This window comes from Xanthomonas maliensis (genome assembly GCF_009192945.1).
GTDB classification, from domain to species: domain Bacteria; phylum Pseudomonadota; class Gammaproteobacteria; order Xanthomonadales; family Xanthomonadaceae; genus Xanthomonas; species Xanthomonas maliensis.
The window spans coordinates 57,672-169,744 of the sequence record NZ_NSET01000044.1 but is presented as its reverse complement, the minus strand read 5'-3'; the positions used below and the strand labels follow the sequence as shown (position 1 = coordinate 169,744).

At 66.4% G+C, this 112,073-nt stretch carries 103 protein-coding genes, 10 tRNA genes and 2 other RNA genes (2 of these 115 cut by a window edge); 75 read left to right on the top strand and 40 right to left on the bottom strand.

The genetic code is table 11. The features are described from left to right. Both CKY51_RS13995 and CKY51_RS13990 read left to right on the top strand, forming a co-directional pair. On the top strand, positions 1–197 hold the 3' portion of the coding sequence (locus CKY51_RS13995) for a class II 3-deoxy-7-phosphoheptulonate synthase (RefSeq protein WP_022972715.1). It extends 1,195 nt beyond the left edge of the window; the window shows 197 of its 1,392 coding nt (coding positions 1,196–1,392); the start codon falls outside the window, past its left edge; its stop codon occupies positions 195–197. Positions 198–283: 86 nt separating this feature from the next. After that, complete coding sequence (locus tag CKY51_RS13990; protein WP_022972714.1) at positions 284–1,411, top strand: mechanosensitive ion channel family protein; 1,128 nt, start codon at positions 284–286, stop codon at positions 1,409–1,411. On the opposite strand, the gene CKY51_RS13985 is transcribed toward CKY51_RS13990, so the two are convergent. The 3 genes from CKY51_RS13985 to typA form a co-directional block, all read right to left on the bottom strand. Beyond that, positions 1,398–3,005 (bottom strand): amidase, encoded by a 1,608-nt coding sequence (locus CKY51_RS13985; RefSeq protein ID WP_022972713.1) that lies wholly within the window; start codon positions 3,003–3,005, stop codon positions 1,398–1,400. The genes CKY51_RS13990 and CKY51_RS13985 overlap by 14 nt on opposite strands. An 83-nt stretch (positions 3,006–3,088) precedes the next feature. Next, complete coding sequence (locus tag CKY51_RS13980; protein ID WP_031339939.1) at positions 3,089–3,508, bottom strand: DUF2127 domain-containing protein; 420 nt, start codon at positions 3,506–3,508, stop codon at positions 3,089–3,091. A gap of 67 nt (positions 3,509–3,575) precedes the next feature. Continuing rightward, entirely contained in the window at positions 3,576–5,405 is a 1,830-nt protein-coding gene (gene typA / locus CKY51_RS13975) for a translational GTPase TypA (RefSeq protein ID WP_152249376.1), read from the bottom strand. 220 nt (positions 5,406–5,625) lie between these two features. Between typA and CKY51_RS13970 the strand changes: the two genes are divergently transcribed. Together CKY51_RS13970 and CKY51_RS13965 are read left to right on the top strand one after the other, a co-directional pair. Beyond that, positions 5,626–6,120, top strand: a complete 495-nt coding sequence (locus CKY51_RS13970; RefSeq protein WP_022972710.1) for a peptidylprolyl isomerase — start codon at positions 5,626–5,628, stop codon at positions 6,118–6,120. A gap of 119 nt (positions 6,121–6,239) precedes the next feature. Next, positions 6,240–7,226, top strand: coding sequence for a malate dehydrogenase (locus CKY51_RS13965; protein WP_152249375.1), 987 nt, complete (start codon positions 6,240–6,242; stop codon positions 7,224–7,226). 339 nt (positions 7,227–7,565) lie between these two features. Here the strand turns inward: CKY51_RS13965 and CKY51_RS13960 are convergent, their stop codons facing one another. Continuing rightward, a complete protein-coding gene (locus tag CKY51_RS13960) occupies positions 7,566–8,180 on the bottom strand; it encodes a glutathione S-transferase family protein (RefSeq protein ID WP_022972708.1) in 615 nt (204 codons plus the stop codon). Between the two features lie 180 nt (positions 8,181–8,360). On the opposite strand from CKY51_RS13960, the gene CKY51_RS13955 reads away from it, so the two are divergent. Further along, positions 8,361–8,633 (top strand): hypothetical protein, encoded by a 273-nt coding sequence (locus CKY51_RS13955; protein WP_022972707.1) that lies wholly within the window; start codon positions 8,361–8,363, stop codon positions 8,631–8,633. A 466-nt stretch (positions 8,634–9,099) separates the two neighbouring features. Here CKY51_RS13955 and CKY51_RS13950 read toward each other — a convergent pair whose 3' ends face one another. From CKY51_RS13950 to CKY51_RS13940, 3 genes are all read right to left on the bottom strand, one after another. After that, positions 9,100–9,561, bottom strand: coding sequence for a cell wall hydrolase (locus CKY51_RS13950; RefSeq protein ID WP_022972706.1), 462 nt, complete (start codon positions 9,559–9,561; stop codon positions 9,100–9,102). A gap of 536 nt (positions 9,562–10,097) precedes the next feature. Then, complete coding sequence (locus tag CKY51_RS13945; RefSeq protein ID WP_031339934.1) at positions 10,098–10,994, bottom strand: glycerophosphodiester phosphodiesterase family protein; 897 nt, start codon at positions 10,992–10,994, stop codon at positions 10,098–10,100. Between the two features lie 23 nt (positions 10,995–11,017). Then, entirely contained in the window at positions 11,018–13,513 is a 2,496-nt protein-coding gene (locus tag CKY51_RS13940) for a TonB-dependent receptor (protein ID WP_031339933.1), read from the bottom strand. 112 nt (positions 13,514–13,625) lie between these two features. Between CKY51_RS13940 and CKY51_RS13935 the strand changes: the two genes are divergently transcribed. Next, positions 13,626–14,747 carry an ROK family protein gene (locus tag CKY51_RS13935; protein ID WP_022972703.1) on the top strand — a complete coding sequence of 374 codons (1,122 nt, stop codon included), beginning with the start codon at positions 13,626–13,628 and terminating at the stop codon, positions 14,745–14,747. Here the strand turns inward: CKY51_RS13935 and CKY51_RS13930 are convergent. The 3 genes from CKY51_RS13930 to CKY51_RS13920 all read right to left on the bottom strand — a co-directional run bounded on the left by CKY51_RS13930 (position 14,698) and on the right by CKY51_RS13920 (position 19,622). Further along, positions 14,698–16,008, bottom strand: a complete 1,311-nt coding sequence (locus CKY51_RS13930) for an MFS transporter (RefSeq protein ID WP_031339931.1) — start codon at positions 16,006–16,008, stop codon at positions 14,698–14,700. The genes CKY51_RS13935 and CKY51_RS13930 overlap by 50 nt on opposite strands. A 164-nt stretch (positions 16,009–16,172) precedes the next feature. Further along, the gene (locus tag CKY51_RS13925; RefSeq protein ID WP_022972701.1) at positions 16,173–18,212 is read right to left on the bottom strand and encodes an NADPH-dependent 2,4-dienoyl-CoA reductase; all 2,040 of its coding nucleotides are present in this window, start codon (positions 18,210–18,212) and stop codon (positions 16,173–16,175) included. 387 nt (positions 18,213–18,599) lie between these two features. After that, positions 18,600–19,622, bottom strand: coding sequence for a zinc-binding alcohol dehydrogenase family protein (locus tag CKY51_RS13920; protein ID WP_022972700.1), 1,023 nt, complete (start codon positions 19,620–19,622; stop codon positions 18,600–18,602). Positions 19,623–20,039: 417 nt separating this feature from the next. Between CKY51_RS13920 and CKY51_RS13910 the strand changes: the two genes are divergently transcribed. The 3 genes from CKY51_RS13910 to CKY51_RS13900 all read left to right on the top strand — a co-directional run bounded on the left by CKY51_RS13910 (position 20,040) and on the right by CKY51_RS13900 (position 22,714). Then, entirely contained in the window at positions 20,040–21,161 is a 1,122-nt protein-coding gene (locus CKY51_RS13910; RefSeq protein ID WP_152249373.1) for an OmpA family protein, read from the top strand. A 202-nt stretch (positions 21,162–21,363) separates the two neighbouring features. Next, on the top strand, positions 21,364–21,858 hold the full coding sequence (locus CKY51_RS13905; protein ID WP_152249372.1) for a hypothetical protein: 495 nt from the start codon (positions 21,364–21,366) through the stop codon (positions 21,856–21,858). 19 nt (positions 21,859–21,877) lie between these two features. Next, positions 21,878–22,714, top strand: a complete 837-nt coding sequence (locus CKY51_RS13900; RefSeq protein WP_031340946.1) for a pseudouridine synthase — start codon at positions 21,878–21,880, stop codon at positions 22,712–22,714. Here CKY51_RS13900 and CKY51_RS13895 read toward each other — a convergent pair. After that, positions 22,668–23,057, bottom strand: a complete 390-nt coding sequence (locus CKY51_RS13895) for an HNH endonuclease (protein WP_031340948.1) — start codon at positions 23,055–23,057, stop codon at positions 22,668–22,670. The genes CKY51_RS13900 and CKY51_RS13895 overlap by 47 nt on opposite strands. Positions 23,058–23,252: 195 nt before the next feature. After that, positions 23,253–24,461: a glycine C-acetyltransferase gene (gene kbl, locus CKY51_RS13890; protein WP_022974485.1), complete on the bottom strand. Its 1,209-nt coding sequence runs from the start codon at positions 24,459–24,461 to the stop codon at positions 23,253–23,255. Between the two features lie 109 nt (positions 24,462–24,570). Here kbl and CKY51_RS13885 point away from each other — a divergent pair, with 109 nt between their 5' ends. The 5 genes from CKY51_RS13885 (at position 24,571) to CKY51_RS13865 (ending at position 29,543) form a co-directional block, all read left to right on the top strand. Beyond that, positions 24,571–25,647: a sulfate ABC transporter substrate-binding protein gene (locus CKY51_RS13885; protein ID WP_152249371.1), complete on the top strand. Its 1,077-nt coding sequence runs from the start codon at positions 24,571–24,573 to the stop codon at positions 25,645–25,647. A 3-nt stretch (positions 25,648–25,650) separates the two neighbouring features. After that, positions 25,651–26,511 (top strand): sulfate ABC transporter permease subunit CysT, encoded by an 861-nt coding sequence (cysT, locus tag CKY51_RS13880; protein WP_031340951.1) that lies wholly within the window; start codon positions 25,651–25,653, stop codon positions 26,509–26,511. Then, a complete protein-coding gene (gene cysW, locus CKY51_RS13875) occupies positions 26,508–27,461 on the top strand; it encodes a sulfate ABC transporter permease subunit CysW (protein WP_022974488.1) in 954 nt (317 codons plus the stop codon). Before cysT ends, cysW begins: the two co-directional genes overlap by 4 nt. 7 nt (positions 27,462–27,468) lie before the next feature. After that, positions 27,469–28,503, top strand: coding sequence for a sulfate/molybdate ABC transporter ATP-binding protein (locus CKY51_RS13870; RefSeq protein ID WP_022974489.1), 1,035 nt, complete (start codon positions 27,469–27,471; stop codon positions 28,501–28,503). A gap of 329 nt (positions 28,504–28,832) precedes the next feature. Beyond that, positions 28,833–29,543 carry a TorF family putative porin gene (locus tag CKY51_RS13865; protein WP_152249370.1) on the top strand — a complete coding sequence of 237 codons (711 nt, stop codon included), beginning with the start codon at positions 28,833–28,835 and terminating at the stop codon, positions 29,541–29,543. 75 nt (positions 29,544–29,618) lie between these two features. Here the strand turns inward: CKY51_RS13865 and tdh are convergent, their stop codons facing one another. Both tdh and CKY51_RS13855 read right to left on the bottom strand, forming a co-directional pair. After that, on the bottom strand, positions 29,619–30,653 hold the full coding sequence (gene tdh, locus CKY51_RS13860) for an L-threonine 3-dehydrogenase (protein ID WP_170292329.1): 1,035 nt from the start codon (positions 30,651–30,653) through the stop codon (positions 29,619–29,621). A 443-nt stretch (positions 30,654–31,096) separates the two neighbouring features. Continuing rightward, positions 31,097–33,412: a TonB-dependent receptor gene (locus CKY51_RS13855; RefSeq protein WP_022974492.1), complete on the bottom strand. Its 2,316-nt coding sequence runs from the start codon at positions 33,410–33,412 to the stop codon at positions 31,097–31,099. Between the two features lie 186 nt (positions 33,413–33,598). On the opposite strand from CKY51_RS13855, the gene CKY51_RS13850 reads away from it, so the two are divergent. The 11 genes from CKY51_RS13850 to CKY51_RS13800 all read left to right on the top strand — a co-directional run bounded on the left by CKY51_RS13850 (position 33,599) and on the right by CKY51_RS13800 (position 47,301). Continuing rightward, a complete protein-coding gene (locus CKY51_RS13850) occupies positions 33,599–35,680 on the top strand; it encodes a phosphocholine-specific phospholipase C (RefSeq protein ID WP_031340954.1) in 2,082 nt (693 codons plus the stop codon). Between the two features lie 90 nt (positions 35,681–35,770). Continuing rightward, the gene (locus tag CKY51_RS13845; RefSeq protein WP_022974494.1) at positions 35,771–37,927 is read left to right on the top strand and encodes a S46 family peptidase; all 2,157 of its coding nucleotides are present in this window, start codon (positions 35,771–35,773) and stop codon (positions 37,925–37,927) included. A gap of 85 nt (positions 37,928–38,012) precedes the next feature. Next, positions 38,013–38,657, top strand: coding sequence for a histidine phosphatase family protein (locus CKY51_RS13840; protein ID WP_022974495.1), 645 nt, complete (start codon positions 38,013–38,015; stop codon positions 38,655–38,657). A gap of 336 nt (positions 38,658–38,993) precedes the next feature. Next, the gene (gene folC, locus CKY51_RS13835) at positions 38,994–40,262 is read left to right on the top strand and encodes a bifunctional tetrahydrofolate synthase/dihydrofolate synthase (protein WP_022974497.1); all 1,269 of its coding nucleotides are present in this window, start codon (positions 38,994–38,996) and stop codon (positions 40,260–40,262) included. Between the two features lie 67 nt (positions 40,263–40,329). Then, positions 40,330–41,430: an SPOR domain-containing protein gene (locus CKY51_RS13830; protein WP_031340957.1), complete on the top strand. Its 1,101-nt coding sequence runs from the start codon at positions 40,330–40,332 to the stop codon at positions 41,428–41,430. A gap of 85 nt (positions 41,431–41,515) precedes the next feature. Beyond that, on the top strand, positions 41,516–42,247 hold the full coding sequence (locus CKY51_RS13825; protein WP_022974499.1) for a CvpA family protein: 732 nt from the start codon (positions 41,516–41,518) through the stop codon (positions 42,245–42,247). A gap of 30 nt (positions 42,248–42,277) precedes the next feature. Beyond that, on the top strand, positions 42,278–43,744 hold the full coding sequence (purF, locus tag CKY51_RS13820) for an amidophosphoribosyltransferase (protein WP_022974500.1): 1,467 nt from the start codon (positions 42,278–42,280) through the stop codon (positions 43,742–43,744). A gap of 28 nt (positions 43,745–43,772) precedes the next feature. Continuing rightward, positions 43,773–44,324 carry a hypothetical protein gene (locus tag CKY51_RS13815; protein WP_155975927.1) on the top strand — a complete coding sequence of 184 codons (552 nt, stop codon included), beginning with the start codon at positions 43,773–43,775 and terminating at the stop codon, positions 44,322–44,324. Beyond that, entirely contained in the window at positions 44,321–45,127 is an 807-nt protein-coding gene (locus tag CKY51_RS13810; protein WP_022974502.1) for a ferritin-like domain-containing protein, read from the top strand. The genes CKY51_RS13815 and CKY51_RS13810 overlap by 4 nt, the downstream gene beginning before the upstream one ends. A gap of 378 nt (positions 45,128–45,505) precedes the next feature. Further along, positions 45,506–46,759, top strand: coding sequence for a zinc-dependent metalloprotease (locus CKY51_RS13805; protein WP_152249369.1), 1,254 nt, complete (start codon positions 45,506–45,508; stop codon positions 46,757–46,759). A 122-nt stretch (positions 46,760–46,881) separates the two neighbouring features. Further along, the gene (locus CKY51_RS13800) at positions 46,882–47,301 is read left to right on the top strand and encodes a hypothetical protein (RefSeq protein ID WP_152249368.1); all 420 of its coding nucleotides are present in this window, start codon (positions 46,882–46,884) and stop codon (positions 47,299–47,301) included. A gap of 52 nt (positions 47,302–47,353) precedes the next feature. Here the strand turns inward: CKY51_RS13800 and lpxH are convergent, their stop codons facing one another. From lpxH to CKY51_RS13760, 8 genes are all read right to left on the bottom strand, one after another. Continuing rightward, positions 47,354–48,097 carry a UDP-2,3-diacylglucosamine diphosphatase gene (gene lpxH / locus CKY51_RS13795; protein WP_022974506.1) on the bottom strand — a complete coding sequence of 248 codons (744 nt, stop codon included), beginning with the start codon at positions 48,095–48,097 and terminating at the stop codon, positions 47,354–47,356. Between the two features lie 117 nt (positions 48,098–48,214). Next, positions 48,215–48,757, bottom strand: a complete 543-nt coding sequence (locus CKY51_RS13790) for a phosphatase PAP2 family protein (RefSeq protein ID WP_022974507.1) — start codon at positions 48,755–48,757, stop codon at positions 48,215–48,217. Further along, the gene (locus CKY51_RS13785) at positions 48,738–49,874 is read right to left on the bottom strand and encodes a glycosyltransferase family 4 protein (RefSeq protein ID WP_031340964.1); all 1,137 of its coding nucleotides are present in this window, start codon (positions 49,872–49,874) and stop codon (positions 48,738–48,740) included. The genes CKY51_RS13790 and CKY51_RS13785 overlap by 20 nt, the downstream gene beginning before the upstream one ends. Before the next feature lie 289 nt (positions 49,875–50,163). After that, positions 50,164–51,690 carry an exopolyphosphatase gene (gene ppx, locus CKY51_RS13780; protein ID WP_022974509.1) on the bottom strand — a complete coding sequence of 509 codons (1,527 nt, stop codon included), beginning with the start codon at positions 51,688–51,690 and terminating at the stop codon, positions 50,164–50,166. 57 nt (positions 51,691–51,747) lie between these two features. After that, the gene (gene ppk1 / locus CKY51_RS13775; protein ID WP_022974510.1) at positions 51,748–53,850 is read right to left on the bottom strand and encodes a polyphosphate kinase 1; all 2,103 of its coding nucleotides are present in this window, start codon (positions 53,848–53,850) and stop codon (positions 51,748–51,750) included. A 116-nt stretch (positions 53,851–53,966) separates the two neighbouring features. Next, positions 53,967–55,295, bottom strand: a complete 1,329-nt coding sequence (gene phoR / locus CKY51_RS13770) for a phosphate regulon sensor histidine kinase PhoR (RefSeq protein WP_031340965.1) — start codon at positions 55,293–55,295, stop codon at positions 53,967–53,969. 61 nt (positions 55,296–55,356) lie between these two features. Beyond that, positions 55,357–56,046, bottom strand: coding sequence for a phosphate regulon transcriptional regulator PhoB (gene phoB / locus CKY51_RS13765; protein WP_022974512.1), 690 nt, complete (start codon positions 56,044–56,046; stop codon positions 55,357–55,359). Positions 56,047–56,114: 68 nt separating this feature from the next. After that, on the bottom strand, positions 56,115–57,761 hold the full coding sequence (locus tag CKY51_RS13760; RefSeq protein WP_022974513.1) for a M48 family metalloprotease: 1,647 nt from the start codon (positions 57,759–57,761) through the stop codon (positions 56,115–56,117). 148 nt (positions 57,762–57,909) lie between these two features. Between CKY51_RS13760 and grxC the strand changes: the two genes are divergently transcribed. The 3 genes from grxC to CKY51_RS13745 all read left to right on the top strand — a co-directional run bounded on the left by grxC (position 57,910) and on the right by CKY51_RS13745 (position 59,852). Beyond that, positions 57,910–58,215, top strand: a complete 306-nt coding sequence (grxC, locus tag CKY51_RS13755; RefSeq protein ID WP_022974514.1) for a glutaredoxin 3 — start codon at positions 57,910–57,912, stop codon at positions 58,213–58,215. Next, on the top strand, positions 58,212–58,607 hold the full coding sequence (locus CKY51_RS13750) for a carboxymuconolactone decarboxylase family protein (RefSeq protein ID WP_022974515.1): 396 nt from the start codon (positions 58,212–58,214) through the stop codon (positions 58,605–58,607). Before grxC ends, CKY51_RS13750 begins: the two co-directional genes overlap by 4 nt. Before the next feature lie 237 nt (positions 58,608–58,844). Further along, the gene (locus CKY51_RS13745) at positions 58,845–59,852 is read left to right on the top strand and encodes an isocitrate dehydrogenase (protein WP_022974516.1); all 1,008 of its coding nucleotides are present in this window, start codon (positions 58,845–58,847) and stop codon (positions 59,850–59,852) included. A gap of 112 nt (positions 59,853–59,964) precedes the next feature. Here CKY51_RS13745 and CKY51_RS13740 read toward each other — a convergent pair whose 3' ends face one another. After that, positions 59,965–60,726: a Bax inhibitor-1/YccA family protein gene (locus CKY51_RS13740; RefSeq protein WP_022974517.1), complete on the bottom strand. Its 762-nt coding sequence runs from the start codon at positions 60,724–60,726 to the stop codon at positions 59,965–59,967. A 156-nt stretch (positions 60,727–60,882) separates the two neighbouring features. Between CKY51_RS13740 and CKY51_RS13735 the strand changes: the two genes are divergently transcribed. From CKY51_RS13735 to CKY51_RS13675, 13 genes are all read left to right on the top strand, one after another. Then, a tRNA-Pro gene (locus tag CKY51_RS13735) sits at positions 60,883–60,959 on the top strand. A gap of 42 nt (positions 60,960–61,001) precedes the next feature. Beyond that, a tRNA-Arg gene (locus tag CKY51_RS13730) sits at positions 61,002–61,078 on the top strand. A gap of 31 nt (positions 61,079–61,109) precedes the next feature. Beyond that, positions 61,110–61,186 (top strand) — tRNA-His (locus tag CKY51_RS13725). An 83-nt stretch (positions 61,187–61,269) separates the two neighbouring features. Then, a tRNA-Lys gene (locus CKY51_RS13720) sits at positions 61,270–61,345 on the top strand. A 168-nt stretch (positions 61,346–61,513) separates the two neighbouring features. Then, positions 61,514–61,598, top strand: a tRNA-Leu gene (locus tag CKY51_RS13715). A gap of 184 nt (positions 61,599–61,782) precedes the next feature. Then, the gene (gene tig, locus CKY51_RS13710) at positions 61,783–63,078 is read left to right on the top strand and encodes a trigger factor (protein WP_022972297.1); all 1,296 of its coding nucleotides are present in this window, start codon (positions 61,783–61,785) and stop codon (positions 63,076–63,078) included. A 183-nt stretch (positions 63,079–63,261) separates the two neighbouring features. Then, positions 63,262–63,888: an ATP-dependent Clp endopeptidase proteolytic subunit ClpP gene (clpP, locus tag CKY51_RS13705; RefSeq protein WP_152249367.1), complete on the top strand. Its 627-nt coding sequence runs from the start codon at positions 63,262–63,264 to the stop codon at positions 63,886–63,888. A 125-nt stretch (positions 63,889–64,013) separates the two neighbouring features. Then, on the top strand, positions 64,014–65,300 hold the full coding sequence (gene clpX, locus CKY51_RS13700) for an ATP-dependent Clp protease ATP-binding subunit ClpX (protein ID WP_152249366.1): 1,287 nt from the start codon (positions 64,014–64,016) through the stop codon (positions 65,298–65,300). 140 nt (positions 65,301–65,440) lie between these two features. Beyond that, positions 65,441–67,912, top strand: coding sequence for an endopeptidase La (lon, locus tag CKY51_RS13695; protein ID WP_152249365.1), 2,472 nt, complete (start codon positions 65,441–65,443; stop codon positions 67,910–67,912). Positions 67,913–68,001: 89 nt separating this feature from the next. Continuing rightward, positions 68,002–68,397 carry an HU family DNA-binding protein gene (locus CKY51_RS13690; RefSeq protein ID WP_280524708.1) on the top strand — a complete coding sequence of 132 codons (396 nt, stop codon included), beginning with the start codon at positions 68,002–68,004 and terminating at the stop codon, positions 68,395–68,397. A gap of 11 nt (positions 68,398–68,408) precedes the next feature. After that, positions 68,409–68,483, top strand: a tRNA-Val gene (locus CKY51_RS13685). Positions 68,484–68,511: 28 nt separating this feature from the next. Continuing rightward, positions 68,512–68,588, top strand: a tRNA-Asp gene (locus CKY51_RS13680). 146 nt (positions 68,589–68,734) lie between these two features. Next, positions 68,735–70,705: a peptidyl-prolyl cis-trans isomerase gene (locus CKY51_RS13675; protein ID WP_022972302.1), complete on the top strand. Its 1,971-nt coding sequence runs from the start codon at positions 68,735–68,737 to the stop codon at positions 70,703–70,705. Positions 70,706–71,309: 604 nt separating this feature from the next. Here the strand turns inward: CKY51_RS13675 and CKY51_RS13670 are convergent. Then, positions 71,310–72,497, bottom strand: a complete 1,188-nt coding sequence (locus CKY51_RS13670; protein ID WP_022972303.1) for a lytic transglycosylase domain-containing protein — start codon at positions 72,495–72,497, stop codon at positions 71,310–71,312. Continuing rightward, positions 72,494–73,258 carry a hydroxyacylglutathione hydrolase gene (gloB, locus tag CKY51_RS13665; protein ID WP_031339758.1) on the bottom strand — a complete coding sequence of 255 codons (765 nt, stop codon included), beginning with the start codon at positions 73,256–73,258 and terminating at the stop codon, positions 72,494–72,496. The genes CKY51_RS13670 and gloB overlap by 4 nt, the downstream gene beginning before the upstream one ends. Before the next feature lie 12 nt (positions 73,259–73,270). On the opposite strand from gloB, the gene CKY51_RS13660 reads away from it, so the two are divergent. Genes CKY51_RS13660 through dnaQ form a run of 3 tightly spaced genes read left to right on the top strand, consistent with a single transcriptional unit; the run spans position 73,271 to position 75,137 of the window. Next, on the top strand, positions 73,271–73,927 hold the full coding sequence (locus CKY51_RS13660; RefSeq protein WP_031339759.1) for a class I SAM-dependent methyltransferase: 657 nt from the start codon (positions 73,271–73,273) through the stop codon (positions 73,925–73,927). An 11-nt stretch (positions 73,928–73,938) separates the two neighbouring features. Continuing rightward, the gene (gene rnhA / locus CKY51_RS13655; protein WP_022972306.1) at positions 73,939–74,391 is read left to right on the top strand and encodes a ribonuclease HI; all 453 of its coding nucleotides are present in this window, start codon (positions 73,939–73,941) and stop codon (positions 74,389–74,391) included. Positions 74,392–74,399: 8 nt separating this feature from the next. Continuing rightward, a complete protein-coding gene (gene dnaQ / locus CKY51_RS13650; protein WP_022972307.1) occupies positions 74,400–75,137 on the top strand; it encodes a DNA polymerase III subunit epsilon in 738 nt (245 codons plus the stop codon). An 11-nt stretch (positions 75,138–75,148) separates the two neighbouring features. Here dnaQ and CKY51_RS13645 read toward each other — a convergent pair whose 3' ends face one another. Continuing rightward, positions 75,149–75,853: a PP2C family protein-serine/threonine phosphatase gene (locus CKY51_RS13645; protein WP_022972308.1), complete on the bottom strand. Its 705-nt coding sequence runs from the start codon at positions 75,851–75,853 to the stop codon at positions 75,149–75,151. 173 nt (positions 75,854–76,026) lie between these two features. On the opposite strand from CKY51_RS13645, the gene CKY51_RS13640 reads away from it, so the two are divergent. The 3 genes from CKY51_RS13640 to CKY51_RS13630 all read left to right on the top strand — a co-directional run bounded on the left by CKY51_RS13640 (position 76,027) and on the right by CKY51_RS13630 (position 76,990). Then, positions 76,027–76,117: transfer RNA gene (locus tag CKY51_RS13640), tRNA-Ser, on the top strand. Between the two features lie 196 nt (positions 76,118–76,313). Next, a non-coding RNA gene (locus tag CKY51_RS13635) (RtT sRNA) lies at positions 76,314–76,434 on the top strand. Between the two features lie 151 nt (positions 76,435–76,585). Beyond that, positions 76,586–76,990 carry a DUF6165 family protein gene (locus tag CKY51_RS13630; RefSeq protein WP_031339749.1) on the top strand — a complete coding sequence of 135 codons (405 nt, stop codon included), beginning with the start codon at positions 76,586–76,588 and terminating at the stop codon, positions 76,988–76,990. 26 nt (positions 76,991–77,016) lie between these two features. On the opposite strand, the gene CKY51_RS13625 is transcribed toward CKY51_RS13630, so the two are convergent. Continuing rightward, positions 77,017–78,066, bottom strand: a complete 1,050-nt coding sequence (locus CKY51_RS13625; protein WP_022972287.1) for a glycosyltransferase family 9 protein — start codon at positions 78,064–78,066, stop codon at positions 77,017–77,019. 20 nt (positions 78,067–78,086) lie between these two features. On the opposite strand from CKY51_RS13625, the gene CKY51_RS13620 reads away from it, so the two are divergent. The 6 genes from CKY51_RS13620 to CKY51_RS13595 all read left to right on the top strand — a co-directional run bounded on the left by CKY51_RS13620 (position 78,087) and on the right by CKY51_RS13595 (position 82,177). Beyond that, positions 78,087–78,836, top strand: coding sequence for a 3-deoxy-D-manno-octulosonic acid kinase (locus CKY51_RS13620; protein WP_022972286.1), 750 nt, complete (start codon positions 78,087–78,089; stop codon positions 78,834–78,836). Continuing rightward, on the top strand, positions 78,836–79,585 hold the full coding sequence (locus CKY51_RS13615; protein WP_022972285.1) for an MBL fold metallo-hydrolase: 750 nt from the start codon (positions 78,836–78,838) through the stop codon (positions 79,583–79,585). Before CKY51_RS13620 ends, CKY51_RS13615 begins: the two co-directional genes overlap by 1 nt. Then, complete coding sequence (moaA, locus tag CKY51_RS13610) at positions 79,585–80,616, top strand: GTP 3',8-cyclase MoaA (RefSeq protein WP_022972284.1); 1,032 nt, start codon at positions 79,585–79,587, stop codon at positions 80,614–80,616. The genes CKY51_RS13615 and moaA overlap by 1 nt, the downstream gene beginning before the upstream one ends. A gap of 375 nt (positions 80,617–80,991) precedes the next feature. Next, on the top strand, positions 80,992–81,489 hold the full coding sequence (gene moaC, locus CKY51_RS13605; protein ID WP_022972282.1) for a cyclic pyranopterin monophosphate synthase MoaC: 498 nt from the start codon (positions 80,992–80,994) through the stop codon (positions 81,487–81,489). Next, positions 81,486–81,731: a MoaD/ThiS family protein gene (locus CKY51_RS13600; RefSeq protein WP_022972281.1), complete on the top strand. Its 246-nt coding sequence runs from the start codon at positions 81,486–81,488 to the stop codon at positions 81,729–81,731. Before moaC ends, CKY51_RS13600 begins: the two co-directional genes overlap by 4 nt. Then, on the top strand, positions 81,728–82,177 hold the full coding sequence (locus CKY51_RS13595) for a molybdenum cofactor biosynthesis protein MoaE (protein ID WP_031339748.1): 450 nt from the start codon (positions 81,728–81,730) through the stop codon (positions 82,175–82,177). The genes CKY51_RS13600 and CKY51_RS13595 overlap by 4 nt, the downstream gene beginning before the upstream one ends. Before the next feature lie 90 nt (positions 82,178–82,267). Here CKY51_RS13595 and ffs read toward each other — a convergent pair. From ffs to msuE, 5 genes are all read right to left on the bottom strand, one after another. Further along, an RNA gene (gene ffs, locus CKY51_RS13590) (signal recognition particle sRNA small type) lies at positions 82,268–82,364 on the bottom strand. A gap of 178 nt (positions 82,365–82,542) precedes the next feature. Further along, positions 82,543–83,097, bottom strand: a complete 555-nt coding sequence (locus CKY51_RS13585; protein WP_031339747.1) for a CPBP family intramembrane glutamic endopeptidase — start codon at positions 83,095–83,097, stop codon at positions 82,543–82,545. A gap of 561 nt (positions 83,098–83,658) precedes the next feature. Beyond that, entirely contained in the window at positions 83,659–84,693 is a 1,035-nt protein-coding gene (locus CKY51_RS13580; protein ID WP_152249363.1) for a methionine synthase, read from the bottom strand. 27 nt (positions 84,694–84,720) lie between these two features. Further along, on the bottom strand, positions 84,721–85,704 hold the full coding sequence (locus CKY51_RS13575) for a DUF1852 domain-containing protein (RefSeq protein ID WP_152249362.1): 984 nt from the start codon (positions 85,702–85,704) through the stop codon (positions 84,721–84,723). 201 nt (positions 85,705–85,905) lie between these two features. Beyond that, a complete protein-coding gene (gene msuE / locus CKY51_RS13570; RefSeq protein WP_022972275.1) occupies positions 85,906–86,487 on the bottom strand; it encodes an FMN reductase in 582 nt (193 codons plus the stop codon). A 227-nt stretch (positions 86,488–86,714) separates the two neighbouring features. Here msuE and CKY51_RS13565 point away from each other — a divergent pair, with 227 nt between their 5' ends. From CKY51_RS13565 to CKY51_RS13555, 3 genes are read left to right on the top strand one after another with little or no spacing between them, the layout of a single operon-like run. Then, a complete protein-coding gene (locus CKY51_RS13565; RefSeq protein WP_022972273.1) occupies positions 86,715–87,629 on the top strand; it encodes a LysR family transcriptional regulator in 915 nt (304 codons plus the stop codon). A gap of 32 nt (positions 87,630–87,661) precedes the next feature. Then, on the top strand, positions 87,662–88,594 hold the full coding sequence (locus CKY51_RS13560) for a methylenetetrahydrofolate reductase (protein ID WP_425479870.1): 933 nt from the start codon (positions 87,662–87,664) through the stop codon (positions 88,592–88,594). Continuing rightward, a complete protein-coding gene (locus tag CKY51_RS13555; protein ID WP_152249361.1) occupies positions 88,591–89,268 on the top strand; it encodes an epoxyqueuosine reductase QueH in 678 nt (225 codons plus the stop codon). Before CKY51_RS13560 ends, CKY51_RS13555 begins: the two co-directional genes overlap by 4 nt. Positions 89,269–89,295: 27 nt before the next feature. Here the strand turns inward: CKY51_RS13555 and CKY51_RS22880 are convergent, their stop codons facing one another. Together CKY51_RS22880 and CKY51_RS13545 are read right to left on the bottom strand one after the other, a co-directional pair. Then, a complete protein-coding gene (locus tag CKY51_RS22880) occupies positions 89,296–89,523 on the bottom strand; it encodes a DUF6538 domain-containing protein (protein ID WP_152249360.1) in 228 nt (75 codons plus the stop codon). A gap of 82 nt (positions 89,524–89,605) precedes the next feature. Beyond that, a tRNA-Ser gene (locus CKY51_RS13545) sits at positions 89,606–89,698 on the bottom strand. A 137-nt stretch (positions 89,699–89,835) separates the two neighbouring features. Here CKY51_RS13545 and dnaX point away from each other — a divergent pair. The 5 genes from dnaX (at position 89,836) to CKY51_RS13520 (ending at position 93,385) form a co-directional block, all read left to right on the top strand. After that, a complete protein-coding gene (gene dnaX / locus CKY51_RS13540) occupies positions 89,836–91,779 on the top strand; it encodes a DNA polymerase III subunit gamma/tau (RefSeq protein ID WP_152249359.1) in 1,944 nt (647 codons plus the stop codon). Between the two features lie 5 nt (positions 91,780–91,784). Beyond that, complete coding sequence (locus CKY51_RS13535; RefSeq protein WP_022974646.1) at positions 91,785–92,105, top strand: YbaB/EbfC family nucleoid-associated protein; 321 nt, start codon at positions 91,785–91,787, stop codon at positions 92,103–92,105. Position 92,106: 1 nt separating this feature from the next. Next, the gene (locus CKY51_RS13530) at positions 92,107–92,373 is read left to right on the top strand and encodes a hypothetical protein (RefSeq protein ID WP_022974645.1); all 267 of its coding nucleotides are present in this window, start codon (positions 92,107–92,109) and stop codon (positions 92,371–92,373) included. Continuing rightward, a complete protein-coding gene (gene recR / locus CKY51_RS13525) occupies positions 92,370–92,966 on the top strand; it encodes a recombination mediator RecR (protein WP_022974644.1) in 597 nt (198 codons plus the stop codon). Before CKY51_RS13530 ends, recR begins: the two co-directional genes overlap by 4 nt. 65 nt (positions 92,967–93,031) lie before the next feature. Further along, positions 93,032–93,385: a histidine triad nucleotide-binding protein gene (locus tag CKY51_RS13520; protein WP_031341022.1), complete on the top strand. Its 354-nt coding sequence runs from the start codon at positions 93,032–93,034 to the stop codon at positions 93,383–93,385. A gap of 63 nt (positions 93,386–93,448) precedes the next feature. Here the strand turns inward: CKY51_RS13520 and CKY51_RS13515 are convergent, their stop codons facing one another. Genes CKY51_RS13515 through CKY51_RS13500 form a run of 4 tightly spaced genes read right to left on the bottom strand, consistent with a single transcriptional unit; the run spans position 93,449 to position 97,841 of the window. Beyond that, on the bottom strand, positions 93,449–93,985 hold the full coding sequence (locus CKY51_RS13515; RefSeq protein WP_022974642.1) for a Slp family lipoprotein: 537 nt from the start codon (positions 93,983–93,985) through the stop codon (positions 93,449–93,451). Further along, positions 93,982–95,934 carry a transglutaminase TgpA family protein gene (locus CKY51_RS13510; RefSeq protein ID WP_022974641.1) on the bottom strand — a complete coding sequence of 651 codons (1,953 nt, stop codon included), beginning with the start codon at positions 95,932–95,934 and terminating at the stop codon, positions 93,982–93,984. The genes CKY51_RS13515 and CKY51_RS13510 overlap by 4 nt, the downstream gene beginning before the upstream one ends. Continuing rightward, positions 95,927–96,883 carry a DUF58 domain-containing protein gene (locus tag CKY51_RS13505; RefSeq protein WP_022974640.1) on the bottom strand — a complete coding sequence of 319 codons (957 nt, stop codon included), beginning with the start codon at positions 96,881–96,883 and terminating at the stop codon, positions 95,927–95,929. The genes CKY51_RS13510 and CKY51_RS13505 overlap by 8 nt, the downstream gene beginning before the upstream one ends. A 4-nt stretch (positions 96,884–96,887) precedes the next feature. Then, positions 96,888–97,841, bottom strand: coding sequence for an AAA family ATPase (locus CKY51_RS13500; RefSeq protein ID WP_022974639.1), 954 nt, complete (start codon positions 97,839–97,841; stop codon positions 96,888–96,890). A 35-nt stretch (positions 97,842–97,876) separates the two neighbouring features. On the opposite strand from CKY51_RS13500, the gene CKY51_RS13495 reads away from it, so the two are divergent. Then, positions 97,877–99,715, top strand: coding sequence for an ArnT family glycosyltransferase (locus CKY51_RS13495; RefSeq protein WP_022974638.1), 1,839 nt, complete (start codon positions 97,877–97,879; stop codon positions 99,713–99,715). 209 nt (positions 99,716–99,924) lie between these two features. Here the strand turns inward: CKY51_RS13495 and CKY51_RS13490 are convergent, their stop codons facing one another. Then, the gene (locus tag CKY51_RS13490) at positions 99,925–100,500 is read right to left on the bottom strand and encodes a Maf family protein (RefSeq protein WP_031341021.1); all 576 of its coding nucleotides are present in this window, start codon (positions 100,498–100,500) and stop codon (positions 99,925–99,927) included. 106 nt (positions 100,501–100,606) lie between these two features. On the opposite strand from CKY51_RS13490, the gene CKY51_RS13485 reads away from it, so the two are divergent. From CKY51_RS13485 to CKY51_RS13425, 13 genes are all read left to right on the top strand, one after another. After that, positions 100,607–101,116 carry a YceD family protein gene (locus tag CKY51_RS13485; protein WP_031341020.1) on the top strand — a complete coding sequence of 170 codons (510 nt, stop codon included), beginning with the start codon at positions 100,607–100,609 and terminating at the stop codon, positions 101,114–101,116. A gap of 97 nt (positions 101,117–101,213) precedes the next feature. Beyond that, the gene (rpmF, locus tag CKY51_RS13480; protein WP_022974635.1) at positions 101,214–101,408 is read left to right on the top strand and encodes a 50S ribosomal protein L32; all 195 of its coding nucleotides are present in this window, start codon (positions 101,214–101,216) and stop codon (positions 101,406–101,408) included. A gap of 92 nt (positions 101,409–101,500) precedes the next feature. Continuing rightward, positions 101,501–102,478: a beta-ketoacyl-ACP synthase III gene (locus tag CKY51_RS13475; RefSeq protein ID WP_022974634.1), complete on the top strand. Its 978-nt coding sequence runs from the start codon at positions 101,501–101,503 to the stop codon at positions 102,476–102,478. Positions 102,479–102,858: 380 nt separating this feature from the next. Continuing rightward, a complete protein-coding gene (locus CKY51_RS13470) occupies positions 102,859–103,299 on the top strand; it encodes an MEKHLA domain-containing protein (protein WP_022974633.1) in 441 nt (146 codons plus the stop codon). 219 nt (positions 103,300–103,518) lie between these two features. Next, on the top strand, positions 103,519–104,463 hold the full coding sequence (fabD, locus tag CKY51_RS13465) for an ACP S-malonyltransferase (protein WP_022974632.1): 945 nt from the start codon (positions 103,519–103,521) through the stop codon (positions 104,461–104,463). Positions 104,464–104,543: 80 nt separating this feature from the next. Then, complete coding sequence (fabG, locus tag CKY51_RS13460) at positions 104,544–105,287, top strand: 3-oxoacyl-ACP reductase FabG (protein WP_022974631.1); 744 nt, start codon at positions 104,544–104,546, stop codon at positions 105,285–105,287. A gap of 140 nt (positions 105,288–105,427) precedes the next feature. Next, positions 105,428–105,667 carry an acyl carrier protein gene (acpP, locus tag CKY51_RS13455; protein ID WP_002814322.1) on the top strand — a complete coding sequence of 80 codons (240 nt, stop codon included), beginning with the start codon at positions 105,428–105,430 and terminating at the stop codon, positions 105,665–105,667. Positions 105,668–105,814: 147 nt separating this feature from the next. Continuing rightward, positions 105,815–107,050, top strand: coding sequence for a beta-ketoacyl-ACP synthase II (gene fabF, locus CKY51_RS13450; RefSeq protein WP_152249358.1), 1,236 nt, complete (start codon positions 105,815–105,817; stop codon positions 107,048–107,050). A gap of 175 nt (positions 107,051–107,225) precedes the next feature. Then, positions 107,226–108,581, top strand: a complete 1,356-nt coding sequence (locus CKY51_RS13445; RefSeq protein ID WP_022974629.1) for an aminodeoxychorismate synthase component I — start codon at positions 107,226–107,228, stop codon at positions 108,579–108,581. Between the two features lie 66 nt (positions 108,582–108,647). Beyond that, positions 108,648–109,706, top strand: coding sequence for an endolytic transglycosylase MltG (gene mltG, locus CKY51_RS13440; RefSeq protein WP_152249357.1), 1,059 nt, complete (start codon positions 108,648–108,650; stop codon positions 109,704–109,706). After that, positions 109,703–110,668, top strand: a complete 966-nt coding sequence (locus CKY51_RS13435; protein ID WP_022974627.1) for a DNA polymerase III subunit delta' — start codon at positions 109,703–109,705, stop codon at positions 110,666–110,668. Before mltG ends, CKY51_RS13435 begins: the two co-directional genes overlap by 4 nt. Further along, positions 110,665–111,018, top strand: a complete 354-nt coding sequence (locus CKY51_RS13430; RefSeq protein ID WP_031341016.1) for a PilZ domain-containing protein — start codon at positions 110,665–110,667, stop codon at positions 111,016–111,018. Before CKY51_RS13435 ends, CKY51_RS13430 begins: the two co-directional genes overlap by 4 nt. 156 nt (positions 111,019–111,174) lie before the next feature. After that, positions 111,175–111,249, top strand: a tRNA-Val gene (locus tag CKY51_RS13425). Between the two features lie 505 nt (positions 111,250–111,754). On the opposite strand, the gene CKY51_RS22725 is transcribed toward CKY51_RS13425, so the two are convergent. Next, positions 111,755–112,073, bottom strand: partial view of a hypothetical protein gene (locus CKY51_RS22725; protein ID WP_244952540.1) — the 3' portion only. Its footprint extends 1,790 nt past the window's final position; the window shows 319 of its 2,109 coding nt (coding positions 1,791–2,109); its start codon lies beyond the right edge, outside the window; the stop codon is at positions 111,755–111,757.

Genomic DNA, 112,073 nt, shown 5'->3' with positions numbered 1-112,073 from the left:
TGGGCGGCGTGCACCTGGAGTTGACCGGAGAAGATGTCACCGAATGCACCGGTGGCGCGCGCGAGCTGACCGAGCGCGATCTGGAGCGCGCCTATCGTTCGAGCGTGGATCCGCGGCTGAACTACGAACAGTCGCTGGAAATCGCGATGGCCATCGTCCGCAAGCAGCAACAGGTCAGTGCCGGGCCGGCAGCATGAGGCCGCCGTCGAGATGACGTGACGCTCATGCCCGATGCGGCATGCTCCTGCGGCCATCCCTCTTTCCCCACCGCAGGAGGAACGGTTTGATCGCCGATTGGACTGTCGTTCGTGCTTATCTGATTCCGTTGGGCACCGCGTTGCTCGCCGGATTCGTTACCTGGTCGTTGATGCTGTGGCTGTTCCGCCGCATGCAGGATCGCGACTACCGTCGCGCCCGCATCATTCGCGTGGTCACCTTGCCGGCCGCCTTCATCCTGCCGCTGCTGTTTCTCGGCGTGGCGACCGAAGCGACACCACTGGCCGGCAAGGCCTTGGCCGCCGTGCAGCACTTGCTGCATGTGGGCATCGTCGGCTGCGTGACGTGGTTGCTGGTGCGGGCGGTGGCTGCAGGCGAAGTGGCCATCCTGCGCAGCAATCCGATCGAGGTGGCCGACAACCTCACCGCGCGCCGCATTCAGACCCAAACACGGGTGCTCAGCCGCGTGCTGATGGGGGCGGTGATACTGTTGGGTGTATCGGTCGTGCTGCTGACCTTTCCGCAGGTCCGCCAGATCGGCAAGACCTTGTTGGCCTCGGCCGGCATCATCGGCCTGGTTGCCGGTATCGCCGCCAAGCCGGTGTTCGGCAACCTGATCGCCGGCCTGCAGATCGCACTGACCCAGCCGATCCGCCTGGACGATGTGGTCATCGTCGAAGGCGAGTGGGGACGCATCGAAGAGATCGGCAGCTCCTACGTCGTGGTGCGTATCTGGGACCAGCGGCGCATGGTGGTGCCGCTGACCTGGTTCATCGAAAACCCCTTCCAGAACTGGACGCGCAGCAGCGCCGACCTGTTGGGCACCGCCTTCCTGTGGCTGGATTACCGTACGCCGATCGCCGCGATGCGCGCCGAATTGGAACGCATCTGCCACAGCGAGCCGCTGTGGGACGGACGGGTGTGCGTGACCCAGGTGACCGAGACCAGCGAGCGCACGATCCAGGTGCGCTTGCTGGTGAGCGCGCGCAATTCCGGCGACGCCTTCGACCTGCGCTGCCTGGTACGCGAGCGCATGATCGACTTCCTGACCCGGGAACATCCATATGCGTTGCCGCGCATGCGTGCGGAAATCGCCTCCGAGGAGGGCGAGCCACGCCGCGCGCCGACGCCGGTGGCGCCCGAAGGCGTGCGGTCGCCGGGCGCGGAGGACGGCGAACCGGCTACGGCGTCGTGAGCGCCGCCCCAGCGGCGATGCTGGCGCGATAGGTCGGGGCACTGCGCGCATGGCTGCGCTGCTCGTAGGCGTACGCCAGCGCGATCAGGCGGGGTTCGCTCCAGGCGGTGCCCATGAACAGCAGTCCGACCGGTAAGCCATCGATCTGCCCCATCGGCACGTTGAGGCTGGGGTAGCCGGCGACCGCAGCGGCGCCATACCCGGCACCGGGAAAGCGGTCGCCCTTGGCCAGATCGGTGACCCATGCCGGGCCGGTGGTGGGCACGATCAAGGCATCTAGGCGATCGGCCTGCAGGGCGGCGTCGATCCCCTCCGGGCCGGCCAGACGGCGGGCGTCGGCGCGTGCGCGTAGATAGCGCGGATCGTCCAGCGCCGGGGCGGCCTGTGCCTGTTCGAATAATTCCTGGCCGAAATACGGCAATTCCCGTGCGGCCTGGGCACGGTTGAAGGCGATCAGCTGTTGCAGGTCTGCCACCGGCGCGCGGTGTTCGCGCAGATACCGGTTCAAACCGGCCTTGAATTCGCTCAGCAGCACGACCTGTTCGGCGTCGTCCCAGCGGCCGTCGGTCGCCAGCCGGGTCTCGACCACGGTGGCGCCGGCAGCGCGCAGGGTCTGCACGGCGCGGTCCAGCACCGCCGCCAGGGCAGCATCCTCGCGCAACGGATTGCGCAGTAGGCCCAGGCGTGCGCCATGCAAGGCATTGGCATCCAACTGCGCGGCGTAGTCGGGCGCTGTCGGTGCCGCCGCGGTAGCGGAGTCCTGCGCGTCGGCGCCGACAATGGCCTGCAGCAGCAGGGCGGCATCGGCCACGCTGCGGGTCATGGGCCCGGCGGTGTCCTGGCTGGCGGAGATCGGGATGATGCCGTCGCGGCTGACCAGCCCGACCGTCGGCTTGAGTCCGACCAGCCCATTGACCGCGGCCGGGCAGGTAATGCTGCCATCGGTCTCGGTGCCGATGCCGACCGTGGCCAGGCTGGCAGCGATGGCCGCGCCAGTGCCGGCGCTGGACCCACAGGGGTTGCGGTCCAGCGCATACGGATTGCGCGTGAGGCCGCCACGCGCGCTCCAGCCCGAACTGGAGTGGGTGGAGCGGAAATTGGCCCATTCGCTGAGATTGGTCTTACCCAGGATCACGGCACCGGCGGCACGCAGCCGCTGTACCAGGAAGGCATCGCGACTCGGGCGGAACTGCGCCAGCGCAAGCGAGCCGGCACTGTTGACCATGGGGAGCGCGTCGATGTTGTCCTTCAACAGCACAGGGATGCTGTGCAGCGGTCCGCGGAGCTTGCCGGCCTGCCGCTGCGCATCCAGCGCGCGGGCGTCCGCCTCGGCCTGCGGATTGAGTTCGATGACGGCATTGAGCCGTGGCCCATCACGATCGATGCGAGCGATGCGCTGCAGGTAGGCGCGGGTCACTGCCAGGCTGGTGGTGTCTCCGCGCGCCATTTGCGCCTGCAGCGTGGCGATATCGACCTCTGCAAGCGCGACGGGAAGGGCGTTGGCCGCCGGTTCGGCGTGTGCGGCCGGGCGCGGCGATGGAGCGGTATCGCAGGCTGCCAGCGCAAGCAGCAGGGGGAGCAAGACCAGGCGCATGGAGGATTCCCCGTTGGGCTGCCTCGCAGGCTAGCGGGGCAGCGACAGGGTGACAATGCGGGGTGCGCGATCGCGCAGCAGCGTCAGCGGCGCCGACGCTTTACCAGATCGCGTGCCAGCACGCCGACGATCAGCAGGTTGATTGCCAGCACGCCCCAGGCGGTCCAGCCAGGGTGACGGATGATGCCGTAGACGTCGAACGGCAGATAGATCGCCGCCGACAGGCAGCCCAGCAGCGAGGCCCAGGCCTTGGCGCGCCACAGGCCCCAGGCTTCGAACACATGCAGCAGGCCATAGGCCAGCGCCACCGCAGCCGCCAGATGCACGGCATCGGGGCTGATGGTCTTGAGCAGGGACGGCAGCGCACCATGATCCGGGTCGAGATTGAACCGCCGGATCAGCTTGCTGACCGCGTGCTGCAGCGGCAGAGGGCCCAGTAATTCCAGGCCCGTTGCCGCCGTCAGGGCGAGCACACCCTTGACCGCCTCCAGCAGGGCGATCATGTGCAGGCCCGGATGCGCACGCGGATCCGGGCTGTACGGCGTCTTGCTCACGCAGGAACGCTCAGGCTCAGCCGTTGCGACCGGCGCGCTTGCGCTCGTTCTCGGTCAGGTGCTTCTTGCGCAAGCGGATTTCCTTCGGGGTGACTTCGACCAGCTCGTCGTCCTCGATGAAGTCCAGTGCCTGCTCCAGCGAGTACTTGATCGCCGGGGTCAGCTTGATCGCATCGTCCTTGCCTGAAGCGCGCATGTTGGTCAGCGGCTTGGTCTTGATCGCGTTGACGGTCAGATCGTTGTCCTTGGAGTGGATGCCGATCAGCTGGCCTTCGTACACATTGTCGCCTTCGGCAGCGAACAGGCGGCCACGCTCTTCCAGCGGCCCCAGCGCATAGGCCGGCGTTGCGCCCGGCGCATTGGCGATCATCACGCCGTTCTGGCGCTTGGCGATCGCACCCTGCTCCTTCGGGCCGTAGTGATCGAACACGTGGAACAGCAGGCCCGAGCCCTGGGTCAGGGTCTTGAACTCGTTCTGGAAGCCGATCAGGCCACGCGCCGGGATCATGTAATCCAGACGCACGCGGCCCTTGCCGTCCGGCTCCATGTTCTTCAGCTGGCCCTTGCGGGTGCCCAGCTTTTCCATCACCCCACCCTGGTGCTGTTCTTCGATGTCTACCACCAACTGCTCGATCGGCTCCATCAGCTGGCCGTCGATTTCCTTGATGATCACTTCCGGACGCGACACGGCCAGTTCATAGCCTTCGCGGCGCATGTTCTCGATCAACACCGACAGGTGCAGCTCGCCACGGCCGGAGACCAGGAACTTGTCGGCGTCCGAGCCTTCCTCGACCTTCAGCGCCACGTTGTGCACCTTTTCGCGCTCCAGGCGCTCGCGCAGCTGGCGGCTGGTCAGGAACTTGCCGCCGGACAGGTCCTTGTTGCCGGCGAACGGCGAGTTGTTGACCTGGAAGGTCATCGAGATGGTGGGCTCGTCGACCGTCAGCGCCGGCAGCGCTTCGGGATGTTCGAGCGCACACACGGTGTCGGAAATGGTCAGTTCCTGGATGCCGGAAATGGCGACGATGTCGCCGGCTTCGGCGCTGTCCTGCTCGATGCGCTCCAGGCCGAGGAAGCCGAGCACCTGCAACACCTTGCCCTGACGCTTCTTGCCTTCGCGGTCGATCACGCTGACCGGCATGTTCTTCTTCAAGGTGCCGCGCTGGATCCGGCCAATGCCGATCACGCCGACGAAGTTGTTGTAGTCCAGCTGGCTGATGCGCATCTGGAACGGGCCGTCCGGATCCACGCTGGGGGCCGAGACGTGCTGCATGATCGCTTCGTAAAGCGGGGTCATGTCGCCATCGCGCACGCTCGAATCCAGGCTGGCGTAGCCGTTCAGCGCCGAGGCGTAGACGATCGGGAAATCCAGTTGCTCATCGGTGGCGCCGAGTTTGTCGAACAGGTCGAACACCTGGTCGATCACCCAGTCAGGGCGCGCGCCGGGGCGGTCGATCTTGTTGACGACCACGATCGGCTTGAAGCCCATCGCGAAGGCCTTCTGGGTCACGAAGCGCGTCTGCGGCATCGGGCCGTCCATCGCGTCGACCAGGATCAGCACCGAATCCACCATCGACAGCACGCGCTCGACTTCGCCACCGAAGTCGGCGTGTCCTGGGGTGTCGACGATGTTGATGCGGTTGCCCTGCCAGGTGATGGCGGTGTTCTTGGCCAGGATGGTGATGCCGCGTTCCTTTTCCTGGTCGTTGCTGTCCATCACCCGCTCGGCCAACACCGTGCGCTCGGACAGGGTGCCGGACTGCTTGAGCAGCTGATCGACGAGGGTGGTCTTGCCGTGGTCGACGTGGGCGACGATGGCGATGTTGCGGAGTTTTTCGATGGACATGCGGAAAGGGCCCCTGTCTGGCGCCAGTCTTGAGGTGAGGTAAGCCCAATATTATAGCCGTTTCGTTGCCGCCCCGTTGCGGGGCGCGTCGGCGGCGCCTCAGGCGCCTATTCAGCTTGCCCCGCAGGACTCGACCTTGGTCGCAGATCTCGCGGTCCGGCAGGCCCTGCGGTGTATCCTAATGGACTGACGTAACTCCCCTGAACCCGCAAGGATTTCCATGTCCCTGATTGCCCATTTCGATACCGCCCGTGGCCCGATCGCGGTCGAGCTGTTCGCCGACAAGGCGCCGCTGACCGTGGCCAACTTCGTCAACCTGGCCAAGCGCGGCTTCTACGATGGTCTGAACTTCCACCGTGTGATCGCCGACTTCATGATCCAGGGCGGTTGCCCGGAGGGTTCCGGCCGTGGCGGCCCGGGCTACCGGTTCGAGGACGAGACCAGCAACGGCGTGTCGCATGAGCGTGGCGTGCTGTCCATGGCCAACGCCGGCCCCAACACCAATGGCAGCCAGTTCTTCATTACCCACACCGCTACCCCGTGGCTGGACGGCAAGCACACCGTGTTCGGTAAGGTCGTGCAGGGCCTGGACGTGGTCGACAGCGTGGCCCAGGGCGACGTGATCAACAAGGTCACCATCGAAGGCGATGCCGACGCGGTGCTGGCCGCCAAGGCCGACCGCGTGGCCGAGTGGAACAAGATCCTCGCCGCCTGAGTCCGATCGTGCGGATGGTCGCCGTTGGCGGCCATCCGCCAGTCTCAGCGCGCCGCCAGGCCATCGGCCCCGCCCGTGCGCGCACCCCCATACCCGCTTTTTAGCAGAGGAAACACCCCATGAAAGCACCCGTTCGTGTTGCTGTGACCGGCGCTGCCGGCCAGATCGGCTATGCCCTGCTGTTCCGCATCGCCTCCGGCGAAATGCTGGGCAAGGACCAGCCGGTGATCCTGCAGTTGCTGGAACTGTCCAACGAGAAAGCCCAGGCCGCGCTCAAGGGCGTGATGATGGAACTGGAAGACTGCGCCTTCCCGTTGCTGGCCGGCATGGTCGGTACCGATGACGCCGAAGTGGCGTTCAAGGACATCGATGTCGCGCTGCTGGTCGGCGCGCGTCCGCGCGGCCCTGGCATGGAGCGCAAGGACCTGCTGCTGGAGAACGCCAAGATCTTCACCGCGCAGGGCGCTGCGTTGAACAAGGTCGCCAAGCGCGACGTCAAGGTGCTGGTGGTCGGCAACCCGGCCAACACCAATGCCTACATCGCGATGAAGTCGGCGCCGGACCTGGATCCGAAGAACTTCACCGCCATGCTGCGCCTGGACCACAACCGCGCGCTGAGCCAGTTGTCGCTCAAGCTCGGCAAGCCGGTCGGTGGCATCGAGAAACTGGTGGTGTGGGGCAACCACAGCCCGACCATGTACCCGGACTACCGCTTCGCCACCGCAGACGGCGCGTCGATCGGCGATGCCATCAACGACCAGGAATGGAACGCCGGCACTTTCATCCCGACCGTGGGCAAGCGCGGCGCGGCGATCATCGAGGCGCGTGGCCTGTCGTCGGCCGCCTCGGCCGCGAACGCCGCCATCGATCACGTGCGTGACTGGGTGCTGGGCAGCAACGGCAAGTGGGTGACGATGGGCGTGCCGTCCGATGGTTCCTACGGCATTCCGGAAGGGGTGATCTTCGGTTTCCCGGTGACCACCGAGAACGGCAAGTACACCATCGTCAAGGACCTGCCGATCGACGATTTCAGCCAGAAGTACATCGACAAGACCCTGGCCGAACTCGAAGAAGAGCGCGGTGGGGTGTCGCACCTGCTGGGCTGATCGCTGCTGCGATCGTGCTGTAACGAAATGCCGGGCATTGCCCGGCGTTTCGCGTTTCAGAGGCACGGATGCCGGTCACGTCTGGCGTCTGGCTCAGTGTTGCAAGCAGGAGCCGCTAACAGATTGCCAGTGCTATCCCGAACGGAGGCGACTCATGCTCGCTGTATTGGATCGGCGCACGTGCGTTGACGGGTGACGCATACATCACCGCTTGCAGTGGCGGGCCTGTCTCTGCAAAAGCGTTGATTGGCGTGTCGGTCAAAAACTAGTACCTGTGCGGCATCCTTCATCGAGCGCACCGACGCGGGCCACTGGCGTCTACTGGCGCCGCTCGCAGGCTCAGTTCAAACCTTCCGCTTTGAGTGCGGCCTGCACATCGGCGTCGGCCAGCATGCGCTGGAAGAATGCCTCCAAGGCGTCCAGGCCGCTCAAGTCCACACCGGTCTTGCGTGCCCAGCGCAAGGTGACGAACAGGTAGGCGTCGGCACCGGTATGCGCATCGCCCGCCAGCCAGCTGCGGCCTTGCAGATGCGCGTCCGCCCGCTGATAGAGCGTGCGCAACTTACTGCGTGCATCGTCCTGGCTGCGGGTGATCAGCTCCGGGTCCTGCAGATAGGCCGTGCTGCCGAACAGCGGCTTGAAGGTGGGATGGACATCGGCATTGCAATAAGCGATCCAGCGATTGATCTCCGCGCGGCTGCGGGCGGTGCCGTCGCCGCCCAGCGGGGTGAGCGGAGCGACATCGGCGATGTAGTTGAGAATGGCCGCATTCTGTGTCAGCGCCCAGGCGTCGATCACCAGCAGCGGGACTGCGCCGGCGGGATTCAACTGCAGGTACTCGGGCGACTTCATCGTTGCGGCGTCCACCACCACCAAGTCGAATGGCAGGCCCGACCAGCGTAGGGCGATGTGGTCTGCGAGCGAACAGGCACCTGGTTTGGTATAGAGCTTCATGGTCGATCCCGGTAGGCAGGTGGCTGCAAGCTTAGCTGGACGGAGGCAGGCCAGCACGTGGCGGTTGCAGTGGCACGCCGGCCGGCATCCCGGCGCCGCTGTTCGCCATCGGCGGAACGTTGGGCGGTCTGCGGGGGTGGCGTTGCCAGCGACCCGTCATGGCCCGGCATGGATGCGTGAATGGCGGCGCTGGCGCGCACGGCGGCGATGGGTTCCGGTGCATCGCGCGCGTTTCTGGCGTCGGTGATCTCCGCCGTCGAAGCGACGCAGGTGCACGGATTGCTGCCGCTGCTGGGTGCCTGTGCGATCGCCTGCCTGGTCTCCAGTTTGCTGATGCGGCAGACCATCATGATCGAGCATTCGTGCGGCGTGGCGCGCGCGTACCGGTGGACTACAGCGCCGACCAGTTGGATCAGATGGCCGTGGGCGACGCGTGCAGCCGCGCAGTGGTGAGCCTGCAATCGCCCCAGTCCCTGGGTGAGAGGTGCGCCACCGGTTGGTGCAGCGAGGCGCAGAGGTCAGCCACCACGGATTCCCGGTGCGTGCACCCGACGACACGCGATATGGCATGGTGATGCGCGCAGAGGGACTGCATCCTTGTCATGCAGATGCGCTACTGCTGGCGGCATTGCTGCAACGCGCACCGGTGGTCATCGAGCGGACGCTTTCGTTGCGCGAAGGGCCGCCCTTACGGCCGATGCCGGTGTCGGCCGTTGGTCGTCGTCGTCGATGCCCAGAGCTTGCGTGTCGTCGGTATTCTCACGCGGAGGGATCTGTTGGCCGTGCGTGCCAGTCGGCTGCGGGGTGCGCGCGTTAGCAGCAGTGGTCGCGTCGGTAGATCCGCACAACGCGCGCGGGAGAGCGCCTTGCCGCCGCGCGCCATGTGCGATCGCGGCCGGCGATGCGCGATGCGACCTGCTTATGACGCGGTGCGCGGACGCAGCGTCTGCACGCGGTAGAACGTGTGGTCGCCGATGGTCGCGACCTGATAGGCGTTGCGCCAGCTGGGGCTGGCCACCGCATTGGCGGCGAAATGACTTGCGCCCGGAACGATTTCCTTGCGTTGGCCAACCGGCAATGCCCAATTGCGCTCGGCCGCCAACGCGACGTCCAGCGCCTTGTTCCAAGCCGCGTCGTTCTTCAGTTGGGTGCCGGGCGAGACCAGCGTGGGTGCGAACTGCTTGCGTGCGGTGACCACTTGGCACATCGAATCGCCCCACAGGCCGCTGTCGAGCCGGCGCAGCGCCACTTCGGCAACCGCTTGTTGACCCCGCAGGGTCTGGTCACGCGCTTCCAGATAAACGGTCGTGCTCAGGCACAACGAATCGGCGGCCGGCTGCGGCAACAACTGCGACAGCCAAAGAATCCAGGCCAGTTTCATAGAACTCCTTGCTCCGTGTGGGCCTTACCGCAGCGCATCCAGTCGAATACGCGCGCAGAGGGCTTGGCGTCATGGGGAGGCGGCCTGTCACGGGCCGCCCGGTCGCCGGCACGAGAACAGTGGCCGGCCGATCCGCCGGAGGTGGCGGATCTGAAAGTTGCCGCACGATAGGGAGCGGTTCCCCAATCGCGACTGAATCTGGAAGATTGACAGCGATCACGCCCTCTGGCGCGCTTTTGCAATCTACACAAGCTCGTCACGCGAAAAAACGTCGCCGATAGCGCATTTCGTCTCGCGACGTTGTGTCACGTCGATGTGGCCGCGAGTGTTTCGTCTGTGCTCCAGGTGCACGTCGCCGCTGCGGTGGCATGCGGATCTCTGGCCTGCATGCGTGCATGCATAAAGCAAACATCGCAGTTTTTCGGTGTCGCGCACACAAGCATCTTCTGTGTGCAGTCGGCCGCCCAGTGCATGATCGACGCCACCTGGGGTGACGTCGACGATAACGTGCACGTCGTTGCCAAAGACCGCTGCGATCAGCGTGGTGTGCCTGCAGCCTGCAGATAGCGTTGCAGTGCCAGCGGTTCGTCGGTCTGGATCATGCTGACGCCATCCTTGCGTAGCACTCCCCAGACCTGGGCCGGGTCTTGCAGCGCGCGTTGGTCGGTGTAGTCACCGGACAGGCGCATCGGCCGGCCGCTGGCGATGTCGTTGGTCATCGTGTTGATGAATAAGCGCGCGCGGCCTGCCAGTTCGCGTTGTGCGATGCGTAGCACCGCGGGATCATCGAACATCACCTGCACGACAGTTGGCCGCAACGCTGCAGCACGACGCAGCGCTTGCCGCGGCGACATGGTGGCATCGCGCTGCGAGTACAGCACCTGCACCGCGATGTCGGCCTTGCGGGCGCGCTGCATAATTGCGTCTGGCACATCCAGCGGGACGTTCAACAGCACATCCCGCTGCGCGCCTGCCGCCTCGACGGCATCCAGCAGCTGGTCCAGTGCCGCCGCTTTGACGTCCAGGTTCACCAGCACGCGGCCGCGTGCCATTGCCAGTGCTTCGGCAAGCGTGGGCGGATGGCGCTCTGTCACGGTGCTGCCGTTGCCTCCGCCCTGGCTGCGGACGTGCAATGCGGCGATCTGTGCAGCGTCCAGCTCGGCCACTGCGCCGTGACCATCGGTGGTGCGGTCCACGGTCTCATCGTGCATCAGCAGCAAGCGGCCGTCGCGGCTGGTGCGCACGTCGATCTCCACCATGTCCACACCGCGCGCGATGCAGGCGGCGATGCCGTCGACGGTGTTTTCCGAGGCGAACTTCCAGCAGGCGCGGTGGGAAACGACCAGTGTGTCGCCACGCGGGTCGCGCAGTCGATCAGGCAGGCTCGGTGGCGCCGCTGCCGCCAGCAGCGGCAGCGCGAATGCAAGACTCATCATTAGGCTTCGGTAATGCATGCTCACCACCTCCAGGTCAGCGATGCGTTGTAGTTGCGACCGAAAATCGGGCGCGCGTAGATCGCATCGGCGGTGCCTTGCCCGGACAAGGTGTCCACGCGCGCGTTGCCTTCGGTCAGCCCGAGATCGTTGCCGGCGTTGGCGGCGTGCAATTGCAGCTCCAGGTGATCGCTCAACTGTGCGAACAAGCCCAGGTCGTACGTGGTGTAAGCCGGAAGCGCGGTGGCGTTGGTGTAGTCGACATAGCGCTGGCCCATGCGATAGGCCGTGGCCGATACCTGCAATGGACGGCCGGCGATGTCCAGATACAAGGTCGGACTCAAAGAGGCGATGAACTTGGGGATGCGCGAGATCTGCTTGCCGTCCAGATTGCCGTAGCTGGCGCCGGTAGTGGCGTTGCTGAGGCTGCGCGTCTGCGGGTCCTGCAGCGTTGCCGAACCGGTGATGCCGAACAGCGGTGATGGACGCCAGTTGAATTCCGATTCCAGCCCGAGCGTGCGGGTCTTGCCGACCAGCGACAGGGTCTGCACGGCGCCGGCGTCGTTGAGCACGATCGCGCTGATCGACAGATCGTTGAAGCGGCTCCAGAATCCGACGGTGGAGAACGAGAAGCTGTTGCCGAAGCTGCCGCGCAGGCCGGCCTCGGCTTGATCGATGTCGGTGACCGCAGCGTTCTGTGTCTGGTACACGTTCTGCAACCTCGGCAGGCGCTGCGATTCGGTGTAGCGGGCGAACGCCTGCAGTTGTGGGGTCAGCGCGAAGTCGCCGCCGAACGTCCACTGGGTTGCGTGGCGGCGATCGCTGCGCGTGGCGAAGGCGCCACTGAGGCCGCCGACGTTGTCGTCGGCCAGCGTCGTGGGATCGCCGAGGTTGCGTGTGCTGATGCCATAGAGGCCACCGTTGGCGCTATAGCGGGTGGTGCGCACGCCAGCGTCCAGGCCGAGGCGGCCGAAGCGCACGGAGTCCCACAGATAGGGCGAGAGATAGGTCGCGTTGACGAAGCCGCTGGTGACGCCGTTGCCGTAACGCACGAACCCATTTTGGGTGACCGAACCGACCACGTTGCCGGTTGCATCGTAGGCCAGTACGTCCAGGCGCTGGGCATGATTCTGCAAACTGGTCAGCACGGTGTTCTGCAAGCGGTCCTGCGCGAACTCGACGTGCTGCACGTTCACGCCAGCGGTGAGCGTGTGCTTGCCGAGGACAGACGCGTCGAACGCTTTGCTCAAGCGCAGGTCGTCGGACAAGGTGCGCAGGTGGGTGCGCGCGTTCCATAGCCCGCTTTCCAGCACCAGGCCATCGGCGGCGGCGGGATCGTAGCTGGCACCGGTACGGCTGGCGACGTAGCCGACGCGGGCGACGCCAGTGCCGAATCCGCTGCGCGCGCGGCCGAGCTGCGTGGTGAGGTAGGCGTTGGCGTCGTATGGCGCAGCGCCGGAAAACAGCGCGGTGTAGTCCACCTCCGCATCGACCACGCGCATGCGGTTGTTGAGGGTGAGGCCGTCGCCCAGCGTCCAGTCCAGGTGCGTGCCCAGTTGCTTGACCTTGGCATGGATGCCATCGGCGAGGTCCAGCGACCGGCGCAGGCTGCGGTTGCCGTCGAAGGTGGGAATGCTGCTGTGGCGCAAGTCCTCCGATAGCAGGGTGCCATCCAGCGGGTCGATCAGCGCATCCAGCGACTGCGCGGGATTGCGTGGATCGGCCAGTGGGATCGGGTTGTAGAAGGTCGTGCGGTCGTCCAGATACTTGCCGTCGACATCGAGGATCGCATCGCCGATCAGAAAGGTCAGGGTGCCGCGGAGTTGACCGCCACGATCGGCGGTGTAGCCGGTCGGGCGCAATCCGTCGTCGCTGCGGTGGAAGCCGCCGATGCTATAGAGCACATCTTCGCTCAGTGGGCCGGCGCTGTAGGCGTCCTCGCGGCGTAACCCATTGCTGCCGACCGTCATCCTCGCCGCACCTTCGGCAGTGGCGGTGCCGTGGCGGGTGATCGCGTTGACCGTGCCGCCGGGCGCATTGGTCGCGAACAGGGGCGAGGTGCCGCCGCGTACCACTTCCAGGCGCTCGGTCATCATGTCCAGCGAGAACAGCGTGTCGATGTTGAAGAAGCTTTCCTGCGGCTCGTCGAACAGGGTCAGTCCGTCTTCCTGATATTGCACGTAGTACCAGCCCCCGGCCGGCAGGCCGCGCACGTACAGGTTCTGGCCGCCGCCTTGGCCGCCGGAGGGCTCGGCGGAAAAGCCCGGGACCGCACGCAGCATGTCCACGCTGCTGCTCGGGCTGCTGCGGTCCAGGCGTTCCTTGGACACCACGCTGATCGCGAACGGCGCGTTCTTCTGCGACTGGCCCTGCGGCGTGCCGGTGACCACGATCTGGTCCAGGGTCGTGGTGCCATCGGCGGGTGCCTCCGGTGGTTGTTCTGCCTGTGCGGCAGCGGTGTAAAGAGCGGACGCGAGCGCCAGGGCAAGCAGGCGCGGAGATGGAGTGACAGTGTGCATGGAGCCCCCAATTAAAAGAATGTAGGTTTAATACTATTCTTCATGTATGATAATTTGATGTCCATGTGCTAGGTTCGTGATGTCTCGCGTACCGCCAGCCTGGCTTTGCCCAATGCCGCATCCCGATTTTCCGCAGCGCGTCAGTACCGGTGGCCGCCAGCTGCTCGACCGCGTCTTCAAGACCGGCGTTCAGACCCAGGCCGCGCTCAGTCGCCAGCTGGATCTATCTCAGCCCACGGTCGCCCGCCTGCTGCAGGGGTTCGTGCAGGAGCGCATGGTCCAACTGGCGCCGCGCGCCGCCGAAGGTCGCGGCAATCCAAGCGTGGATGTCCGCCTGGCGCCGGACTATGCGTACGCGCTGGGCATCGGTCTGATGGGCGATGTGATCGCAGTGGCGCTGATCGACTTCGCAGGTGGCATACGCGGGCTGCAGCGCATGGGCATGACCGACCTGCGGCGCGCGCCGGTGCTGCATCAGTTGCTGCGTATGCGCCAGCAGGTGCTGGAGCAGAGCGGGGTGGATGCCACGCGGGTCATCGGGGCGGGGATGGCCATTTCGGCCTTCTTCACCGGCGAGGGCCAACAGATGGTCGGCCCGCCGGTGCTGGAGGACTGGTCGCAGATCGAGTTGGCGCCCATCCTGGAGGATGCCCTTGGCTGCGCCGTCATCATCGAGAACGATGGCTCCGCTGCGGCGGTCGCCGAAAGCATGTACGGCGTCGGGCGCGAGTGTCGCGACTTCGCCTATCTGCACCTGACCAACGGATTCGGCGGCGGCATCATCGCCAATGGTCGGCTGTTCCGCGGTTATCGCGGCAACGCTGGCGAGTTCGGCGGGATCTGGACGGTGGGCGGCATGGCCTACCCAAATCTGGACGTCCTGTTGGCGATGGAGCAGGTGGCCGGGCAGAGCCACGCCAGCGTCGAGCAGATGTTGGGCGCCCTGCATGCCGACAGCCCCGGCGTGGAGGCGTGGTTGGGATTGGCGGAAACGCCGTTCTCGCAGCTATGCGCCTATCTCGCCTACACACTCGACCCGCAGGCGATCGTCATCGGCGGGCGCTTGCCGGGCTGGCTCGGCGAGCGCTTGATCGCGCGCATCCGCATTCCGCGCGCGCCCAATCGGCATGGCTTGGCGCCGCCGCTGCCGCACCTGTGCATCGCCCGGACCCGCGGCGATGCGGTCACGCTGGGTGCGGCGCTGCTGCCGCTGCAGCGGGCGTTCTTTGCCTGAGCCAGCGGCCGCCGTCGAGCAGCGTCAGCGCTAGGCAGAGCACTGCACAGGCGATCGGCCCGGCCACCATCGCCCAGGGCTGCCAGAGGCGATGACCCACCGGGCCACCGAAGGCCTCCAGTAGCAGGCCAATGGCGACCACCCCGACCGCCAGGCCCAGTTGTGCGCCGGCGGTCAGGGTGGCGAAGCTGAGCGCGTGGTGTGTCACTGCCTGTCGGGCGGTCAACTGCGCGTGCCAGGACCAGACCAATTGCCCCAGCGTGCCGCCGACCGCGCCGATGCCAGCAGCGGCGGCCAGGCTCAGTGTCGGGCTGGATGGCACCGTCAGCAAAAACAGGGCGGCACTGAGCAGCAGGGCCACGGCCAGCCAAGGCAGCCGTTGCCGCGGCGGCCAGCGGATTCCCCAGCGCACGGCGGCCGGCTGTACCAGCAGGGTGCCGGCGGCATACGCGATCAGGACCTGACCCGCCCACTGTGGCGATAACGGACCGCTTGCCACGTAGGGAGCCAACTTGGTGAAGGTCGGCAGCGTCAGCGAGATCGTCGCGATCAGCGCGATCGGGCGCCATGGCAGATCCGGCCAGCGTGGCGGCTCTGCGGGCGGTGTCGCGCTCGGCCCGATGGCGACGTGGCGTAGCTGCCAATACAGGCATCCGCCGCACAGCACCGCGATCGTCGTCAGCAGCGCACCGGCCTCGAACGCGTCGCGCCCGCCATGCCGGCCGTGCGCCACCAACAGGCCGACCATTGCACTGAGTAATATCGCGGCGAGCCCGCTGCCGACCAAGCGCAAGGCACTGGCGCCGGCATGCCCCCGCCATGGCCATGCCACCAGGCTGAGCAAAGTGTTCTGTGCCACGTCGCAGGCCGCGTAGGCGAGTCGAAACAGCAGGCTGACCATCAGCACATAGCCCAGCCGCCAGGGCACCGGCAGCCATTGCGCGGCGAACACCATCAACAAGGCCAGCGCTGCCGCCGTCAACGCCTGCCACTGCAGGCGCCCGACACTGGCGGCGTCGCGCAGCCGCCGCCGCAGGTGTCTGGCGGCCATCAGGCCAAGTACGGCACTGGCGACGAATCCCGCGGCCAGCACCAGCCCGGCCTGGAACGCGGCGATGCCGGCATGTTCGGTCAACCAATAGATCAGCAGCAGTTCGCCGGCATACCACAGCAGGCTCTTGCCGAAGTGGGCCGCTGCGTAGGCGAGCAGTGCCTGCGGCGACAAGGCTGGCACGGCAGGGGCGCGAGGCGTGGACGACATGCTGGCCTTATAGCGCGCCAAGACGACAGCACCAAGACGGGCAATGGGCGCCGATTGCAGCTGGGAGCCCTGCATGGCAGGGCCGACCGCCTGGGCTGCAGCGCACGCCTTGTCTCAACGCGCTGCAGGACGCTTCGCACTCACCTCGACGTGCAGAACACGCGCTAGAGGCGTGCGGCGAGCCGGCTGGCCTGGTCGATCGCGCGCTTGGCATCCAGCTCGGCGGCGACGTCGGCGCCGCCGATCAGGTGCGGTTGCTTGCCGCTGGCCTGCAGTGCGGCCACCAGGTCGCGCCGCGGCTCCTGGCCGGCGCAGATCACCACTGTGCCGACATCGAGCAGTTGCTCGCTTCCATCCACGCGGATGCGCAGACCGCTGTCGTCCACGCCCAGATATTCCACCCCGCCCAGCATCTTCACGCCCTTGGCCTTGAGGGTGGCGCGGTGGATCCAACCCGTGGTCTTGCCCAGTCGGCCCCCGGGTTTGCCGGCGCTACGCTGCAGCAGCCAGACCTGGCGAGCCGCGCGCTCGGGCTGCGGCCGGGCCAGTGCGCCAGGAGTTTCGAAGGTGGGGTCCACGCCCCACTCGGCCATCCAGCGCCCCACGTCCAGCGATGGCGAGGGGCCGGCGTGCACGAGGAATTCGCCGACATCGAAGCCGATTCCGCCGGCACCGATGATCGCCACCTTGTCGGCGGCCTGCCGCCGTCCCAGCAGCAGATCCAGATAGCTGATCACCATCGGGTGGTCGGCGCCGGGAAAGTCGACCTTGCGCGGCTCGATCCCGGTGGCCAGGACGATCTCGTCGAACGCCAGCAGGTCGGCAGCCTGCACCGGCGTGCGCAGGCGCAGCTCCACGCGGGTCGCCTCGATCCGGTGACGGAAGTAACGCAAGGTCTCGTCGAACTCTTCCTTGCCGGGAATGCGTTTGGCGACGTTGAACTGGCCGCCGATCTCCTCGGCCGCATCGAACAGGGTCACCCGATGGCCGCGCTCGGCCGCCACCGTCGCGCAGGCCAGGCCGGCCGGACCGGCGCCGACCACGGCGATGCGCTTGGGCGTACCGGTCGGCGTATAGACCAATTCGGTCTCGTGCGCGGCGCGCGGGTTGACCAGGCAACTGGCACGCTTGTTTTCGAACACATGATCCAGGCAGGCCTGGTTGCAGGCGATACACGTATTAATGGCCTGTGGCCGACCGGCACTGGCCTTGTTGGCCCAGTGCGGATCGGCCAGCAGGGGGCGCGCCAAGGAGACCAGGTCGGCAGCGCCCTCGGCCAGCAGACGCTCGGCCACGTCCGGCATGTTGATGCGGTTGGTGGCCACGACCGGGATGCGCAAATGCGGCCGGAGCTTGGCGGTGACGCCGGCAAAGGCGGCACGTGGCACCGAGGTGGCGATGGTGGGAATGCGCGCTTCGTGCCAGCCGATGCCCGAATTGATGAGGGTGGCGCCGGCGGCCTCGATCGCCCGCGCCTGCGCCAGGATGTCCTGCCATTGGTTGCCGTCCTCGACCAGGTCCACCAGCGACAGTCGATAGATGATGATGAAGTCCGGTCCGCAGGCCTCACGAATGCGCCGCACGATCTCCACTGCAAAGCGCATCCGGCGTGCGGCATCGCCACCCCAGGCATCGTCACGTCGGTTGGTCCGCGGAGCGGTGAATTCATTGATCAGATAGCCTTCCGATCCCATCACCTCCACGCCGTCGTAGCCGGCCTCGCGCGCCAGCCATGCGGCACGCGCGTAGGCGGCGATCTGTCGATCGATCGCCCGTGCCGACAGCGCGCGCGGCGTGAACGGGTTGATCGGTGCCTTCAGCCGTGACGGGGCCACCGACAAGGGGTGGTAGGCATAGCGGCCGGCATGCAGCAGCTGCAGGCAGATCTTGGCGCCATGCGCGTGCACCGCGGCAGTGACCTGGCGATGCGGGCGGACTTCCCACGGCCAGGACAGCTTGCTGGCGAATGGCGTCAACCAGCCGACCACATTGGGCGAAAAGCCGCCGGTGACGATCAGGCCGACGCCGCCGGCGGCGCGTTCGGCGAAATACGCCGCCAGCTTGGGGAAGTCGCGCGCCCGATCCTCCAGGCCAGTATGCATCGACCCCATCAGCACGCGATTGCGCAATTGGGTGAAGCCGAGATCGAGCGGGGCGAACAGGTGCGGGTAGGGCGAGGCGGGCAGGCCGGTGGCGGGCGACATGACGTGGATACGCTGGCGTACGGAATGCGAACGATGCCGGCAAATGGGCGGTTCGGCAAGTCCTGGCTGGCAAGGAGAGCCGCGCTGCAATGCGGCGACACTCCTGTTTATCTGCGCGCCAGCGCGCTGATCTGCTCAGCTCGCAAGCGTCCACGTAGGGCAGTGATCCTGCGTGCTGCCGCCTCCAGCGCGCAGAGCCGCGAGCAACCGGCGTGGCGTTACGAGGTGACGTGCGGCGCGGGCACGCCTTGATGTGCTCGGCTGGCCAGGCGGGCAGCGCCATGGCCGTCAGGTGCGCCGGGGCCGGTTGCGCTGATCCGGCAACCTCATCAGCAAGACGGCCGCACGTCTGCAGCAGATCTGCGCGGCGTGCACGACCCCGATGCGTTACCAGCCAGCGACGACCAGCTTGCCGACGGTGCCGCCGCTTTCCAGCCGGCGGTGGGCCTCGCGCAACTGTTGTGCGTTGATTGGCGACAAGGTCTCGGTATGGGTGGTACGGAGCTCGCCGGCGTCGATCAAGCTGGCGACCCGGTTGAGGATGCGATGCTGCTCGACCATATCGTCGCTGGCGTAGCGCGCGCGCGTGAACATGAACTCCCAGTGGATGCTGATGGACTTGGACTTATAAGGGTCGCCAATCGACAGCGGCCCGCGCGGCTCGACGATCAGGCCGACATGTCCTTGCGGTGCCAGCAATTCGCCCAGCACCGTCCAGTAGCGGTCGGTATCGGCCAGGTTGAGTGCGGCGTCGACGTGATCCACGCCCAGCGCCTGCAATTGCGGCGGCAACGGTTGATGGTGGTCGATGACATGATGCGCGCCCATCTGTCGCACCCATTCGCTGGTCTCCGGCCGCGAGGCCGTGGCGATCACGGTGAAGCCGGCGTGGCGCGCCAACTGGATGGCGATCGATCCCACGCCGCCGGCACCGCCGATGATCAACAACTGCTTGCCGCGATTGCGCACGCCATCGAAGGTGAACGGCATGCGCTGGAACAACAGTTCCCAGGCCGTGAGCGTGGTCAGCGGTAGCGCTGCCGCCTGGGCGAAGCTGAGCGAGGTGGGTTTGCAGCCGGCGATGCGCGCATCCACCAATTGATATTGCGCGTTGCTGCCTGCACGGCCGATATCGCCGGCGTAGTACACCTCGTCGCCGACGGCGAAGGCGGTGACCTCCGGACCGACCGCCTCGACCACACCGGCGGCGTCGTAACCCAGCACCTTCGGCGCATCCGGGACCTGGGACTTGGGCGCGCGCACCTTGGTATCGACCGGATTGACCGAAACCGCCTCGACCCGAACCAACACGTCGTGGCCTTGCGGCGCTGGCGGCGCCGGCAGCTCCATGTCAAGCAGGGCGTCGTCGGCATCGATCGGCAGGTAGCGGGTCAGGGCAACGGCTTTCATTGGCGACTCTCGGAGTGGGGAGTTCAGGGTGCGTTGTGGCGCCGGCTGTCCGCAACCATGTCCCGGCGAATTCAGGTCGCAACAGGCAGTGCATTCACCAATGTCGTCTGTCGCTGCCGTGCTCAAGCGTGAACCGAGGCCCCAAGTGGCGCTCTTCAACTGGCTTAATTGGGGTGCCGTTCATGCGGTTTACGGCCCGAAACAGGGATGCAGACGGCGTCCTTCATGAAGCTGTATACGTAGTATTATCAAGGTCTTCAGGTGCTGATGATTGCTTTCACATGTTATATGACCGTTAACGCGATCTTCACTTAGGCGGGCTTACTCTGCGCCGCGATGGCTCTGGATGTGACGAGCATCTTTACCAAGAACAACGCCTCTATCGGTTTTATCTCCCTGAAAGAAGGAGCTGTATACATGAACAAGAAAATTCTCACTGCCGCGTTGTTGGGCGGTCTGGCAGTTGCCCAGGCAGCCTCCGCGCAGGAGTTCGATGATCGTTGGTATCTGACCGGTAGCGCTGGCTTCAACTTCCAGGACAAAGACCGTCTGACCAACGATGCCCCGTTCGTCACCCTGGGCCTGGGTAAGTTCGTCAGCCCGAACTGGTCGATCGATGGCGAGCTGAACTATCAGAACCCGAACTTCGACAAGAACCAGGATCTGAACTGGAGCCAGTACGGCATCTCGTTCGATCTGCGTCGCCACTTCATCCAGGAAGGCCGCGGCTGGAACCCGTACCTGCTGTTCGGCCTGGGCTACCAGCGTTCGGAAGAAGAGTTCGACGCGACCCCGAGCCCGGTGTCGCCGGGTCAGCGTAAGGACGGCAACTTTGCCGCCAAGGCTGGTGTCGGTCTGCAGACCACCTTCGACAAGCGCGTTGCCGTGCGTGCCGAAATTGCCTACCGCGCCGATTTCGACGACCAGAGCGTGCGTACCCCGGTCGCCGGCGTTTCGCCGGGTTCGGACAAGGATTGGTTCGGCGACGTGCTGGCTTCGGTTGGCGTCGTGATTCCGCTGGGGCCTGCTCCGGCCACCGCTCCGCCGCCGGCTCCGGCGCCGGTTGCTCCGAGCTGCGCCGATCTGGATGACGACGGCGACGGCGTCAACAACTGCGACGACAAGTGCCCGAACTCCCAGCCTGGCCAGACCATCGGTCCGGACGGCTGCCCGGTGCCGGTGTCGATCGACCTGAAGGGCGTGAACTTCGACTTCAACAAGTCGACCCTGCGTCCGGACGCGCTGGCCATCCTGGGCGAAGCAACCGAGATCCTGAAGCGTTACCCCGACCTGAAGGTCGAGGTCGCCGGTCACACCGACTCGAAGGGTACCGAGCAGTACAACCAGAAGCTGTCCGAGCGTCGCGCCAGCGCGGTGTACGACTACCTGACCAAGAACGGTGTCGATGCCTCGCGTCTGGTCGGTCCGATCGGCTACGGCGAGAGCCGTCCGATTGCGCCGAACACCAACCCGGATGGTTCGGACAATCCGGAAGGCCGCGCCAAGAACCGTCGTACCGAGCTGAACGTCCAGAACTAATCGGACGCGTCTGCTTCGAACAAAACCCGGCCTCGCGCCGGGTTTTGTTTTTTTCCGTGCCCGGATCGTTGCCAACCACGCTGCTGGTTCCCCGCGACGCCTGGCGCGCGGATCGGTTGCACGTTGGGGCAAAGTTCCTGTTGAAACGGCGTTCATCGCTGCCTACACTCGCCGCGTCGACAACCCAACGGAAGAAACCACGATGCTGCGTACCGTCTCGGCAGGATTGCTCTGTCTCGCTTTGATTCCCGCCGCCTACGCCGCTCCCAATTGTTCCGGCAGCATGGTCGCGCCGCCATTGCCGTTGCCGGCGACGGTGATCGCCCCGGCCGCCGGAGAGTTCTATACCCGCAGCGTGCAGCTCGGCGTGCCGACCGGTGTGCTGGCGCAGCCCTATACCAGCGATCAGTCGGTGGACCGCGTGCTGCTGCGCTTGCGCGTAGATGGTTGTCAGGACCTGGCCAAGGCCGGCGCCACGATCAACCCGAACGACCCGGCGGCCTATAAAGCGCAGACCGCGTTCGACAACACCCCGTGGCGCTTCGACATGAGCCAGGGTGGTAAGCGCATGACCGCCGAGGAGTTCGATGCCTGGATGAAGGCGCGCGGTGTGCGCGTGGTCAAGGCGCGTCCGGCGGCGGGTGCGGCAGCGGCGCCTGCGCCGGCAGCCGACGCCAAGCCGGTCCAGGACAAGTAAGTCAAAAGGACGGGGCCGCATGACCCGGCGACGCCCGCCGGCTGCGCCCCGGCATTCCCCGCGGCTGCCCGCTGTGCCGGCGCGCGCCGGTGGCGCCGCTACCGCGCCGCGGTATGGCCTGGCACGCGTGCTGTCCAAGTTGGGCGTGTGCTCGCGCACCGAGGCGGCACGCTGGATCGCCGATGGCCGGGTTGCGCTTGGCGGTCGCGTGGTCCGCGACCCCGAGCTGCCGCTGCGCGGCGATCAATCGGCGCAAATCACGGTCGACGGGCAGCCGCTGGCCGGGCCAGCGCGCTGCTATGTGGCGCTCAACAAGCCGCGTGGCATGGTGACCACGGTGCGCGACGAGCAGGGACGCGACACCGTCTATCGCTGCTTCGATGGCGCCGGTCTGCCCTGGCTGGCACCGGTTGGCCGGCTGGACAAGGCCAGCGAGGGACTGCTGCTCTTCAGCAACGATCCGCAGTGGGCGGCGGCCGTCACCGACCCCGCACGCGGTCCGGACAAGACCTATCACGTACAGGTCGATCGCCATCTGGACGCCGCGCAGTTGGCGCAACTGCAGACCGGCGTGGTCGATCCGGAGGATGGCAGCACCCTGCTGCGCGCCAAGCAGGCGCTCGTGTTGCGCGAAGGCGAGCGCAACGCCTGGCTGGAGATCGTGCTCGACGAAGGCCGCAATCGGCAGATCCGCCGCCTGCTGGGCGCACTGGATATCGGTGTGCTGCGCCTGGTGCGGGTGGCGATCGGACCGCTGCAATTGGGAGACTTGGGCAAGGGCGCCTGGCGGCGACTTGAGGCCGACGAATTCAGTGCGCTGGCGGCGGTGTCCGCCAGCGCGCCAGGCGTGCGCTGAGCAGCGCGGCAACGACCTCGTGCGCACGCGGGTCGCCGGCGCCATTGGCGTCGTGACGGCGGCCCTTGGCGTGATTGCAGCCGGCACAGGCCAAGGCCAGGTTGCGCGGGTCGTTGGCATCGCCGCCGACCTGCGCGCACAGGGCGGCAGCGGCGCGACGGCCGAACCAGGCCTGCGGCACCACGTGCTCGAGGGTGGTGTGGCCGAGCGGCTCGCCATCGGCCCGCAGCAGCAGCCGGCGTCGGCAGTGCAGGCAGCGCGTCTCCCAGCCGGCATCCACCGGCTGGGCCTGGGTATCGGTCAAGGCCGCCAGCAGCAATCTTCGGCGTAAGGCCGTGCGCATCAGCGGACCGCCCCGCGCCACCACCGCTGCTGCCGGCGGCATGTTGGGTGGGCGCCCGAGCGGCTCACGCAGCGCGTGGGGCGTTCGGGCGCCAGCCGGTATGGCGCGGTGGAACGCGGCAGATTCTCGCCAGGCATCCTGCGTGCCGCGGCTGTATCGCGCCAAAGACGTTGCAGGTGCGCTGCGGCTTGTCGGCTAGGCCGAGACGACGCCGAGTTCGCGACCGATGCGTACGAAGGCATCGATCGCCTGTTCCAGCTGCGCTCGCGTATGTGCGGCGCTGATCTGGGTGCGGATACGGGCCTGGCCCTTGGGCACGACCGGGTAGAAGAAGCCGATGGCATAGATGCCTTCCTCCAGCAGGCGCTCGGCAAAGCGCTGCGCCAGCGGCGCGTCGTACAGCATCACCGGGCTGATCGGATGCACACCGGGCTTGAGGTCGAAGCCGGCCGCAGTCATCTGCTGGCGGAAATACGCGGTGTTGTCGACCAGACGGGTGCGCAAGTCGCCAGCGGCTTCGAGCATCTCGAAGGCCTTGATGCCAGCGGCCACCACGTGCGGCGGCAGCGAATTGGAGAATAGATAGGGGCGCGAACGCTGGCGCAGCAGCTCGATCACTTCGCGCTTGGCGGTGGTGAAGCCGCCAAGCGCTCCGCCCATCGCCTTGCCCAGCGTGCCGGTGAAGATGTCGATGCGGTCGAGCACGCCCTTGACCTCGGCCGAGCCGCGGCCGGTCGCGCCGAGGAAGCCGGTGGCATGGCATTCGTCGATATGCACCAACGCGCCGTACTTGCGCGCCAGCGCGGTGATCTCGTCGAGCGGGGCGATGAAGCCATCCATCGAGAACACGCCATCGGTGGTGATCAGCTTGGTACGGCAACCGGCGGCATCGGCCGCCTGCAGCTGCGCCTCCAGGTCGGCCATGTCGCAGTTGGCGTAGCGGAAGCGCTTGGCCTTGCACAGGCGCACGCCATCGATGATCGAGGCATGGTTGAGCGCATCGGAAATGATGGCGTCCTGCTCGCCGAGCAGCGGTTCGAACAAGCCGCCATTGGCGTCGAAGCAGGCCGCGTACAGGATGGTGTCCTCGGTGCCGAAGAAGTCGGCGATGGTGCGCTCGAGCTGCTTATGCAGATCCTGGGTGCCGCAGATAAAACGCACCGAGGCCATGCCGAAGCCGTGGCTGTCCAGCGCATCCTTGGCGGCCTGGATGATGTCCGGGTGGTCGGCCAGGCCCAAATAGTTGTTGGCGCAGAAGTTCAGCACGCGGCGGCCATCGGCCAGCGTGATCTCCGCCGACTGCGGGCCGGTGATGATGCGCTCGGACTTGAACAGGCCCTGGGCCTGGATGGCGTCCAGTTCGGCGGCGTAATGCGCGGTGAGCGCGGCGGGAGCAGTGGTCATGGCGATCGCGGTGACGGGAAGTGCTGCAATTTTAACGATCACACCCGGCTACCACTATGTCATGCAAAAATGGCATAAGGCATGGTCCGGATGTCATTTCACCGTCCGCATGCCGCTGCGCAGCATGGCATGCTTGCCTGCCCAGGCTGTGCCCCCGCGCCAGGAGACTGCTGTGACCCATCGCTACCGCCTCGTTTTCCTCCTGCTCTGTGCCTGGCTGATCGCCGGGCCGGCGGCCGCACGCGACATCGGCCTGCTCAACGTCAGTTACGACCCCACGCGCGAGTTCTACCGCGACTACAACGCCGCCTTCGCCGCACACTGGAAACAGCAACATCCGCAGGACACGGTGACGGTGGAAACCTCGCATGGCGGCTCGGGCAAGCAGGCGCGCGCGGTGATCGACGGCATCGAGGCCGACGTGGTGACGCTGGCGCTGGCCTACGATGTCGATGCGATCGCACAGAAGGCCAAGCTGATCGACAGCGACTGGGAGCGTCGCCTGCCCGACAACAGCGCCCCATACACCTCGACCATCGTGTTCCTGGTGCGCAAGGGCAACCCCAAGAACATCAAGGATTGGCCGGACCTGCTGCGCTCGGGCGTGTCGGTGGTGACGCCCAACCCGAAGACCTCCGGTGGCGCGCGCTGGAACTACCTGGCCGCCTGGGCCTACGCCGACCATATCTTCAAGGGCGACCGCGAGCGGATCCTGCGCTATATGCGTGCGCTGTTCCGCAACGTGCCGGTGCTCGATACCGGTGCGCGTGGCGCCACCACCACCTTCGCCCAGCGCGGTATTGGCGATGTGCTGCTGGCCTGGGAGAACGAAGCCCTGCTGGCGCGCGAGGAGCTGGGCAAGGACAAGTTCGAGATCGTGGTGCCGAAGTTGTCGATCCTGGCCGAGCCCTCGGTCGCGCTAGTGGACAAGAACGTCGATAAGCACGGCACGCGCGAAGTGGCCGAGGCCTATCTGCGCTATCTCTACGCGCCGGAAGGCCAGAAGCTGGCAGCCAAGCATTTCTACCGGCCGCGCCATCCGGAATATGCCGACCAGGCCGACCTGGCACGGTTTGCCGACATCAAGCTGGTCACCATCCAGGAAGCCTTCGGCTCGTGGGACAAGGCGCAGCAGGAGCATTTCGCCGACGGAGGCGTGTTCGATCAGATCCAGGCCAGCAAGTAAGCCATGCCGACGTCGGTTGCTTCTCCCCCGATGCCGCGCCGCCGCCGCCGCGTGCTGCCGGGGCTGGGTCTGAGTCTGGGGATCACCCTGGCCTGGCTGGGGTTGATCGTGCTGATCCCCTTGCTGGGCCTGTTCGTCAAGGCCAGTGGCCTGGGTTGGGACGGCCTGTGGCGGGTCTGGAGCGAGCCGCGGGTGTTGGCGGCCTTGCGGCTCAGCTTCGGTACCGCGCTGGCCGCTGGCGCGTTCAACGCGGTGATGGGGACCTGGGTCGCCTGGGTGTTCGTGCGCTACCGCTTTCCCGGCAAGCGCCTGTTCGATGCAGTGATCGATTTGCCGTTCGCCTTGCCCACCGCAGTAGCCGGCATCGCCTTGACCGCGCTCTATGGCGGCAATGGCTGGGTCGGTCGCTGGCTGGAGGCCTTCGGTCTCAAGGTGGCCTACACGCCGTTGGGCATCGTGATCGCCCTGGTGTTCGTCGGCCTGCCGTTCGTCGTGCGGGTGGTACAGCCGGTGCTGGCCGAGAGCGAGCGTGAGCTGGAGGAGGCGGCCGCCACGCTGGGCGCCTCGCGCTGGCAGTCGGTCCGGCGGGTGGTGTTGCCGACCCTGTGGCCGGCCGTCCTGACCGGCTTCGCGCTGGCGTTCGCGCGCGGGGTCGGTGAATACGGCTCGGTGATCTTCATCGCCGGCAACCTGCCCAATGCCACCGAGATCGCCCCGTTGCTGATCACCATCCGGCTGGAGGAGTTCGACTACGCCGGCGCGACCGCGATCGCCGCGGCGATGCTGCTGTTGTCGCTGGTGATCCTGTTGCTGGTCAACACGCTGCAGGCACGCCTGCTCGGGTATCAACGGAGGCCCGCATGAGCGATGCCGTCTCGCCGTTGCCCTCCATGCTGCCAACCGCACAGGTCCAGCGCCGCACCCGCCAGGTCACCGCCGCGGCGACCACCGAGCCACGCTGGGTGCAGTGGCTGTTGATCGCCGGTGCGCTCGGCTTCCTGCTGGCGTTTCTGCTGTTGCCGCTGGTGCTGGTGTTCGCCGAAGCCCTGCGCGGCGGCTGGCAGACCTTTGCCCGTGCGGTCGTCGACCCGGATGCGCTGGCCGCGATCCGTCTGACCCTGGTGGTTACCGCGATCGTGCTGCCGTTGAATCTGGTGTTTGGGGTGGCGGCCGCCTGGGCGATCAGCAAACATCGCTTTGCCGGCAAGCGGGTGTTGGTGAGCCTGATCGATCTCCCGTTTTCGGTGTCGCCGGTGGTGGCCGGCCTGATCTTCGTCTTGATCTTCGGTCGCAGCGGTTGGGCCTGGCCGCTGATCGACGAGGGCTGGCGGGTCCAACTCCCATTGCTGGGCGACACCCTGCTGCAGTTGCCGCGCATCGTGTTCGCGCTGCCGGGCATCGTGCTGGCCACCACCTTCGTCACCTTTCCGTTCATCGCCCGCGAACTGATGCCGTTGATGGAGCAGCAGGGCAGCGACGAAGAGTTGGCGGCGCTGAGCCTGGGCGCCAGTGGCTGGCAGATGTTCTGGCGGGTGACCCTGCCCAATATCCGCTGGGGATTGCTGTACGGCGTGCTGCTGTGCGCGGCGCGCGCGATGGGCGAATTCGGCGCCGTGTCGGTGGTCTCCGGGCATATTCGCGGGCGGACCAATACGCTGCCGCTGCACGTGGAGATTCTCTACAACGAGTACGCCTACAGCGCCGCATTCGCCTGTGCCTCGTTGCTGGCATTGACCGCGCTACTGACGCTGGCGTTGAAGACCTATCTGGAATGGCGGCACGGCGATGCGCTGGCCGCCAACCACCGTCGTTGAGGTGACTATGGGTATCCGCATCCGCCACCTGCGCAAGCAGTTCGAAAGCTTCACCGCGCTGGACGACATCAGTCTGGAAGTGCGGCAGGGCGAGTTGCTGGCGCTGCTCGGGCCGTCCGGCTCGGGTAAGACAACGCTATTGCGGATCATGGCCGGGCTGGAGCACGCCGATGGCGGGCAGGTGTTGTTTGGCGAGGAAGACGCCACCGGCATGAGCGTGCAGTCGCGGCGCGTCGGCTTCGTGTTTCAGCATTACGCGTTGTTCAAGCATCTGGACGTGTTCGAGAACATCGCTTTCGGACTGCGCGTCCGCCGTGGTGCCGAACGCTGGGCCGAGGCACGCATTCGCGCGCGGGTGGAAGAACTGCTGGCGCTGGTGCAGCTGCAGGGGCTGGAACAGCGTTATCCCGCGCAATTGTCCGGTGGCCAACGGCAACGGGTGGCGCTGGCGCGGGCGCTGGCGATCGAGCCACGTGTGCTGCTGCTGGACGAGCCGTTCGGTGCGCTCGACGCCCAGGTCCGGCGCGATCTGCGGCGCTGGTTGCGCGAGCTGCACGAGCGCACCGGGCTGACGACGGTGTTCGTCACCCACGATCAGGAGGAAGCCTTGGAGCTGGCCGACCGGGTCGCCATCCTCAATCGTGGCCGCATCGAACAGTTGGATACGCCGGCAGCGATCTACGATCGCCCTGCGTCGCCCTTCGTTTACTCCTTTGTGGGTGCGGTGAACCGCATTCCCGGCGTGCTGGCGCAGGGCCAGATCGACGTGGCCGGGCACGCGCTGCCTGCCAATGACAGTGGCCTGGTGGCGGGCCCGGTCGATGTTTACGTCCGGCCAGAGGACCTGGTGCCAGATCCGGCAGGGTGGCCGGCGACCGTGGAGTGGGCCCAGCGCAGCGGCGGGCGATTGCGCTTGCGCGCTACCTTGCAGCCGGCCGGCAACCAGGTCGAGGTCGAGCTGCCGGCTTCGGCAGGCGCCTACCAGCCGGGCCAGCCGCTGCGCCTGGCTGCGCGCCACTACGGCGTGTTCCCCGCCAACTGACGACCACCGGCACGGCCCAGCAGCGCGGCCAGGCTTTTTGCGGTTCGCGGACCGCATGACGTGGAGCGCACGCTTGGGTTTGCTTCGTGTTCTCCCGACACCGTGTGGGGGGACGGGGATCTATTTGTGCGCCGCGCCTCAAGAAGAGCCCGCCTGAGTCGATCACGTGGCCGGTGACACGCCGGGCGGATCTGTAGAGAGCTGCGCGGATGTGCGCTGTGTCAAGCGAGCGAAATAGCAATATTGCACTGCAACGACGACTGAATTAAGAAGTCATGGCAGGCCTCGCTTCGCGCAATCCGACCGCCCTTCGTTTTTGGAGATGCCCCATGAAGCTGTTTTCGCCTATGTGCTGTGCCCTTTTGTTGAGCAGCGTCGCCCCGCTCGCGCACGCAGAGGAAGCAAGCACCGCCTCGCCGCTGTCCGGCACCTTCGCTGTCACCAGCGACTATGTGTTCCGCGGCATTTCCCAGACCAATGGCGATCCCGCATTCCAGGCCGGGCTGACCTATAAGCACCCTTCCGGCTTCTATGCGGCCGCTTGGACGTCCAACGTCGATCCTGGCGAGGGAGATCCGGACTGGGAGGTGGATGGTACGGTTGGGTATGGCGTCGAACTGGGTAAGCAGTGGGACCTCGATGTTGCCCTCACTCGCTACAATTACCCGCATGCGGGCGAGACGAACTACAACGAATTGGTCACCAAGACGACGTTCCTGAAAACCTACAGCCTGACCGTCGGATACACCAACGATCTGTACGGCAGCAAGACCGACGGCTATTACTACGCGCTGGACGCAGTTTGGCCGCTGCCGTACAAGTTCAGCGTCGGAGCACACGTCGGGCACACCATCTACACCTCGGCACTGAGGCAGGTAGATCACGATTACGACGATTATGCGATCACCGTCGGCAAGAGCTTCGGTCCGCTTGCGTTGAGTGTCGGCTACTACGACACCAGTGAGCCTGCCGAATTCGGTTTCGGTCGTCCCAATACCGAAGGCCGGACCGTCGCCACCGCCACGGTGACCTGGCCGTGAAACGACCGCGTTGAGCGGACCCGCAAAAGGCGCCTTACGGCGCCTTTTGCGTTTGCGTTTCGATCTGCGCGTGGATCAGTTCCAGCTCAGCACGACCTTGCCGGCCTTGCCCTGTTCCATCAGGTCGAAACCCTTCTGGAAATCGTCGATCGGCAGCTGGTGCGTCAGTACCTTGTGCAATGGGAAGCCGGACATCACCAGCTGGGTCATCTTGTACCAGGTCTCGTACATCTTGCGGCCGTAGATGCCCTGTACGGTCAGGCCCTTGAAGATGATCTTGTCCCAGTCGCAGCCGGCACCGCGCGGCATAATGCCGAGCATGGCGATCTTGCCGCCGTGGTACATGCAATCGAGCATGTCGTTGAACGCGCGCGGATTGCCGCTCATTTCCAGGCCGACGTCGAAGCCCTCCATGTGCAGGTCCTTCATCACCTCCTTCAGCGAGGTATTGGCGACGTTGACCACGCGGGTGGCCCCCATGTCGGCGGCCAGCTTCAGGCGGAAATCGTTGACGTCGGTGACCACCACGTTGCGCGCACCGATGTGCTTGCAGATGCCGGCGGCGATGATGCCGATGGGGCCGGCGCCGGTGATCAGCACGTCCTCGCCGATGACGTCGAACTCCAGCGCGCAATGTGCGGCGTTGCCGTAGGGATCGAAGAACGCGGCCAGCTCGGACGGGATCTGGTCGGGGATCGGCCACAGGTTGGAGGCCGGCATCACCATGTATTCGGCGAAGGCGCCGTTGACGTTGACGCCGATGCCGACGGTATTGGGGCACAGATGCGGACGGCCGCCTCGGCAATTGCGGCAGTGGCCGCAGACGATATGGCCTTCGGCCGACACGCGCTGGCCGACGGTGTAGCCAGTCACCGCCGAGCCGAGCGCGGCCACCCGGCCGACGAACTCATGGCCGATGGTCAGGCCGGGGGTGATGGTGCGCTGGCTCCATTCGTCCCACAGGTAGATATGCAGGTCGGTGCCGCAGATCGCGGTCTTTTCCAGCTTGATCAGGACCTCGTTGGGGCCGGGCGTCGGCACCGGGACCTGTTCCAGCCAGATGCCCTTGTTCGCTTCGCGCTTGACCAGCGCCTTCATCGTCTGCGCCATCGGGCGGGACCTGCTGAGTGAAATAAGTCGTCAATTATATGCCCGATGCAGCATCCGCCATGCGGCAGTGCAGGATGGTCGCCCACGTTGATCGGCGCCTGCCAGGAGGTGGAAGCAGGCGGTGTACGAGCGGGCGACCACGAGCCTGGCAGGGGGAGCGACTTCCCGCTCTGCCCCCATCCGCCCTTCGGGCCCCTTCCCCCGCGTGCGGGGGAAGGGGGCGTGCAGTGCCGGACGGAGGTCCAACCGCCTTCACCCTTCTCCTGCATGCGGGGCAAGGGGGCGTGCAGCGCCGGAGGGAGGTCCAACCGCCTTCACCCTTCTCCCGCATGCGGGGCAAGGGGGCGTGCAGCGCCGGAGGGAGGTCCAACCGCCTTTACCCTTCTCCCGCATGCGGGAGAAGGTGGCGCGCAGCGCCGGATGAGGGGGCAACCGGCAGATGCTCAGAAGTTCACATCCAGGCTCAGGAAGTACTGGCGCGGCGCGCCGACCACCATGGTCTGGTTGTAGCCGTCCGGATCGGACGCCACGTAGCCGTTGGTGCCGGTGCTGGCGAAGTAGCGCTTGTCGGTGAGGTTAGTGACATTGAACGCCAGCGCCACGTCGGCCACGTCGCCGAGACGACCGAAGTCGTAGCGGGCGCCGGCATTGAACAGCCAGTACGACGGCACCTGCGAGTCGTTGAGGAAGGTGATGTAGCGCTTGTCCACGTACTTGCCGTCCAGGTCCAGGCGCAGGTTGCCGATCTGGTAGGTGGCGGTGGAAGAGAACATCAATGCCGGGATGCCGACCACGTCCTTGCCGGCGGTGGCGACCACACCATTGTTGAGATAGTCGTCCTGGTAGCGCGAGCGATTCCACGACAGTGCGTTCAACCAGCTCAAGCCTTCGACCGGGCGCCACATCAGCGCCAGGTCGGCGCCGGCGCTATGGACGGCGCCGACGTTGCTCAGGATCGCCGCACAGGTCTGCACCGCGGTGCACGGCGAGGTGGTCAGCAGTCGGTTGGAGAACTTGGTGAAGTAGGCATCGGCCGAGAGCTGGAACTGTGCATCCTGCACGCGGTAGCCGACCTGCACCGTCTGTGACTCTTCCGGCTCGAGCGTGGCGCGGCTGCGATCGAACGCCGCCTGCGAGGTTCCGAACGGTGTGAAGCCGAACGCGGCGATGTTCTTGCTGTAGGACGCATAGATGTCCTGGTTGTCGTCGAGCTTGTAGTTCACGCCGACCTGCGGCAGGAAGCTGTCGCTGGCGCGAATGCGTCCCTGCGCCAAGGCGGTGGTCGGCACCAGCGACTGTGCGCGTGTGGTGGTGCTCAGCGCCTTGGCACCATAGTTCAAGGTCAGGCGGTCGTCGAGCAGACGTACGGTGTCCTGCAGGTACAGCATGCGTGTCTGCGTGGTGTAGCGCTGCAGGAAGTCGCGCCGGAACGGGGTTTGCGAGGCATAGACGTCGTACAGCGAGGTGTAGCCGTCGCTACCGAGGGTGAAGTAGTTGCGTTCCTGGGTGGTGCGCGCGTTCTCCGCCCACAGTCCGACTTCCAGATTGTGATTGCCCAGCGCCCATTTCAATGCGCTGGTGCCGCCGAAGCGATCCAGCCCGTAGTCGGTGGTGCGCATCGAAATCGGCACCAGCGCCGAGGAGGCCACGTACGGCGTGGCCCATTGGCCTTCGCCGCGATTGCCGTGGTAGTAGCCAGTCGCATCGAGGGTGGCGTTGCCGAACACGAAGGTGCCCGACAGCCCGGCCAGATTGTCCCGGCGCAGGCCGCCGCCGGCGTAGTAGCTGGCATCGAGCCAGCTGTAGTCCTCGGGCAGGCCGGCCAGCGATTGCGGGTAGCCGTTGGCGACGCCACTGGTGGCGCCGGTACGGCGATAGGCATTGGCCATCTGGGTCGCGGTCGCCCAGTCTGGCTGCAGATAGTCGAAGTCCCAGCCGAGCGCGCGCTGGCTGGTCAACGACAGGTCCATGTAGTCGTATTCCTTGCGCCGTGAGGTGTCCAGGAACAGGCTCAGCCGATTGCCGTCGCCCCATTGATACAGCGTCTTCAGATTGGCCTGCTCGGAGGTCTGGTCGCCATAGCCTTTCCACTTGTCGGTGGACGCGTTGGCGTAGGACAGATAGGCCGACAACCCGTTGTGCTCACCGGTGTCGCCGCGCACGAAGGTGCGGCGGGTGGCATCGCTGCCGACCGTCTGCACCAGGCGTGCCCCCGTCGTGCTCTGCGGATCGGCCGAGTAGAACTGCAGGGTGCCGCCGAGGTTGGTGTTGGAGGCGGTGCCGAGCGCGCCGGCGCCTTGCGCCAGTTCCACCGAGCCGATGTTCTCGGAGGTGATGGCGCGGGTGATGTGCAGTCCGTTGGTGACGCCATAGCTCATGTTGCCCAGCGGAATGCCGTCGAGCGTGTAGCCCAGACGGCTTTGGTCGAAGCCGTGCAAGGTCACCTGGGTCGACCATTCGTAGGTGCCCCATGGATCGGCCGATTGAAACTGCACGCCCGGCAGCTTTTCGACCGCCTTGAACGCGCTGCTTCCCGGCGTGAGCGCCTCGATGTCCTGTCGGCTGACCCGTTGCACCTGGCGGGTGGCGCCTTGCGAAACCACGGTGATCGCATCCAGCTGAGTCGCTTCGGTTGCGGCGGGAGCGCTGTCAGCGGGCAGCGTATCGGCAGCGGAAGTGTCCGCTTGGGCGATCGCCGGCAGCAAGGTGGCCAGCGCGAACGCCAGGGGAGTGACAGGAAAGCGACGAAGGGATGTCATGGGGGAGTCCTGTTGAAGCACGACTGGGGCGGACGCGCGACGCGAGGCCGGCGTTTCGCGACGCAGGGTGTCAATGGCTCATGAAACATTGATGACCGCCGCTGTCGCACAACTGTCTTCTGCGATGGCTATACCTGCGCAGGCTGGCGATGGATTGCCGTTGCACCGCACCTTCCAGGTATGCCGATGACTGCATCGTTTTCCCGCCGCGACTTTCTCAAGCGCATCGCTGCGCTCACCGCCGCCGGCAGCTTGCCGCCTTCGATCGGACGCGCGCTCGCATTGCCAGTACAGGCGCGCACCGGAACCTTGCGCGATATCGAACACGTGGTGATCCTGATGCAGGAGAACCGTTCGTTCGATCACTACTTCGGTACGCTGCGTGGCGTGCGTGGCTTCGGCGATCCACGCGCGCTGCAGTTGCGCGATGGTCATCCGGTGTGGAGCCAGCCCGACACCGCCGGGCAGCGGCTGCTGCCATTCGCCTTCGATGCGCGTACGACCTCGGCACCGTTGATCAAAAGCCTGGATCATTCCTGGAAAGCCGCCCATGGCCAGGATCCGGCGCGTTGGATGGAGTACGACGCCTGGGTGCCGTACAAAGGCGCGCTGACGATGGGCCACTTCCAGCGGCAAGACATTCCGTACTACCACGCACTTGCCGATGCCTTCACCATCTGCGACGGCTATTTCTGTTCGCTGCATGGGCCGACCAATCCCAATCGCATGTATCTGTTCACCGGGACCAGCGGGACCAGCGTCGGCAATGCCGGTGCGCAGGCGGTGAGCAATGTCGACGATGGCAACTGGACCGCCGACATGGCGCGCGATGCGCCCGGCTTTGCGGCGCTGCAATGGACCACCTATGCGCAACGGCTGCAGGCGGCCGGAGTGGATTGGCGGGTGTACCAGGAGTACGACAATTTCGGCTGCAACTCGCTCGCCTATTTTTCCCATTACCGCGGCCTGTCGCCGGACGACGACCGCTATCGGCGCGCTCGCGCCTGGGCGCCGGGATCGAACGCCGGCAATGCCGCCAATACCCAGGCCGAGCACCTGCTGGCGGCGATCGCCGCCGATGTACAGGCCGATCGCCTGCCACAGGTGTCGTGGGTGATTCCGCCCACGGCCTATTGCGAGCATCCGGAGGCGCCACCGGCGTATGGCGAATCGCTGGTGGCGCGGCTGGTCGACGCGCTGACCGCCAATCCCGAGGTGTGGGCCAAGACCGCGCTGATCATCAACTACGACGAGAACGACGGCTTCTTCGACCACGTGCCGGCACCGTTGCCGGCCATCGACCCGCGCATGGGGCGCAGCAATGTCGACACGCGTGGCGAGGTCTACGACGGCGTGCCGATGGGGCTGGGCATCCGCGTGCCGATGCTGGTGGTATCGCCATGGACACGTGGCGGTTGGGTCAATTCGCAAGTGTTCGACCACACCTCGGTGTTGCGTCTGCTGGAGCGCCGCTTCGGCGTCGCCGAACCCAATATCAGTCCATGGCGGCGGGCGGTCAGCGGCGATCTGACCAGCGTGTTCGATTTCCGCCAACCGGACGTCTCGGCGCTCAGCGCGTTGCCGGTGATCGACGATTACCGCGCCCGGACAGCGGCGGTACGCGACAAACCGGTCCCGGTTCCGCCGACGCACCCGGCGGTGCCGCGGCAGGAACCAGGGCAGCGGCCTGCACGTGCACTGCCATATGCCTTGCAGGTGCATGCGCGCACGCAGGCGCAACGTGGCCTGCAGTTGCGCTTCGTCAACAGCGGCAGCGCCGCAGCGGTCTTCAACGTCTACAGCGGCGCGCGCAGCGGTGGGCCGTGGTACTACACGGTGCTGCCGGGGACCGAGCTGGAAGACGCGCCGCACGGTGCGGTGGCGGACGGCAGTTACCGATTACAGGTGCATGGGCCCAACGGCTTTTTGCGCGAGTTCGCCGGCGAGCTGGTTGGCGAACATGCTGAGTCGGCAGCGCCGTGGCTGGAAGCACTGCAGGAGGGCGAGACGTTGGTGCTGGAGCTCGGAAATGCCGGCCGGCAGGCCTGCATGCTGCAACTGCGCGCGCTCGCCTACGGCGATCCGGCCCCGAAGACGCTGCAACTGGCGGCAGGCGAGCGGCAGACCCTGCGGCTGCCGTTGGCGGCCAGCGACCATTGGTACGACCTGCTGCTGGAGCAGCCAGGTGGCAGCTTCCGCCGGCGGCTGGCCGGGCACCTGGAGACCGGGCAGCCCAGCCGCAGCGATCCTGCATTCGGTCGTGCCTGAGCCGAGGCGTGCGCCTCCCTGCCATCAGTCATGGTTTCGGCCGTAACCTCGGGCGTTACACTGTAACGCTCCTGGTTCCGGAGCGTTCCGATGCGTCTGTCGCTGCTTGTCGTTTGCCTGAGCACCCTGTTCCTGTCCGAGGCCGCACAAGCGGGCGAGGGCATGTGGGTTCCCCAGCAGTTGCCGGAGATCGCCGGTCCGCTGCGCCAGGCCGGTTTGCGGTTGCCGGCCGAGCAACTGGCCGACCTGACCGGTGACCCGATGGGCGCAGTGGTGGCACTCGGCGGTTGCACCGCCAGCTTCGTATCGCCGCAAGGCCTGGTGGTGACCAATCATCACTGCGCCTACGGCGCCATCCAGCTCAACTCCACGCCGCAGAAGAACCTGATCGCCGACGGCTTCAACGCCGCCACCCCGGCCGCCGAACTCAGTGCCGGCCCCAATGCGCGCATCTATGTGCTGGAAGCGATCACCGACGTGACCACGGCGGCCAAGGCCGCGTTGGCCGCTGCGGGCGCCGATCCGCTCAAGCGCACCTTGGCGCTGGAGGCTTTCAGCAAGCAGCAGATCGCGCAATGCGAAGCGGAGCCGGGTTATCGCTGCCAGTTCTTCAGTTTCTTCGGCGGCAACGGCTACCGGCTGTTCAAGAACCTGGAGATCAAGGACGTGCGCCTGGCCTACGCGCCGCCGGCCAGCGTCGGCAAGTACGGCGGCGACGTCGACAACTGGATGTGGCCTCGCCACACCGGCGACTTCGCCTTCTACCGCGCCTACGTCGGCAAGGACGGCAAGCCGGCCGCTTACGCCAAGGACAACGTGCCGTATCAGCCCAAGCATTTCCTCAAGCTGGCCGAGCAGCCGCTGGGCGCCGGCGACTTCGTGATGGTGGCCGGTTACCCGGGGCGCACCAATCGCTATGCGCTGGTGGCCGAGTTCGACAACACCGCGCAGTGGACCTATCCGGTGGTCGGCCAGCACCTGAAGGACGTCATCGGACTGATCGAGCAGGCCGGCAAGCAGAACCCCGACATCGCGGTGAAGTACGCCAGCACCCTGGCCGGGTTGAACAATGCGACCAAGAATTTCGACGGCCAGCTGGAAGGCTTCAAGCGGATCGATGCGCATGCCCAGAAGCAGGCCGACGAAACGGCCGTGCTGGCCTGGCTCAAGCGGCAGGGCAGCGGCGGACGGGCAGCGCTGCAGGCCCACGATGCGCTGCTGGCGCTGGTCAAGCGCAGCCAGGCGACCCAGCAGCGCGACTTCGTGCTGCGGCAATTCGACAACACCGGCACCGTCGGCGCGGCGGTCACGCTGTACCGGCTCGCGCTGGAGCGCGCCAAGCCCGATGCCGAGCGTGAGTCCGGCTACCAGCAGCGCGACCTGCCCTCGATCGAAGGGGCGATGCAGCAGATGGAACGTCGCTATGTGCCGGCGATGGATCGCCAGTTGCAGCAGTACTGGCTCAGCCAGTATCAGAAGCTGCCGGCAACGCAGCGCGTCGCAGCGCTCGATCGCTGGTTGGGCGGCAACGACGCGGCGGCGGTGCAGACTGCGCTGAGCCGGCTCGATGGCACTGCGCTGGGTAGCACCGAGGCGCGGTTGAAGTGGTTGGCCGCCGACCGTGCTGCGTTCGAGGCGAGCAGCGACCCGGCGATCCAGTATGCGGTGGCGGTGATGCCGGCGCTGCTCGAGATCGAACGTGAGGACAAGCGGCAGGCCGGCGAGCAGCTCAAGGCCCGCCCGGTGTATCTGCAGGCCTTGGCCGACTACCGCAAGAGCCGCGGCGAGGCGGTCTATCCGGATGCGAATCTGTCGCTGCGGATCACCTTCGGCAACGTCAAGGGCTATACGCCCAAGGATGGTGTCGCCTATACCCCGTTCACCACGCTGGAAGGCGTGGCCGCCAAGAACACCGGCGTGGATCCATTCGATGCGCCCAAGCGCTTGCTGGATGCAGTCAAGGCCAAACGCTACGCGGGACTGGAAGACAAGCGCCTGGGATCGGTGCCGGTGGACTTTCTATCCGATCTGGACATCACCGGCGGCAACTCCGGCTCGCCGGTGCTCGATGCCGATGGTCGACTGGTGGGACTGGCCTTCGACGGCAACTGGGAATCGGTGAGCAGCAACTGGGTCTTCGATCCGGCGATGACGCGCATGATCGCGGTGGATAGCCGCTATTTGCGTTGGATCATGACCGAGGTCGCGCCGGCCCCGCAGCTGCTCAAGGAGCTGGGCGCACGCTGAGGCGGCGGCGGGCGGCCTGGGGGGGTATCATGCGGTCCCGTTTCGCCATCGCGAGACGGGCTCCTCCCCCCAGGATCTCCTGCTCATGCGCATCCTGCTTGCCCGTCACGGCGAGACGCCGTGGAACGCCGAAGGCCGCTACCAGGGCCAGATCGATATTCCGCTTTCGCCAGTCGGCGAACGCCAGGCCGCCGCGCTTGGCGAACGCCTGCAATCGCTGCCGATCGCCCGCGCCGTCGCCTCGCCGCTGGTACGTGCGCAGGCAACGGCGAAGGCGGCGCTGGGCAGCGCCCGGGTAGCGCTGCTGCAGACCGATGCGGACTTGCAGGAAATCGCGCATGGCGAATGGGAAGGCCTGCTGGCCAGCGAGATCCACGACAAGGATCCGGCTCGCCTGCGCGCCTGGCGCGACGAACCCGATACGGTGCTGATGCCCGGCGGCGAATCGCTGCGGCAGGTGCTGGATCGCAGTTGGCGCGGGCTGGCGCGTGCCTGCGAGGGCCTGGGTGCCGACGACACCTTGCTGGTGGTGGCGCACGATGCGGTCAACCGGGTCATCCTGTGCAGAATCCTCGGCCTGCCGCTGTCGCGGCTGTGGAGCTTCCGCCAGGCGCCGACGACGTTGAACCTGCTCGAAGGCGCCGACGTCGACCATCTGGAGGTGGTCCGCCTCAATGATTGCGCGCACCACACGCCATTCTTCGGCGAAGCCAAGCATCGCGCACTGTGATTGCGTGAGGTCGCTGGGCGCGCCACGCGGTTGCGTTGGCGACGCGCTTGCCGGAGCGGGGAGGGTGCCGGCGTCGGCGATGCGTGCCAATGGCCAGGACGCGACATCACTGCGGTTGGCACCACTGCCGTGCCGGCTGGAAGCGCCAGCACGGATTGCGGTCCCTGCATGATGCAGCTCGCCGCGGCAGCGATGCGCGGGATGGCCGCCGCGGTCACGGTCGCGCGCAGGTGCCCTAGCTTGGCGCGGCGTGGCGACGACAATTGGGCTGCGCTGATCACAGCGCAGGCGCAATCGCGATAATGGCGGCCGGACGCACGACACCAGGTATTCCCCGTGAGCAACCCCACCACGCTTTCCGACTGGCTCGCCTACATCGAACGCCAGCACCCGCAGAACATCGCCATGGGCCTGGAGCGCGTGCGCGCGGTCGCCGAGCGTCTGCATCTGGGCGCACCGGCCACCCAGGTGATCGTGGTCGGCGGTACCAACGGCAAAGGCTCCACCGTCGCCTTCATCGAGGCGATCGCGCGCGCGGCCGGCTGGACGGTGGGCAGCTACACCTCGCCGCATCTGCTGCGCTACAACGAGCGCGTGCGCATCGATGGCCGCGAGGTGGACGATGACGCGCTGATCGCGGCCTTCGCCGCGGTGGAAGCGGCGCGGCAACAGACCGCATTGACCTATTTCGAATTCGGTACGCTGGCGGCGCTGTGGCTGTTCCAGCAGGCGACGCTGGACCTGGCGGTATTGGAGGTGGGCTTGGGCGGTCGCCTGGATGCGGTCAATCTGGTCGACGCCGATGTGGCGGTGATCACCACCGTGGACATCGATCATGCCGAGTGGCTGGGCGACGACCGCGAGACCATCGGTGCGGAGAAGGCCGGCATCATTCGCGGCTGGAAGCCGGTGGTGTTGGGCGAGATCGATCCACCGTCCAGTGTGCTGCGGCGTGCCTATCTGCTGGGTGCCAATGCCATCCGTGCCGGCAGCGACTATTTCCACGAGGCGATCGATGCGCAGCGCTGGCGCTGGCGCGATGTCGCGGTGCGGCTGGAGTTGCCGATGCCGGCGCTGCAGGCGCCAGTGCAGTTGGACAACGCGGCGGCAGCGATCGCCGCGCTGCAAGCGTTGCCGGTCGAGATTCCTGATGCGGCCTGGGCGCAGGGCATTGCCACTGCCCAGATCGCTGGCCGTCTGCAACGGCTGGAAATCGACGGGGTGGAGGTGCTGCTCGATGTCGGCCACAACCCGCAGGCCGCGCGCGCGCTGGCGCAGGCATTGGCCGCCGGCGCGACGCCTGTGCGCACCCATGCCGTGTATGCGGCGTTGGTCGACAAGGATGCGGCTGCGGTGGTGCAGGCGCTGGCCGCGCAGGTCGATCAGTGGACGCTGGCCGGATTGGACGGGCCGCGTGGACAGTCGAGCCAGGCGTTGCGCCAGCGTCTGCAGGATACGCCGGCCGCGCAGGCCGCGTGTCAGCCCGATGTGGCTGGCGCCGTGCGCGCGGTGCTGGCGGCAGCCGCGCCCGGCGAGCGTGTGCTGGTGTTCGGTTCCTTTCACACGGTGGCCGAAGCATTGCACTTGCTGCGTTCAGGCCACTGAGGTCGACGGGCCAGCACCCGCCGTATAATCGCCGCGGCACCCCGCCACGTCGCCTGTCGTCTTTCCTGTGGATACAACCCTGAAACAGCGTTTGATCGGTGCCATCGTTCTGGTGGCACTCGCCGTGATCTTCCTGCCGATGCTGGTGAAGGGCCCGGCGCCCTCCAGTGGTGTCAGCGACGTGCCGCTCGATGCGCCCGCAGCGCCGGGCAATAGCGCATTCGAAACCCGCGAATTGCCGTTGGTCACGCCCGGCAATGCGCCGGCCGGCGGTGCGTTGGGTATGCCGGGTGCGGCCACTGCGCCGGCACCGGTGCAGGACAATCCGGATGCGGCCGATCTGGCCAATCCAGCTGCCAGCGGTCCGGAAGTGGCCGCCGGCAACTACGCGGTCAACTTCGGTGCCTATGCCACCAGCGCCGATGCCGACGCGGTGATCGCGCGTCTCAAGCAGGCGCAGCTGCCGGCGTTCAGCGAACAGACGCAGATCAGTGGCCGTCCTGCCTGGCGCGTGCGCGTCGGTCCCTATGCCGATCAGGCGCAGGCCGAGTCGGCGCGGTTGCAGGCGGTCAAGGTGCGCAGCGATGTCAACGCGCAGGTCGTGACGCTCGATGCCAATGCCGCTGCGCCGGCTGCGGTTGCGACACCCACACCTGCCGCTTCCAGTCCTGCGCCCGCCGCTGCCGCTGCGACGTCGCCTGCCAAGACCGAAGCCTTGCCGGCAACGCCTGCCAAGCCGGTCGTCGCCGAGGCCGCGCCGTCCAAGCCGGCCGCGCCCAAGCCGGAGCCGGCCAAGCCTGAAGCCGCCAAGCCTGAAGCGACCAAGCCTGAAGCGACCAAGCCAGCCGTCAGCAAGCCGGAGCCGGCCAAGCCGGTCGCTGCTGCAGCGACGGTGGCGACGCCGAGCGCGCCGGCCGCGCCTGCCGCCAGCGGCGTCGGGTTTGCGGTGCAGTTGGGGGCCTTCGCCCGCGCCGAGGATGCCAATGCGCTGCGCGACAAGGTCCGGGCGGCTGGCTTCAGTGCATTCGTCGAGCAGGTGCGCACCGACAAGGGCGCCTTGAGCCGGGTCCGCGTCGGGCCGGTGGCCAACCGCAGCGAGGCCGAGCAATTGCGGGCCCAGGTGGCTGCCAAGGTCGGCATTTCCGGCATGGTGCGCCCACACCCTTGAGGTGCACCTGTCGCCAGGTGAACGCGATGACGGCTAACCCAATGGGCGTGGGACGCAGCGAAGTCGCCGCGCGGAGCAGGGCGGCATGATCGACCTGATTCTTGGCGTCATCATCGTGGTGTCGGCCCTGCTCGGCCTGCTGCGTGGCTTTGTCGCCATCGTCGTCGGTACCTTGTCCTGGCTGCTTGCCGGCTGGGCGAGCTTCCAGTTCGGCGCACTGGCGGCGCGCTGGCTGGCCGACGGACGGGCGCCGTCGACGACCGAAACCCTGGGCGGCCATGCGATCGTCTTCGTCGCTGTGCTGGTCGCCGTGGCCCTGGTCGGCATGGCGATCCGGGCCGGCGTGGATGCGGTGCGCCTGAACGGCACCGACCGCATGCTCGGTTTCGGCCTGGGGCTGATCCGCGGCGCCTTTCTGTGCTGCGTGCTGGTGCTATTGATGGGCTTCACCCCGCTGGTGCGGGAGCCGGCCTGGCAGCAGTCGGTGTTGCTGCCGCTACTGTCACCCGGCAGCGCCTGGATGCGAGCTCAACTGCCGGCCTGGCAGGGCCCGGTGACGGAACTGAGCAACGTGCCGATGGAGTTGGGGAAGTTGCCCTCGACAGGCGATAATGCCGCCCCGGGCAACGCACTGTCCGGGTCCGGATTGAGCGACACCGTGTCGCACGCGCTGGATCGGTTCGGCAATGCCGCAAGCGACGGGCAGCATCCGGCGCAGGCATTGCCGGCCAATATCGATCCGGCGCAGGTCCGCGACGGAGAACACGACCCGGCCCGGGTCGTCCCTCAAGGCCAGGCACGGCCACCTTCACAGTAGCGGCGCACGCCGCAGCGGAGAACGCGCACCATGTGTGGCATCGTCGGAATCGTCGGCAACCAGAACGTCGCCGGGCAGCTCTATGACGGTTTGACCGTCCTGCAGCATCGTGGCCAGGACGCCGCAGGCATCGCCACCGCCGACGGCACGCGGCTACGCGTGCAAAAGGCCAACGGCTTGGTGCGCGACGTCTTCGACGAAAAGAAGATGGCGGTGCTGGAAGGCCGTGTCGGCATCGCCCACTGCCGCTATCCGACCGCCGGTTCGGAAGGCATGGACGAGGCGCAGCCGTTCTACGTCAACTCGCCCTATGGCATCGCGCTGGCGCACAACGGCAACCTGATCAACACCGAAGCGCTGCGTCAGCAGGTGTTCGAAGCCGACCGCCGCAACATCAATACCGATTCGGACAGCGAAGTGCTGTTGAACGTGTTCGCCTACGAGCTGGATGCGCAGCGCATGCTGACGCCGGAAGCGGCCATTCGCGCGGTTGCCGGCGTGCACCGGCGCTGCAAGGGCGGCTACGCGGTGGTCAGCGTGGTGCTGGGCCTGGGCCTGGTCGCCTTCCGCGATCCGCACGGCGTTCGCCCGCTGGTGCTGGGCAAGCGCGAGCATGCCGAAGGCGCCGAATACATCGTCTCCTCGGAGTCGGCTGCGCTGGACATCCTCGGCTATCAACGCATGCGCGACCTGCGTCCCGGCGAGGCGGTGGTGATCACTGCCCGTGGCGAGTTGTTCTCGGAGGTTTGCGCGGCGCCGACCGACCATGCGCCCTGCATTTTCGAATACGTGTACTTCGCGCGCCCGGACTCGATGATCGACAACATCTCGGTGCACAAGGCGCGCATGCGCATGGGTATGAAGCTGGGCGAGAAGATCCTGCGGCTGCGTCCGGATCACGACATCGACACCATCATTCCGATCCCGGACACCTCGCGCGACGCCGCGCTGGAGATCTCCAATGTGCTCGGGGTGAAGTATCGCGAGGGCTTCGTCAAGAATCGCTACGTCGGCCGGACGTTCATCATGCCGGGGCAGGGCGAGCGGCAGAAATCGGTGCGCCGCAAGCTCAACCCGATCCACCTGGAATTCCGCAACCGTGTGGTGCTGCTGGTCGACGATTCGATCGTGCGTGGCACCACCAGCCGGCAGATCGTGCAGATGGCGCGCGAGGCCGGTGCGCGCAAGGTCTATCTGGCCTCGGCCGCGCCGCCGGTGCGCTATCCCAATATCTACGGCATCGACATGCCGGCGGCCGAAGAGTTGATTGCGCATGGCCGCAACGAACAGGAAATCCAGGAATTCCTCGGCTGCGACTGGTTGATCTACCAGGATCTGGAGGATCTGGAGAGCGCGGTGCGCGAAGGCAATCCCGATATCAAGCAGTTCGACTCGTCCTGCTTCAACGGCGACTACATCACCGGCATCGAGCCGGGCTACTTCGAACGCATCCGTCAGCTGCGCTCGGACGATGCCAAGAAGCGTCGCCGCGCCTGAGCCGGCGCTGCTGCGCAGAGGCGTCGGCGTGATCGTCGGCGCGTCTTTGTTCGCGCTGTTGGCCAGCTGCGATCGCGGCGAAACGCCGGTGCACAGCGTCGACGATCCACGCCTACGCACCGGCGAACTGTCGTCGACGCCGACCACCGTCTTGGAGATGCAGTTGGATTGGCAGCAACAGGCGGCACTGGATCCAGCATTCGCGGTGCCGGCCGATGGGCAGCGGCTGGACTTGGCCGGCGCCACCCGGGTGGGCAAGGACATCGTGTTGCTGCGCCTGCGCCAAGCCGTAGGACCACAGGTGGAGCTCGGCGACCGCGCCGAGTGGAGCTATGCGGTGGACTGCCGCACCACACAGGCGCGCCTGCTGGGAGCCGGAGTCGGCATCGGCCGCGGACTCCCCTCGACCGCGGCGGTCCCCGGTACGCCGGCGCCGCCAGCCGCCGGCGATCGCGCACGGATGTTCGCCCTGGTCTGCGGCAAGCGCCAGCAGTGCGAACTGCGTCAGCGCAACAATCCCTGCGAGCGGGCACGCGCCGCGGTGGTCGCCGACATGCCATCGCCTGCTGGCAGGCCATGAGCCCGGATCTGTTCATGGCGGCGCGCAGCTGCCTGGAAGCGGCCGATCCGGTGCAGAAGGTCGCGCTGACCCAGCGCTACGCCACGGCCTGGCGTGCCGGCGAACTGGCGTTGGACAGGCACGCTGCGCCGCCGCAGCCAATCGGCATGCCGGGACGGCCCTCGCGGCCGTTGCTGGTGCATCCACGCGACCTGCCACGCCGCGGCCTGGGCAGCGCCGACGGGCGTGCGGCCTTCATCCATGCCATTGCGCATATCGAACTCAACGCGATCGACTTGGCCTGGGATGCGGTCTACCGCTTCCGCGGGCTGCCGGACGACTTTTACGCCGATTGGGTGCAAGTGGCCGACGACGAGTCGCGCCATTTCATGTTGCTGCGCGAACGCCTGCAGGCCTACGGCCACGCCTATGGTGACTTCGCCGCCCACAATGGACTGTGGGAAATGTGCGAGAAGACCGCGCACGACGGCCTGGCGCGGATGGCGCTGGTGCCGCGCGTGTTGGAGGCGCGTGGCCTGGACGTGACCCCAGCGATGATCGTCAAACTGCGCGCGCAGGGAGATGCCGACACCGCCGAGGTGCTGGAACTGATTCTGCGCGAGGAGGTCGCGCACGTGGCGGCGGGTTCGCGCTGGTACCGCTGGTACTGCGCCCAGGCCGGCATCGAGCCGCGTGCGCGCTTCAAGGCGCTGCTGGCCGAGTACGCGGGCGGCTATCTGCACGGGCCGTTCAACCTGGAAGCGCGGTTGCTGGCCGGCTTCGACGAGCAGGAACTGGCCAGCTTGGTCGCACAGGCCGGCTGACGCCAGCGCCGAGAGCCGCGTTTGTCGTCGCAACTGCGGCCCTGGTCGGGTCGCGTCGCCAGCTTCACTGCATGGACGCGCGGCGCTGGCGCGTGTCGCGCATCCAGTTGGACTCGCTTGCTTCCCCGACACCTGGCACGTCCGCGTTGGCTTGCCAGTGCGCAGCGTGGATGCGCGTGCGCAGCGTGATTGCATGGAATGTGCGCTGGGTCCAGCGATTGCCGCGCTGGAATCGCATCCATCCGATGGTGAACATCACAGAACTGTAATTTTCCATTGCGACGACTTGTCAGCGGCCGTCGCCACGCGCCCTATGGATGGCCCGGGGACAGGGGCCCGGTGTTCCACATCCCATGCGTTCATGTCTGGAGAGAGACGATGAAGTCCAAGTCGATGTGCACCACGCTCGGTCTGGTTGCGATGTGCCTGGCCGGTTCGGCCGCCGCTGCCGGCAAACCGCTGTATCAGACCGGCCCGGCGTTGAGCCGGACAGCCAGCAGCACGACTGCTGCCGAGCCGTCGTTGCAACGCCTGTTGACCGCGCCATCCACTGCCACCGTGCAGATCGTCCAGCTCGATGCCGGCGCGGTCGCTGCCGCCGAGCCGCTGCTCGAACTGGAACTGGATGGCCAGCGCATCACCGCCACCCAGGCCAAGACCGAGGCCTTGGAGGGCGGCAACAGCATCTGGTACGGCAATCTTGGCCCACGCGCGGGCACCCGTGCGCGCACCCTGTCGGGCGTGGATCCGTTGAATTCGGCGATCCTGGTGCGCAGTGGCGACAGCGTGACCGGCACGATCCGCTATACCGGCAAACTGTATCGCTTGCGTCCGTTGGCGGACGGCCGCCATGTGCTGGTGCAGGTGGACGAGCGGCGTCTGCCGGCCGAGCACCCGGCCGAGTACAGCCTGCTGCCGAAGATCGCCATGCCCGAGGATGGTCGGGTGAGCGCCGCTGCGGCCTCGTCGGGTAACCCGGCGACCATCCGCGTGCTGGTGGTCGCCACCAACAAGGCGGTGAACGCCTATGGCGGCGACATGCAATCGCTGGTGCAACTGGCGGTGGCCGAAGCCAACCAGGGCTATGCCAACAGCAATGTCGGCATCACCTTGCAATTGGCGCGCTACGAGACCACCAACTACACCGAAACCGGCAATTTCAGCACCGACCTGCAGCGCTTCCGGGTGACCAACGACGGCTACATGGACAGCATCCATACCAGCCGCAATAGCTATACCGCCGATGTCGGCGTGATCGTGCTGGACAACAGCAGTTACTGTGGGCTGGCGTCGGGGATCGGCTCCACTGCTGCAACCGCCTTCGCCTCGGTCTACTGGGATTGCGCGACCGGCTATTACAGCTTTGCGCACGAGATCGGCCACCTGCAGAGCGCTCGCCACGACAGTGCGACCGACCCCAGCACCACGCCTTATGCCTACGGTCACGGCTACCGCTACGGCAATAGCTGGCGCACCATCATGGCCTATAACTGCAGCAGCAATTGCCCGCGCCTGAACTACTGGTCCAATCCCAACGTCAGCTACAACGGCGTGCCGATGGGCAATGCCAGTACCGCCGACAACCAGCGCGTGCTGGTGAACACCAAGGCGACCATCGCCGGCTTCCGCTGAGCGCGCACCGCGTTGGTCCGGCATGCAACTGCCGGGCCAGCGCATTACCACCCCGGGCGCGGGATCGCGCAGACTGCACACATCGCCGGCGCGTGCCGGCCTGTCTGTCGTCGGAGCGCATCATGTCCAAGTTTCTGTCTCTGGTACTGGCATGGCTGGTGGTCGCGGCCAGTGTCGGCTGCACGCAGCCGCCGCCTGCCGACCCGGCGGCGCAGCAGCCGGCCGCGCAGGTCGCACGCACGCCCGAGCCCACGGTCTCGGCCGACGCGCGTGCGTTGAGCTTGCTGGAGACCCGCGTGCGCGGCGATCGGCTCTATCCGGACGACTGCATCCGCATCGTCTCCGAGTCCGACGCGCAAACGCCGTCGCAAAGTTTCGATTTCGCCGTGCGCGAGCGCCATGGCGACGGCTGTCCAGGCGATCCGCAGACCAGCCCGGTGCGCGACCGCTTCCGTGTCCAGGCCGATGGCCATGTGCTGTGGTACGACGTGGTCAACGCCGATTTCGTCGACTACGCCGAGCGAGCGCGCAGCCTGCAGTAGCCATGCATGCAGCGGGCGGTGGAGACAAGCCGCAGCCGCAAGCGCGGTCGGCTCAGACCGGCAGTTGCTCCAGCGCCATGCCGTCGGCGTCGACCCGCAACACCGAGCCCTGGGTATACCAATCGCCCAGCACCACGCGTGTGCAGGAACGATCGCCGGCCTGCAGGGTATGGATGGCGGGGCGGTGGGTGTGGCCATGGATCATCCGGTCCAGCCCGTAATGCACGAAGGTGGTTTCCACTTCGGCCGGGCTCACGTCGGTGATGGTCTCGAGCGCTGCCTGATCCCCTTGCTGGAGCTCGGCGTAGCGCGCCTGGCTGGCGGCACGCGCCTTCTGGGCGAAGGCCACCCGCGCAGCCAGCGGCTGGGCCAGGAACTGCGCCTGGAAGACCGGGTCGCGGGTTTGCGCGCGAAACGCCTGGTAGGCGGTGTCGTCGGTGCACAACAGGTCGCCGTGCATCAGCAGCGTGGGCTGGCCGTACAGGTCGATGACGGTGGGATCGGGCAGGATGCGGAAGCCGGCGCGGCGCGCATACGTTTCGCCGACCAGGAAATCGCGGTTGCCTGGCATGAAGAACACCGGCACGCCGCCGGCGGCCACAGCGTGCAGCGCCTCGGCCACCGCATCGGCTGCGGTCGAGGGGGTGTCGTCGCCAATCCAGGCCTCGAACAAGTCGCCCAGGATATAGAGCGCATCGCTGCCCGGCACCTGGTCGCGCAGGAAGTCCAGGAACAGCGTGGTGATCGCCGGTCGGGCCGGGTCCAGGTGCAGGTCGGAAATGAACAGGGTGGTCATCGGCGCATTGTACGGGAGCCGGCATGCACCGCCGGCGTCTGCGTCGGTGGCGCAGCGCCTTGCCGTGGCAGGCAGGCGACGCGCCCGCGATTGCGGATCAGACACTGCCTGCGGTGGTCACAGCCCCAGCAGCGGCAGGCACCACAACGACAGACCGGCCAGCAGGGTGCCGATCGCGGTGGCCGCGAGGACGTCGCTGGGGTAATGCAGACCCAGCACCACCCGCGACAACGCCACCCCGAGCGTAAACGGCAGCAGCAGCGGCGCCAACCAGGGGTAATGCGCCAGCGCCACGATGCTGAAGGACACCGCGTGCAAGGTGTGCCCGGAGGGGAAACTGAACTCGTCCAGCGGCGCCACCCAGGCGCGGATGCGCAGGTCAGCCGCATACGGACGCGGTCGTCGCGTCCAGCGCTTGAGCGCCTTGTACAGGCTCAATGCGAGCACGCCGGTCACCGCCATGTGCGCCGATGCGCGCACGCCATCCAGGCCATCGGACAGGATCAGCAGGCCCATCAGGCTGTACCAGAACACCCCATCGCCGAGCCGGCTGATGATGGCGAACGTGCGCCGGACCGAGTGGCGCCGACACCAATGGTTGGCGCGCCGGCACCAGCGCGCTTCATGGCCCCGCAATACCTCAAGCCGCGTCGACGACATACGTCCCCCGGGTGGCACTGATGCCTTGCAGCAAGGCTTCGAAATCCGACACCACGTTGTCCGGGTGCAGACGTTTCATGTCCTGCGCCGCCGCCGCACCCATGCGGGCGCGCAGCGCATCGTCCTGTGCCAACCGCAGGGTGGCGGCGATGAAGTCGGCATCGCTGGCGACCGCCGCGCCGCTGTGGCCGTCGCGCAGGTATTCGCGCGCGGCGCCATAGTCGAAGGCAACCGCGGTCACGCCGCTGGCCATCGCTTCCAGCGTCACGTTGCCGAAGGTCTCGCTGCGGCTGGGAAACAGAAACAGATCGCCGCTTGCGAAGTGGCGGGCCAGTGCGTCGCCGCGCTGGATGCCGCAGAAGATGAAATCCGGATTCTCTTCGGCGATCTTCGCGCGCGCGGGGCCATCGCCGACCCAGACGAAGCGCGCGCCCGGGCGCACCTGCTGCAGCTGTCGGAAGGCCTGGATCGCCAACGGCAGGTTCTTCTCGCTGGCGATGCGGCCGACGTAGATGGCCGCAAAGCCGTCCTCGCCCAGGCCCCACTCGGCACGCAAGGCGGGATCGCGACGCAGCGGATCGAACTGCTGGCTATCGACGGCGCGCGACAACAGCTGGACATGTTCGAAGCCACGCCCACGCAGGAATTGCTGCAATTCGCGGGTCGGCACCAGCGTGGCATGCGCCTGGTTATGAAAGCGCCGCATCCAGCGCACCGCAGTGCCTTGCAACCAGGCCGCGCCATAGTCGGGCAGGTACTCGTCGAAGCGAGTATGGAAACCGCTGGCGACCGGGATGCCCAGCCGGCGGGCGGCGCGCATTGCCGACCAGCCCAAGGGGCCTTCCGTGGCCACATAGATCGCGTCCGGTTGCGTGCTTTTCCAATGACGGAGCAGGCGTTGGGTCGCGGGCAAGCCGAACTTCAGTCCTGGATACCGCGGCAACGAGGCGCCGCGCACCAGCAAGGTGTCGGCCGGATCGACATCGCTACTCTGGCGTGGGCGCACCACGTCGACCTGGTGGCCGCGGGAACGCAGCCCGGTTTCCAGGCTGTGCACGGTCAACGCGACACCGTTGACTTCGGGTGGGTAGGTTTCGGTGACGATCGCGTAGCGCATGCCCGTTCTCCCGTTTGCCAAAGTCTCCGGGAAGGCCATGGCAACGATGTTGCGCGGAAAAGTCGCCACGGTGACATCGTGCGGTGCATGCCAGCGTTGCGTGGCCTGCTGCGCAGCTGGCGCGGCAGGCATGGCCAACGGCTGCACACCACCTGTGGAGACTCGCAGAGCACGCGCGCGATTGGCCATTGGCCGGCGCCGCCTTTGCCGGCGGCGCAGCGCTGGCGGTGGAATCGGTGACGCTGCGGTCAGGTCAAGCCGATCACGTCAGCCGCTCAGCTCAGGGCGATCAGGTCACGAAGGGTTTGAAGAGGATACCCAGCCCGGCCATGCTTTCCACTTCGCCGATCAGGTCGGCGCGCAACAGCGGGCGCGACGCGATCCAGCTTTGCGACAGGATCAGCGACAGCCGATTGTCTTCGGCGGTGAGCTCCAGGGTCGGGATCGGATCCGGTTCGTGCGCGCGGTGCAGCAGCACCGCCAGCCGCAAGAGCGCGGCCTTGCGCCGGGTCGGCAGCAGCAGGCGGTCGGGCAGGGCGTCGAAGGCGGTCTTGGGCACATTGCGGCGGTGCGTGCGCACCAGCGCCGCCAGCACCTGTTGCTCCTGGCGGGAAAAGCCGGCGATGTCCGAGTGCTCGAGGATGTAACTGCCATGCACGTGGTACTGACTGTGGGCGATCATCAATCCCAGTTCGTGCAGGCGTGCTGCGCGGCGCAGTACCTGGGCATCGTCGGCGTCCAGCTGCCAGGCCTCGCACACCTGATCGAACAACCGGCAAGCGGTGGCCTCCACGCGCTCGGCCTGCACCTCGTCGATGCCATAGCGCTGCACCAGCGCGACCACCGAGCTGTCGCGCGGATCGTTCTGGCCGCCACGGCCGAGCATGTCGTACAGGATGCCTTCGCGCATCGCCGCCTTGCTGACCATCAGCTTCTCCAGTCCCAGCGCCTGGAAGGCGGCTTCCAGCACCAGGATGCCGCCGGCGATGATCGGCCGGCGCTCGGCTGCCAGGCCAGGTAGCTGGATGTCTTCGATCCGTTTGGCCTTGAGCAACTCGTCGCGCAACGCCGGCAAGGCAGTGGCGGTGATCGCCCCCTTGGTCAGCTTCATTGCCGCGCAGATCTCGCCAATGGCCTTGTGCGTGCCCGATGAGCCGATCGCCTCGTGCCAGCCCAGTGCCTTGTATTGGTTGGCGAACTGCTGGAACTCCGCGCCGATCTCGGTCAACGCGTCCTTCCATTTTTTCTTGGACAGCTTGCCGCCGGGAAAGAAGCGTCGCGTGCTGGCGATGCAGCCCGCCTGCAGGCTCTCGCGCTCCAGCGTCTGGAAGCCGCGGCCGATGATGAACTCGGTGGAGCCGCCGCCGATGTCGATGACCAGCCGGCGCTGATCGGGCTTGGGCGGCTGCGCATGGGCGACGCCCAGATAGATCAGACGCGCTTCCTCGCGTCCGCTGACCACTTCGATGGCATGCCCAAGCGCGGTTTCGGCAGGCATCAGAAAGGTCTGCGGCGAGCGCAGCTGGCGCACCGTGTTGGTCGCCAGCGCGCGCACGCGCAGCGATGGCACGTCGCGGATGCGTTGGCCGAAACGTGCCAGGCATTCCAGCGCACGCTGCCGCGCTTCATTGGATAGGCCGCCCTTGCCATCCAGTCCATCGGCCATGCGCACGGTCTCGCGCAGGCGATCGACCACCCGCAGCTGCCCCATCAGGTAGCGCGCGATGACCATGTGGAAACTGTTGGATCCCAGGTCGATGGCGGCAAGGAAATCGCCATCGCGCAGGGGCGGATTGGTGGGGGAGGCGTTGGGCATGGGCCGAATGGTAGCCGATGCGCCGACGGCCCCGTGAGGAGCCGCGGTCATTGTCGTTTACACGCGATCGAGCAGGGTCATCTGCGCCGAATGCGCCGGCTCGCCTGGACCCGGCGAGCGTCTGGTGTAGATGCCTTCGGCATCCAGTTCCCAGGCGTTGACGTTGTCGTCCAGGTAATTCTGCAGGGCTTCGCGATAGACACGCTTGGCCAGGTCCGGGTCACGGATCGGGAAGCAGGTCTCGACCCGGCGCAACAGGTTGCGTTCCAGCCAATCGGCGCTGGCGCAATACAGTTCGGCCGCCCCGTTGTTGCCGAACCAGTACACCCGGCTGTGTTCCAGGAAGCGCCCGACGATGGAGCGCACGCGAATGTTGTCCGACACGCCGGGCACGCCCGGACGCAAGGTGCAGGCGCCGCGGATGATCAGATCGATCTGCACGCCGGCCTGCGAGGCCACGTACAGCGCCCGCACCACCTGCGGTTCGTTGAGAGCGTTCATCTTGGCGATGATGCGCCCGGGGCGACCGCTGCGAGCCAATGCGGTCTCGCGCTCGATACGTTGCAGCACCCCGGCATGCAGGGTGAAGGGCGATTGCAGCAACTGGTCCAGTTTCATCCGCGGCGCCAGGCCGGACAACTGCTGGAACAGCAGGTGCACATCGTTGCCGATATCCGGGTCGGCGGTGAGCAGGCTCAGGTCGGTGTACAGGCGCGCGGTGCCGCTGTGGTAATTGCCGGTGCCCAGATGGACGTAGCGTTTGAGCTTGCGCCCTTCGCGCCGCACGATCAGCAGCATCTTGGCGTGGGTCTTGTAGCCGACCACCCCATAGACCACCTGCACGCCGGCCTCCTGCAGCTTGTCGGCCAGGCCCAGGTTGGCTTCTTCGTCGAAGCGCGCGCGCAGCTCCACCACCACGGTGACGTCCTTGCCGTTGCGTGCGGCCTGCACCAGCGCATCGACGATCAACGAGTCCTTGCCGGTGCGGTACAAGGTTTGCTTGATCGCCAACACGTTCGGGTCGACTGCGGCCTGGCGGATCACGTCCAGCACGGCGGTGAACGCATCGAAGGGGTGATGCAGCAACACGTCGTTCTTGTTGACGATCTCGAAGATGCCGTCGCTGTCGCGCAGCGTGCGCGGATTGAACGGCGGGTACTTCAGCTCCGGGCGCTGCACCAGATCGTAGACCTGGTTGACGCGGCTGAGGTTGACCGGCCCGCCGATGCGGTAGACGGCGTTCTCGCTCAGGCCGAAGTTCTGCAGCAACGTGCGCACGATCGGGGTGGGGCAGTCCTGGGCGATTTCCAGCCGCACCGCCGGGCGATAGCCGCGCGTCACCAGCTCGTCGCGCAGCGCCAGCGCCAGGTTCTCCACTTCTTCTTCGTCGACCACCAGCTCGGAATTGCGGGTGACGCGGAACTGGTAGGAACCCTTGACCTGCATGCCGGGAAACAGCTCGTCGGCGAACTCGGACAAGACCGAGGACAGGAACACGAAACTCTGGGTCCCGTTCGGCGACAGGCTGGGCGGCAATTGGATGATGCGCGGCAACGAGCGCGGCGCACGCACGATCGCCAGGTGGCCGGCGCGGCCGAAGGCATCCATGCCGTCGAGCACGACCACGATATTGAGGGTCTTGTTGAGGATCTTCGGGAATGGATGCGCCGGATCCAGGCCGAGCGGGGACAGCACCGGCATGATCTCGTTGCGGAAATAGGCGCGCAGCCAGCGCCGCTGTCGGCTGGTCCAACTGGTGCGGCTGAGTACCGCGACCCCGTTCTGCTCCAGCGCCGGCCGCAGCACCTCGTTCCAGGCGTGGTATTGCTGCTCCACCAGTTTGGCGGCGCGGTCGTGGACGGCGTTGAGGATGGCGGTGGGGCTCATGCCGTCTGGCGCCGGCGGCAGGCCGAATTCCTGCGCATGGCGCACGGTGGCCGCCCGGATCTCGAAGAATTCGTCCAGGTTGGTGCAGGAGATGCACAGGAAGCGCAGCCGCTCCAGCAGCGGAACCTGCTCGTCCAGTGCCTGCGCCAGCACGCGGAAGTTGAAGTCCAACTGGGACAGTTCGCGGTTCAGATACAGCGCCGGGTCGCGCAGCGGATCGCTGGCGAAGTCCTCGGTGGCGGCGATGTCGTGGCTTGGCTTGGCGTGGCCCATGGATCGATTATCGAGACGGTACGAAGGAATGACACGCTGCGGTCTGCGCAACATGGGCATGGCGGTGTCCGTCCCTGGCGGCCGCGCCCTGCAACCTGGCGCGCAGGGTCTTCATATCACGCCGAGCGTGACAGTGGCACGGACGGTTCGCGTCGGACGACCCGCGCGGCGCTGAAATGACAGGAAAACTCACTGCCGCGACCGACTTCGCTGGCGATCTCCAGGCGCGCCTGGTGCAGCCCCAGGATGTGCTTGACGATCGATAGCCCCAGGCCGGTTCCGCCGCTCTCGCGCGAGCGGCTGCTGGACACCCGGTAAAAGCGTTCGGTGATCCGCGGCAGGTGCGAGGCGGGGATGCCGTAGCCGGTGTCGCGCACCGCCAGCGCGGCGCCTTCGCCCTCGCGCACGAAGCGAATGGTCACCGTGCCGCCGCCGGGGGTATAGCGCACCGCATTGGTCACCAGGTTGGAGAAGGCGCTGTGCAGTTCCTTGTTGGAGCCGAGCAGATCCACCCCGGCCTCGTCGATCACCTCGACCGTGTGTCTTCCCTGGCTATGGGCCTCGGCCTCGCGCCGCAGCGTGGACAGCATCGGCGCCATCGCGACGTGTTCCTCGCCCAGTTCTTCCTGCGATTCCAGCCGCGACAGTGTCAACAGGTCTTCGACCAATTGCGCCATGCGCTGGGATTGCTTGCGCATTTCCGCCAGCATCGGGCCCGAATCGGGAAAATCTTCCGGGTCGAGCATGTCCAGGTAGCCGTGCACCACGGTCAACGGCGTCCGCAGTTCGTGCGACACATTGGCGACGAAGTCGCGGCGGACCTGCTCCAGTCGCAGCAGCTTGCTGACGTCGCGCGCCACCAGCAGCCAGTAGTCGTCCGAGTAGGGAATCAGGCGCAGGTTCAGGCGCAGGTCCGGGTCGACCGGCGAGGCGGCGTCGAGCATGGGCTCGGCGTTGCGGCCGGCGGCCAGCCAATGCGCCAACGGCAAGGGTTGCAGCCGCTCCACCACCGACACCCCCATATCGCCGGGATGATGCAGTCCCAGCAAGCCGCCGGCGGCCTTGTTGAACCACTGCACGCGCTGGCTGTTGCGGTCGACCACCACCACCGCATCGGGCAGTGCGGTCGCAGCGGCACGATAGGTGCGCAGCATGTTGATCAGACGCCGTTTGCGCGTGCGCATTTCCGCCTGGCTGCGGTAGAGCAGGCGGTCAAGTTCGTTCCAGGCGCCGATGCCGGCAGCTGGCTCGGCGCGTTGACGGGCGGTCAGCCGTTGCAGCACCTGGCGCAGGCGCCAGTAGTGCCAGGCAAGCACACCCAGCGCGGTCAACGTCAGCGCCATCCAGACGTGCTGCATGAGCACGCCGACCACCGTGGCGGCAGCCAGCAGCAGGACCAAGGTGCCGAGCGTCTTCAGCCAGGCCGAGCGGATGTGTCGGGGCATGGAGGACGTTACCACCGGACGTCGGAAGGGCGTGCGGCCCGACCCGCTTGCAGCGGCGGCATCAGGTGGCCGACGAGAAGCGGTAGCCGGAGCCGCGCACGGTCTGCACCATGTTTTCCAGCCCGAACGGTTCCAGCGTCTTACGCAGGCGGCGGATATGCACGTCGATGGTGCGCTCTTCCACGTAGACGCTGCCGCCCCAGACGTGATCCAGCAGCTGGGTCCGGGTGTAGACGCGCTCGGGGTGGGTCATGAAGAAGTGCAGCAGGCGATACTCGGTCGGGCCGATCGGCACCGGCGCGTCGCCGGCGAACACCCGGTGCGCGGCGCCGTCGATGCGCAGCTTGCCGACCGCCACGCTGCCGTCTTCGTCGTCCTCGCGGGTACGCCGCATCACGGCGCGGATGCGCGCCAGCAGTTCGCGCGCCGAGAACGGCTTGACCACGTAATCGTCCACACCGGCTTCCAGGCCGCCGACGCGATCGTTCTCTTCGCCGCGCGCGGTCAGCATGATGATCGGCACCTCGCGGGTCAGCGACTCCTTGCGCCAGCGTCGTGCCAGATCCAGACCGCTGGTGCCCGGCAGCATCCAGTCCAGCAGGATCAGATCGGGCACCCGATCGGCGATCGCGGTCTGGGCCTCACGGGCGTCGCCGGCATGAATAGGCTCGAACTCGCCCTTGCGCAGCGCGAACGCCACCATGTCGCGGATCGCGGGTTCGTCATCGACGATCAAGATGCGTTTCTGCACGCGGGCACACCGTCTGGCTTCGGATGGTCGCCAGTAGACTACGGTTTTGTGACTTTAATGTGACATGGTCAGCGCTGTGACAGCTCGGGATCGCGCACGCCTTGGCGGCGCATTTCCAGCACGGTCGGGGTGATCGCTGCAATCCGCGCGTCCACCCGTGCACGTGTCACATAATCGAGATCCTTCTTCTTCAGCGCCTCCAGCTGGATCAGCGCCTGCTCGGGACGCCCGTTCAGGAACGCCGCCTCGGCGTAGGCCTCGCTGGCGCGGAGCGTGTCGCCCGACAGCTCGCAGGCGCGGGCGTAGGTCTGCTGCAGCAGCGGATCGTCGCTGCTGCGATGGAGTAGCGGATCCAGCACCTGGCGCGCACGCACGCCCGCTTCGCGGCTCGCCTGGCCGTTCAATGCGCTGGCATAGGTCAGCGCCACCGCCCGGCTGTTCGGCAGGCGCTTGAGCAAGGCGTCGAATCGCTGGTTGGCCGGCTCGCGCGGGCCGACCCGCGACTGCGCCTCGCTCAGTCCCAGGGCCAGCCACAGGTTGTCCGGATGCGCCTCCAGCAGGGCAGACAGTTCGGCCACCGGTTCGCTGGGCTTGCCACCGCTGTTGCGCAGCTTGGCCAGCGCCAGTCCGTAGCGCTGGGCGTCGGTCAGTCCGGTCTTGCTGCTGCGGCGCAGGTTTTCGTACTCGCGGATGGCCGCGTCCGGGGTTGCCGCGCTGAGCACGCGCAGGCGTTCCTTGGCCCAGGGAAATTCCTGGCTGTCGCCGCCGCGGCTGAGGGCATCCACCGGCAATTGCAGCGAATACGGGAACAGTGCCGTGCCGTTGCGGCTCAACGGCTCGGACAGCGACGGGTCGGCCGGGTCCACGCGCTCCTGGCGCGTGCCGCCTGGAACGGAGGTGGTCAGAACCACCGTGTTCTTCTTCATCTGCTCGGCGCGTGACTTGGCCTCGCTGATGCGGGTGGTGGTGACCGGGTGGGTCTGCAGGAAATCCGGCGCGCTGTAGCCGCCCTCATTGGCGCGCATGGCCACCGACATGCGTTCGAAGAAGCCGGCCATCGCGTCCACGTCGTAGCCGCTGCGGGCCAGGGTGCGGATCCCCAGGCGGTCGGCTTCGGCCTCGTTGGAACGGGTGAAGTCGATCTGGCGTTGCTGCATCAGGCCCATCGCACTGGTGATGCCGGCCATGGTCGCGTCGCCCTTGGAGTTGCCGCCGGCCTTCTGCGCGGCAACCACCGCCGCCAGCATGCCCAGCAGGATCGGGATCTGGTCGCGTTGGGCGCGCTCGACCCCGCGCAGCACGTGTTGTTGCGTGACGTGGGCGATTTCGTGCGACAGCACCGCCGCCACTTCGTCTTCGCGCTCGGCGGTCAGCACCAGTCCCGCGTTGACGGCGACATAGCCGCCCAGCGTGGCGAAGGCGTTGATCTGGCGCTCGCGCAGCATGAAGAAGGTGAATGGCTGCTGCGGCTGATCGCTGTTGGCACCCAGGCGTGTGCCCATGGTCTGCAGCCAGTCGCCGATCAGTGGGTCGTCCAGGACGTAGTCGTAATTGCGCAGCTCGGCCAGCATCATCCGGCCGTACTCGGCCTGGCGTGCGGGCGTAAGCAGTTCCCCGGCCGACGAGCCGATATCGGGCAGCCGGGCTTCCTGCGCGGGCGCCACGCCCATGGCGATGGCCAGCGTAAGTGCGGTGGCGAGCGGTAGCAGACGCAAGAGGACCCCCAGGTGATGCGCGGAGCATGCCGCCAGCGCGGGGCGGTGGCGTGAATCGGTAATTAATCCGCAGTGTTGCGGCGGCGACGTCGAAATTCCAGTCGCCCGGTACCATTGTCTGACCTCAGACCCAGCGCGGAGTTTCCCCGTGAGCCAAGATTCATCCGAACCGCAGGCCGCCGGCCCGCGGATCACCCTGTATTCCACCGCGATCTGCCCGTACTGCGTGGCGGCCAAGAACTTCCTCAAGAGCAAGGGCCAGACCTGGACCGAGATCCGGATCGACCTGGACCCCGCCGAGCGCGACCGCATGGTCGCCCTGGCCAAGCGCACCAGCGTGCCGCAGATCTTCGTCGGCGACGTCCATGTCGGCGGCTACGACGACATGATGGCAATGCACCGGGCCGGCAAGCTCGAGCCCCTGCTGGCCGGCGCCGAAGGCGGACAGGCATGAGCGCTGGCGAGCACGAGGGCGAGGACCGCGTCCGCGCGTTCACCGAATTCCGTCAGCGGATGAACCAGCGCATCCTGGCCGAGCCGAACCAGGTGGTGCGGCGCTTCTTCGCGCTCGACACCCAGACCTACCAGGCCGGCGCGCTGGATGTGAAGACCAAGGAGCTGCTTGGGCTGGTGGCATCGCTGGTCCTTCGCTGCGACGACTGCATCAGCTATCACGTGGCCCAGTGCAAGGAGGCCGGCGTCAGCCGGGAGGAATTCTTCGAGACCTTCTCGGTCGGCCTGGTGGTTGGCGGCTCGATCGTCATTCCGCACCTGCGTCGCGCGGTGGATTTCCTCGACCAGTTGGAAGGCGGCGCCGCGGCGCCATCGGCGCACGCGCACGACTGAGCCCGCTTGCCGCACCGGCACGCCGCCAGTGGCAGCGTGCCGGTGCGGCAGGCGATTCCCTCAGGACGCTTCGCACTCGGCTCAACGTGCATCACACGCGCTAGGTCGACAGCTGGGCAGGCCTTCGACCATGGTCGGTTTGGGGAGCTCTGCCGGCATCGGGCATAATTGCCGGTGAAACCTCCTGCGCCGGGCATTCCGGCTGGCGCTCCCCCCTTTGTTCGGAAACCCAACGTTATGACGCAGACAATCACGGTCATCCGCGGCGACGGTATCGGCCCGGAGATCATGGACGCCACCTTGTTCGTGCTCGACGCCCTGCAGGCCGGCCTGACCTACGAGTACGCCGATGCCGGCCTGGTCGCCCTGGAGAAGCATGGCGATCTGCTGCCCGAGTCCACCCTGGCCTCGATCACCAAGAACAAGGTTGCGCTGAAGAGCCCGTTGACCACGCCGGTTGGCGAGGGTTTCAGCTCGATCAACGTTGCCATGCGCCGCAAGTTCGACCTGTACGCCAATGTGCGCCCAGCCAAGTCTTTCCCGAACACCAAGTCGCGCTTCGCCGACGGCGTGGACCTGATCACGGTGCGCGAGAACACCGAGGGCGCTTACCTGAGCGAAGGCCAGGAAGTGTCGGCCGATGGCGAAGTGGCCGTTTCCGGTGCGCGGGTCACCCGCAAGGGGTCCGAGCGCATCGTGCGCTATGCCTTCGAGCTGGCCAAGAGCACCGGCCGCAAGAAGGTCACCGCCGTGCACAAGGCCAACATCATCAAGTCGACCTCCGGCCTGTTCCTGAAGGTTGCCCGTGACGTGGCCACCGAGTACCCGGACATCGAATTCCAGGAAATGATCGTCGACAACACCTGCATGCAGCTGGTGATGCGTCCGGAGCAGTTCGACATCATCGTCACCACCAACCTTTTCGGCGACATCATCTCCGACCTGTGTGCTGGTCTGGTCGGCGGCCTGGGCCTGGCCCCGGGCGCGAACATCGGTACCGAGGCGGCGATCTTCGAGGCAGTGCACGGCTCTGCACCGGACATCGCAGGGCAGGGCAAGGCCAATCCTTGCGCATTGCTGCTGGGCGCGGCGCAGATGCTGGACCATATCGGCCAGCCGCAGAATGCCGAGCGCCTGCGCGATGCCATCGTCGCCACGCTCGAGGCCAAGGATTCGCTGACCCCCGACCTCGGCGGCACCGGCAACACCATGGGCTTCGCCAAGGCGATCGCCAGTCGCCTCTGAGCGACCCGGTGAACAAAAAAAGGGCGCCTAGGCGCCCTTTTTTCTTGTCTGGAACGCTGGATCTGCGAGCGATTCGCTGTGGTCGATCCCGCACCCCGATCAGAAGCCCTGCTTAGTTGCGCGACTGCAGCTTCGACAGCAGGCGCAGGAACTCGATGTACAGCCAGACCAAGGTGACCATCAGGCCGAACGCCCCGTACCACTCCATGTGTTTGGGAGCGCCTTGCTCGACGCCGGTCTCGATGAAGTCGAAGTCCAGCACCAGGTTGAGCGCCGCCACCACCACCACGAACAGGCTGAAGCCGATGCCGATCAGGCCGGATTCGTGGATGAAGGGGATGCGGATGTTGAACAGGCCGAGCAGCAGCGTGGCCAGATACACCAGCGCAATGCCGCCGGTGGCTGCGACCACGCCCAGCTTGAAGTTCTCGGTGGCCTTGATCAGTCCACTGCGGTAGGCGAACAGCAGCGCAAACAGCGTGCCGAAGGTCAGCAGCACGGCCTGGAATACGATGCCGTTGAAGCGCGCCTCGTACACGGCCGAAACCGCACCCAGGAACAGGCCTTCCAGCAGCGCGTACAGCGGTGCGGTCACCGGCGCCCAGGTCGGTTTGAAGATCGTCGCCAGCGCGAAGATCAGGCCGCCGATCATGCCGCCGAGCATGTACAGCCGTGCGGTCGGCAGCAGCATGCCATCGGCACCGACCGACTGCGACCAGGCAAGGGCGGCGGTAAGGACGGCCATCAACAACAACGCGCCGGTCTTGTTGACGGTGCCGTTGAGGGTCATCGCCTGGCCGTCACGGGTGACCACCGCACCGGAGCCGAGGTCGAGGAAGGTGGATTCCCGAAGAGCCGGGTTGCCGCTGCGCATGTCTGTTCTCCATGTGTTCGTTCGTGTGCCGTGCCGGCAGACGTTGCGTGCAGGATAGCGGATCGCTCGATTTGCGCAGGGTGATTGACAGCGTGTCCAATCATTCCCAAAATAGCCGACCTTTCGAGCCTTCGGGATTGAAAGGGTCCGTTCCGCCGGGGTATAGCGCAGTCTGGTAGCGCGCCTGCTTTGGGAGCAGGATGTCGGGGGTTCGAATCCCTCTACCCCGACCACTCCGAGCTTCAGGCGGCGTGGGAATGCGACATCCGGTCCGGGCGCCCGTAGCTCAACCGGATAGAGCACCGGCCTTCTAAGCCGGCGGTTACAGGTTCGAGTCCTGTCGGGCGCGCCATTGGCGGTGCGGTAGGATGCAGGTTTCAGTGGTGGCTGTAGCTCAGTTGGTTAGAGTACTGGATTGTGATTCCAGATGTCGGGGGTTCGAGTCCCCTCAGCCACCCCACTGAAATTGCAAGATGTGACCCGATGTCTCGCAGGGTGTTGCAACGAGGCAAGAAAGCACATACAATGTGCGACCAGTTTCAGGGGCCGTTAGCTCAGTTGGTAGAGCAGTTGACTCTTAATCAATAGGTCCAAGGTTCGAATCCTTGACGGCCCACCAAACAAGACAGCCACTCAGCGCAAGCCGAGTGGCTGTTTTTCTATGCGGCGACCCAAGCGGCAGGATTCCGCTCGATCGGTCCGCCGCCTCGTCGGAAGAGAAGGCGGCGCGCGCGGGCGCTTTTTCTTTGCCGGTATCCCTGCAACAATGCCGGGCGGGCGCAACATTGCGAAAGTGGCGGAATTGGTAGACGCACCAGATTTAGGTTCTGACGCCGCAAGGCGTGGGGGTTCGAGTCCCCCCTTTCGCACCAACAGGCCCGGCCGTGGGTTTCCGGCCGGAGCGGCGCCGCGTTCAGCATTCCGCTCCTTGCCGCCCCCGCTAGCAGCGGCCAGCGTTATCAGCCAAACTACAGGGCTCGGCGGCGTTCCCGCCATCCGTCAACCCGCCTTTCCATCTCGTGCCGACGCTGCATGCCGTCGGTGGCAGGAGTCCACATGCAAGCTTCGATCGAATCCACCGGCAATCTGGAACGCCGCCTGACCTTCACCCTGCCGCAGGAGCGCCTGGAGTCGCACGTCGGTGGGCGTTTGCGCGAGATCGCGCGTACCGCACGCATCAAGGGCTTTCGGCCCGGCAAGGTGCCGGCCAAAGTGATCGAACAGCGTTTCGGTCAGCAGGTGCGTGCCGAGGCGATGGATGGGCTGCTGCGCGAGACCTTCGACTCGGCCGTGCGCGAGCACGCGCTGCGGCTGGCCGGCAATCCGCGCATCGATCGCGCTGGCGAAAGCGATTTCGATTTCGTCGCCACGTTCGAGGTGGTGCCGGAGTTCGGTGATATCGACGTCGCCAAGCTGTCGGTGGTGCGTCACACCGCCGAGGTCACCGACGCCGACATCGACCAGATGATCGAGAACCTGCGTCTGCAGCGCCGGACCTGGAACCCGGTCACCCGCGGTGCCCAGGTCGGCGACCTGGTGGCGCTGGAGACCTGGTCGCAGGCCGGCGACGAGCGGCTGCCGGCCGAAGGCGTGGAAACCGGCAGCAGCGTGCTGGGCTCGGGCGTGATGTTCGACCAGATCGAGAAGGGCCTGGAAGGCCTGGCAAAGGGCGAAGAGAAGACCCTGAGCGTCGATTTCCCGGCCGACTGGCGGGTGCCTCAGTTGGCTGGCAAGACCGTGCAGGTCCACGTCAAGGCGGTCGAGGTCTCCGAGCCGGTGCTGCCGGAGGTGGACAAGGAGTTCATCAAGAGCTTCGGCGTGAAGAGTGGCGATGCCGATCAGTTCCGCGTCGATATCCGTACCAATCTGGAGCGCGAGCTCAAGGGTGCGCTGATGAACCGGCTGCGGCGCGAAGTGGGCGAGCAGCTGATCGCCGCCTATGCGCATGTCGAGCTGCCGCCGCGCCTGGTCGAAAACGAGGCGCGTGCGATGCTGGCCCAGCAGGTCGAGCAGATGCGCCGCAGCGGCCGCAATCCGGGCGACATCCCGGCCGATGCACACCAGGGCTTCATGGATGCTGCTTCCAAGCGCGTCCTGGTCGGCTTGCTGGTGGGCGAGGTGGCCCGTCGCAACGAGCTGCGTCTGGAGTCCAAGCGCGTCAGCGAAACGCTGCGTCTGATTGCCTCGACCTACGAAGAGCCCGAGCAGGTCATTGAGATGTACCGCAACGACCCCCAACTGATGAACGGACTGCAGAGCCGCGTGATGGAAGAGCAGGTGATCGACTGGATCGCCGAGCGCGCCCAGCACACCGAGCAGGCGCTGTCGTTCCAGGAGGCGATCCGCCAGTAAGGTGGATCACGCACCGTCTTCCCCGCGTGCTGGCTGCGGGAGGGGCGATGCGCGTCCTTGGCAAGACCGCAGATCCACAGCCCGCGCATTCATGTACGGGGAAGATGTAAATGCGAGTCCCTCGCAACAGCCCGCACATCCATGTGCGGGGATTCAACTAACGACTCAGGAGATTCCCCTCGCGTGGACAATGTGACCAAAGCTCTGAATCTGGTACCGATGGTGGTCGAGCAGACCAGCCGTGGCGAGCGTGCGTACGACATCTACTCGCGCCTGCTGAAGGAGCGTCTGATCTTCCTGGTCGGCCCGATCGACGACCACATGGCCAATGTCATCGTGGCCCAGCTGCTGTTCCTGGAAGCGGACAACCCGGAAAAGGACATCAGCATCTACATCAACTCGCCCGGTGGCGTGGTCACGGCCGGCATGGCGATCTACGACACCATGCAGTACATCAAGCCGGACGTCAGTACCATCTGCGTCGGCCAGGCAGCCTCGATGGGCGCGTTGCTGCTCGCCTCGGGTGCGGCGGGCAAGCGCTACGCGCTGCCGAACTCGCGGGTAATGATCCACCAGCCGCTGGGTGGCTTCCAGGGCCAGGCCACGGATATCGACATCCACGCCCGCGAAATCCTGACCTTGCGCTCGCGCTTGAACGAAGTGTTGGCCAAGCACACCGGCCAGTCGCTGGAGACCATTGCGCGCGATACCGAGCGCGACAACTTCAAAAGCGCGGTGGACGCCCAGGCCTACGGACTGGTCGACCAGGTGCTGGAACGTCGCCCGGAAGAGTCGATCCAACCGTCTTGATCGGCAACTGCCTGAAAACGTTGTGAAAACTGGCAGGGTCGGGGTGGACGGACGTCCTCCCGGCCCTGTGCTATTCTCGAATCGAACCCCCGTGCGATCGGGTGGGGTAACTGGGTAACAGAAGCATGAGCGAAGACCGCCAAGGTCGTTCCAGCGACAGCAACAAGATCCTCTACTGCTCCTTCTGCGGTAAGAGCCAGCATGAGGTCCGCAAGCTGATTGCCGGTCCCAGCGTGTTCATCTGCGATGAGTGCGTTGAGCTGTGCAACGACATCATCCGCGAGGAGCTCGAGGAGAAGGCGCAGTCGGCGCGTTCCAGCCTGCCCAAGCCGCGCGAGATCCTGGAGGTGCTGGACCAGTACGTGATCGGACAGCTGCGCGCCAAGCGCACGCTGGCGGTTGCCGTCTACAACCATTACAAGCGGATCGAGAGCCGTAGCAAGAACGACGATGTCGAGCTTGCCAAGTCCAACATCCTGTTGGTGGGGCCGACCGGTTCGGGCAAGACGCTACTGGCCGAAACCCTGGCGCGGCTGCTCAATGTGCCCTTCACGATCGCCGATGCGACCACGCTGACCGAAGCCGGCTACGTCGGTGAGGACGTGGAAAACATCATCCAGAAGCTGCTGCAGAAGTGCGATTACGACGTCGAGAAGGCGCAGCAGGGCATCGTCTACATCGACGAAATCGACAAGATCTCGCGCAAGAGCGAGAACCCGTCGATCACCCGTGACGTGTCCGGCGAAGGCGTGCAGCAGGCGCTGCTGAAGCTGATCGAAGGCACGGTGGCTTCGGTGCCGCCGCAGGGTGGCCGCAAGCATCCGCAGCAGGAGTTCCTGCAGGTCGACACCAAGAACATCCTGTTCATCTGCGGCGGTGCGTTTGCCGGGCTGGACAAGGTGATTCAGCAGCGCTCCAACGACGCTGGTGGCATCGGCTTCGGTGCCAAGGTGAAGAGCAGCGAGCGCAAGCAGGAAGTGGGCAAGATCCTGGCCGAGGTCGAGCCGGAGGATCTGATCAAGTTCGGCCTGATCCCGGAGTTCGTGGGCCGCCTGCCGGTGGTCGCGACCCTGGAAGAGCTGGACGAGCCGGCGCTGATCAAGATCCTGACCGAGCCCAAGAACGCCATCACCAAGCAGTTCCGGAAGCTGTTCGAGATGGAAAGCGTGGAGCTGGAGTTCCGTCCGGATGCGTTGTCGGCGATCGCCCGCAAGGCGCTCAAGCGCAAGACCGGTGCACGTGGCCTGCGCACCATCGTCGAATCGGTGCTGCTGGACACCATGTACGAGCTGCCCTCGCAGGAAAACGTCAGCAAGGTCGTGGTGGACGAGTCGGTCATCGAGCACAAGTCCGAGCCCTACCTGATCTACCAAGCCCAGCCGGCGCCGGCCAAGGCCGCCTCTGGCGATTGAACGGACTCGGCCGTCCCGCAGCGCCAGCCCCGCTGGGGGCTAAAGGGCTGCGTCCCGCTACTTGCAAGCCTTCGCCGATGGCCCCATAACGGGGCCATCGGCTTTTTTATGCCCTCTTCCCGATTCCTGCGGAGCGCCCCATGGCCCAGTCCCACTCTGAAGTCCTCGAACTACCGGTGTTGCCTCTGCGCGACGTGGTGGTGTTCCCGCACATGGTGATCCCGTTGTTCGTTGGTCGCGACAAGTCCATGCGCGCGCTGGAAAAGGCAATGGAGGCGGACAAGCGCATCCTGCTGGTGGCGCAGAAGTCTGCCGAGACCGACGACCCGGCCGCCAGTGACTTGTACACGGTCGGCACGCTGGCGCAGGTGCTGCAATTGCTGAAGCTGCCTGACGGCACCATCAAGGTGCTGGTGGAGGGTCTGTCGCGGGTCACCGTCGACAAGGTGACCGAGCAGGACGGCGCCCTGCAAGGCCGTGGCATCGAGGTCGAGACCAGCGATGCGCGCGAGCCGCGCGAGGTCGAGGCGATCGCGCGCTCGCTGATGTCGCTGTTCGAACAATACGTCAAGACCAACCGCAAGCTGCCGCCGGAATTGCTGCAGACGCTGGCCGGCATCGACGAGCCGGGTCGCCTGGCCGACACCATCGCCGCGCATATCGGCGTGCGCCTGGCCGACAAGCAGCGGCTGCTGGAAATCACCGATATCGGTGAGCGGCTGGAATTGCTGGTCGGCTTGGTCGATGGCGAGATCGACGTGCAGCAGCTGGAGAAACGCATCCGCGGCCGGGTCAAGTCGCAGATGGAGAAGAGCCAGCGCGAGTACTACCTCAACGAGCAGATGAAGGCCATCCAGAAGGAACTGGGCGACCTGGACGATGCGCCGGGCGAGCTGGAGGAACTGGCGCGCAAGATCGCCGAGGCGGGTATGCCCAAGCCGGTCGAGACCAAGGCCAAGGCCGAGCTCAACAAGCTCAAGCAGATGTCACCGATGTCGGCCGAAGCCGCGGTGGTGCGTAATTACCTGGATTGGTTGCTGGGCGTGCCGTGGAAGAAGCGCAGCAAGGTGCGCAAGGACCTCAAGGTCGCGCAGGACACCCTGGATGCCGACCACTACGGATTGGACAAGGTCAAGGAGCGCATCCTCGAGTACTTGGCCGTGCAGTCGCGCGTGAAGCAGATGAAGGGCCCGATCCTGTGCCTGGTCGGTCCGCCGGGCGTGGGCAAGACCTCGCTGGGACAGTCCATCGCCAAGGCGACCAATCGCAAGTTCGTGCGCATGAGCCTGGGCGGCGTGCGCGATGAGGCCGAGATCCGCGGTCATCGCCGCACCTATGTCGGTTCGATGCCGGGCCGACTGGTGCAGAACCTCAACAAGGTCGGCAGCAAGAACCCGCTGTTCGTGCTCGACGAGATCGACAAGATGTCGATGGACTTCCGTGGCGATCCGTCGTCGGCGCTGCTGGAAGTGCTCGATCCCGAGCAGAACAACGCCTTCAACGATCACTACCTGGAAGTCGATCTGGACCTGTCCGAAGTGATGTTCGTGGCGACCTCCAATTCGCTCAACATCCCCGGGCCGTTGCTGGACCGCATGGAAGTGATCCGCATCCCGGGTTACACCGAGGACGAAAAGCTCAACATCGCAGCGCGCTATCTGGTGCCCAAGCAGATCAAGGCCAACGGCCTGGCTGCCCAGGAACTGGCGATTGGCGAAGATGCCATCCGCGACATCGTGCGCTACTACACGCGCGAATCGGGCGTGCGCAATCTGGAGCGCGAAATCGCCAAGATCTGCCGCAAGGTGGTGAAGGAAATTGCGTTGGCCGGTCCGCAACCGGCAGCCAAGAAGCCGGCGGCAAAGAAGGGCAAGTCCAAGGCGCTGGTTGAGGTGAACTCGAAGAATCTCGATAAGTACCTGGGCGTGCGTCGGTTCGACTTTGGCCGCGCCGAAGAAGAGAACGAGATTGGCCTGGTCACCGGTCTGGCCTGGACGGAAGTCGGCGGCGATCTGCTGCAGATCGAGTCCACGTTGGTACCGGGCAAGGGCAACCTGATCCTGACCGGTCAGCTGGGCAACGTGATGAAGGAGTCGGCGTCGGCGGCGCTGTCGGTGGTGCGTTCGCGTGCCGAGCGCTTGGGTATCGATGTGGATTTCCTGCAGAAACAGGATGTACATGTGCACGTGCCCGATGGCGCTACGCCGAAGGACGGCCCGAGCGCGGGCATCGCGATGGTGACGTCGCTGGTGTCGGTGCTGACCAAGGTGCCGATCCGCGCGGATGTGGCGATGACGGGCGAGATCACCCTGCGGGGGCGCGTCTCGGCGATTGGCGGACTCAAGGAGAAGTTGTTGGCCGCGTTGCGCGGTGGCATTCGCACCGTGTTGATCCCGGACGAGAATCGCAAGGATCTGGCCGATATCCCCGCGAATGTGACGCGTGACCTCAAGATCGTTCCGGTCAAATGGATCGACGAAGTGCTGGATCTGGCACTGGAACGTCCACTCGCACCGTCGAAGGCAAGCAAGGAAAAGGCACGCAAGGGCGGGTCACGGGTTGCGGTGCGCGGCAAGTCGCGTACCACTCCGGGCACGCGCGTCAAGCACTGACACAGGCTGTCTAAACGCAGGCAGAACAGGCCAAAACCCGCGCCGTTATTGGGTTTTGGCTTGCGCCTGCATAGGGCGCGCTGGTATAAATGCACGACTCGTGGGCGCGGAATTGCGATGCGTCACGCGATACCACTTGTGTCGGGCTGTCGCGAAGGCGAGAGCGCCGACTGTCGATTCCGCGGCATCCGTCGCACAGGGAGTTCCAAAGAATGAATAAAACCGAATTGATCGATGCCGTTGCCGCTACCGCCGACATTTCCAAGGCGGAAGCCGGTCGCGCCGTCGATGCAGTCGTGAGCGAAGTGACCAAGGCGCTGAAGCGCGGCGAAGCCGTGACCCTGGTGGGCTTCGGTACCTTCCAGGTCCGCGAGCGCGCTGAGCGCACCGGCCGCAACCCGAAGACCGGCGACAGCATCAAGATCGCTGCTTCGAAAAATCCTGCATTCAAGGCTGGCAAAGCCCTTAAGGATGCAGTAAACTAATCGACTCGCTAGGGTGCTTAGCTCAGCGGTAGAGCGTCTCCCTTACACGGAGAGGGTCGGGGGTTCGAAACCCTCAGCACCCACCACAAAGCACTAAGCAAAAGTTTCAAGCGCGGAGCGGTAGTTCAGCTGGTTAGAATGCTGGCCTGTCACGCCGGAGGTCGCGGGTTCGAGTCCCGTCCGCTCCGCCAGTTTCATCCAAAGCCCTCGGCATTGCCGGGGGCTTTTTTATTAGGCTTTCCGGCCTTTTTTCCGCCGTCGGCGGGGGCGGCGCCGGATGCCGGGCGGGACGAAGCACGTTACACTGCGCGGCTCGCCCACAGGCCTCGATTTGCCAATGCTGCAGAAACTTCGCGACAAGACATCAGGCTGGATCGCCACCGCCATCCTGGGGTTGCTGATGATCCCGTTCCTGTTTGTCATCGACAACAGCTACCTGGGCGGCGTTGGCGCCAACAATGTTGCCAAGGTACAGGCACCCCCGACCTGGTGGAAATCGGCCCCGTCGTGGTGGCCGGTCTCGTTGCTGTGGCAGCACCACGAGATCAGCACGCAGGATTTCCGCACCCGGTTCGAGCAGGCTCGCATGCAGGAGCGGCAGCGCAAGGGCGATGACTTCGATCCGCGCAAGTTCGAATCGCGCGAGAACAAGTTGCAGCTGCTCGATCAGATGATCGACGAGCAGGTGGTTCGGCTGGGCGCCGAAGACGCCGGGGTCGTCATCGGTGACGCGACCGTGCGCGATTACATTGCCAACATCCCGGCCTTCCAGGTCGATGGCAAGTTCAATCCCGCCCAATATCGTGCCGCGCTTGCGCAAGGCACGCCGCCGCGTACGCCGGCGCAGTTCGATGGCCTGGTGCGCGAAAGCCTGCAGCAATCGGTGATTCCGCAGGCGATCGCCGATTCCGGTTTCGCGACCAAAAGTGAGTTCGAGCGCCTGCTCAAGCTGATGGGCGAAACGCGCGATGTGGAGCTGGCGACTCTGCCCGAGCCGGCCGCCGACACCGCGGCGGTCACCGATGCGCAGGTCAAGCAGTGGTACGACAGCCATGCTCAGGATTTCCGCCAGCCGGAAATGGTGTCGATCGAGTACGTTGAACTCAATGCCGCCAACCTGCCACCGGCGCAGCCGGCCGACGAAGCGACGCTGCGCAAACGCTATGACGAAGAGAAGGCGCGTTTCGTCGATCCGGAACAGCGCCTGGCTTCGCACATCCTGATCGCTGCCGGCAGCGATCAGGCCGCGCAGAAGGCGGCGGAGCAGAAGGCCACCGCTTTGGCTGCGCAGGCCAAGCAGCCCAGCGCCGATTTCGCCGCGCTGGCCAAGGCCAATTCGCAGGATCCTGGCTCCAAGGATTCCGGCGGCGATCTCGGCTGGGTCGAGAAGGGGACCATGGTCAAGCCGTTCGAGGATGCGCTGTTCGCGATGAAGGCTGGTGACGTCGTCGGCCCGATCAAGAGCGAATTCGGTTACCACGTCATCCAACTGCGCGAGATCAAGGGCGGCCAGGGCAAGTCATTCGAGCAGGTGCGCGACCAGTTGGCGGCCGAACAGCTCAAGGCCGACGCCGACAAGGCCTTTGCTGATCTGAGCGGCAAGTTGGTCGACCTGGTCTATAAGAACCCGACCGCGCTGGAACCGGCCGCCAAGCAGGTGGGTTTGCCGGTGCAGACGCTGGGACCATTCTCGCGTGCCAATGCCAGTGGCGTGGCTGCCAACCCGGCAGTCCTCCGCGCGGCGTTCTCCGAAACGCTGGTGCAGGACGGTACGGTCAGCGATCCGATCACCCTCGCGCCTAACCACAGCGTGGTGTTGCGGGTGACCAATCACACCGCCGAGCAGGCCTTGCCGCTGGACAAGGTGCGCGATCGGGTGATTGCAGCGATTCATGCCGATCGCAGCAGGCAGGCGGAGATCAAGGCTGCCGATGCGCTGATCGCCCGCTTGCAGAAGGGAGAGACGCTGCAGGCACTGGCCGAAGGCGAGAAGTTGCAGGTCACGCCGATCCCCGGCCTGCCGCGCACCGCGCCGATCCCGACGCCGGAAGCGAATCGCGCCATCTTCAGCGCGCCGCGCGCCAGTGAGGGCAAGCCTTCTGTCGGCAAGGTCGCTCTCAATGGCGGTCGCTATGCGGTGTTTGTCGTCAGTAAGGTCACGCCAGGCGATCTGACGCAGATGCCGGCCGAGCAGCAAACGATGCTGCGCGAGCAGCTCAGCCAGATGGATGGCGATCGTGCGGTCAGGGCCTACATCAAGGACATGCGCAAGCACTACAAGATCCAGGTCGAAGACGCGCAGCTGTAAGCAAGCGTCAAGTAGGTCAGCAGAAGGCCCGGCAATGCCGGGCCTTCTGTCGTTTGTGGGATGCGCGTGCGCGCTGTGGGTGCATTGGCAGATCGCCGGCTGGCTCGGCCGCCGATCGCAACGCCTGCATAACCCGGCAGTGGCAATGCCGTGTCGACGGCGTGCTGTCACTGAGCAGGTTGCCGTGGCTTGCCGCCGCGATCTCGGTTGCGGGTGTGTCGAGCGCTGGGATGCGGGTGCATCGGTGTCCGCGTCGTGGATTGGCGCCCATGCGGATGGACGGGGCCGGCCTGGTCCGACCCGGCCTCGTCCCGAACCGGTCCGCTAGGGCGGGCGCGGGCGAGGTGGCGAAGAGTCCGGCAGCTGCGATGGCGGCGCCAGGCGCGATGGCCGCGAAGCGAAGCCGCAAGGAGCCTGGCGAGCTGCGTCTGGCGCGAAACCGGCGCATTGATGTCGCCGCGCGACCGAGATGGGGTCTCCAATGACCAGCGGCGTCACGACAGCGCTGAGGCCCTCCCACCTGAAGCGGCGGCGCTTAGGGGCGGGCGATGGGCGAGCTTGCGCGCCAGAGGACTGGCCCCTGCGCAGGCCTTGGTGGCGTTGCTCAGGGCGTCTCGTCGAAGGACAGCACCATGCCTGGCTTGAGCACCGCGCGCTTGTCCAGGCCGTTGCTGGCCAGCAGGGCGGCAACCGTGACGCCATAGCGCCGCGCGATGGCCCAGGCCGATTCGCCAATGCGCACCGTGTGGGTGCGCGGCGTGCGTGCGGACGCCGTGCTCGCGGTCGCTTTTGCCGCGGCAGGCGCGTCGTTTGCCGCAGTCTCGTCATTGCTGGCTGCGGCGGCTAGGCTGCCCACGCTCGGCGAGGATGTCTGAGGTGCGCTACCGGCTGCTACCGGTGCCAGGACACGCACGCCGGTGGGGGCGGAACGGGTTGCCGCAATCGCCGGGTTCAGGCGAGCGACCAACTGCGGTTCCACCGCGCGTTGGCCCGCCCACGCGCTCAGGCTGGTGCCGGCAGGCAAGGCATGTTCGGTCAGGACCGGAACCGGTCTGTCCAGCGAGGCGAGCAGCTCGCCGTGTTCTTGCGCATGGTCGAGCACGCAGGCCAGGGCGTGCAGCTTTTCCACGTAGTCGTAGGTGACCTTGGACATTCCCGGCAATTCGGCCGGGCGCGCGTTCTGTGCGTTCATGCCGGCTGTGCGCATGGCCTGCAGCACGCGGTACTCGCCGGCGTTGTAGGCCATCAAGGCAAGCCGCCAGTCGCCACCGAACATGCCATACAGCGTTTTCAGGTAGCGCACCGCGGCGGTGGTGGAGTCCACTGCCGACAGGCGGCCGTCGTATTTCGCACCGACCGGCACGTGGTGATTGCGCGCAGTGGTCGCGACGAACTGCCACAGTCCGGCCGGTCCGCTGCCGTTGCGGGCGCCCGGGCGATAGCCGCTCTCGACGAAGGGGATCAGCGCGAATTCGGTCGGCATGTCGGCCTCGCGCAATGCATCCACGACATAGCCGAACAGGGGTAATACGTCTTGTGAGTCGTCAGCCAGGCGCGACGGTGCGCGCGAGAAATGCTGTTCCCAGCGGGCATCGGTATGGGCGCTATCGCAGCCCGGATCGGCTCGGCCTTCCAGAAAGTTGGCAAAGATGTCGCGCCCGTTGCGCACTGCCGGTGCGGCGGTCGCTTGCGGCTGGGCGTCAACGGCGGCCTCGGCCGTCGGTGGCGCCGCCAAGCAGGCTGGCGCGACCGCTGCAGCTGCGGCCAGGGCCGTCAGGAACAGGCGCCTCATGCCCTAAAGTCGTCTTTCCAGCGCCGAAGTTCGGCGAAAACGTCGACATCGGAAGTGGCATTCGCGTTGCGGCGGCCGATTGCAGCGCGAATCTCGGCAGCATCCGTGCGCAAGAAGGGATTGGTGGCCAGCTCACTCGCGAGCGAAATCGGCAGGGTAGGACGGGCTGCATGACGCATGGCCTGGGCTTCCTGTTGACGGCGCTGCAAGGCAGCGTTGGTGGGATCGACATGTAGCGCGAAAGCGGCGTTACGGAGCGTGTACTCATGACCGCAGCACACCTGGGTCTCGCCTGGAAGGGCGGCCAGTCGCTGCAGCGAGTCGAACATCTGTGGCGCCGTACCTTCGAACATGCGACCACAGCCTAGGCTGAACAGGGTATCACCACAGAACAGTCGGCCGTCGCCGACAAAGGCCAGGTGGCTGCGGGTATGGCCGGGGACGGCAAGGACCTCGAAGCGGGTTCCCAGCAAGGTCAAGGGCTCCCCCGCGCCAACCACATGGATGTCATCCGGAAGCCGCTCGTCATCCGGGCCAAACACGTCCAGCCCCGGCCAGCGCTGTCGCAGCTCGGCGACGCCACCGACGTGGTCGGCATGATGATGGGTCAGCAGCACCGCGGCAGGCTGGAACTCCCCGTGCTCGGCAGCCGCCAGGACGGGCGCCGATTGGCCGGGATCGACCACCACCGCGCGGCCGTCGTCAGCGGCCAGTACCCAGATGTAGTTGTCTTCGAATGCGGGCAGGGCGGTCAGTCGCATAGAATTGGGACCATGCCTGCCGCGCCTTTCTCCCGTCAAGCCGGCGTCTCATCCTGGTTTGAAACGGGCGGGGGACGCAGTTTGCTGCAACTGGAACGCCAGCTGGCGCTTGCGGCGCTTCAGCAGCGTCCGTCGCAACCGTGGCTATGGATTGTTCCCACGGCCGACCTGCCGCCGCGCGATGCCCTGCAGGGGCGGGGGCTAAGGTTGCTGCGCAGCGGGCCCCGCCTGGTCGGTGACGTGCGCTGCGCGTTGCCGCTCCCATTGCCGAACGAGAGCCTGCAGGCGATCGTCGTACAGCATGCGGTGGTGGGCGGCGCAGCCGACTTTCTCGCCGAATGCGAGCGCGTGCTCATGCCCGGTGGGCGGCTGTGGTTGTTCACGCTCAACCCGCTGAGCCCTTATCGCTTCCGCTGGGCGCGGCGCGGTCCGGCCGCCCTGCGCCCGGACCGTTGGCGTAGCCTGGCGCTGCGGGCCGGCCTGCACTGCGTGGGACCCGAGCGTTACCTCGGCCCGGTGTGGCGCAATGGCCGGGGAGCGTCCGATCCTGGGCGTGCGCCCTGGCGGGCGGTGTATTTGTTGGAAGTGGAAAAACGCGCCGCTGCGCCGATCGGCCCGTCGCCGATCGCGTTGCCGGCACGCTGGCCGCAACCCGTGGCCACCATCTGATCTGGAACCTGATGAAATCGATCGAAGTGCATACCGATGGCTCCTGCCTCGGCAATCCCGGGCCCGGTGGCTGGGCCGCGCTGCTGCGCTACAACGGCCGCGAGAAGGAGCTCAGCGGCGGCGAAGCCACCACCACCAATAACCGCATGGAACTGATGGCGGCGATCATGGCGCTGGAAGCGCTGACCGAACCGTGCCAGATCGTGCTGCATACCGATTCGCAATACGTCCGCCAAGGCATTACCGAATGGATGGCCGGCTGGGTGCGACGCGGCTGGAAGACCGCGGGCGGCGATCCGGTGAAGAACCGCGAGCTGTGGGAGCGCCTGCATGCGGCGACCCAGCGGCATACCATCGAGTGGCGTTGGGTGAAGGGGCACAATGGCGACCCGGACAACGAGCGCGTCGACGTGCTCGCCCGTACTCAGGCCATTGCCCAGCGCAGTGGCGTGGCCACACCGTAAGAGAACCCATGCGTCAGATCATTCTCGATACCGAAACCACCGGCCTGGAATGGCGCAAAGGCAACCGCGTCGTCGAAATCGGCGCCGTCGAACTGCTCGAGCGCCGGCCGACCGGCAATCACTTCCATCGCTACCTCAAGCCGGACTGCGACTTCGAGCCGGGGGCGCAGGAAGTCACTGGCCTGACCCTGGAATTCCTGGCCGACAAGCCGGTGTTTGCGGAGGTGGCCGAGGAATTCCTGGCCTATATCGACGGCGCCGAACTGATCATCCACAACGCGGCGTTCGATCTCGGCTTTTTGGACAACGAGCTATCGCTGCTGGGCGACGGCTATGGACGTATCACCGACCGTGCCAGCGTGGTCGATACCCTGGCGATGGCGCGCGAACGCTACCCGGGGCAACGCAATTCGCTGGATGCGTTGTGCAAGCGACTCGGCGTGGACAATTCCCATCGGCAGCTGCACGGCGCCCTGCTCGACGCGCAGATCCTCGCCGACGTCTATATCGCATTGACCTCCGGTCAGGAGGAGATCGGCTTCGGCAACCTGGAAGGCGACGCGCATGCCGATGGCGGATCGAATGCGATCGCATTCGATCCGGCCTTGTTGCTGCCGCGTCCGCGGGTCGTGGCCACTGCCTCGGAGTTGCAGGCCCATGAGGCGCGCTTGGAGCGGCTGCGCAAGAAGGCCGGTCGTGCGCTATGGGATCCGCCGTTGGCGGAGACCGAAGCGCTGGCCGGTTAATCGCGGCCTGGTTACTGGCTACGGACCAGCACGGCGGTGATGTTGTCCGAGCCGCCGCCGTCCAGTGCGGCGGCGACCAGACATTCGACGCATTCCTGGGCGCTGCAGTCGAGCTGTGACAGCGTGGCGGCGATCGCCGTGTCGTCGACCTCTTCGGTGAGGCCATCGCTGCACAGCAGCAACTGCATGCCGGGTTTCAGCTCGCCCTGCATCGTGGCGACGTTCAGATGCGCCGGGTCGGTCACGCCCAGGGCCTGGGTCACCACATTACGATGCGGGTGGGCGCGTGCCTGTTCGCTGGTCAGCGAGCCCTGGGCGATCAGTTCCTGCACATAGCTATGGTCCTGGCTGAGTTGCGCCAGGCGGCCATCGCGCCACAGGTAGGCGCGGCTATCGCCCACCCAAGCCACCTCGAAGCGCTGGCCAAGCACGCGCGCGGCGACCACGGTGGTGCCCATCGGCAAGGTGTCGTTGCAGCGCCGCGAGGTCTTGATGATCTCCTCGTCGGCAATCCGGACGGCCTGCGCCAGCGCCGTGCCGGCACGCACCTCGCGCACGATGGTCTCGCGCGCCAGTGCGCTGGCGACCTCGCCGCAGGCATGCCCACCCATGCCGTCGGCCACCAGCCATAGCCCCAGCTCGCTATCGCCGTAATACGTGTCCTCGTTCAGGTCGCGGCGCAGGCCCACGTGGGTGAGATGTCCGAATTCGAGCATTGCCGGTCGCCAGGGTGGGGTGCGGGCATCATCATCGCGGCCGCGCCGGCCAGGGGCAACAGACGATAGCCACGCTCACAGCACGGGTTCACGCTGCAGAGCCAGCTCGGGCCGCTTGTGGAGGGCGGCCGCTGCCCGTATCATGCACGGCCCCGGTACGCCGGGGACCATCTGGAGAGGTGGCAGAGCGGTTGAATGTACCTGACTCGAAATCAGGCAGGCGTTTATAGCGCCTCGGGGGTTCGAATCCCCCCCTCTCCGCCAGTTTGGTGCGTTGAGTTGTGACGGTGTCGCGTGAGTTTCGCCGGCGGCATTGGGGGGGTGAGAAGCCCCGGGTTCGACAGACAGCGCAGCTGTCTGCACGGCGAAGCCGCCCGTAGGGCGAAGGCGCGCAGCGCCGAGTGAATCCCCCCCTCTCCGCCAGTTTGGTGCGTTGAGTTGTGACGGTGTCGCGTGAGTTTCGCCGGCGGCATTGGGGGGATGAGAAGCCCCGGGTTCGACAGACAGCGCAGCTGTCTGCACGGCGAAGCCGCCCGTAGGGCGAAGGCGCGCAGCGCCGAGTGAATCCCCCCTCTCCGCCAGTTTGAAGGTCGCGTGTATGAGCAGTGCTGCAGAGTTTGCCGGCGCACTCATCCGACCCACAGCAGCCCCCGCAAGGGGGCTTTTGTTTGTGCATCGTCCGCCAACGGCGGCCTGTCTACACTTCCCCCATCGCTTTCGTTGGAGTCCGTCATGTCCGAGATTCTGGTGCCCGTGTCCTTTGGCGAACTGCTCGACAAGATCGCCATCCTGCAGATCAAGTCCGAGCGCATGCGCGATCCGGCCAAGTTGACCAATGTGCGCAACGAGTTGTCGGCGCTGGAGTCCAGCTGGATGGCGCATCCGGCCGCGGGGCACGACATCGTGCGGCTGCGGGCCGAGCTGAAGGCGGTCAACGAGCGGCTATGGGTGATCGAGGACGACATCCGTCTAAAGGAGCAGGCGCAGTCCTTCGACGATGAGTTCGTGCAGCTGGCTCGCAGCGTCTACATCGAGAACGACGAGCGCGCGCGGATCAAGAAGCAGATCAACCTGGCGCTGGGCTCGGCTTACGTGGAAGAGAAGTCTTATCAGGACTATCGTCCCAGCGCGAGCTGATCGGGCTGCGCTCGGGTGGCCGGCGCTCAGCGCGGATGGTCGCTGCGGTAACGCTCGAACGCAGCGATGGCGTCGTCCACTTCGACCAGGCGCATGACGTCGTCGAACTCGATCTTGGTGCCCCAGGGCAATTGCTCGGCCGGCTTGCCCAGATGGCGACGTGCGGCGGCGTCGTAGCGATCCACGCAGTAGCGCAGATCCGAATACGGGCCGCTGCGCTGCGGATTGCTGGCCGCGTGCAGCCCCAGCACCTTGCTGCCCATGGCGTTGGCGATATGCATCGGCCCCGAATCGGGCGTCACCACCAGGCTGGCGCGGGCGAGCAGGGCAGGGAGTTGCTTGAGCGTGTCCTTCCCGACCAAGTCCAGCACTGGCGCGCGCGTCGCCGCCAGGATGGCATCGGCGGTCTGGCGTTCCAGCGCGCTGCGCCCGCCGCACAGCACGATCCGCCAGCCCTGCGCCGCCGCGTGATCGGCCAGTGCGGCGTAGCGGTCCGGATACCAGTTGCGGCGGACATGGCTGGAGCAGGGCGAGATCATCAGCACCGGCCGGCCATCGTCGTCCCATTGCGCCTGGGCCCATGCATGCGCTTCTGCCGGCACCGGCAGGTCCCAGCGGACCTGGGTCTGCTGCAGGCCTAGCGGCTCGGCGAAGCTGCCGATCGCGTCGAGCACATGGATGCCGGGGCGGTCGGCGATGCGCGCATTGATGAAGAGTCCATGCAGGTCCTTCGAGCGCCGGCGGTCGTAGCCGATCCGGCGACGGGCGGGAACGAATGCCGACAGCACGTTGGCACGCAAGGCGACCTGCATCTGCAGCAGTGCATCGAAGCGGCCCAGCGGCGCCAGCGTGCGCCGCAGTGCGCGCATGCCGGCCACACCGCTGCGTTTGTCGTAGACATGAAACTGCACGCCTGGCAGGCCCTCGAGCAGCTTCAGACCGACGGTGTCGATGATCCAGTGCAGGCGCGCGTCGGGCAGGCCAGCCTGCAGCGTGCGCACCAGCGGCACCACATGGGTGACATCGCCCAGCGCGGAGAGCCGCAGCAGGCAGAGCGAGGCGGGCGTTGAAGCCATGGTGTTGTTAGACTCGATGAATGGTTGCCTTCGACGCCACTGAAGCGCTGACGCCGTACCGCGAAGGGCGCGGCTATGGCGCCATTCTGTTCGACCGCGAACGGCTGCGGCAAGCCGATGCCGGCTTGTTCGACCCGCAACGCTGGGGCGACCGGGCGCGCCCGGTCGACGCCGGCGGCCGTGGCGCGGCCTGGTTCATCGATGCGTCGTTCGGACACAGCGTGCTGCGGCATTACCGCCGCGGTGGCATGGCTGCGCGGGTTAGCCGCGACCAGTATCTATGGAAGGGTGCGGCACGGACGCGCAGTTTTGCCGAGTTCCGCTTGATGCGCGAACTGCTGCGGCGCGATTTGCCGGTGCCACGCCCGTTGGCCGCCTGCTATCTGCGCGAGGGTCTGCGCTACCGGGCCGCGTTGTTGATGGAGCGGCTGGAAAACGTGCGCCCACTGGCCGAGCTTGCGCAGGTCGCCGGTCGTGGCGGGCCCTGGGAAGATACCGGGCGATTGATCGCGCGCTTCCATCGTGCCGGGCTGGACCATGCCGACCTCAACGCCAACAACATCCTGTTCGACGCCGGTGGGCAGGGCTGGTTGATCGATTTCGACCGTGGCGTGTTGCGGATCCCCGCCACCCGCTGGCGCGAGCGCAATCTGGCGCGGCTGCATCGCTCCCTGCTGAAGGTGCGCGGCATGCGCAGCCGCGAGGACGTGGACAAGGATTACGCGCGCCTGCACCGCGCCTACGAGCTGGCCTGGAGCCGGGGGACCTGATGCAGTGGGCATTGCGGCTGCAGGGCGTCGGCAATGCCTCGGCCGTGGCATTGGGCTCGCCGATGGCCACGCTGGAGCGCGCCGGCGCGCCGTGGCTGACCATCGATTGCGGCAGCGAAGGCCTGACCGCTTACCAGGACCACTACCGTCAGTTACCGCGGGCCATCTTCATCACCCATGTGCATCTGGACCATGTCGGCGGACTGGAGCGGATGTTCGTGGATAGCTATTTTTCCGAACGGCGCGGCCACACCCGGCTATACGTTCCAGCGCCGGTGGTGCCGCTGTTGCAGCGTCGGATCGCCGACTATCCCAATGTCCTGGCCGAGGGCGGCGCGAACTTCTGGGACGCCTTCCAGCTGGTGCCGGTCGGTGAGGCGTTCTGGCACGACGGCGTCCGGCTGGAGGTGTTTCCAGTGCGTCACCACTGGCCAGAAACCGCGTATGGGCTACGCCTGAAAGGGGCGCTGGTGTGGACCGGCGATACCCGTCCGATTCCGGAAATGCTGAGTCGTTATGCCGACGAAGGCGAGCTGATCGCACATGATTGCGGCGTTCACGGCAACCCGTCGCATACTGGCGTGGACGATTTGGAGCGGGAATACCCGCAGGACCTGTTGGGCCGCATGCTGCTCTACCACTACGCCAGCCACGCCGATGCCGAGGTGCTGCGCGCGCGCGGCCATCGGGTGGCCGTGCCCGGTCAACACGTGATGCTGGCGGACCCGACCGCGGCGATGGTGGGCTGATGGGCGCTCTGCTGCTGCCGGATCTTGCGACGGCGCCGACGCAGGACCGCTTGGGGCGGCCGCTGCGCGATCTGCGCTTGTCGGTGATCGAAGCCTGCAACTTCCGCTGCGGCTACTGCATGCCGGCCGACCGGGTTCCCGATGATTATGGACTGGATGCGCAGCAGCGGCTGGATTTCGACCAGATCGAGACGCTGGTCCGCGCCTTTGTCGCCGTCGGCGTCAGCAAGCTGCGCCTGACCGGTGGCGAGCCGCTGCTGCGTCGCGACTTGCCGAGCTTGATCGCGCGCTTGAACGCCATCGACGGCATCGAAGACCTCGCGCTGACCACCAATGGGGCCTTGCTTGCGCGCCAGGCCGTCGCCCTGCGCCAGGCCGGACTGCGCCGCATCACTGTCAGCCTGGATGCGCTGGAGCCTGCGCTGTTCAACCGCATGAGCGGCGGTCGCGGCGACATTGCCCAGGTGCTGGCAGGCATCGCAGCGGCCGAGCAAGCCGGCTTCCAGCGCTTGAAGATCAATTGCGTGATACAGCGCGGCGTCAATGAAGATCAGGTGCTGCCGTTGGTGCAGCACTTCCGCGGCAGCGGGCACGTATTGCGCTTCATCGAATTCATGGACGTGGGCAGCTGCAATGGCTGGACCCCGGAAGCGGTCGTGACGTCGGCGCAATTGCATGCGCGTATCCATGCGCGCTGGCCGTTGCTGCCGCTGGATGCCAACTACGTCGGCGAAGTGGCGCAACGGCATGCATTCGCCGATGGCGCGGGCGAGCTCGGTTTCGTCAGCTCGGTCAGCGTGCCGTTCTGCGGCGATTGCCAGCGCGCGCGCGTATCGGCCGACGGGCATTTGTATACCTGTCTGTTCGCCACCCAAGGCCATGACCTCAAGCCCGCGTTGGCCGAAGGCGAGCAGGGCCTGACGACCCACCTGCGTCAGCGCTGGAGTCTGCGCGGCGACCGTTACAGCGAAGTGCGCGCCGCGGCGCCACGGCGTGGCAAGCCGGTCGAGATGTTCCTGATCGGTGGATGAGTGCCGCGCGCTGGAACTGCGGTCGCTCGATCCGCAGGCGGGTGGTGACAGTTAGGCAGCGTAAGCATTGCTCGATCCGGCGTTTCTCGAGTTCGGTACGCCGGGACGGCGTTACACGCGAGCCGAGGTGATCGCGGCCTGTAGACCGCTTCCGCGTTCGATGGCGAGGCCAATGGCGTCGAGTGGATGCTGCTGGCGCCGACGCTCGCGCCGCTGCGCGAGCGCACGATGGTCCACTGCGATGGCGTGGAACCACGGGTCTTGCGTAGTTCGTCATGGCGCAGGAGCGCCGATGGATGACGCTTGCTGTTCCATCAAGGCACCCTGTTCACCGAGAATGCCGCATCCTGAGTCTCTGTCACCGTGTCGTTTCCCATGCCTGCCACCCCCCGTTCCGCGCGCCTGACCCACCTGGACGATGCCGGACTCCCCACCATGGTGGATGTCTCGGACAAGGCCGTCACCGCGCGCAGCGCCAGCGCGGAAAGCCGCGTGCGCTTTCCGGCCGCAGTGGCCGCGCAACTGCGCGCGCAGGGATTGCGCAGCGCCAAGGGCGGCATCGTCGAGACCGCTGTGATCGCTGGCACCCTGGCGGTCAAGCGGACGCACGAGCTCATCCCGTTCTGTCATCCGTTGCCAATCGATGGCTGCCGTTTCGAGATCGACTGGGCAGGTGCGCAGGTGCTACAGATCGTTTGCACAGTTCGCTGCGTGCACCGCACCGGGGTGGAGATGGAGGCCTTGACCGGCGCCAGCGTGGCGGCGTTGACGGTCTACGACATGTGCAAGGCCTTGTCGCATGCGATGCGCATCGGCCCTACGCGACTGCTGTCCAAGCGTGGCGGCAAGCGCGATGTGGGAGCGCCGCGATGAGCGTCACGGTGACCGTGCTGTACTTCGCAAGCTTGCGCGAGGTTGCTGGCGTGGCCAGTGAGCAGGTGCACTCGGCTGCGCAGGATCTGCGGGCGCTGTATGCCGAGCTCGATGATCGACATGGCCTGCGTTGGACACCGGCACAGCTGCGTGTGGCCGTCGACGGAGCGTTCGCGCGCTGGGAGGATCCGTTGCGCGCGGGGAGCGAAGTGGTCTTCATTCCGCCGGTATCGGGAGGTTGAGCATGTCCGAGCAGCGCATGGCGCAGTTCGCCTTGTCCGAGATGCCACTGCAGGCGTCCATGCTACGCGCTGCGCTGGAGCATCCACAGGCCGGAGCATTTGCCGGCTTCGAGGGCTGGGTCCGCAACCACAACGACGGTCGCCAGGTCGCCGGGCTGCGCTACGAGGCGTATGCGAGCCTTGCTCAGGCCGAGGGCCAACGCGTGCTCGACGATGCGCTGGCACGCTTTCCGATCCTGGCCGCGCACTGCGTGCACCGGGTCGGCGAGTTGGCGATCGGCGACATGGCGGTGTGGGTGGGCGTCAGTGCCGCGCATCGCGGCGCTGCCTTCGAGGCCTGCCGTTTCATCATCGACGAGGTCAAGGCGCGCGTGCCGATCTGGAAGCACGAACACTATCTGGATGGCGATGCAGGCTGGTTGCATCCACAAGAGGATCAGCGCTGATCGCATCGCCACGCGCGCAGCGCTGAGCCGCTGCTCGCTTGCCGCCGATCGCTCGCGTGGCGCAGAGGGCAGTCGAAAGAGAGGGTGGTGTCCCCGCCGGTTGACCTCGGCGCCCGCATCAATCGATACCGTTGCTGCCTTCCGGCCCTGGCGGGATTTTCGATCTAGCGTCGCGAGGGACCGACGGGGCCACCATAAGACGTTGGCCGTTGTCGGCCGTGTTGCCAACCGCAGGATCAAGACGGAACTCGACCGATGGCAGTGTGGCAGTACGCGCCGAACCAAGTACGGCAGCGGTCCGTCATTGTAGCGGGACCGCCGCACAAACGGCAACGCGCTATTTCGCGCTCGGTCCTTGCGGCCCCTTACGGGTACCAGCCGAGATAGAGCCGGGTGACGCCCCAGCTGTCGATCAGGCCATGGGCCAGGATCAGCGCCCACAATGCGCGACCCGAGCGCAGATAGACATAGCCGAACACGCTGCCGACCAGGCCAGTCAATGCGATGCCGGCGATGCCCTGGCTGGCGTGCATCACGCCGAATACGCCGCCGCCCAGTAGCGCCGCCACGACGTGGCCACCGCGCAGGCGGCCCCGCAAGGCATCGAGCTGGTGCATCAGGAAGGCGCGGAAGACCAGCTCTTCGCCGACCGCGGCGCTCAACCAGGCCGCTCCGATCAGCTGTGCTGCCGCTGGCAGGTTGCCGCGCAGTGCGCCATACGCGCTGTAGTCGGTCTTGGTGCCGGCCAGATGCTCGATCAACGGAGCAATCAGTGGCGTGATCAGGCCAATCACCAGCACCAGCAACAGCGCACTCCACAGCAGCAGCGAACGCAGGCGTGGCCGCTGCAGGCCACACGCCGTCAACGATCGCGTTTCCATCCAGACCAGCGCCACGCCCAGGATGCCAACCACCGGCATGCGCCACGGAAACGGGATCCAGGCGACGTGTGCGAGCGCCAATACGCCGGCGATCGCGATCAATCGCAACAGCGGATGCCACGATGCGAAGATAGCGGGGCGGGGGGGAATCGAAGCAGAAGCCGAAGGAGTGGAGCGCGACATGTAGGGCCACAATGAGCTGGGCAATTGAGCGTAGCGGCCCGGGACTGTGTATCCGTGTGCCAAACGACATGTGGACCAACGACGCGTGGCCCTGGCCACGCGGCGCATGACGCACGTGCGCGCGGACGAACTAACGTGATGCGCGCTGCAACGGGCGTTTGGCTGCGCCTTTGCGGCCTGGCGTGCTGCGATGGACGCTGCGCTTTGCAGTGGGCATTCGGTGCTCGGTCGTTGGTGCGCGCTGCGTCTGCTGCGTGGATGCACGGCACCCTGCCGACCGGCCACCCGAAGCGGATGCTTGGGCACTGCTTCGAGGCGCAGCAGTGGTGTCCCAGCCGGGTGTAAGGATGACCCAACACCCGGCCCTGCTCATGCGCCGTCAGGCCTCGCGGCTCACCGCGCGAAACCCCAGTTGTTTCATTGCTTTGCCAAGAGCTCACTGCGGACGATGTCCGCACCTGCGCTGAGCGCTTTGAGCTTGCCTCTCGCAGTTTCACGAGACAGCGGCGCCATGCCGCAGTTGGTGCTGGGATACAGCTTGTCGGCGTCGACGAACTGCAGTGCCTTGCGCAGCGTATCGGCCACCTCTTCCGGGGTCTCGACCTTGTTGGACGCCACGTCGATCGCGCCCACCATCACCTTCTTGCCGCGTACCAGCTCGATCAGGTCGATCGGCACATGCGAGTTGTGGCATTCCAGCGAGATCAGATCGATGCTGGACTGCGCCAGCTTTGGGAAGGATTCCTCATACTGCCGCCATTCCGAGCCCAGCGTCTGCTTCCAGTCGGTATTGGCCTTGATGCCGTAACCGTAGCAGATGTGGACGGCTGTTTCGCACTTGAGCCCTTCGGCCGCCCGCTCCAGCGTGGCCACGCCCCAGTCGTTCACTTCGTCGAAGAACACGTTGAAGGCCGGCTCGTCGAACTGGATGATGTCGACGCCGGCCGCTTCCAGCTCGCGTGCTTCTTCGTTGAGGATCTTGGCGAATTCCCAGGCCAGTTTTTCGCGGCTCTTGTAGTGGGCGTCGTAGAGCGTATCGATCATCGTCATCGGCCCCGGCAGTGCCCACTTGATCGGCTGCGTGGTCCGCTCGCGCAGAAACCTCGCATCCTCCACGAACACCGACTTCTGGCGGCTCACCGCGCCGACCACGGTGGGCACGCTGGCGTCGTAGCGGTCGCGGATCCTGACGGTCTCGCGCCTTGCGAAATCCACGCCACTGAGATGTTCGATAAAGGTGGTGACGAAGTGCTGTCGGGTCTGTTCGCCGTCGCTGACGATGTCGATGCCGGCGTGCTGCTGTTCCTGCAGCGACAGGCGCAGCGCATCGCGCTTGCCTTCGATCAGTTCCTCGTCCTGCAGCTTCCAGGGCGACCAGAGCTTTTCGGGCTCTGCAAGCCAGGACGGCTTGGGCAGGCTACCAGCGGTGGACGTGGGCAACAGTTTTTTCATGATGGGAGAGTTCGCGTGTCGTGGTGATTAGAGGGAGCAGCTGGCGGCCCATCGATCGAGTACATGCCGATAGGGCTTGATGAAATGCGCCTCGGTGAACCTGCCCTGCTTGACTGCCAGCTGGCTACGCTCTTCGCGGTCGTAGACGATGCGGGTGGTCGAATAGTCCTGGTGCTTCAGGCTGGGCTGGTAGACCGCTCCAGCCGCGGAATTGGCGTTGTAGATCTCGGGCCGGTAGATCTTCTGGAACGCCTCCATCGTGGCGATGGTGGCGATCAGCTCGAGGTTCGTGTAGTCGCCCAGCAGGTCGCCCTGGAAGTAGAACGCCAGCGGCGCAACGCTGTCGGGCGGCATGAAATAACGCACCTGCAACCCCATCTTCTCGAAGTACTTGTCGGTGGAGGAGAACTCGTTCTGCCTGTACTCCACACCCAGCACGGGATGCTGGTTCCCGGTGCGGTGGTAGGTCTTGCTGCTGGAGACGCTGATGCAGATCACCGGCGGCTTGGAGAACTGCGCGCGATAGGCGTCGGACTTCAGAAAGTGCCTGAACAGCTTGCCGTGCAAATCGCCGAAATCCTCCGGCGCGGCGAACGTGGGCTTGTCCTTGTTGTATTCGGGCAGCACCACGCTGAAGTCGTAATCGCGCACGTAAGACGAGAAGTTGTTCCCGGCGATGCCTGCGATGCGCGTGCCGAAGCGTGTATCGACCACGGTCGGCTGCAGGATCTCGATCAGCGGAAAGGCATCGTCGGTGCCGCATCCATCGATATGCATCTCCACCGAGATGATGTCGACCTCGACGGCGTAGCGATCCGCCTTCGGATTGTCCCAGCGCGCCAACCCGTTGAAGCGGTTGTCGATCATCCGCAAGGTGTTGCGCAGGTTTTCCTGGCGCCGCTCGCCCCTGGCCAGATTGGCGAAGTTGGTCGTGATGCGCGTGCCATCGGCAGGTTGGTAGTGCTCGTCGAACGCGATGCGCTTGATGCTGAAAGTAAACTCGTTGTTCATTGGTGACTTTGCGTTCTGGCTTCCTGGATGACATCCGGATGCAGACGCTGCATCCGACATTTGGATGGCGTGTCACGCTCCATTGTCGCCATCGCCTCCCGCTAACGGCCGAGAGCCCGTGCTCATGTGCGCGAGGACGGCTTCGACAGCGCACTGGCAGCGGACGATGCGGCCGATGACGGCACCCTCGCTGTGCGTGGTTCAGGCGATGGCGATGTCCTCGAAGGCGTCGGTTGCTGCGTGGCGCGTCAGTTCCAGCAGCGGCAGCGCCCGTTGCACCGCCAGCTTGGCGCGCTGGATCAGTGCCGCGTCATGCAGCTGGAAATCCACGAAGTCCTTGTCAGTGGCGTAGACGCCCAGCGGCAAGGTGCGCGCCTGGAAGAAGCTGAAGAGCGGACGCAGTTGGTGGTCGATCATCAGCGCGTGGCGCTCGCTGCCGCCGGTGGCGGCCAGCAGGATCGGGGTGTCGGTCAATGCGTCCTGGTCGATGAAATCGAAGAAGTGCTTGAACAACCCGGTGTAGGAACCGCGGTAGACCGGCGTGGTCACCACCAGCACGTCGGCCTGTTCGACGGCGGCAAGGTGCTGCTCCACCGCCTCCGGCAGCTGCGAACGCCAGATCGTCCCGGCCAGCTGCGGGGCGAGGCCCCCCAGTTCGACCAGATGCTGCTCGCACGGGATCTGCTTGCCGATCAACTCCAGCAGGTGTTCGGTGAGGGCGGTCGCTCTGGAGGGGCGCCGCAGTCCGCCAGAAACGGCGACTAAACGGAGTGGACGTGTCATTTCTTTCGCAATCGATATGGGGAGAGAGGCGGACGCGTGGCGCTCGCCGGCGAGCAAGGCAACGCGGACACAGACATCGCCGATTTGGCTGGCGATCGCATCGGCTGTCCGATGCCGGACGTGGCCGCTGCGTGCGACGCAACCGAATGACGGGTTCGATGCTAGCCAGTGCTGTCGATGAGGTAAAATGGTGATAATTCACGGATCCATGAGCTCGATTCATCCTTATGCTGGAGCGTATCCACCTCAGCATCGTGCAGCAGGTCGAGCGGCAGGGCTCGCTGACCGCTGCCGCCGGTGTGCTGAACCTGACCCAGTCGGCGCTGAGCCACAGCATGAAAAAGCTGGAACAGCAGCTCGGCACCGACGTCTGGCTGCGCGAGGGCCGCAGTCTGCGCCTGACCCAGGCCGGGCAGTATTTGCTGGCGGTGGCGAACCGGGTGCTGCCGCAGCTGGACCTGGCCGAGGAGCGCCTGGGCCAGTTCGCGCAGGGCGAGCGCGGTGCGCTGCGCATCGGCATGGAATGCCATCCCTGCTACCAGTGGCTGCTCAAGATCGTCTCGCCGTATCTGGCCGCTTGGCCGGACGTGGATGTGGACGTCAAGCAGAAGTTCCAGTTCGGTGGGATTGGCGCGCTGTTCGGCTACGAAATCGATCTGCTGGTCACGCCCGATCCGCTGTTCAAACCGGGCCTGAAATACGAGCCGGTGTTCGATTACGAACAGGTGCTGGTGGTGCCCAAGGGCCACGCATTGGCGTCGGCCACTTACGTCAAACCGCAACAGCTGACCCGCGAGGTGCTGATCAGCTATCCGGTGGATATCGAGCGCTTGGACATCTACAGCCAGTTCCTGCTGCCGGCCGGGGTCACGCCCAGGCGCCACAAGGCGATCGAAACCACCGACATCATGATGCAGATGGTCGCCAGCGGCCGTGGCGTGGCGGCCATGCCGCGCTGGCTGGTGGAAGAATACGCGGCCCGGATGGACGTGGTTCCCGTTCGGCTGGGCGCACGCGGCATCCCCAAGCAGATCTACTTGGGCGCGCGCGAAGCCGATACCGCCATCGACTATCTGCGCGCCTTCATCGAACTGGCCCGCAAGGGCGCGGGCGGCCCGGCGACGGCCCGCCGGGCCGATTGATGCACGCCCGCGCCGATCATCCGCAGTGTCAGTTGCCTGCACCGGCCGCTCCGCACCCCTGGGCCGGCGCGCTGCCCGAGGCCTTTTCGCTGGAAGTGGGCGCGAAGGACATCACCGCGCTGACCGCGGCGGCTTCGCGGATACCGCCCGGAACGACGATCGCCATTCCTTGGCTGCCGGGCCAGGACGACGGCGCGCGACTGGCAGCAGCGCGAGCGGTGCGCATGCTCGGTTTCGAGCCGATGCCGCATCTGTCCGCGCGCCGCATTGGCTCGCTCGCCGCACTCGATCGTTTCATCGGACGCGCCACGACCGAGGCCGGTGTGCAGCGCTGTCTGGTGATCGCCGGCGATCCGTCCACCCCGGTCGGGCCGTTCGCCGACAGCACCGCGCTGATCGAAACCGGCGTGCTGGAGCGCCGCGGCATCAGAACGGTGGGCGTGGGCGGGCATCCCGACGCGCATCCGGTCATGGACGCGGACGAGCGCTGGGACGTACTCGAAACAAAGTGCCGCCGCATCGAAGACCGTGGCATGGCGCCGCTGGTCGTTACCCAGTTCGCATTCGATGCAGATCGCGTCCTGGCCTGGTTGGACGCGCTGCGCAGCCGGGAGATCCGCCATCCCGTGCGCATCGGTGTACCAGGACCTGCGAGCGTGGCGGTCCTGGTGCGCTATGCCGCGATGTGCGGCGTCGGCGCCTGCGCCTCCATGCTGTCCAAGTACGGCATCTCGATCGGCAGGCTGCTCGGCAACGCCGGGCCGGATCGCTTCGTGGACCGCCTGGCCAGCGGCCTGACGCCGGCCCATGGGCAGGTGGACATGCACCTGTTCCCGTTCGGCGGCATCACGCAGTCGGTGTACTGGGTCGAGCAATATCGATCGCGCGCCGCGCTCCCGCCGCCACCCGCAGCGGCCTCTTCTCTGCTTTCATCGCCCTGCCGCGCAAAGGAGCCCCTTTCATGACCACGATCGACGAACGCGCCCAACTTCCGCTGCCCCCCTATCTGCAGCTGGGGCCGCGCAAGGTGTTGCTGCACTCGTGCTGCGCCCCGTGCTCGGGCGAAGTGATGGAGGCCATGCTGGCATCCGGCATCGATTACACGATTTTCTTCTACAACCCCAATATCCACCCGCTGAAGGAATACGAGCTGCGCAAGAACGAGAACATCCGCTTCGCTGAGACGTTCGGCGTTCCATTCGTGGATGCCGATTACGACCGCGACAACTGGTTTGCGCGTGCCAAAGGCATGGAAAACGAACCTGAGCGTGGCATTCGCTGCACGATGTGCTTCGACATGCGTTTCGAGCGCACCGCGCTATACGCGCACGAGCACGGCTTTCCCGTGATCACCAGCTCGCTGGGCATCTCGCGCTGGAAGAACATGGCGCAGATCAACGATTGCGGTGCCCGCGCTGCATCGAAGTATCCGGACATGCACTACTGGGACTATAACTGGCGCAAGGGTGGCGGCAGCGCCCGGATGATCGACATCAGCAAGCGCGAGAAGTTCTACCAGCAGGAGTACTGCGGCTGCGCTTATTCGCTGCGCGACAGCAACCGCCATCGCCTGGAGCAGGGGCGCGAACGCATCCGGCTGGGCGTGAAGTTCTATGGCGAAGACGGTACGGAAGACTGAGGCGCAGGGCAAAGGCGACGTATTGGCTCACTTCGTGGCCATCCGTTCCTTCGGAAGTCCCCGAACTGCGTTGAAGACCTGAGCATGGCTGGATGCCAAGCCAATGGCTTGGACCTGGGTCTGGCGCAGGTCTTTCGTTCGAAGCGTCCGCTCGACGACCCTTTGGCCAAGCTTGGCTTGGAGGTCCTGTGGCACCCGTTGGCGGAAGGACCAGCGACCAGACGGGGAGCGGATAAGATGATGGGGGGTACGCATCGGGGACGTGTCCCGATTTGTGTCCCGTCCGAAAACTCGCCAGAACGCAAAAACCCCTGATTTCTCAGGGGTTTGCGTAATCTGGCGGAGAGAGGGGGATTCGAACCCCCGAAGCGCGGTTTAGACGCTTACACACTTTCCAGGCGTGCTCCTTCAACCACTCGGACACCTCTCCGGGTCCGCCCGGCCGCGGCCGAACAGGGCCGCAAATTCTAGCGGTCGGCGGGCCGCACTACAAGCTGAATCTTGTCGGCACCGGTCGGCGGGGGGCGGGCGTGGCACAATATCGGTTCAGAGGAAGCTGGTTGACCGATGTCCTATCTCGTTCTCGCCCGTAAGTGGCGTCCGAAGCGTTTTGCCGAGCTCGTTGGCCAGGAACACGTGGTGCGCGCGCTCAGCAACGCGCTCGACAGCGGCCGTGTGCATCACGCGTTCCTGTTCACCGGAACCCGGGGCGTGGGCAAGACCACCATCGCGCGCATCTTCGCCAAGTCGCTCAATTGCGAACAGGGCACCAGTGCCGATCCGTGCGGGCAGTGTCCGGCGTGCCTGGATATCGATGCCGGCCGCTATATCGACCTGCTGGAGATCGACGCCGCTTCCAACACCGGCGTGGACGATGTGCGCGAGGTGATCGAGAACGCGCAGTACATGCCGTCGCGCGGCAAGTTCAAGGTCTACCTGATCGACGAAGTGCACATGCTCTCCAAGGCGGCGTTCAATGCGCTGCTGAAGACGCTGGAGGAGCCGCCCGAGCACGTGAAGTTCCTGCTGGCGACCACCGATCCGCAGAAGCTGCCGGTGACCGTGCTCAGCCGCTGCCTGCAGTTCAATCTCAAGCGGCTGGACGAGGACCAGATCCAGGGGCAGATGACCCGGATTCTGGGCGCCGAGGACATCGCTGCCGATGCTGCGGCGATCGTCCAGTTGGCCAAGGCCGCCGATGGTTCGCTGCGCGATGGGCTGTCGCTACTCGACCAGGCCATCGCCTACGCTGGCGGCGCGCTGCGTGAGGACGTGGTGCGCACCATGCTGGGAACGGTCGATCGCACCCAGGTCGGCGCCATGCTGCAGGCCTTGAGCGATGGCGATGGTGCGCGCCTGCTGCAGGTCGTGGCGGCGCTGGCCGAATTCTCGCCGGACTGGGGCGGCGTGCTCGAGGCGCTGGCCGAGGCCTTGCACCGCATCCAGGTCCAGCAATTGGTGCCCTCGGCTGCCATGGCCGGCGACGGGGTCGACCCGACCGTCTTCGCCGGTCAGCTGCGCGCCGAGGTGGTGCAGCTGTGGTACCAGATGGCGCTCAACGGGCGTCGCGACCTGTATCTGGCGCCGAGTCCGCGCGCTGGCTTCGAGATGGCGGTGCTGCGCATGCTGGCGTTCCGTCCGGCCGGCGCAGTGCCGGTGGGGGGCGACGAGGGGCGCGGCGCCAGCGCAGGCGCGGGAACGCGCGTGCCGGCAAGCGGCGGCGTCAGCGCCGCGCCGGTGATGGCCGCCGAGCTCGGCGCCAGCGCGGCCGTGCCCGCCGCTGCGACCGTGCCGGCGGCTCAGGTCATTGCCGACAATGCGCCAGCCCCCACGCCGGCTCCAACCCCGGTTCCGGTGGTCGCCTTGGCGCCCGCGCCCCCGGAGGCTGCCCCCTTCGGCATGACGGCACCACGCAGCGAGGATCTACCGCCGTGGGCGGTGGACGACGCCCCGGTGCGTGTCCAGAGTGTCGCGCCTTCGCCTTCGCCTTCGCCTTCGCCTTCGCCGTCGCCGTCGGAGGTAGCCATGGTGCCGCCGCCGAGCGTGGCCACGGCCGAGGACGACGCGCCGATGCGTTCCGCGCCCGTCGTTGCAGCTCCGCCGAGCGCGGACGATGGGCGTGTCGCCGATGCCGAACAGTGGCTGGAACTGGTCGAGCGCAGTGGTTTGAGCGGTCCCTCGCGGCAGCTGGCTGCCAACGCGGCCTTCCTTGGTCATCGCGACGGCGTGTTGCGCCTGGCGCTGGCGCCGGGGTTTGAATATCTCAACTCCGAGCGTTCGCTGGCGGCGCTGGCCCAGGCGCTTGCGCCCTCGCTGGGCAATGCGCCACGCATCGTCGTTGAGACCGGCAACGCCGATGTCGAAACCTTGCACGAGCGCGCCAACCGGCAGAAGAGCGAGCGGCAGACCGCCGCCGAGGCCGCATTCCTGAGCGACCCGAACGTGCAGCAGCTGATCCAGCAGCAAGGCGCCCGGGTCGTCCCTGATTCCATCCGCCCCTATAACGAGTAAACGACATGCGTGGCAATATCGCTCAACTGATGCAACAGGCGCAGAAGATGCAGGAAAACCTGCAACGCGCCCAGGAAGAACTGGCCAAGCTGGAAGTCACCGGCAGCGCCGGCGGCGGCATGGTCAGCGTGACGCTGACTGGCGCCAAGGAGTGCCGCAAGGTGCGGATCGATCCGAGCATCCTCTCCGACCAGGAAATGGCCGAAGACCTGATCGCTGCCGCGTTCAACGACGCGTCCAACAAAATCGATGCCGAATCCAAGCAGCGCATGGGCTCGGCCACCGCCGGCATGCAGTTGCCGCCGGGCATGAAGCTGCCGTTCTGACATGCCCAACGGCAAGCCCGGGGATCATCCGCTCAGCGACCTGAGCTACGGGTCGAGTAGCGGTTATGGCGAGGCGTTCGACACGCTGGCGCGTGCGCTTCTGAAACGTCCCGACGCGAAAGCGGAGCTCGAGCGCATCGTCAACGCCGTGCCCTCGGTTTACATGGCCAGCCAGCAGGAGATCGACGCTGCGCTCGCACAGGCATTGCCGCGTCTGCGTGCGTTGCGCGCCAGCCATGCCGGTGGCGCGGGCCAGGACCACGCATGAGTGCACCGCTGCTCGAACAGCTGATCGAGGCGTTTCGGGTCTTGCCGGGCGTCGGCCAGAAATCGGCCCAGCGCATGGCCTATCACGTGCTCGAGCGCGAGCGCGTGGGTGGGCAGCGGCTGGCCGACACCTTGCGCCAGGCGATCGAGCGCATCGGCCACTGCGTGCAGTGTCGCGACTTCAGCGAGACCGAGGTCTGCCCAATCTGTGCCAGCGCCACGCGCGAGCGTCAGCAGTTGTGCGTGGTCGAATCGCCGGCCGACCGGCTGGCGATCGAGCACGCCACCGGCTATCGCGGGGTGTACTTCATCCTGCAAGGCCGCCTGTCGCCGCTGGATGGTATCGGGCCGCGCGAACTTGGGCTGGATCAGTTGGGCGAACGGTTGGCCGCCGGCGAGGTCGCCGAGATGATCATCGCCACCAACGCGACCGTGGAAGGCGAGGCCACTGCCCACTACCTGGCGCAACTCGCGCGCCAGTACGGCGTGCGACCGAGCCGGCTCGCGCAGGGCATGCCGCTGGGCGGCGAACTGGAATACGTGGATCGCGGCACGCTGTCGCACGCCTTCGGGACGCGCAGCGAGGTTCCCTGAGCGGGACTGTCGGGCGATGCCGTCCGGCCGCTATGCTGCCCGCCGATCCGACGCGCGAGGCCGCCATGAACGACGACACCATTTTCGGCAAGATCATCCGCCGCGAGATTCCGGCCACCATCGTCTATGAGGACGATGAGGTGCTGGGTTTCGAAGACATCGCGCCGCAGGCGCCGGTGCATGTGCTGTTCATTCCCAAGCAACATGCCTTCCCGACCCTGGACGACGTGCCGGCCGAGCATGCGCCGTTGCTGGGCAAGCTGGCACTGGCGGCAGCGCATTACGCGCGCGATCGCGGCCTGGCCGAGGATGGCTACCGCATCGTGATGAACTGCCGCGCGCATGCCGGGCAGACCGTCTTCCACATCCATCTGCACCTGCTGGCCGGTGCGCCATTGGGCCGGTTCGGCACTCCATAACGGCAGGCAGGAACGACAACGCCGCTCAGCGAGCGGCGTTGTCGTGGCAATGCCGGTGGCGGGTTACCACCAACCGCGGTAACCACCCCAGCGCGGGCCCCACGGGCTGCCCCACCACGGATCACCCCAGGGGCCGTAAGGGTAGGCGGGGACGACATCGACCTCGCGCACTTCCGGCCACAGGTAGACGACGTCGGCGGCGACCTTCGGCAGCTTGTAGTCGTATTCGCCGATCTTGGTGGTCTCGAAACCGGCGATCCTGCCGATGAAGGTCACTTCGCGGCCCGGCTCGAACACCGCCGGATCGTAGAAGCCGGCGCGGCAGGCGAGGAAACGTCCATCGCTGGCGTCCACCGCACTACGGTCCGGTCGGCCGCTGGCATTCAGTGGGCGCGAGATCAGCTCGAAGCAGGTCTGGCCCTGGCTCGGCGTGGTATGGATGATCTTGCCGCCCCAGCGCACCGAGGTGCCGAGCTGGGCGCTGGCGACCGAATCGCTGGGACTGACCGCGGGGAACTGGCCCTGCAGTGGCTTGGGCGCAGTCGCACACGCGGCCAGGCCGAGCGCAGCAACGATAGGAAGGAGAAAACGGGTACTCATTGGGAAGCTCCGGTTCGCGGTCGATGCTGCTTCAGTTCGCGGATCAGTGGGGCGCTGTCCGACTCAGCGCCAGCGTAGCGTGCGGCGGCGAAACGTTGGCTGAGTGCGACCAGGGCCGTTCCTGGCTGGGCGAGGGCGACGCGGCGGGCCCAGTCGGTCGCCGGCTCGTGCGGCTCGCGGCCCAGCCCCAACCTGGCGTAACGGCGGCCCAGTTGGTGCCAGGCGCGCAGCAAGGGGTCGCGCTCGCGTTCGCCGCGCGCCAGCAGCCAGGCCATCCAGCCCAATGCGCCCAGCGCGAACGCGGCAAAGATCATTGCCAGTTGCTGGGTATCCAGCCGATCGATGCCAAACGGTTGCAGCAGCCGCTGTTGCCGGTCGGCATCGAACGACAGCACCAGATCGTTCCAGCCGCGGCGTAGCCAGTCGCTGACCTGCGCAAGATCGGCCCACGGGCCGAGCTGGGCGAATCCGTCGGCGCCGCCGGCCTGCAGGCGGTCGTCCAGCGTGTCGTAGACGCGCTCGGGTGCAACCGCAGCGGTTGGGTCGACGCGCACCCAGCCACGATCGCGCAGCCACACTTCGCTCCAGGCATGCGCGTCCATCCGCCGCACCACCCAGTAATTGCCGAGCCGGTTGTAGGTGCCCCCGGCATAGCCGGTGACCACGCGTGCCGGAATGCCGGCCGCGCGCATCAGGAACACGAACGACGAGCTGAAATGCTCGCAGAACCCGGCCTTTTGCTGGAACAGGAACTCGTCGACGCTGTCGCGGCCTGCCAGCGGCGTGTCCAGCGTGTACACGAAGTCGCTGCCGATCCAGCGCAGGGCGCGTTGCACGATCGCGGCATCGTCGTTGCCGGCCTCGGTGCGCCATTGCCGGCCCAGGGCGAGCGTGCGCGGATTGTAGGTGGGCGGCAGCGCCAATGCGCGCGCGCGCAGGGCGGGCGGCAGGTCGGTGTCGAAGCGCACCGGTGGCGTCGATTCGAGTTCCCAGCGGGTCAACGCCGTCAGTGAGCGGCGCGCGGTCAGTTCGTAGTCGGGCGACAGGTCGGTGTTGGCAGCGGCAGCGGTCGGCAAATCCAGCGCCACCAGTTGGCGACGGTCGGTGGGCTCGTAGTCCAGTCGATAGCGATAGCGTTGCGTGCCAGCAACCACGCTCGCCGGCTGGCTGCGTCCGGTCCATGGGCCGTGTTGCCAGCGGCGGCCGTCGAAGTCCCACATCACTGGGCCGCGCCAGTAGCGTTGCTCCGGTGGCGGCACGCGGCCGGTGAATTGCACGCGTAGGGCGGGGCTGTCGTCGGCCATCAGGTCGAGCCATTGGCCCGGTTCCATGTGGTCCGACAGGCCCGGGCGGGTGAGCGCGCGCTCCGGCACGCCCCACAGCGGCGCGCCCAGCCGCGGCAGCAGCCAGAACGTGGCCAGCGCCAGCGGCACCCCGATGGCGACCAGGCGACCGGCGCTGCGCAATTGAAACCCGAGCGAAGGCGTCGCCGTGTGGTGCTCTTCGTCAGCCAGCCGCTGCATGCACAGCAAGGTGCTGAGTACCGCCAGCAGCGCCAGCGCCATCGTCAGCGGCCCCTGGTCGAGCAGGAACGCGGCAAACGGCGCGAACAGCGCAAACCCCAGCAGGCTGCGTGCGTCGCGCAGCGTGCGCAGTTCCGAGGTCTTGATCGCCAGCATGCCGGCCAGCACTGCGCAGCCGGTATCGCGGCCGAAGCGCATGCCGATCTGCCAATAGACCGCGGCCAACACCGCCACGACCAGCAATAAACGGACCGGTGCCAGCAGGGTGCCACGCCAACTCAGCAGGCCCACCAGCAACGCTGCGAGCGCGATGGCGGCAGCGAGCAGCGTGGGCAACTGCAGCAGCAATGGCGCCAGCGCCAGCCAGGTGGTGGCGAGGATCCAGCCGCGGCTGGCCTGGGTGATGGCGATCGCGGGGTCACGCATGGGGAAGCAGCGCCAGTGCGCGCAGGCAGAGATGGTGGTGGGCCGGTCCGTGGCTCGGCCCGAGCACCGGATGGCCGGGCAGCAGCAAGCGATAGCGCCGGCCCTCGCGCTCGGCCAGATTGACCCAATGTGCCAATCGGGAGATGCGGCGTTCGTAGGGGAGGCTGGCCAGGGCCCGCCAATCCAGCGTCACCTGTACGCCCAGGGGTTGCTCGTATTCGCGCACCAGCAGGCTGTCGCGTCGCGCCGAGTGCTTCCAGGCGATCGTGCGCGGCGCGTCGCCGGCCCGATAAGGCCGCAACTGGTGCAGTTCTTCGCCCTGCGCGTGCAGGCGCGTCCGGTTGGGCGCGCCGCTGCCGTCGGGCAAGGGCGGGCCGGCCAGCTCTGGTTGCGGATAGGCCAGCAGCGGCGTCTCCGGCCATGCCCAGGACCAGGCGCGCACCAGGCCCAACGGTTGGGTGGTGGATAAACGAATCCGCGCGATGTCCTGCCAGCCCCGGCGTTCGGTCGGGACCTGCAGATCCACTTCGGCGCTGTCGCGTTCCATCAGCGTGCAGTCGGCGCTCTGCTGTCGATGGTCCAAACGCAGGCCGCGACGCGCACGTTGATCGCGCCGCGCCAGCGAGATGCGCATGCGCAAGGGTTCGCCGGCGACCACGGGTTCGGCCGAGACGGCTTCCACGCGTAGGCCGGACAGCTGCAGGTGGGCGAGGATGCTGCTGGCGATGCCGGCGGTGGCCAGCAACAAGGCCAGCAGCAGGGCGGGGTTGTTGTTGTAGTTGAGGGCACCGAGCAGCATCGCCACCAGCAGGGCGGCGACGAACAGCCCGAAGCGCGTCGGCAGCACGTAGATGCGCCGCCGGTCGAGCACGATGGGCAAGGTTTCTGGGGTGCGCGGACGCGCCAGCAGGCTGAGCCGCTGGCCGACGCTGCGCAGTCGGGCGCGCACCGACTCAGTCCACCGGCACGCTGTGCAGCAGCGACTTGGCCAGCGCCGGCCCCGACGAGGACTCGGCCTCCGGCACCAGGCGATGGCCTGCCACGGCCACGAACAGCGCCTGCACGTCTTCGGGCAGCACATGCCCACGGCCGAGCAGCAGCGCATAGGCCTTGGCTGCGCGCAGCAGGGCGATGCCGGCGCGCGGGGACAGACCCACGCGCACGCCGGCTTGTTGGCGGCTGCGCAGCAGCAGCGCCTGGACGTAGGCGACCAGGGCCTCGCTGGCGTGGACCTGGCCGACCGCCCGCCGTAGCGTCACCACCTCGGTGTCGCCGAGTTGCGGTGTGGCCTGGGCAATCAGCTCGCGGCGGTCGGTGCCGGACAGCAGCGCGCGTTCGGCATCCGCACTGGGGTAGCCCAGGCTGAGCCGCAGCAGGAACCGATCCAACTGCGAATCGGGCAGCGGGAATGTGCCCGACAGATCGACCGGATTCTGCGTGGCGATCACGCAAAACGGTTCCGGCAGGGGATGGGTCACCCCGTCGAGGGTGACTTGTTGTTCGGCCATCGCCTCGAGCAAGGCGCTCTGCGTGCGCGGCGGCGCACGGTTGATCTCGTCGGCCAGCAGGACATGGGTGAAGACCGGCCCGGGGTGGAACTGGAACTGGCGGGTGCCGGCTTCGTAGACGGAGACGCCAAGGACGTCGGCAGGCAGCAGGTCGGAGGTGAATTGCACACGCTGGAAGCCCAGCCCCAGGCTGGATGCCAGGGCGTGGGCGAGGGTGGTCTTGCCCAGGCCGGGCAGGTCCTCGATCAGCAAATGACCGCCGGACAGCAGCGCCACGAAGGCCAGTCGCACTTCCTGGCTCTTGCCCAGCAGCAGCGAATTGACCTGATCCTGCGCCCGGCGCAACGACTCACGCAGCGCATCGGTTAGCATTTCCGTGGAACGCAGCGGTGTCGACATCACAATTCCATTGAATGAGAAGGGTGCGAGAAGCAATGCAGGGGGATCAACGCGCGCAACGCACCTTCGTGATCCTGTGGACACTGGCGACAGCCGTCAAGCTGTTGATCGCGGCACGCTTGCCGCTGTTCGTGGACGAGGCGTTCTATTGGCAGGAAGGCCAGCACTTGGCCGCTGCGTATTCCGACCTGCCTGGATTGACCGCTTGGCTGACGCGACTGGGCGTGACGCTGGGCGGTCACCATTTGCTGGCGTTGCGGCTGCCGTTCCTGGCGATCGCTGCGCTGCTGCCGTGGCTGGTTGCCCATATCGCCACGCGCTGGTTCGGTTCCACGCTGGGCTGGCAGGCCGGCAGCCTCACCTTGCTGATGCCGCTGTCGGCCACGCTCGGCATTCTGGCCGTGCCCGATGTGCCGCTGGCGCTGGCGGCCGTGCTCTGCATGGATGCCGGCGCCCGGCTGCTGCGCGAGGTGGACGCGACCAGCGCGCTGGAGCTCGCTGTCGGCTTGGTCATCGGCGCCTTGAGTCACTATCGCTTCATTGGCGTCATCGGTGTGGGCTGCATCGCCTTGCTGTGCATCCCGCAAGGACGCGCCGTATTGCGCGATCCGCGCATCTGGATGGCGCTCACGGTCGGCGCTGTCAGCTGGTTGCCGCTGTTGATCTGGAATACCGATCACGACGATGCCGGGCTGCGATTCCAGTTGGTCGATCGTCATCCGTGGCGTTTCCAGATCGCCGGGGTTGGGTTCCTGTTGATCCAGGCCGCGTTCGTGACGCCGTTGCTGGCCTGGGCGATGCTCAAGGTTGCCCTGGCGGGGACCCGCAGCGGCGGCGGCTCGCGCGCGCAATGGCGCTACTTCGGTCTGCTGGGCGGTATTTCGACGCTGGCGATCTTCCTGCTGGGCTTCTTCAGCGATAGCGAACGGATCAGTTTCCATTGGCCGCTGCCGGGCTATCTGTCCTTGCTGGTAGCGGTGCCGGTCATCTTGATGCGCTGGCCATTGCGGCTGCGACGCGCAGCCTGGTGGATGGCGCTGGTGGGCACGATCGGCGCGTACGGTTATTACCTGGCTGTCTCGGTGCCTGCGTTGCGCGCCCACACGGCAGGCGAGAAGTACTATCCGCGCAATTTCGCCGGCTGGGAGCAGCTGGCCGCGGCGGTGCGCCGGGAGCTGGCGCAGATGCCGCCGGACACCCGCGTGCTGGCGGAAAATTTCAAGGTCGGTGCCGAGCTTGGTTACCAGTTGCGCAACCCGGCGATCGCGGTGTTGCCCGCCCCGTTGAACGAGCGTCATGGGCGCAGCGCGCAACTGCTGCAGTGGGGCCTGCTGGGCAATGCCGAAGGCCGGCCGCGGCTGCTGGTGTTGTCGCCCAGCGACCAGCGCTATCGCGAGCTCCTGAAGCGCTATCACGCCATCTGCGCGCTGGTCGGTCCGCTGCCGTCACCGACGCTGGTTTCGATCGATCACGGTTACCAGCGCTTTTTGCTGTTCAAGTTGCCGGCGCAGCGCCTGCCCGGTCCATGCGTCACGCCAGCGATGGCCTGGGTCGACACTCCGATTGCCGACGCGACCGTATCCGGGCAGGTGCAGGTGAACGGCTGGGCATTCAAGGACGGAGTCGGCCTGGCTGGCGTGGACGTGCTGCTGGATGGGCGCGTCGCCGCCAAGGCGCGCTACGGGCGCACGCTGGACGTTCGGCCGTACTGGAAGATCTCCACCGACCCGCAACACCCCCAGGTCGGCTTCGAGGCTGTGCTGGATACCCGTACGCTGGCGTCCGGCACCCACTGGCTGGGGTTGCGGCTGCATGGCCAGGACGGTAGCGTCGAAGAGTGGTGGGAGCAGCCGGTGCGCATTTCCCAGCCCTGATTCAGGGCTGCCAGGTCGCGCGTGCTGCATACCGGCGCACGTCTGGAATCGCGGCCGCGGAGTGGTGCGGTCGGGTCATGCTAAACGGGTGCCGAAGGGGCTGTGCAATGCGTGCAGATGCATCGGCACGGGGTGGGCGAAGGCCTGCAGCGCAAGCTTGCGTCGCTGCCTCTTCGTTCTGGTGGCTGTTCAAGCCCGGGTGGGCGCGCTCAAGGCAGCGCGAACCCCGCCTGCCGGAGTAGCCCGGCCAGCGCGATCAACGGGAGTCCTACCAGTCCGGTGGGATCGCTGGAGTGGATGGCGTCGAACAGGGTGATGCCCAGTCCCTCGCATTTGAAACTGCCGGCGCAGTCCAGTGCGGGCTCGGCGGCGAGGTAGCGCTCGATCTCGGCCGGCGCCAATGAGCGCAGTCGAACCTCGGTCAGATCCAGCGCCTGCAGGTGCTGCTGCGGGCCGATCAGGCTGACCGCGGTATGGAAGCGGACGCTGTGGCCGGACATGGCGCTCAATTGCGCGTGCGCCTGCGCCAAGGTGCCGGGTTTGCCCAGGGCCTGGCCGTCCAGATCGGCGACCTGGTCCGAGCCAATCACCCAGGCCTCTGGCGCGTGCGTGGCCACTGCGGCGGCCTTTTCGGCTGCCAGGCGCACGGCCAGGGCATGCGGGGACTCGCCCGGCTGCGGCTGCTCGTCCACGTCCGGGCGAGCGGTGTCGAAAGGCAATTGCAGCCGCTCCAGCAAGGCGCGCCGATACATCGAGGTGGAGGCGAGGATCAGCCGTGGCATGATGACGAACCCGCAGGAAGGGCAGGGGAGTCTGCCTGGAGGCTGTTGCGCGGGCAAACCCGGACTGGATTTGACACGCCGCCGCCGGGTCTTTAACATTCTGCGGCTTATGTCCGCGAACGTGCCCGAAATGCTGGATGCTTGGCGGATGGTCGCAGCGCGCAGGCGCTTCGATGGCCGTATCCCGCTCTCCGCGATGACGCGTCTGCAGGGAAGTCTGGTCGATACCGAGGGCGAATGCAGTTATTCGCTCGAGTTCGGCCAGGATGACCTGCTGAAGGTCGCCTACATTCAGCTCAGTGTCGATGCCGCGCTTCCGCTGGCCTGCCAGCGCAGCCTGCAGCGCTTCCTGTTTCCGGTCCAGGTCAGTCAGCGTCTGGGGCTGATCCGGGACGAGGCCGAGGAAGCGGCGTTGCCGCCTGATTACGAGGCGTTGCTGGTGCCTGACGATGGCATGCTGCGCGTCGCGGATTTGGTGGAAGACGAGCTGGTATTGTCGGTGCCGGTCGTGCCGATGGCGCCGGGGAGTGAAGCGGTCGACGCCGAATGGGTGCCGACGCGGGAAGAGCAGGACAAGGCCAGCCCCTTCGCGGCGCTGGCCGCGTTGAAGAAACAGTAGCCGCCGCTGTAAAGGGCGGAAACACGGGTCGGCGTGGGCGGCAGCGTCCTGTACGACTCAACAGACACGTTATCGAACCGAGTTTTGGAGCAATCCCATGGCTGTGCAGAAATCCCGAGTCACCCCGTCCCGTCGCGGCCAGCGTCGTTCGCACGACGCCCTGAGCGCCAAGCAGCTGTCGACCGATCCGACCAGCGGCGAGACCCATCTGCGCCACCATGTCACCGCTGACGGTTACTACCGCGGCAAGAAGGTGATCACGACCAAGTCCTCGGTCGTCCAGGAAGATTGATCCGTGGCGCCCGCCGCGCATTGCCGGCGGGCGACCCCCGATGTAGCACCCGGAGCCGCCAGTCTCGCGCGGCTCCTGCAACAGGACAGACTATGAGCAAGCGGATCTATTCCAGGATCGCGGGCACGGGCAGCTATTTGCCCGAAAAGGTGTTGACCAACGATGATCTCGCCACCATCGTCGACACCAGCGATGAATGGATCCGCACGCGCACCGGCATCCGCGAGCGCCACATCGTCGCCGACGACCAGACCACCAGCGATCTGGCGTATTTCGCCGCGTTGAAGGCAATGGAAGCGGCCGGCGTGACTGCCGAGCAGATCGATCTGATTGTCGTCGGCACGACCACGCCCGACCTGATCTTCCCGTCGACCGCCTGCCTGCTGCAGGCCCGGCTGGGCGCGCTCGGCTGCGGCGCACTGGATGTCAATGCGGCGTGCTCTGGTTTCGTCTACGCGCTCAGCGTGGCCGACAAGTTCGTCCGCAGCGGCGATGCCAAGACCGTGCTGGTCGTCGGTGCCGAGACCTTGACCCGGATCGTCGACTGGACCGATCGCACCACCTGCGTGCTGTTCGGCGACGGTGCCGGTGCGGTGGTGCTCAAGGCCGACGAGGACACCGGCATCCTCAGCACGCACCTGCATGCCGATGGCAGCAAGAAGGAGCTGTTGTGGGATCCGGTGGGCGTGTCGGTGGGCTTCGGCGAAGGCAAGAACGGCGGCGGCGCGCTGTTGATGAAGGGCAACGACGTCTTCAAATACGCGGTCAAGGCGCTGGATTCGGTGGTCGACGAGACCCTGGCCGCCAACGGCCTGGACAAGCACGACCTGGATTGGCTGATCCCGCACCAAGCCAATCTGCGCATCATCGAAGCCACCGCCAAACGGCTGGAGCTGCCGATGGAGCAAGTGGTGGTGACGGTCGATCGCCATGGCAACACCTCTTCGGCCTCGGTGCCGCTGGCGCTGGACGAGGCGGTCCGCTCCGGGCGGGTACAACGCGGCCAATTGCTGCTGTTGGAAGCCTTCGGCGGCGGTTTCACCTGGGGCTCGGCGCTGCTGCGCTACTGAGGACGCCGCGTCCTGCCTTGGCGGCGGTCGACGCGTCCCCACTGTCCTTCGGGCGGCGAGCGCACTTGGCGGCGAGCTGCCGCCATGCGATCGATCTGATCGTCGTCGATACACGGTGGCGCGTGATGCCGCACTGCTGAGTGCGCTCGATACTTTCGCTCAGAAAGACGGCTGCCCCGCTGCTCCCGTCTCGAGGGACATCGTGCTCGGTCACGTCTTGAGAATCGTCGGCTACCCAGCGGCCATCCTGGCTCGCGGCGCAGGCTCGCCGAGCGCCTCGTCGCTGGCAGCTGCAGCCGCGGGGATCGACTGTTCGTTCGCCGCGCCGGGCGTGCCGGTCCAGCGCCAGGCCTTGGCTGCGGAGGCGTTAGCCTCGCCGCATGCGCCTCGCCGACGATCCCGCCTTCTTCGCTCTGCTGACCGGCAGTTTCCATCGGCTGCTCGGCCAACCGCTGCTTGCCGATCCGGTGCTCGGGCCCGACTGGTTGTATCGCCAGGCGCCGTTTGCGCTGCTGGCGCACGACACCGCCGCCGACCCGCTGTTCATCTACGCCAATCTGACCGCACAGCGGCTGTTCGGTTATGACTGGGAGGCCTTCATGGCGATGCCCTCGCGACGGTCTGCCGAGCGTCCCGAACAGGCAGAACGCCAGCGCCTGCTCGCGGCGGTCGCTCGCGATGGTTACGTCAAGCACTATGCGGGTGTCCGAATCGCCAAGGACGGGACCCGCTTCGCCATTACCGATGGGGTGGTCTGGCAACTGATCGACGCGCAGGGGCGCCTGCACGGACAGGCGGCTGCGTTTCCCTTGTCTGTCTGAGTGCATCGATGCGACGTCCGCGCGCGGGGCGGTGGCGGCCGGATCAGCCCGCGCGTGCTGCGCGGCGAAGGCGGGTAGTCACGCATGGGGTGTCGGTTGCGAGAGCGGCGCAGCCGCCGCCCTGGCAGTGCCGGCCGGTGCTTGCATACGCGTCAGTACAGACGCCAGGACGATTTCGCACGTATCATCCCGGCTCGATTTTTGTAGGGCAGCCACCGCGTGACCGACTCCACTCTCGCCTTCGTTTTCCCTGGGCAGGGCTCACAGTCCCTAGGGATGCTGGCCGAACTGTCCGAGCTGCATCCGCAGATTCGCGAAACGTTTGCCGAAGCCTCCGATGGCGCCGGTGTCGACCTGTGGGCGCTGTCGCAGGGCGGCCCGGAAGAAATGCTCAATCGCACCGAATATACCCAGCCGGCGCTGCTGGCGGCGGGTGTGGCGGTGTGGCGGCTGTGGACCACGCAGCGCGGCGAGCGTCCGTCGCTGTTGGCCGGGCATAGCCTGGGCGAATACACCGCCCTGGTCGCCTCTGGTGCCTTGTCGCTGCGCGACGGCGCCCACCTGGTGCGCTTGCGCGGCCAGTTCATGCAGGCCGCTGCGCCGGCCGGCGTCGGTGCAATGGCGGCGGTCCTGGGCGCCGAGGATGCCGTCGTGCAGGACGTCTGTGAGCAGGCGTCCGGCAGCGAGGTCGTGGTGCCGGCCAACTTCAATTCGCCCGGTCAGATCGTCATCGGCGGCCACGCCGCAGCGGTGGATCGCGCGCTGGCGCTGCTGGCCGAGCGCGGTGTGCGCAAGGCGGTCAAGCTGGCGGTGAGCGTTCCCTCGCACACGCCGTTGATGCGCGATGCCGCCAACCAGCTCGGTGAGGCGATGGCCGGGCTGAGCTGGCAGGCCTCGCAGATCCCGGTGGTGCAGAACGTCGATGCGCGTGTGCATGAGGGCAGCGAGGCGATTCGCCAGGCGCTGGTGCAGCAGCTGTATCTGCCGGTGCAATGGACCGGTTGCGTGCAGACGCTGGCTGCCCGCGGCATCACTCGGGTTGCCGAATGCGGCCCCGGCAAGGTGCTGAGCGGCTTGATCAAGCGCATCGACAAGGGGCTGGACGCGCGTTCGCTGGCCACGCCCGCTGAGTACTCCGGTGCGCTCGATGCCTGGGTGCACTGAACCGACCCACGCAGTTTCCGCACGACCCTCTCGACGCTCGCGGCCATGATCGCGACGTCCCCCTTCGAGGAACAGCCATCATGAGCAAGCCTTTGCAGGGCGAAATCGCCCTGGTCACCGGTGCCAGCCGCGGTATCGGTGCGGCGATCGCCGACACCCTGGCCGCCCACGGCGCCACCGTTATCGGCACGGCCACCTCGGCGGCCGGTGCCAGCGCCATCGGCGAGCGCCTGTCCGCCCATGGCGGCCATGGGCGCGAACTCAACGTGACCGATGCCGCCGCGATCGAGTCGCTGATCGATGCGATCGGCAAGGAATTCGGCGCCGTCTCGATCCTGGTCAACAACGCCGGCATCACCCGCGACAATCTGTTGATGCGGATGAAGGACGACGACTGGCAGTCGATCATCGACACCAATCTGAGCAGCGTCTACCGCACCTCGAAAGCGGTGATGCGCGGCATGATGAAGGCGCGCAAGGGCCGCATCATCAATATCGCCTCGGTGGTCGGCGTGACCGGCAATCCCGGTCAGACCAATTACGCGGCAGCCAAGGCCGGCATCATCGCCTTCTCCAAGTCGCTGGCCAAGGAGATCGGTTCGCGCGGCGTCACCGTCAACGTGGTCGCGCCCGGCTTCATCGATACCGACATGACCAAGGCGCTGCCGGAAGAGGCCAAGGCCGGCTTGCTGCAGCAGATCGCCCTGGGTCATCTCGGCCAGGCCGAGGACATCGCCAACGCGGTGGCCTTCCTGGCCGGCCCGACCGCCCGCTACATCACTGGCGAGACCCTGCACGTCAACGGTGGCATGTACATGCCCTAGGCAGGCCTAAGTGGCTGATCGGCCGGGGTTTGTGATGCAATGCAAGGCCCGGGCGCTTCCACTACACTATCCAACGCGGCCATCGCAGCCCGATGGCGTTTGTTTTGTACCACCACTACTCCATCTGGAGCGATATCTCAATGAGCACCATCGAAGAACGCGTCAAGAAAATCGTCGTCGAGCAACTCGGCGTCAAGGAAGAGGAAGTCACCACCAGCGCATCGTTCGTCGATGACCTGGGTGCCGACTCGCTGGACACCGTCGAGCTGGTGATGGCGCTGGAAGAAGAGTTCGAGTGCGAAATCCCGGACGAGGAAGCCGAGAAGATCACCTCGGTCCAGCAGGCGATCGATTACGTCAAGGCTCACGTCAAGAGCTGATGCGTTGTTCCTGGCGGCAGTGGCGCGCCGATGGCCGCTGCTGCGTCAGACATCCATGGGGCCGCTGATGCGGCCCTGTGTTTTTCCGCTGCGAGTACAAACCACAAAACTGCAAGCACCATGCGTCCGGTGGTGAGGAGATCTGCAATGAGTCGTCGTGTTGTCGTTACCGGCATGGGCATGGTGTCGCCGCTGGGCAATGATCTGGCCACCAGCTGGGATGGAATCATCCATGGGCGCTCAGGAATCGGCCCGATCACGCAGATCGATGCCTCGCAGTTCACCACCAAGATCGCCGGCGAGATCAAGGGCTTCGATCCCACCATCTTCGTGTCTCCCAAGGACGCCAAGAAGATGGATTCCTTCATCCACTACGGCGTCGGCGCCTCGTTCATGGCGCTGGACGATTCCGGCCTGGAAATCACCGAGGCCAATGCCGAACGCATCGGAGCCATTCTGGGCTCGGGCATCGGCGGCCTGCTCGGCATTGAAGAACAGACCATCAAATTCCACGAGGGCGGCGCGCGCAAGATCTCGCCGTTCTACGTTCCCAGTACCATCATCAACATGTTGCCGGGCCAGGTGAGCCTGATCAAAGGCCTGAAAGGACCGACGTTCTCGGCGGTGTCGGCCTGCGCCACCTCCAATCATTCGATCGGTACGGCGATGCGCATGATCCAGCACGGCGATGCCGACGTGATGCTGGCCGGCGGCGCCGAGCGCGGCTCTTCGCCCAGCTCGGTCGGCGGCTTCTGCTCGATGAAGGCCATGTCCACCCGCAACGACGATCCGGCCGGCGCGTCGCGCCCGTGGGATACCCAGCGCGACGGCTTCGTGCTCGGCGACGGTGCCGGCGTGCTGGTGCTGGAAGAGTACGAACACGCCAAGGCGCGCGGCGCGCGGATCTACGCCGAGCTGGTCGGCTTCGGCGCCAGCTCCGATGCTTTCCACATGACCGCGCCCAGCGAGGACGGCGAAGGCGCCGCACGCAGCATGAACGCCGCGTTGCGCGACGCCAAGCTCAACCCCGAGCAGGTCGGCTACCTCAACGCGCATGGCACCTCCACGCCGCTGGGCGACCTGGCCGAGACCCTGGCGATGAAGCGCGCCCTGGGCGACCACGCCTACAAGACCATGGTCAGCTCGACCAAGTCGATGACCGGCCACCTGCTCGGCGCGGCTGGCGGCGTCGAGGCGATCTTCTCGGTGATGGCGCTGCACACCGGCATCATCCCGCCGACCATCAACCTGGAGCAGCCCAGCGAAGGCTGCGATCTGGACTATGTGCCGAATGTGGCGCGCGAGGCCAAGGTCGACGTGGTGATGTCCAACGGCTTCGGCTTCGGCGGCACCAACGGCACGCTGGTATTCCAGCGCGTCTAAGCCAGCGTTCGCCCGGCGGCCGCCCGGCCGCTTCGGCGCCTTCAAGCGCAGGACATGGTCGCTCGCCACGTCCGCCTGCGTTGCCTGCTTCCACCACCATCCCCGGTTCGCGCGCGCGGTCAGTGCATCGCCCGCGTGCCATGCCCGTCTCCCGCACCCACGCCACCCCAGGCCGATGACGCTGACCAGACCCTTGCACGCGGACGTCGATCTGCTGGCCTTGCATCGGCTCGCGCCGCAGCGCTATCCGGTCTTGCTGGAATCCACTGCATGCGGCACCGCGCATGGCCGCTGGGACATGCTGCTGTTGGCCGACGGCGGCCGTCTGCAGCTGGATGTGGACGGCCGTGTGCGCGATGAGGCAGGCCAGGTCCGCGCAGGCGGCTTTCTGGCGGCGCTGGATGCGGCCTGGCGGGCGCTGCGCGTGCCGCGCGATGCCACCAGCCCGTGGCCCTTCCGCGGCGGTTGGGCACTGTTGCTGGACTACGAGCTGGCCGCGCAGGTCGAGCCTGTGCTGCAGTTGCCCGCGCGCACGGATGGCCTGCCGTCGGCGTTGGCGCTGCGCACGCCGGCCGCGGTGTTGCGCGACCGCAGCAGCGGTCAGTGCGTGGCGCTGGCCGAACCGGGGCGGGAGGATCTATTGGCCCGCATCGCCGACGACATCCTTGCGTGCGCCACGCTGCCGCCACTGCCGGCCTGGGTCGGGCCGGCAGCCGTCGACGAGGATGTGCCGCAGGACTTCACCGCCGCGGTGGCGCGGGTGCTCGACTACCTGGCTGCCGGCGATGTGTTCCAGGCCAATATCTCGCGTGCCTGGAGTGCGCGGTTCGATGTCGCCGTGGCGCCAGCCGCGTTGCACGCGCGCCTGCGCATCGCCAACCCGGCGCCGTTCGCCGGACTGTTCGTCGCTGCCGGCCGTGCGGTGGTCAGCTCCTCGCCAGAGCGGCTGGTCTCGGTGCAGGGCGAGCTGGTGCAGACACGCCCGATCGCAGGCACGCGCGCGCGCTTTGCCGGCGACGACGATGCTGAGCACATCCGCGAACTGGTCGGTCACCCGAAGGAGCGCGCCGAGCACGTGATGCTGATCGACCTGGAGCGCAACGACCTGGGGCGGTTGTGCGCGCCAGGCACGGTGGAGGTGGACGAACTGATGGGCGTGGAAAGCTACGCGCATGTGCACCACATCGTCAGCAACGTGCGCGGATGTTTGCGTGCGGATGTGAGTCCGGGCGAGGTGATCGCGGCGGTTTTCCCTGGCGGCACCATTACCGGCTGCCCGAAGGTGCGCTGCATGCAGATCATCGCCGAGCTCGAACAGGTCGCGCGCGGCGCCTACACCGGCGCGTTCGGCTGGCTCAATCGCGATGGCGACCTGGATCTGAACATCCTGATCCGCACCGCCGAGGTGGCCGGCACCCAGGTGCGCTTCCGCACCGGCGCCGGCATCGTCGTCGATTCGGACCCCCAACGCGAACTGGACGAGACCCGCGCCAAGGCGCGCGGGCTGCTGCGTGCGCTGGATCCGGCATGAGCGCTTCAACGGGACATCACTGCCGCGCGGTATCCTGCGCGCCGAGTACGCAATGACAAGGGAGCGGTGACGGTGACTGGCAAACGCGGGTGTCTGGCCGTGCTGGGGACGGGGCTGTTGTCCGTCGTGCTGCTGGCGATCCTGGCGCTGGTGGCTTGGCGGCATTACGCCTATTTCGCCGACACGCCGGTGAACGCGCGCGCGCCCAGCGTGGTGATCGCACCGGGCGACTCGCTCAAGACTGCGCTGCACCGCCTGCGCGAGGCCGGCGTGACTGCAGGCACGACGCTGGAGTGGCAGTTGCTGGCGCGCCAGGTCGATGCCGCTGGCAAGCTCAAGGTCGGCGAGTATGCGCTGAGCCCGGCGTTGTCGCCGCGCGCGCTGTTGACCAATATGCGCCAGGGGCGGGTGATCCAGTACCGTTTCACCGTGGTGGAAGGCTGGAACTTCCGCCAGCTGCGTGCGGCCCTGGCCACCGCCACGCCGCTACGGCAGACCCTGGGCACGCTGGACGATGGCGCGTTGATGGCGCGCCTGGGCGCACCGGGGCAGCACCCGGAAGGGCGCTTCCTGCCGGAAACCTATCTGTACCAGCGTGGCGACAGCGACCTGGACATCCTGCGCCGCGCACACGCCGCGATGGAGCAGGCATTGGCGCAGGCCTGGGCGCAGCGTGCGCCCGATCTGCCGCTCGCCTCGCCGGAGCAGGCACTGATCCTGGCCTCGATCATCGAAAAGGAAACCGCGCTGGGCAGCGAGCGGCCGCAGATCGCCGGCGTGTTCCTGCGGCGCCTGCAGCTGGGCATGAAGCTGCAGACCGACCCGACGGTGATCTACGGCATCGGCAGCCGCTACGACGGCAATATCCGCCGCAGCGACCTGACCACCGACACGCCCTACAACACCTATACCCGGACCGGACTGACGCCGACGCCGATCGCGATGCCGGGCCGGCAAGCCCTGCTGGCGGCAGTGCGCCCGGCGCCGGGCGATGCGCTGTACTTCGTCGCGGTCGGCGACGGCAGCGGCGCGCATGCCTTTTCCGCCACGCTGGACGAGCACAACGCCGCGGTGGCGCGCTACCTGCAGCGCCGCCGCCAGCCGCAGACGGAGGCCGGCCGATGAGCGCGCCGACCGACTTTGCGCCCTGGCAGCAGCGAGCCTACGACCAGACCGTCGCCGCGCTCGATGCCGGGAGGCTCGGCCATGGCCTGCTGATCTGCGGTCCGGAAGGGCTGGGCAAGCGCGCAGTCGCGCTGGCGCTGGCCGAACACGTGCTGGCCAGCTCGCCCGACCCGGCGCTGGCCGCGCGGACCCGCCAGCTGATCGCCGCCGGCACGCATCCGGACCTGCAGCTGGTCTCCTTCATTCCCAACCGGACCGGCGACAAGCTGCGCACCGAGATCATCATCGAGCAGGTGCGCGAGATCTCGCAGAAGCTGTCGCTGACGCCGCAATACGGCATCGCCCAGGTGGTGATCGTCGATCCGGCCGACGCGATCAATCGCGCCGCCTGCAATGCCTTGCTGAAGACGCTGGAAGAGCCGGCGCCCGGGCGCTATCTGTGGTTGATCAGCGCGCAACCGGCGCGCTTGCCGGCGACCATCCGCAGCCGCTGCCAACGGCTGGAGTTCAAGCTGCCGCCAACGCACGAGGCGCTGGACTGGCTGCTGGCGCAAGGGGTGGAGGCGCGCGCTGCGCAGGAGGCGCTGGAGGCTGCCCGCGGCCATCCAGGGTTGGCCGCGCAATGGCTGCGCGAGGATGGTCTGGCGGTGCGGCGGGCGGTGGCGCAGGATCTGGAGCGCATCGCCAGCGGCCGCATCGGTGCGGTCGACGTGGCGCAACGCTGGACCAACGACGGCCAGGCCGACGCGCGGCTGCGGCATGCCGCCGACCTGGTGCTGGCGCAGGCATCGGCCGGCTTGACCGATCCGATGCACTTGCACAAGCTGGCGACCTGGTTCGATCAAGCCAATCGCACCCGCGATCTGTTGCGAACCACCGTGCGTGCCGATCTGGCCGTGGCGGAATTGTTGCTGGCCTGGCGCGAGGGAGCGCGTCCGGCCCGATCTAGGGGAACTCGATGAATGCAATGAACGCACGCCAGGGCATCCTGTCATTGGCGCTGAAGGACAAGGCCGCGCTCTATAGCGCCTACATGCCGTTCGTGAAGGGCGGCGGGATCTTCGCCCCGACGCCCAAACGCTACATGCTGGGCGATGACATCTTCCTGATGCTGTCGCTACCCGATTCCAGCGAACGCCTCGGCCTGGCGACCAAGGTCATCTGGACCACCCCGGCCGGCGCCCAGGGCAACCGACCGGCCGGCATCGGCCTGCAGTTCCCCGAAGGACAGGAGGGCGAAGCGGTGCGCAGCAAGATCGAGACCCTGCTGGCCGGCATGACCGGCTCGGACAAGCCGACCCATACGATGTGAGCGCGGCTTGCCGCATCGTCTGTGCTTTCGTATCCCCGGCAGGTGCCAGATCACGTGAAAGGCGCTGGCGGCGGCGCACCACGCGGACGCCAGAGAGCTGGGTCCGGCCTGTTGACGATCGCCGCCGCCGCCCTATAATGGGCGGCTCGCGTCATCGGGCGGTTAGCTCAGCGGTAGAGCATTGCCTTCACACGGCAAGGGTCACAGGTTCGATCCCTGTACCGCCCACCATCGAAATCCAATGGTTCCACGGATTAGAGCGCGAAGAAAAAGCCGGCCAAGTGCCGGCTTTTTTGCGTCTGCGTATGGGATCAGAGGTCAAATACGGACTCTCGCTCGATCCTTTCGATGGCCTCGCAGAGCGCCAGGCAGTCTCTGGCTTGGGTGCGTGCGCGCTGTACGATTGCCTCGATGCACGAGGCTGGCATGATCGCCCGGTTCTCCAGCCAGCTCTCCAGCGTTGTCAAGGAAACCCCGATCTCGCGCGCGGCGGGGGCTCGCCAGCGGGGGCCATAGATGTGAGGGGCAATCGCCTGAAGTGCCTGGAGGCGTGGATACGTACAGGGAATCAGCAGGGTGCTCGATAGTGGGTAGGTGCCTCATTACCGCATATCGATGAAGCGATTCAATGGTCGTCAGCAGGTCAAAAGGCGCGCGGCCGAGCGCTCTGGATAGCTGCTGCAGTACGAGGCTTTGGTCGCTACTGATCCGCACTCGGCCGCTGGCGGCTGTCTGATTATTTCGGCGAGGCGATCATTGCTTGATAGAGCGCGTTGATCGCATGGAATCGCGGTGCTACCTCGATGTCGGAGCGTTTGGCCTTCTGTACGTCCACATGCCACGACATGCCTCGCAAAGACTCCTGGGTGAACGTCATACGCAGTTCGCTTTCCATCAGGCCCCCGGAGGTGACTTGCCAGGTGCCAGGTGGAGAAAAGGCAGTGAAAATGGAGATGTAGGTGATCATTTCGTCCTGCCCGAGTTGCACGGCCTGGTTGGAGGAGAGGCCGGTGAGCTTCCAATCCTCGCTGATCTGCCAGGGCGTTTCCTGGACC

What these genes read in the sequence shown, in the direction of transcription:
- CKY51_RS13985 (WP_022972713.1), bottom strand. Translation starts at nt 3,005, where the DNA reads ATGCGCCTGGTCTTGCTCCCCCTGCTGCTTGCGCTGGCAGCCTGCGAT.
- CKY51_RS13980 (WP_031339939.1), bottom strand. Translation starts at nt 3,508, where the DNA reads ATGATCGCCCTGCTGGAGGCGGTCAAGGGTGTGCTCGCCCTGACGGCG.
- typA (WP_152249376.1), bottom strand. Translation starts at nt 5,405, where the DNA reads ATGTCCATCGAAAAACTCCGCAACATCGCCATCGTCGCCCACGTCGAC.
- CKY51_RS13970 (WP_022972710.1), top strand. Translation starts at nt 5,626, where the DNA reads ATGTCCCTGATTGCCCATTTCGATACCGCCCGTGGCCCGATCGCGGTC.
- CKY51_RS13965 (WP_152249375.1), top strand. Translation starts at nt 6,240, where the DNA reads ATGAAAGCACCCGTTCGTGTTGCTGTGACCGGCGCTGCCGGCCAGATC.
- CKY51_RS13960 (WP_022972708.1), bottom strand. Translation starts at nt 8,180, where the DNA reads ATGAAGCTCTATACCAAACCAGGTGCCTGTTCGCTCGCAGACCACATC.
- CKY51_RS13955 (WP_022972707.1), top strand. Translation starts at nt 8,361, where the DNA reads ATGGCGGCGCTGGCGCGCACGGCGGCGATGGGTTCCGGTGCATCGCGC.
- CKY51_RS13950 (WP_022972706.1), bottom strand. Translation starts at nt 9,561, where the DNA reads ATGAAACTGGCCTGGATTCTTTGGCTGTCGCAGTTGTTGCCGCAGCCG.
- CKY51_RS13945 (WP_031339934.1), bottom strand. Translation starts at nt 10,994, where the DNA reads ATGAGTCTTGCATTCGCGCTGCCGCTGCTGGCGGCAGCGGCGCCACCG.
- CKY51_RS13940 (WP_031339933.1), bottom strand. Translation starts at nt 13,513, where the DNA reads ATGCACACTGTCACTCCATCTCCGCGCCTGCTTGCCCTGGCGCTCGCG.
- CKY51_RS13935 (WP_022972703.1), top strand. Translation starts at nt 13,626, where the DNA reads ATGCCGCATCCCGATTTTCCGCAGCGCGTCAGTACCGGTGGCCGCCAG.
- CKY51_RS13930 (WP_031339931.1), bottom strand. Translation starts at nt 16,008, where the DNA reads ATGTCGTCCACGCCTCGCGCCCCTGCCGTGCCAGCCTTGTCGCCGCAG.
- CKY51_RS13925 (WP_022972701.1), bottom strand. Translation starts at nt 18,212, where the DNA reads ATGTCGCCCGCCACCGGCCTGCCCGCCTCGCCCTACCCGCACCTGTTC.
- CKY51_RS13920 (WP_022972700.1), bottom strand. Translation starts at nt 19,622, where the DNA reads ATGAAAGCCGTTGCCCTGACCCGCTACCTGCCGATCGATGCCGACGAC.
- CKY51_RS13910 (WP_152249373.1), top strand. Translation starts at nt 20,040, where the DNA reads ATGAACAAGAAAATTCTCACTGCCGCGTTGTTGGGCGGTCTGGCAGTT.
- CKY51_RS13905 (WP_152249372.1), top strand. Translation starts at nt 21,364, where the DNA reads ATGCTGCGTACCGTCTCGGCAGGATTGCTCTGTCTCGCTTTGATTCCC.
- CKY51_RS13900 (WP_031340946.1), top strand. Translation starts at nt 21,878, where the DNA reads ATGACCCGGCGACGCCCGCCGGCTGCGCCCCGGCATTCCCCGCGGCTG.
- CKY51_RS13895 (WP_031340948.1), bottom strand. Translation starts at nt 23,057, where the DNA reads ATGCGCACGGCCTTACGCCGAAGATTGCTGCTGGCGGCCTTGACCGAT.
- kbl (WP_022974485.1), bottom strand. Translation starts at nt 24,461, where the DNA reads ATGACCACTGCTCCCGCCGCGCTCACCGCGCATTACGCCGCCGAACTG.
- CKY51_RS13885 (WP_152249371.1), top strand. Translation starts at nt 24,571, where the DNA reads ATGCCGCTGCGCAGCATGGCATGCTTGCCTGCCCAGGCTGTGCCCCCG.
- cysT (WP_031340951.1), top strand. Translation starts at nt 25,651, where the DNA reads ATGCCGACGTCGGTTGCTTCTCCCCCGATGCCGCGCCGCCGCCGCCGC.
- cysW (WP_022974488.1), top strand. Translation starts at nt 26,508, where the DNA reads ATGAGCGATGCCGTCTCGCCGTTGCCCTCCATGCTGCCAACCGCACAG.
- CKY51_RS13870 (WP_022974489.1), top strand. Translation starts at nt 27,469, where the DNA reads ATGGGTATCCGCATCCGCCACCTGCGCAAGCAGTTCGAAAGCTTCACC.
- CKY51_RS13865 (WP_152249370.1), top strand. Translation starts at nt 28,833, where the DNA reads ATGAAGCTGTTTTCGCCTATGTGCTGTGCCCTTTTGTTGAGCAGCGTC.
- tdh (WP_170292329.1), bottom strand. Translation starts at nt 30,653, where the DNA reads ATGGCGCAGACGATGAAGGCGCTGGTCAAGCGCGAAGCGAACAAGGGC.
- CKY51_RS13855 (WP_022974492.1), bottom strand. Translation starts at nt 33,412, where the DNA reads ATGACATCCCTTCGTCGCTTTCCTGTCACTCCCCTGGCGTTCGCGCTG.
- CKY51_RS13850 (WP_031340954.1), top strand. Translation starts at nt 33,599, where the DNA reads ATGACTGCATCGTTTTCCCGCCGCGACTTTCTCAAGCGCATCGCTGCG.
- CKY51_RS13845 (WP_022974494.1), top strand. Translation starts at nt 35,771, where the DNA reads ATGCGTCTGTCGCTGCTTGTCGTTTGCCTGAGCACCCTGTTCCTGTCC.
- CKY51_RS13840 (WP_022974495.1), top strand. Translation starts at nt 38,013, where the DNA reads ATGCGCATCCTGCTTGCCCGTCACGGCGAGACGCCGTGGAACGCCGAA.
- CKY51_RS13825 (WP_022974499.1), top strand. Translation starts at nt 41,516, where the DNA reads ATGATCGACCTGATTCTTGGCGTCATCATCGTGGTGTCGGCCCTGCTC.
- purF (WP_022974500.1), top strand. Translation starts at nt 42,278, where the DNA reads ATGTGTGGCATCGTCGGAATCGTCGGCAACCAGAACGTCGCCGGGCAG.
- CKY51_RS13810 (WP_022974502.1), top strand. Translation starts at nt 44,321, where the DNA reads ATGAGCCCGGATCTGTTCATGGCGGCGCGCAGCTGCCTGGAAGCGGCC.
- CKY51_RS13805 (WP_152249369.1), top strand. Translation starts at nt 45,506, where the DNA reads ATGAAGTCCAAGTCGATGTGCACCACGCTCGGTCTGGTTGCGATGTGC.
- CKY51_RS13800 (WP_152249368.1), top strand. Translation starts at nt 46,882, where the DNA reads ATGTCCAAGTTTCTGTCTCTGGTACTGGCATGGCTGGTGGTCGCGGCC.
- lpxH (WP_022974506.1), bottom strand. Translation starts at nt 48,097, where the DNA reads ATGACCACCCTGTTCATTTCCGACCTGCACCTGGACCCGGCCCGACCG.
- CKY51_RS13790 (WP_022974507.1), bottom strand. Translation starts at nt 48,757, where the DNA reads ATGTCGTCGACGCGGCTTGAGGTATTGCGGGGCCATGAAGCGCGCTGG.
- CKY51_RS13785 (WP_031340964.1), bottom strand. Translation starts at nt 49,874, where the DNA reads ATGCGCTACGCGATCGTCACCGAAACCTACCCACCCGAAGTCAACGGT.
- ppx (WP_022974509.1), bottom strand. Translation starts at nt 51,690, where the DNA reads ATGCCCAACGCCTCCCCCACCAATCCGCCCCTGCGCGATGGCGATTTC.
- ppk1 (WP_022974510.1), bottom strand. Translation starts at nt 53,850, where the DNA reads ATGGGCCACGCCAAGCCAAGCCACGACATCGCCGCCACCGAGGACTTC.
- phoR (WP_031340965.1), bottom strand. Translation starts at nt 55,295, where the DNA reads ATGCCCCGACACATCCGCTCGGCCTGGCTGAAGACGCTCGGCACCTTG.
- CKY51_RS13750 (WP_022974515.1), top strand. Translation starts at nt 58,212, where the DNA reads ATGAGCGCTGGCGAGCACGAGGGCGAGGACCGCGTCCGCGCGTTCACC.
- CKY51_RS13745 (WP_022974516.1), top strand. Translation starts at nt 58,845, where the DNA reads ATGACGCAGACAATCACGGTCATCCGCGGCGACGGTATCGGCCCGGAG.
- CKY51_RS13740 (WP_022974517.1), bottom strand. Translation starts at nt 60,726, where the DNA reads ATGCGCAGCGGCAACCCGGCTCTTCGGGAATCCACCTTCCTCGACCTC.
- tig (WP_022972297.1), top strand. Translation starts at nt 61,783, where the DNA reads ATGCAAGCTTCGATCGAATCCACCGGCAATCTGGAACGCCGCCTGACC.
- clpX (WP_152249366.1), top strand. Translation starts at nt 64,014, where the DNA reads ATGAGCGAAGACCGCCAAGGTCGTTCCAGCGACAGCAACAAGATCCTC.
- lon (WP_152249365.1), top strand. Translation starts at nt 65,441, where the DNA reads ATGGCCCAGTCCCACTCTGAAGTCCTCGAACTACCGGTGTTGCCTCTG.
- CKY51_RS13690 (WP_280524708.1), top strand. Translation starts at nt 68,002, where the DNA reads ATGCACGACTCGTGGGCGCGGAATTGCGATGCGTCACGCGATACCACT.
- CKY51_RS13675 (WP_022972302.1), top strand. Translation starts at nt 68,735, where the DNA reads ATGCTGCAGAAACTTCGCGACAAGACATCAGGCTGGATCGCCACCGCC.
- CKY51_RS13670 (WP_022972303.1), bottom strand. Translation starts at nt 72,497, where the DNA reads ATGAGGCGCCTGTTCCTGACGGCCCTGGCCGCAGCTGCAGCGGTCGCG.
- gloB (WP_031339758.1), bottom strand. Translation starts at nt 73,258, where the DNA reads ATGCGACTGACCGCCCTGCCCGCATTCGAAGACAACTACATCTGGGTA.
- CKY51_RS13660 (WP_031339759.1), top strand. Translation starts at nt 73,271, where the DNA reads ATGCCTGCCGCGCCTTTCTCCCGTCAAGCCGGCGTCTCATCCTGGTTT.
- rnhA (WP_022972306.1), top strand. Translation starts at nt 73,939, where the DNA reads ATGAAATCGATCGAAGTGCATACCGATGGCTCCTGCCTCGGCAATCCC.
- dnaQ (WP_022972307.1), top strand. Translation starts at nt 74,400, where the DNA reads ATGCGTCAGATCATTCTCGATACCGAAACCACCGGCCTGGAATGGCGC.
- CKY51_RS13645 (WP_022972308.1), bottom strand. Translation starts at nt 75,853, where the DNA reads ATGCTCGAATTCGGACATCTCACCCACGTGGGCCTGCGCCGCGACCTG.
- CKY51_RS13630 (WP_031339749.1), top strand. Translation starts at nt 76,586, where the DNA reads ATGTCCGAGATTCTGGTGCCCGTGTCCTTTGGCGAACTGCTCGACAAG.
- CKY51_RS13625 (WP_022972287.1), bottom strand. Translation starts at nt 78,066, where the DNA reads ATGGCTTCAACGCCCGCCTCGCTCTGCCTGCTGCGGCTCTCCGCGCTG.
- CKY51_RS13620 (WP_022972286.1), top strand. Translation starts at nt 78,087, where the DNA reads ATGGTTGCCTTCGACGCCACTGAAGCGCTGACGCCGTACCGCGAAGGG.
- CKY51_RS13615 (WP_022972285.1), top strand. Translation starts at nt 78,836, where the DNA reads ATGCAGTGGGCATTGCGGCTGCAGGGCGTCGGCAATGCCTCGGCCGTG.
- moaA (WP_022972284.1), top strand. Translation starts at nt 79,585, where the DNA reads ATGGGCGCTCTGCTGCTGCCGGATCTTGCGACGGCGCCGACGCAGGAC.
- moaC (WP_022972282.1), top strand. Translation starts at nt 80,992, where the DNA reads ATGCCTGCCACCCCCCGTTCCGCGCGCCTGACCCACCTGGACGATGCC.
- CKY51_RS13600 (WP_022972281.1), top strand. Translation starts at nt 81,486, where the DNA reads ATGAGCGTCACGGTGACCGTGCTGTACTTCGCAAGCTTGCGCGAGGTT.
- CKY51_RS13585 (WP_031339747.1), bottom strand. Translation starts at nt 83,097, where the DNA reads ATGCCGGTGGTTGGCATCCTGGGCGTGGCGCTGGTCTGGATGGAAACG.
- CKY51_RS13580 (WP_152249363.1), bottom strand. Translation starts at nt 84,693, where the DNA reads ATGAAAAAACTGTTGCCCACGTCCACCGCTGGTAGCCTGCCCAAGCCG.
- CKY51_RS13575 (WP_152249362.1), bottom strand. Translation starts at nt 85,704, where the DNA reads ATGAACAACGAGTTTACTTTCAGCATCAAGCGCATCGCGTTCGACGAG.
- msuE (WP_022972275.1), bottom strand. Translation starts at nt 86,487, where the DNA reads ATGACACGTCCACTCCGTTTAGTCGCCGTTTCTGGCGGACTGCGGCGC.
- CKY51_RS13565 (WP_022972273.1), top strand. Translation starts at nt 86,715, where the DNA reads ATGCTGGAGCGTATCCACCTCAGCATCGTGCAGCAGGTCGAGCGGCAG.
- CKY51_RS13555 (WP_152249361.1), top strand. Translation starts at nt 88,591, where the DNA reads ATGACCACGATCGACGAACGCGCCCAACTTCCGCTGCCCCCCTATCTG.
- CKY51_RS22880 (WP_152249360.1), bottom strand. Translation starts at nt 89,523, where the DNA reads ATGCGTACCCCCCATCATCTTATCCGCTCCCCGTCTGGTCGCTGGTCC.
- dnaX (WP_152249359.1), top strand. Translation starts at nt 89,836, where the DNA reads ATGTCCTATCTCGTTCTCGCCCGTAAGTGGCGTCCGAAGCGTTTTGCC.
- CKY51_RS13535 (WP_022974646.1), top strand. Translation starts at nt 91,785, where the DNA reads ATGCGTGGCAATATCGCTCAACTGATGCAACAGGCGCAGAAGATGCAG.
- CKY51_RS13530 (WP_022974645.1), top strand. Translation starts at nt 92,107, where the DNA reads ATGCCCAACGGCAAGCCCGGGGATCATCCGCTCAGCGACCTGAGCTAC.
- recR (WP_022974644.1), top strand. Translation starts at nt 92,370, where the DNA reads ATGAGTGCACCGCTGCTCGAACAGCTGATCGAGGCGTTTCGGGTCTTG.
- CKY51_RS13520 (WP_031341022.1), top strand. Translation starts at nt 93,032, where the DNA reads ATGAACGACGACACCATTTTCGGCAAGATCATCCGCCGCGAGATTCCG.
- CKY51_RS13515 (WP_022974642.1), bottom strand. Translation starts at nt 93,985, where the DNA reads ATGAGTACCCGTTTTCTCCTTCCTATCGTTGCTGCGCTCGGCCTGGCC.
- CKY51_RS13510 (WP_022974641.1), bottom strand. Translation starts at nt 95,934, where the DNA reads ATGCGTGACCCCGCGATCGCCATCACCCAGGCCAGCCGCGGCTGGATC.
- CKY51_RS13500 (WP_022974639.1), bottom strand. Translation starts at nt 97,841, where the DNA reads ATGTCGACACCGCTGCGTTCCACGGAAATGCTAACCGATGCGCTGCGT.
- CKY51_RS13495 (WP_022974638.1), top strand. Translation starts at nt 97,877, where the DNA reads ATGCAGGGGGATCAACGCGCGCAACGCACCTTCGTGATCCTGTGGACA.
- CKY51_RS13485 (WP_031341020.1), top strand. Translation starts at nt 100,607, where the DNA reads ATGTCCGCGAACGTGCCCGAAATGCTGGATGCTTGGCGGATGGTCGCA.
- rpmF (WP_022974635.1), top strand. Translation starts at nt 101,214, where the DNA reads ATGGCTGTGCAGAAATCCCGAGTCACCCCGTCCCGTCGCGGCCAGCGT.
- CKY51_RS13475 (WP_022974634.1), top strand. Translation starts at nt 101,501, where the DNA reads ATGAGCAAGCGGATCTATTCCAGGATCGCGGGCACGGGCAGCTATTTG.
- CKY51_RS13470 (WP_022974633.1), top strand. Translation starts at nt 102,859, where the DNA reads ATGCGCCTCGCCGACGATCCCGCCTTCTTCGCTCTGCTGACCGGCAGT.
- fabG (WP_022974631.1), top strand. Translation starts at nt 104,544, where the DNA reads ATGAGCAAGCCTTTGCAGGGCGAAATCGCCCTGGTCACCGGTGCCAGC.
- acpP (WP_002814322.1), top strand. Translation starts at nt 105,428, where the DNA reads ATGAGCACCATCGAAGAACGCGTCAAGAAAATCGTCGTCGAGCAACTC.
- fabF (WP_152249358.1), top strand. Translation starts at nt 105,815, where the DNA reads ATGAGTCGTCGTGTTGTCGTTACCGGCATGGGCATGGTGTCGCCGCTG.
- CKY51_RS13445 (WP_022974629.1), top strand. Translation starts at nt 107,226, where the DNA reads ATGACGCTGACCAGACCCTTGCACGCGGACGTCGATCTGCTGGCCTTG.
- CKY51_RS13435 (WP_022974627.1), top strand. Translation starts at nt 109,703, where the DNA reads ATGAGCGCGCCGACCGACTTTGCGCCCTGGCAGCAGCGAGCCTACGAC.
- CKY51_RS13430 (WP_031341016.1), top strand. Translation starts at nt 110,665, where the DNA reads ATGAATGCAATGAACGCACGCCAGGGCATCCTGTCATTGGCGCTGAAG.